The organism is Streptomyces sp. MMG1121 (genome assembly GCF_001280015.1).
Classification (GTDB): Bacteria; Actinomycetota; Actinomycetes; order Streptomycetales; family Streptomycetaceae; genus Streptomyces.
This window is the reverse complement of the sequence record NZ_LGDV01000199.1, coordinates 1-114,400: the sequence shown is the minus strand read 5'-3', so window position 1 is coordinate 114,400 and position 114,400 is coordinate 1. Positions and strand designations below refer to the sequence as shown.

92 protein-coding genes, 1 tRNA gene and 7 pseudogenes (1 of these 100 cut by a window edge) are annotated in these 114,400 nt (G+C 71.8%); 55 read left to right on the top strand and 45 right to left on the bottom strand.

Going from position 1 to position 114,400, the window contains the following annotated elements; all coding sequences use genetic code 11:
* On the bottom strand, positions 1-208 hold the 5' portion of the coding sequence (locus ADK64_RS24630; protein ID WP_053662014.1) for an NUDIX domain-containing protein. The gene continues 287 nt to the left of window position 1, outside the view; 208 of the gene's 495 nt are visible here — the first part of the coding sequence; the start codon lies at positions 206-208; its stop codon lies beyond the left edge, outside the window.
* A gap of 28 nt (positions 209-236) precedes the next feature.
* The gene (locus tag ADK64_RS24625) at positions 237-1,328 is read right to left on the bottom strand and encodes an ADP-ribosylglycohydrolase family protein (protein WP_053662013.1); all 1,092 of its coding nucleotides are present in this window, start codon (positions 1,326-1,328) and stop codon (positions 237-239) included.
* 165 nt (positions 1,329-1,493) lie between these two features.
* Between ADK64_RS24625 and ADK64_RS24620 the strand changes: the two genes are divergently transcribed.
* On the top strand, positions 1,494-2,630 hold the full coding sequence (locus ADK64_RS24620) for a glycerate kinase (protein ID WP_053662012.1): 1,137 nt from the start codon (positions 1,494-1,496) through the stop codon (positions 2,628-2,630).
* A 202-nt stretch (positions 2,631-2,832) separates the two neighbouring features.
* Here ADK64_RS24620 and pssA read toward each other — a convergent pair whose 3' ends face one another.
* The 9 genes from pssA to ADK64_RS24575 all read right to left on the bottom strand — a co-directional run bounded on the left by pssA (position 2,833) and on the right by ADK64_RS24575 (position 13,798).
* Positions 2,833-3,651: a CDP-diacylglycerol--serine O-phosphatidyltransferase gene (pssA, locus tag ADK64_RS24615; RefSeq protein WP_053662011.1), complete on the bottom strand. Its 819-nt coding sequence runs from the start codon at positions 3,649-3,651 to the stop codon at positions 2,833-2,835.
* Between the two features lie 22 nt (positions 3,652-3,673).
* Positions 3,674-4,330, bottom strand: coding sequence for a phosphatidylserine decarboxylase (locus ADK64_RS24610; RefSeq protein WP_053662010.1), 657 nt, complete (start codon positions 4,328-4,330; stop codon positions 3,674-3,676).
* A 170-nt stretch (positions 4,331-4,500) separates the two neighbouring features.
* Positions 4,501-5,706 carry an acyl-CoA dehydrogenase family protein gene (locus tag ADK64_RS24605; RefSeq protein ID WP_053662009.1) on the bottom strand — a complete coding sequence of 402 codons (1,206 nt, stop codon included), beginning with the start codon at positions 5,704-5,706 and terminating at the stop codon, positions 4,501-4,503.
* Entirely contained in the window at positions 5,706-6,218 is a 513-nt protein-coding gene (locus tag ADK64_RS24600) for a MaoC family dehydratase (RefSeq protein ID WP_053662008.1), read from the bottom strand. Before ADK64_RS24600 ends, ADK64_RS24605 begins: the two co-directional genes overlap by 1 nt.
* Before the next feature lie 5 nt (positions 6,219-6,223).
* Positions 6,224-7,189: an HpcH/HpaI aldolase/citrate lyase family protein gene (locus ADK64_RS24595; RefSeq protein WP_053662007.1), complete on the bottom strand. Its 966-nt coding sequence runs from the start codon at positions 7,187-7,189 to the stop codon at positions 6,224-6,226.
* Positions 7,186-9,213 (bottom strand): protein meaA, encoded by a 2,028-nt coding sequence (locus ADK64_RS24590; protein WP_053662006.1) that lies wholly within the window; start codon positions 9,211-9,213, stop codon positions 7,186-7,188. The genes ADK64_RS24595 and ADK64_RS24590 overlap by 4 nt, the downstream gene beginning before the upstream one ends.
* A 9-nt stretch (positions 9,214-9,222) precedes the next feature.
* Positions 9,223-10,560 carry a crotonyl-CoA carboxylase/reductase gene (gene ccrA / locus ADK64_RS24585; RefSeq protein WP_199829702.1) on the bottom strand — a complete coding sequence of 446 codons (1,338 nt, stop codon included), beginning with the start codon at positions 10,558-10,560 and terminating at the stop codon, positions 9,223-9,225.
* 441 nt (positions 10,561-11,001) lie between these two features.
* Entirely contained in the window at positions 11,002-11,823 is an 822-nt protein-coding gene (locus ADK64_RS24580; protein WP_199829700.1) for a TetR family transcriptional regulator, read from the bottom strand.
* 160 nt (positions 11,824-11,983) lie between these two features.
* On the bottom strand, positions 11,984-13,798 hold the full coding sequence (locus tag ADK64_RS24575; protein ID WP_053662003.1) for a 3-hydroxyacyl-CoA dehydrogenase family protein: 1,815 nt from the start codon (positions 13,796-13,798) through the stop codon (positions 11,984-11,986).
* A 388-nt stretch (positions 13,799-14,186) separates the two neighbouring features.
* Here ADK64_RS24575 and ADK64_RS24570 point away from each other — a divergent pair, with 388 nt between their 5' ends.
* A complete protein-coding gene (locus ADK64_RS24570; protein WP_053662002.1) occupies positions 14,187-14,771 on the top strand; it encodes an adenylosuccinate lyase in 585 nt (194 codons plus the stop codon).
* Positions 14,772-14,792: 21 nt separating this feature from the next.
* Here the strand turns inward: ADK64_RS24570 and ADK64_RS24565 are convergent, their stop codons facing one another.
* The 3 genes from ADK64_RS24565 to ADK64_RS24555 all read right to left on the bottom strand — a co-directional run bounded on the left by ADK64_RS24565 (position 14,793) and on the right by ADK64_RS24555 (position 18,001).
* Complete coding sequence (locus ADK64_RS24565) at positions 14,793-15,191, bottom strand: RidA family protein (RefSeq protein ID WP_053662001.1); 399 nt, start codon at positions 15,189-15,191, stop codon at positions 14,793-14,795.
* A gap of 56 nt (positions 15,192-15,247) precedes the next feature.
* Positions 15,248-16,810 carry an alpha/beta hydrolase gene (locus ADK64_RS24560; protein ID WP_053662000.1) on the bottom strand — a complete coding sequence of 521 codons (1,563 nt, stop codon included), beginning with the start codon at positions 16,808-16,810 and terminating at the stop codon, positions 15,248-15,250.
* 150 nt (positions 16,811-16,960) lie between these two features.
* Positions 16,961-18,001 (bottom strand): Rv2578c family radical SAM protein, encoded by a 1,041-nt coding sequence (locus tag ADK64_RS24555; protein WP_053661999.1) that lies wholly within the window; start codon positions 17,999-18,001, stop codon positions 16,961-16,963.
* A gap of 135 nt (positions 18,002-18,136) precedes the next feature.
* Between ADK64_RS24555 and ADK64_RS24550 the strand changes: the two genes are divergently transcribed.
* The 10 genes and pseudogenes from ADK64_RS24550 (at position 18,137) to ADK64_RS24505 (ending at position 32,488) form a co-directional block, all read left to right on the top strand.
* Positions 18,137-18,580, top strand: a complete 444-nt coding sequence (locus ADK64_RS24550; protein WP_053661998.1) for an SRPBCC family protein — start codon at positions 18,137-18,139, stop codon at positions 18,578-18,580.
* 151 nt (positions 18,581-18,731) lie between these two features.
* A complete protein-coding gene (locus tag ADK64_RS24545; protein ID WP_053661997.1) occupies positions 18,732-21,137 on the top strand; it encodes an MFS transporter in 2,406 nt (801 codons plus the stop codon).
* 165 nt (positions 21,138-21,302) lie between these two features.
* A complete protein-coding gene (locus ADK64_RS24540; protein WP_053661996.1) occupies positions 21,303-23,768 on the top strand; it encodes a SpoIIE family protein phosphatase in 2,466 nt (821 codons plus the stop codon).
* A gap of 141 nt (positions 23,769-23,909) precedes the next feature.
* Entirely contained in the window at positions 23,910-24,629 is a 720-nt protein-coding gene (locus tag ADK64_RS24535; RefSeq protein WP_053661995.1) for a class I SAM-dependent methyltransferase, read from the top strand.
* Positions 24,630-24,761: 132 nt separating this feature from the next.
* A complete protein-coding gene (locus tag ADK64_RS24530) occupies positions 24,762-25,595 on the top strand; it encodes a M55 family metallopeptidase (protein ID WP_053661994.1) in 834 nt (277 codons plus the stop codon).
* Positions 25,588-26,904, top strand: coding sequence for a M20/M25/M40 family metallo-hydrolase (locus ADK64_RS24525; RefSeq protein ID WP_053661993.1), 1,317 nt, complete (start codon positions 25,588-25,590; stop codon positions 26,902-26,904). Before ADK64_RS24530 ends, ADK64_RS24525 begins: the two co-directional genes overlap by 8 nt.
* Positions 26,905-26,921: 17 nt before the next feature.
* Positions 26,922-28,874, top strand: a complete 1,953-nt coding sequence (locus tag ADK64_RS24520) for a prolyl oligopeptidase family serine peptidase (protein ID WP_053661992.1) — start codon at positions 26,922-26,924, stop codon at positions 28,872-28,874.
* Positions 28,871-29,794 carry a S66 peptidase family protein gene (locus ADK64_RS24515; protein ID WP_053661991.1) on the top strand — a complete coding sequence of 308 codons (924 nt, stop codon included), beginning with the start codon at positions 28,871-28,873 and terminating at the stop codon, positions 29,792-29,794. Before ADK64_RS24520 ends, ADK64_RS24515 begins: the two co-directional genes overlap by 4 nt.
* 95 nt (positions 29,795-29,889) lie before the next feature.
* Positions 29,890-30,441 (top strand): GNAT family N-acetyltransferase, encoded by a 552-nt coding sequence (locus tag ADK64_RS24510; protein ID WP_053661990.1) that lies wholly within the window; start codon positions 29,890-29,892, stop codon positions 30,439-30,441.
* A gap of 86 nt (positions 30,442-30,527) precedes the next feature.
* A pseudogene (locus ADK64_RS24505) lies at positions 30,528-32,488 on the top strand (DUF5107 domain-containing protein).
* A 10-nt stretch (positions 32,489-32,498) separates the two neighbouring features.
* On the opposite strand, the gene ADK64_RS24500 reads toward ADK64_RS24505, so the two are convergent.
* Positions 32,499-32,846 (bottom strand): VOC family protein, encoded by a 348-nt coding sequence (locus ADK64_RS24500; RefSeq protein ID WP_053661989.1) that lies wholly within the window; start codon positions 32,844-32,846, stop codon positions 32,499-32,501.
* Between the two features lie 174 nt (positions 32,847-33,020).
* Between ADK64_RS24500 and ADK64_RS24495 the strand changes: the two genes are divergently transcribed.
* Both ADK64_RS24495 and ADK64_RS24490 read left to right on the top strand, forming a co-directional pair.
* Positions 33,021-34,868, top strand: a complete 1,848-nt coding sequence (locus ADK64_RS24495) for a transketolase (protein ID WP_053661988.1) — start codon at positions 33,021-33,023, stop codon at positions 34,866-34,868.
* Between the two features lie 109 nt (positions 34,869-34,977).
* Positions 34,978-35,667: a GvpL/GvpF family gas vesicle protein gene (locus tag ADK64_RS24490; protein WP_053661987.1), complete on the top strand. Its 690-nt coding sequence runs from the start codon at positions 34,978-34,980 to the stop codon at positions 35,665-35,667.
* Positions 35,668-35,712: 45 nt separating this feature from the next.
* Here the strand turns inward: ADK64_RS24490 and ADK64_RS24485 are convergent, their stop codons facing one another.
* Positions 35,713-36,534: a class I SAM-dependent methyltransferase gene (locus ADK64_RS24485; RefSeq protein ID WP_053661986.1), complete on the bottom strand. Its 822-nt coding sequence runs from the start codon at positions 36,532-36,534 to the stop codon at positions 35,713-35,715.
* 181 nt (positions 36,535-36,715) lie between these two features.
* On the opposite strand from ADK64_RS24485, the gene ADK64_RS24480 reads away from it, so the two are divergent.
* The 6 genes from ADK64_RS24480 to ADK64_RS24455 all read left to right on the top strand — a co-directional run bounded on the left by ADK64_RS24480 (position 36,716) and on the right by ADK64_RS24455 (position 43,337).
* Positions 36,716-37,372: a histidine phosphatase family protein gene (locus ADK64_RS24480; protein WP_053661985.1), complete on the top strand. Its 657-nt coding sequence runs from the start codon at positions 36,716-36,718 to the stop codon at positions 37,370-37,372.
* 355 nt (positions 37,373-37,727) lie between these two features.
* Entirely contained in the window at positions 37,728-39,347 is a 1,620-nt protein-coding gene (locus ADK64_RS24475) for an ABC-F family ATP-binding cassette domain-containing protein (protein WP_053661984.1), read from the top strand.
* A gap of 154 nt (positions 39,348-39,501) precedes the next feature.
* Positions 39,502-39,759: a DUF6158 family protein gene (locus ADK64_RS24470; RefSeq protein WP_053661983.1), complete on the top strand. Its 258-nt coding sequence runs from the start codon at positions 39,502-39,504 to the stop codon at positions 39,757-39,759.
* 306 nt (positions 39,760-40,065) lie between these two features.
* Positions 40,066-40,794, top strand: a complete 729-nt coding sequence (locus tag ADK64_RS24465; protein ID WP_053661982.1) for a hypothetical protein — start codon at positions 40,066-40,068, stop codon at positions 40,792-40,794.
* A gap of 138 nt (positions 40,795-40,932) precedes the next feature.
* Positions 40,933-42,189, top strand: coding sequence for an aminotransferase class I/II-fold pyridoxal phosphate-dependent enzyme (locus tag ADK64_RS24460; RefSeq protein WP_053661981.1), 1,257 nt, complete (start codon positions 40,933-40,935; stop codon positions 42,187-42,189).
* Positions 42,186-43,337 carry an MBL fold metallo-hydrolase gene (locus ADK64_RS24455; RefSeq protein WP_234384689.1) on the top strand — a complete coding sequence of 384 codons (1,152 nt, stop codon included), beginning with the start codon at positions 42,186-42,188 and terminating at the stop codon, positions 43,335-43,337. The genes ADK64_RS24460 and ADK64_RS24455 overlap by 4 nt, the downstream gene beginning before the upstream one ends.
* Here the strand turns inward: ADK64_RS24455 and ADK64_RS24450 are convergent.
* Positions 43,300-43,932, bottom strand: a complete 633-nt coding sequence (locus ADK64_RS24450) for a VTT domain-containing protein (protein WP_234384688.1) — start codon at positions 43,930-43,932, stop codon at positions 43,300-43,302. The two genes, ADK64_RS24455 and ADK64_RS24450, sit on opposite strands and share 38 nt — an antisense overlap.
* Positions 43,929-44,702 carry an MBL fold metallo-hydrolase gene (locus ADK64_RS24445; RefSeq protein WP_053662032.1) on the bottom strand — a complete coding sequence of 258 codons (774 nt, stop codon included), beginning with the start codon at positions 44,700-44,702 and terminating at the stop codon, positions 43,929-43,931. Before ADK64_RS24445 ends, ADK64_RS24450 begins: the two co-directional genes overlap by 4 nt.
* 84 nt (positions 44,703-44,786) lie before the next feature.
* Between ADK64_RS24445 and ADK64_RS24440 the strand changes: the two genes are divergently transcribed.
* The 4 genes and pseudogenes from ADK64_RS24440 (at position 44,787) to dnaK (ending at position 50,104) form a co-directional block, all read left to right on the top strand.
* Positions 44,787-45,218 carry a hypothetical protein gene (locus tag ADK64_RS24440; protein ID WP_053661980.1) on the top strand — a complete coding sequence of 144 codons (432 nt, stop codon included), beginning with the start codon at positions 44,787-44,789 and terminating at the stop codon, positions 45,216-45,218.
* Between the two features lie 247 nt (positions 45,219-45,465).
* On the top strand, positions 45,466-47,535 hold the full coding sequence (locus ADK64_RS24435) for an alkaline phosphatase family protein (protein ID WP_234384693.1): 2,070 nt from the start codon (positions 45,466-45,468) through the stop codon (positions 47,533-47,535).
* A gap of 130 nt (positions 47,536-47,665) precedes the next feature.
* On the top strand, positions 47,666-48,091 hold the full coding sequence (locus tag ADK64_RS24430) for an OsmC family protein (protein ID WP_053661978.1): 426 nt from the start codon (positions 47,666-47,668) through the stop codon (positions 48,089-48,091).
* 145 nt (positions 48,092-48,236) lie between these two features.
* Positions 48,237-50,104: pseudogene (gene dnaK, locus ADK64_RS24425) on the top strand (molecular chaperone DnaK).
* On the opposite strand, the gene narI reads toward dnaK, so the two are convergent.
* The 6 genes and pseudogenes from narI to ADK64_RS24405 all read right to left on the bottom strand — a co-directional run bounded on the left by narI (position 50,101) and on the right by ADK64_RS24405 (position 54,231).
* Entirely contained in the window at positions 50,101-50,805 is a 705-nt protein-coding gene (narI, locus tag ADK64_RS24420) for a respiratory nitrate reductase subunit gamma (protein WP_053662031.1), read from the bottom strand. The pseudogene dnaK and the gene narI overlap by 4 nt on opposite strands.
* Positions 50,751-50,969: pseudogene (narY, locus tag ADK64_RS47500) on the bottom strand (nitrate reductase subunit beta); the annotation flags it as partial. The pseudogene narY and the gene narI, both read right to left, overlap by 55 nt.
* Entirely contained in the window at positions 50,969-51,136 is a 168-nt protein-coding gene (locus tag ADK64_RS46085) for a hypothetical protein (RefSeq protein ID WP_159046323.1), read from the bottom strand. The gene ADK64_RS46085 and the pseudogene narY, both read right to left, overlap by 1 nt.
* A 41-nt stretch (positions 51,137-51,177) precedes the next feature.
* Positions 51,178-52,295 (bottom strand): annotated as a pseudogene (locus ADK64_RS24415) (molybdopterin-dependent oxidoreductase); the annotation flags it as partial.
* 120 nt (positions 52,296-52,415) lie between these two features.
* The gene (locus tag ADK64_RS24410; protein WP_053661977.1) at positions 52,416-53,279 is read right to left on the bottom strand and encodes a helix-turn-helix domain-containing protein; all 864 of its coding nucleotides are present in this window, start codon (positions 53,277-53,279) and stop codon (positions 52,416-52,418) included.
* A 118-nt stretch (positions 53,280-53,397) separates the two neighbouring features.
* The gene (locus ADK64_RS24405) at positions 53,398-54,231 is read right to left on the bottom strand and encodes a helix-turn-helix domain-containing protein (protein ID WP_053661976.1); all 834 of its coding nucleotides are present in this window, start codon (positions 54,229-54,231) and stop codon (positions 53,398-53,400) included.
* Here ADK64_RS24405 and ADK64_RS49085 point away from each other — a divergent pair.
* From ADK64_RS49085 to ADK64_RS24375, 6 genes and pseudogenes are all read left to right on the top strand, one after another.
* A pseudogene (locus tag ADK64_RS49085) lies at positions 54,224-54,568 on the top strand (ADP-ribosylglycohydrolase family protein); the annotation flags it as partial. The gene ADK64_RS24405 and the pseudogene ADK64_RS49085 overlap by 8 nt on opposite strands.
* Before the next feature lie 432 nt (positions 54,569-55,000).
* Positions 55,001-55,699 (top strand): annotated as a pseudogene (locus tag ADK64_RS49080) (ADP-ribosylglycohydrolase family protein); the annotation flags it as partial.
* 57 nt (positions 55,700-55,756) lie between these two features.
* A complete protein-coding gene (locus tag ADK64_RS24390) occupies positions 55,757-56,062 on the top strand; it encodes a 4a-hydroxytetrahydrobiopterin dehydratase (RefSeq protein WP_053661975.1) in 306 nt (101 codons plus the stop codon).
* A 5-nt stretch (positions 56,063-56,067) separates the two neighbouring features.
* Positions 56,068-56,907, top strand: a complete 840-nt coding sequence (locus ADK64_RS24385) for a class I SAM-dependent methyltransferase (protein ID WP_078992810.1) — start codon at positions 56,068-56,070, stop codon at positions 56,905-56,907.
* A 328-nt stretch (positions 56,908-57,235) separates the two neighbouring features.
* Positions 57,236-58,711 carry a cellulase family glycosylhydrolase gene (locus ADK64_RS24380; protein ID WP_078992809.1) on the top strand — a complete coding sequence of 492 codons (1,476 nt, stop codon included), beginning with the start codon at positions 57,236-57,238 and terminating at the stop codon, positions 58,709-58,711.
* Between the two features lie 29 nt (positions 58,712-58,740).
* Positions 58,741-60,465 (top strand): glycoside hydrolase family 6 protein, encoded by a 1,725-nt coding sequence (locus ADK64_RS24375; protein ID WP_053661973.1) that lies wholly within the window; start codon positions 58,741-58,743, stop codon positions 60,463-60,465.
* Positions 60,466-60,499: 34 nt separating this feature from the next.
* On the opposite strand, the gene ADK64_RS24370 is transcribed toward ADK64_RS24375, so the two are convergent.
* On the bottom strand, positions 60,500-61,264 hold the full coding sequence (locus ADK64_RS24370; RefSeq protein ID WP_053661972.1) for a phytanoyl-CoA dioxygenase family protein: 765 nt from the start codon (positions 61,262-61,264) through the stop codon (positions 60,500-60,502).
* Positions 61,265-61,390: 126 nt separating this feature from the next.
* On the opposite strand from ADK64_RS24370, the gene ADK64_RS24365 reads away from it, so the two are divergent.
* A complete protein-coding gene (locus ADK64_RS24365) occupies positions 61,391-62,320 on the top strand; it encodes a class I SAM-dependent methyltransferase (RefSeq protein WP_053661971.1) in 930 nt (309 codons plus the stop codon).
* 95 nt (positions 62,321-62,415) lie between these two features.
* Positions 62,416-63,117: an SDR family oxidoreductase gene (locus ADK64_RS24360; protein WP_053661970.1), complete on the top strand. Its 702-nt coding sequence runs from the start codon at positions 62,416-62,418 to the stop codon at positions 63,115-63,117.
* 13 nt (positions 63,118-63,130) lie between these two features.
* Here the strand turns inward: ADK64_RS24360 and ADK64_RS24355 are convergent, their stop codons facing one another.
* Positions 63,131-63,838, bottom strand: coding sequence for a glycoside hydrolase family 75 protein (locus ADK64_RS24355; protein WP_053661969.1), 708 nt, complete (start codon positions 63,836-63,838; stop codon positions 63,131-63,133).
* Between the two features lie 215 nt (positions 63,839-64,053).
* On the opposite strand from ADK64_RS24355, the gene ADK64_RS24350 reads away from it, so the two are divergent.
* Positions 64,054-64,668 carry a hypothetical protein gene (locus tag ADK64_RS24350; protein WP_234384686.1) on the top strand — a complete coding sequence of 205 codons (615 nt, stop codon included), beginning with the start codon at positions 64,054-64,056 and terminating at the stop codon, positions 64,666-64,668.
* Positions 64,669-64,752: 84 nt separating this feature from the next.
* Here ADK64_RS24350 and ADK64_RS24345 read toward each other — a convergent pair whose 3' ends face one another.
* A complete protein-coding gene (locus tag ADK64_RS24345) occupies positions 64,753-65,589 on the bottom strand; it encodes an aldo/keto reductase (protein WP_053661968.1) in 837 nt (278 codons plus the stop codon).
* A gap of 317 nt (positions 65,590-65,906) precedes the next feature.
* Between ADK64_RS24345 and pqqA the strand changes: the two genes are divergently transcribed.
* The 9 genes from pqqA to ADK64_RS24305 are packed head-to-tail and all read left to right on the top strand — an operon-like array spanning position 65,907 to position 77,809.
* Positions 65,907-66,074 (top strand): pyrroloquinoline quinone precursor peptide PqqA, encoded by a 168-nt coding sequence (gene pqqA / locus ADK64_RS45190; RefSeq protein ID WP_107093066.1) that lies wholly within the window; start codon positions 65,907-65,909, stop codon positions 66,072-66,074.
* The gene (gene pqqC, locus ADK64_RS24340; protein WP_053661967.1) at positions 66,071-66,796 is read left to right on the top strand and encodes a pyrroloquinoline-quinone synthase PqqC; all 726 of its coding nucleotides are present in this window, start codon (positions 66,071-66,073) and stop codon (positions 66,794-66,796) included. The genes pqqA and pqqC overlap by 4 nt, the downstream gene beginning before the upstream one ends.
* Complete coding sequence (gene pqqD, locus ADK64_RS24335) at positions 66,793-67,122, top strand: pyrroloquinoline quinone biosynthesis peptide chaperone PqqD (RefSeq protein ID WP_078992807.1); 330 nt, start codon at positions 66,793-66,795, stop codon at positions 67,120-67,122. The genes pqqC and pqqD overlap by 4 nt, the downstream gene beginning before the upstream one ends.
* Positions 67,119-68,204: a pyrroloquinoline quinone biosynthesis protein PqqE gene (pqqE, locus tag ADK64_RS24330; RefSeq protein ID WP_053661966.1), complete on the top strand. Its 1,086-nt coding sequence runs from the start codon at positions 67,119-67,121 to the stop codon at positions 68,202-68,204. Before pqqD ends, pqqE begins: the two co-directional genes overlap by 4 nt.
* On the top strand, positions 68,201-69,400 hold the full coding sequence (locus ADK64_RS24325; RefSeq protein ID WP_053661965.1) for a glycoside hydrolase family 88/105 protein: 1,200 nt from the start codon (positions 68,201-68,203) through the stop codon (positions 69,398-69,400). The genes pqqE and ADK64_RS24325 overlap by 4 nt, the downstream gene beginning before the upstream one ends.
* Positions 69,397-70,254 (top strand): heparin lyase I family protein, encoded by an 858-nt coding sequence (locus ADK64_RS24320; RefSeq protein WP_053661964.1) that lies wholly within the window; start codon positions 69,397-69,399, stop codon positions 70,252-70,254. Before ADK64_RS24325 ends, ADK64_RS24320 begins: the two co-directional genes overlap by 4 nt.
* Before the next feature lie 12 nt (positions 70,255-70,266).
* Positions 70,267-73,515: a glycosyl hydrolase family 28 protein gene (locus ADK64_RS43335; RefSeq protein ID WP_234384685.1), complete on the top strand. Its 3,249-nt coding sequence runs from the start codon at positions 70,267-70,269 to the stop codon at positions 73,513-73,515.
* Positions 73,512-75,761, top strand: coding sequence for an alpha-galactosidase (locus ADK64_RS24310; protein ID WP_053661963.1), 2,250 nt, complete (start codon positions 73,512-73,514; stop codon positions 75,759-75,761). Before ADK64_RS43335 ends, ADK64_RS24310 begins: the two co-directional genes overlap by 4 nt.
* A 14-nt stretch (positions 75,762-75,775) precedes the next feature.
* The gene (locus ADK64_RS24305; RefSeq protein ID WP_053661962.1) at positions 75,776-77,809 is read left to right on the top strand and encodes a PQQ-dependent sugar dehydrogenase; all 2,034 of its coding nucleotides are present in this window, start codon (positions 75,776-75,778) and stop codon (positions 77,807-77,809) included.
* A 29-nt stretch (positions 77,810-77,838) separates the two neighbouring features.
* On the opposite strand, the gene ADK64_RS24300 is transcribed toward ADK64_RS24305, so the two are convergent.
* Both ADK64_RS24300 and ADK64_RS24295 read right to left on the bottom strand, forming a co-directional pair.
* On the bottom strand, positions 77,839-79,665 hold the full coding sequence (locus ADK64_RS24300; protein ID WP_053661961.1) for an AMP-dependent synthetase/ligase: 1,827 nt from the start codon (positions 79,663-79,665) through the stop codon (positions 77,839-77,841).
* 353 nt (positions 79,666-80,018) lie between these two features.
* Positions 80,019-81,506 carry an MFS transporter gene (locus ADK64_RS24295; protein WP_053661960.1) on the bottom strand — a complete coding sequence of 496 codons (1,488 nt, stop codon included), beginning with the start codon at positions 81,504-81,506 and terminating at the stop codon, positions 80,019-80,021.
* Between the two features lie 125 nt (positions 81,507-81,631).
* Between ADK64_RS24295 and ADK64_RS24290 the strand changes: the two genes are divergently transcribed.
* Positions 81,632-82,606 (top strand): Lrp/AsnC family transcriptional regulator, encoded by a 975-nt coding sequence (locus ADK64_RS24290; RefSeq protein ID WP_078992812.1) that lies wholly within the window; start codon positions 81,632-81,634, stop codon positions 82,604-82,606.
* Positions 82,607-82,611: 5 nt separating this feature from the next.
* Here the strand turns inward: ADK64_RS24290 and ADK64_RS24285 are convergent, their stop codons facing one another.
* A complete protein-coding gene (locus ADK64_RS24285; protein WP_053661958.1) occupies positions 82,612-83,481 on the bottom strand; it encodes a LysR substrate-binding domain-containing protein in 870 nt (289 codons plus the stop codon).
* Positions 83,482-83,713: 232 nt separating this feature from the next.
* Between ADK64_RS24285 and ADK64_RS24280 the strand changes: the two genes are divergently transcribed.
* Positions 83,714-84,730 (top strand): bile acid:sodium symporter family protein, encoded by a 1,017-nt coding sequence (locus ADK64_RS24280; protein WP_420713026.1) that lies wholly within the window; start codon positions 83,714-83,716, stop codon positions 84,728-84,730.
* Here the strand turns inward: ADK64_RS24280 and ADK64_RS24275 are convergent.
* Together ADK64_RS24275 and ADK64_RS24270 are read right to left on the bottom strand one after the other, a co-directional pair.
* The gene (locus tag ADK64_RS24275; RefSeq protein WP_053661957.1) at positions 84,680-86,557 is read right to left on the bottom strand and encodes a sialidase family protein; all 1,878 of its coding nucleotides are present in this window, start codon (positions 86,555-86,557) and stop codon (positions 84,680-84,682) included. The genes ADK64_RS24280 and ADK64_RS24275 overlap by 51 nt on opposite strands.
* A gap of 123 nt (positions 86,558-86,680) precedes the next feature.
* Complete coding sequence (locus tag ADK64_RS24270; RefSeq protein WP_053661956.1) at positions 86,681-87,598, bottom strand: quinone oxidoreductase family protein; 918 nt, start codon at positions 87,596-87,598, stop codon at positions 86,681-86,683.
* A gap of 125 nt (positions 87,599-87,723) precedes the next feature.
* Here ADK64_RS24270 and ADK64_RS24265 point away from each other — a divergent pair, with 125 nt between their 5' ends.
* A complete protein-coding gene (locus ADK64_RS24265) occupies positions 87,724-88,161 on the top strand; it encodes a MarR family winged helix-turn-helix transcriptional regulator (RefSeq protein WP_053661955.1) in 438 nt (145 codons plus the stop codon).
* A gap of 19 nt (positions 88,162-88,180) precedes the next feature.
* Positions 88,181-88,708 (top strand): isochorismatase family protein, encoded by a 528-nt coding sequence (locus ADK64_RS24260; protein ID WP_053661954.1) that lies wholly within the window; start codon positions 88,181-88,183, stop codon positions 88,706-88,708.
* A 4-nt stretch (positions 88,709-88,712) separates the two neighbouring features.
* On the opposite strand, the gene ADK64_RS24255 is transcribed toward ADK64_RS24260, so the two are convergent.
* Entirely contained in the window at positions 88,713-89,432 is a 720-nt protein-coding gene (locus tag ADK64_RS24255; RefSeq protein WP_053661953.1) for an SDR family oxidoreductase, read from the bottom strand.
* Positions 89,433-89,559: 127 nt separating this feature from the next.
* On the opposite strand from ADK64_RS24255, the gene ADK64_RS24250 reads away from it, so the two are divergent.
* Positions 89,560-90,408: a LysR family transcriptional regulator gene (locus tag ADK64_RS24250; RefSeq protein WP_053661952.1), complete on the top strand. Its 849-nt coding sequence runs from the start codon at positions 89,560-89,562 to the stop codon at positions 90,406-90,408.
* A gap of 195 nt (positions 90,409-90,603) precedes the next feature.
* Here the strand turns inward: ADK64_RS24250 and fdhD are convergent, their stop codons facing one another.
* From fdhD to ADK64_RS24225, 5 genes are read right to left on the bottom strand one after another with little or no spacing between them, the layout of a single operon-like run.
* A complete protein-coding gene (fdhD, locus tag ADK64_RS24245) occupies positions 90,604-91,452 on the bottom strand; it encodes a formate dehydrogenase accessory sulfurtransferase FdhD (protein WP_053661951.1) in 849 nt (282 codons plus the stop codon).
* Between the two features lie 7 nt (positions 91,453-91,459).
* On the bottom strand, positions 91,460-92,320 hold the full coding sequence (locus ADK64_RS24240; RefSeq protein WP_053661950.1) for a 2Fe-2S iron-sulfur cluster-binding protein: 861 nt from the start codon (positions 92,318-92,320) through the stop codon (positions 91,460-91,462).
* Positions 92,317-94,140 (bottom strand): NADH-ubiquinone oxidoreductase-F iron-sulfur binding region domain-containing protein, encoded by a 1,824-nt coding sequence (locus tag ADK64_RS24235; RefSeq protein WP_053661949.1) that lies wholly within the window; start codon positions 94,138-94,140, stop codon positions 92,317-92,319. Before ADK64_RS24235 ends, ADK64_RS24240 begins: the two co-directional genes overlap by 4 nt.
* A gap of 4 nt (positions 94,141-94,144) precedes the next feature.
* On the bottom strand, positions 94,145-96,064 hold the full coding sequence (locus ADK64_RS24230; protein WP_053661948.1) for a molybdopterin oxidoreductase family protein: 1,920 nt from the start codon (positions 96,062-96,064) through the stop codon (positions 94,145-94,147).
* Positions 96,061-97,032: a 2-dehydropantoate 2-reductase gene (locus ADK64_RS24225; RefSeq protein WP_053661947.1), complete on the bottom strand. Its 972-nt coding sequence runs from the start codon at positions 97,030-97,032 to the stop codon at positions 96,061-96,063. The genes ADK64_RS24230 and ADK64_RS24225 overlap by 4 nt, the downstream gene beginning before the upstream one ends.
* A 227-nt stretch (positions 97,033-97,259) precedes the next feature.
* Between ADK64_RS24225 and ADK64_RS24220 the strand changes: the two genes are divergently transcribed.
* From ADK64_RS24220 to ADK64_RS24210, 4 genes are all read left to right on the top strand, one after another.
* Positions 97,260-98,588: an OFA family MFS transporter gene (locus tag ADK64_RS24220; RefSeq protein WP_053661946.1), complete on the top strand. Its 1,329-nt coding sequence runs from the start codon at positions 97,260-97,262 to the stop codon at positions 98,586-98,588.
* Positions 98,563-98,694, top strand: a complete 132-nt coding sequence (locus ADK64_RS48465; protein WP_267888562.1) for an MFS transporter small subunit — start codon at positions 98,563-98,565, stop codon at positions 98,692-98,694. Before ADK64_RS24220 ends, ADK64_RS48465 begins: the two co-directional genes overlap by 26 nt.
* 135 nt (positions 98,695-98,829) lie before the next feature.
* Positions 98,830-99,777, top strand: coding sequence for a beta-ketoacyl-ACP synthase III (locus tag ADK64_RS24215; RefSeq protein ID WP_053661945.1), 948 nt, complete (start codon positions 98,830-98,832; stop codon positions 99,775-99,777).
* A 121-nt stretch (positions 99,778-99,898) separates the two neighbouring features.
* Entirely contained in the window at positions 99,899-100,576 is a 678-nt protein-coding gene (locus ADK64_RS24210) for a GntR family transcriptional regulator (protein WP_053661944.1), read from the top strand.
* Here the strand turns inward: ADK64_RS24210 and ADK64_RS24205 are convergent, their stop codons facing one another.
* From ADK64_RS24205 to ADK64_RS24180, 6 genes are all read right to left on the bottom strand, one after another.
* Entirely contained in the window at positions 100,577-101,758 is a 1,182-nt protein-coding gene (locus ADK64_RS24205; RefSeq protein WP_053661943.1) for a low temperature requirement protein A, read from the bottom strand.
* A gap of 63 nt (positions 101,759-101,821) precedes the next feature.
* Positions 101,822-103,234: an OFA family MFS transporter gene (locus ADK64_RS24200; protein WP_078992805.1), complete on the bottom strand. Its 1,413-nt coding sequence runs from the start codon at positions 103,232-103,234 to the stop codon at positions 101,822-101,824.
* A 1-nt stretch (position 103,235) separates the two neighbouring features.
* Complete coding sequence (locus ADK64_RS24195; protein WP_053661942.1) at positions 103,236-104,597, bottom strand: MFS transporter; 1,362 nt, start codon at positions 104,595-104,597, stop codon at positions 103,236-103,238.
* Positions 104,598-104,720: 123 nt separating this feature from the next.
* Positions 104,721-106,865, bottom strand: a complete 2,145-nt coding sequence (locus ADK64_RS24190; protein ID WP_053662026.1) for an acetate--CoA ligase family protein — start codon at positions 106,863-106,865, stop codon at positions 104,721-104,723.
* Between the two features lie 4 nt (positions 106,866-106,869).
* A complete protein-coding gene (gene frc, locus ADK64_RS24185; RefSeq protein WP_053661941.1) occupies positions 106,870-108,099 on the bottom strand; it encodes a formyl-CoA transferase in 1,230 nt (409 codons plus the stop codon).
* 12 nt (positions 108,100-108,111) lie between these two features.
* Positions 108,112-109,794: a thiamine pyrophosphate-binding protein gene (locus tag ADK64_RS24180; protein ID WP_053661940.1), complete on the bottom strand. Its 1,683-nt coding sequence runs from the start codon at positions 109,792-109,794 to the stop codon at positions 108,112-108,114.
* 280 nt (positions 109,795-110,074) lie between these two features.
* Here ADK64_RS24180 and sucC point away from each other — a divergent pair, with 280 nt between their 5' ends.
* The 4 genes from sucC to ADK64_RS24160 all read left to right on the top strand — a co-directional run bounded on the left by sucC (position 110,075) and on the right by ADK64_RS24160 (position 114,223).
* The gene (gene sucC, locus ADK64_RS24175) at positions 110,075-111,205 is read left to right on the top strand and encodes an ADP-forming succinate--CoA ligase subunit beta (protein WP_053661939.1); all 1,131 of its coding nucleotides are present in this window, start codon (positions 110,075-110,077) and stop codon (positions 111,203-111,205) included.
* Between the two features lie 11 nt (positions 111,206-111,216).
* Positions 111,217-112,098, top strand: coding sequence for a succinate--CoA ligase subunit alpha (gene sucD / locus ADK64_RS24170; protein ID WP_053661938.1), 882 nt, complete (start codon positions 111,217-111,219; stop codon positions 112,096-112,098).
* A 272-nt stretch (positions 112,099-112,370) separates the two neighbouring features.
* Positions 112,371-113,963: an aldehyde dehydrogenase family protein gene (locus tag ADK64_RS24165; protein WP_053661937.1), complete on the top strand. Its 1,593-nt coding sequence runs from the start codon at positions 112,371-112,373 to the stop codon at positions 113,961-113,963.
* A gap of 175 nt (positions 113,964-114,138) precedes the next feature.
* Positions 114,139-114,223 (top strand) — tRNA-Leu (locus tag ADK64_RS24160).
* Here ADK64_RS24160 and ADK64_RS47490 read toward each other — a convergent pair.
* A pseudogene (locus ADK64_RS47490) lies at positions 114,188-114,400 on the bottom strand (recombinase family protein); the annotation flags it as partial. The gene ADK64_RS24160 and the pseudogene ADK64_RS47490 sit on opposite strands and share 36 nt — an antisense overlap.

Here is a 114,400-nt window from a genome sequence, read left to right as displayed (position 1 = left end):
TCTCCTCCAGCGTCTCCCGGCGTGCGCCCTCGCGCGGGCTCTCCCCGTCGTCGGACTCGATGGTTCCGCCCGGAAGCGCCCAGCCCTCGCGGTAGTTGGGCTCGACGAGCAGCACCCGCCCCCCGGCGTCCCGGAAGAGCGCGGCGGCACCGGCGAGGACGCGGGGCAGGCTCGCGATGTACGCGGCGAAGTCAGGAGTCGTGGTCATTGAGGAAGGGTAACCACCCGCCGTACCGCTACGGCCCTGCCGCCGCCAGGCGCAGGGTGCGTTGTGCCAGCGCACTGATCCGTACGCCGTCGAAGCCGGACACCGCACTCCGCACGGTGTCCTGGAGCGGCTCCGTCCACTGGACGGGGACGGCGGCCGCACCGGTGCGGACCCCGGCCACCGAGCCGGCGGTCGCCCCGTTGGAGTCGGTGTCCAGGCCGCCGCGCACGGTCAGGGTGATGGTCCGGGTGAAGTCGTCGTCGCCGTACAGCAGCCCGGCGGTGAGCACGGCGGCGTTCGGCACGGTGTGGATCCAGCCGAGCCCGGCGGTCTCCTCGGAGACCGTGGCCAGCGTTCCGGCCCAGGACAGCCCGGACTCGTGCAGGGCCGCGACCCGCCGTACGGTGCGGGCGAGCCGGCTGCCCGCGGGGATCACGCCGAGCCCGCTGTCCAGCGCGTCCCGCACGGTCGGCGCGGTGAACGCCGCCGCGATCAGCGCCGCCGCGAACATCGCGCCGTACACACCGTTGCCGGTGTGCGACAGCACCGCGTCCCGGCGGGCCAGACCGGCGGCGCGGACCGGGTCGCCGGGGCAGGTCCACCCGTGGATGTCGGCACGGATCAACGCCCCGATCCACTCCTGGTAGGGGTTGTGGTGCGTCGCCGTCAGCGGCGGTCCGAGCCCGTCGACGAGATTGCGGTACGCCGCCCGTTCCGCGGTGAAGGTCTGCAGGTAGGGCAGCCTGAGCAGCCACAGGTCGCCGACCTGCTCGGTGCTGAAGCCGAAGCCGTGGGTCTCCAGCAGGTCCAGGCCGAGGATCGCGTAGTCCACGTCGTCGTCCCGGCAGCTGCCGTGGATCCGGCCGCGCACGCAACTGCGCCACTCCGGGCGCAGCACCGCGCGGTCGGCCGGGTCGGCGGGCTCGGGCAGATAGCCGGTGAGCGGCAGCGCCCCGGCCCTGCGCAGATAGCGGTCGATACGGTCGCGGGTCCACACCTCGCCCTGTTCGACCGGCTTGCCGAGCATGTTGCCCGCGATCCGGCCGAGCCAGCCGCCGTGGATCCGGTCGGCGAGGTCCGGCCGGGTGAGCGGGGCGGCCGTGGTGGGCTGCGTGGTCATGGCTGGGGTGTACCCGTTTTCCCCAGGGGGCTCCCAGCGGCTTCCCAGCCTTCGGTCGGGGCATGACGGCGGGGGCCTGCTGAGGTTATGGTCGCAGCGGCGCGACTGGCCCTGACGTGCGCGGGGCCCGGAGAGCAAGGGGAAAGCAAGGTGGCGGACGCTGCAGTGGACGAGACCCGTCGGGTGCTCATCGCCGCGGACAAGTTCAAGGGCTCGCTGACGGCCGTGCAGGTCGCCGAGCGGGTGACGGCTGGCCTGCGCCGGGTCGTGCCGGACCTCCGGGTCGAGGCGCTGCCCGTGGCCGACGGTGGCGACGGGACCGTGGACGCGGCGGTCGCGGCCGGTTTCGAGCGGCGCGAGGTGCGGGTCGCCGGGCCGCTGGGCCAGGAGGTGACGGCCGCGTACGCGCTGCGCGGTGCGACCGCGGTCGTGGAGATGGCGGAGGCCAGCGGTCTGCAACGCCTGCCGGCCGGTGTCTTCGCGCCGCTCACGGCCTCGACGTACGGCTCCGGAGAGCTGCTGCGGGCCGCGCTGGACGCGGGCGCGCGGACGATCGTGTTCGGGGTCGGCGGCAGCGCCACCACGGACGGCGGCGCCGGGATGCTGGCGGCGCTGGGCGCCCGGTTCCTGGACGCGGACGGCGAGCCGGTGCCGCCCGGGGGCGGCGGGCTCGCGGATCTGGTGCGGGCGGACCTGTCCGGTCTGGACCCGCGGCTGTCCTCGGTGGAGCTGGTGCTGGCGAGCGACGTCGACAACCCGCTGACCGGGCCGAAGGGCGCGCCGGCGGTGTACGGCCCGCAGAAGGGCGCCTCGCCGGACGACGTGGCGACCCTGGACGCGGCGCTGGCGCACTTCGCGAAGGTGCTGGAGACGGCCGTGGGGCCGCGGGCCGCCGAGTACGCGGCGGCGCCGGGCGCGGGTGCGGCGGGTGGCATCGGCTACGGCGCCCTGCTGCTGGGCGCCCGCTTCCGCCCGGGCATCGAGGTGATGCTGGACGTCCTCGGCTTCGCGCCCGCGCTGGAGCGGGCCGCTCTGGTGATCACCGGCGAGGGGTCGCTGGACAAGCAGACGCTGCACGGGAAGGCGCCGGCGGGGGTCGCGGCGGCATCGCGTGCCGCGGGCAAGGCGGTGGTGGCGGTCTGCGGGCGGCTGGCTCTGCCGGAGGAGGCGCTGCGGCGGGCCGGCATCGAGCGGGCCTACCCCCTCACGTCGGTCGAGCCGGACGTCGCCAAGTGCATCGCGGACGCCGGCCCGATCCTGGAACGCGTCGCGGCCCGCATCGCCGAGGACTACATGTCCTGAGCCCTCCGGGGCCTCCGCCCCAGACCCCCGGCCCATGCCCGCCTGCCACCGGGAAGGGCGCCCACCCGACGACTGCCAACGGGGAGGGCGCCCACCCGACCGACACGGCACCCTCTCAGCCGGCCGAGGCGGGTGAGAGGGCAGAAAACCAAGACGAAGGGCCCCGAACCCAACCCGGGTCCGGGGCCCTTCGCGGCAAGGTCTACGGCAACTGCGCGGCCCGCGCCTCACGCCGGTTGCCGCGGAAGTTGTTCACCCGCCGAGCCGTCGCGAACAGCGGAATCACGGCGCCCATGACCAGCTGCAGCGCACAGCCCGTCTGGAGCAGCAGCTGACCGCTGGGCGCGTCGAACGCCCAGGCCGCCAGCAGGCCCATGGACAGGACGATCCAGGAGAGCATCGCGCCGGCGAGGCGGCCCCGCGGCTTGGGGTACTCCACACGGCTCACCATCAGCCACGCGGTGCCCAGGATCGCCAGCAAGGTCGCCACGAAGGGCAGCTCCAGCAGCACGATCGAGACGACCGTCAGCGCGCCGAACGGCGAGGGCATGCCCTGGAACATGCCGTCCTTCATCGTCACGCAACTGAACCGGGCCAGCCGCAGGACCACGGCCAGCAGCACCACGATCGCCCCGAGCGCCGCCATTCTCTGGTGCGCGTCGTCGGCGACCATGCCGTAGACGAGAACGAAGTACGCGGGCGCGAGCCCGAAGCTGATCAGGTCGGACAGGTTGTCCAGCTCCGCGCCCATGGGGGACGAGCGCAGCTTGCGGGCCACCAGTCCGTCGAACAGGTCGAAGACGGCCGCGCAGAGCATCAGGATGACCGCCGTGGCCGCGCTGTGGCGGGCCATGCCGGATTCCTGGCTGCCGGTGAGGTGCGGGATCAGGATGCCGGTGGTGGTGAAGTACACCGCCATGAAGCCGCACGTGGCGTTGCCGAGCGTGAGGGTGTCCGCTATCGACAGGCGCAGAGAGAGGGGCATCTCCTCTTCTTCGTCCACCTCGTCCGCCTCGGGCACCCAGCCCGCCTGGGTCTCCGGATCAATCACGGTCAATGCGAGTCACCCCAGCCACGGTCTTCTGTCCGACCTCGACCGCGACCTCCACGCCTTCGGGCAGGTAGAGGTCGACACGCGAGCCGAAGCGGATCAGACCGATTCGGTCGCCCTGCTCGACCTTCGTACCCTCAGGGACGTAGGGCACGATGCGGCGGGCCACCGCGCCGGCGATCTGGATCATCTCGATGTCGCCGAGTTCGGTGTCGAAATGCCAGACTACGCGCTCGTTGTTCTCGCTCTCCTTGTTGAAAGCCGGAACAAAGCCGCCGGGGATGTGCTCGACCGACGTCACCGTGCCCGCCAGGGGCGCGCGGTTGACGTGGACGTTGAGCGGGCTCATGAAGATCGCGACGCGGGTACGTCCGTCCTTCCACGGCATGATGCTCTGCACCACGCCGTCGGCCGGCGAGATGACCCGGCCCGCGGCGATCTCGCGCTCGGGGTCGCGGAAGAACCACAGCATGCCCGCCGCGAGCGCGGTGGCGGGCACGGCGACGGCCTTGGCGGCGCCCGAGCGGCGGGCGCGGGCCAGGCTGAGGGCTGCGGTGGCGACGGTCGGGAGGAGCCACGGCGATGCTCCGCGCGCGAGGCGTACGCCGGCCAGGCTGTCTCGATGTGCAGAGGTTTGGCTGTGGGGCATGGATGACCTTCGTAGCGGATGATGCCGCGCTGTAACGGGGGACGGCGGCTTTCCCGGGATCGTACCGGTCGCGGGCCACAACTGGGCAAGCCAAGAAGCTGAGTCGGCGGCCGAAGACCGTCTACAGGGTGTGATCTTCTTCTCGAAGAAAACACCCCGTACCCGGACATTCAGCCCTGGAATCGATACTCTTCGAGCAGCCTGCGCCCGATGATCATTTTCTGGATCTCGGCGGTACCTTCACCGATGAGGAGCATCGGGGCCTCACGGTAGAGGCGCTCGATCTCGTACTCCTTGGAGAAGCCGTAGCCGCCGTGGATCCGGAAGGCATCCTCCACGACCTCCTTGCAGTACTCGGAGGCGAGGTACTTCGCCATCCCCGCTTCCAGGTCGTTTCGCTCCCCGGAGTCCTTTTTGCGTGCCGCGTTGACCATCATTGCATGGGCGGCCTCGACCTTGGTGGCCATTTCGGCCAGTTTGAACTGGATCGCCTGGTGCTGGGCGATCGGCTTGCCGAAGGTGTGTCGCTGCTGGGCGTAACCGACCCCCAGCTCGAAGGCACGCTGGGCGACGCCGCAGCCACGGGCCGCCACATTGACCCGGCCGACCTCGACGCCGTCCATCATCTGGTAAAAACCGCGTCCGGTGACGCCGCCGAGCACCCGGTCGGCCGGGAGTCGCAGGCCGTCCATGATCAGCTCGGTCGTGTCGACGCCCTTGTAGCCCATCTTCTCGATCTTGCCGGGGATCGTGAGGCCGGGGCGGACCTCGCCGAAGCCGGGCTCCTTCTCGATCAGGAAGGTCGTCATCGACTTGTGCGGGGCCGTGCCTTCGGGGTGGCCTTCGTCACTCCGGACGAGAACGGCCACGAGCGACGACGTACCGCCGTTGGTCAGCCACATCTTCTGGCCGTTCAGGACGTACTCGTCGCCGTCCCTGACCGCCTTCGACGTGATCGCCGACACGTCGGAGCCCAGGCCCGGCTCCGACATCGAGAAGGCGCCGCGGATGTCGCCGGCGGCCATACGGGGCAGGAAGTGGTCCTTCTGCTCCTGCGTGCCGTGCTGCTTGAGCATGTACGCGACGATGAAGTGGGTGTTGATGATGCCGGACACCGACATCCAGCCGCGGGCGATCTCCTCCACGCACAGCGCGTAGGTGAGCAGCGACTCGCCCAGGCCCCCGTACTCCTCGGGGATCATCAGGCCGAACAGGCCGAGTTCCTTCAGGCCGTCGACGATCTGCTGCGGGTACTCGTCGCGGTGCTCCAGCTCGGTCGCGACCGGAATGATCTCCTTGTCGACAAAGTCCCGGACGGTGGAGAGGATCTCCTGCTGGACGTCGGTCAGACCGGCGGTCTGGGCGAGGCGCGCCATTACTTCTCCTGCTGCTTCAGCTCGGGGCGGCCGGGCTGCTCGCCGCCGCGCTCCTTGATGTACGTCTCGGTGGGCACCATGACCTTGCGGCGGAAGACGCACACGAGGGTGCCGTCCTGCTTGTAGCCCTTGGTCTCGACGTGGACGATGCCGCGGTCGTTCTTCGACTTCGACGGCCACTTGTCGAGCACGGTCGTCTCGCCGTAGACCGTGTCGCCGTGGAAGGTCGGCGCCACGTGCCTGAGCGACTCGATCTCCAGGTTGGCGATCGCCTTGCCGGAGACGTCCGGCACGGACATGCCGAGCAGCAGCGAGTAGATGTAGTTCCCGACCACCACGTTCTTGCCGAAGTCCGTCGTCTTCTCGGCGTAGTTGGTGTCCATGTGGAGCGGGTGGTGGTTCATGGTGAGGAGACAGAACAGGTGGTCGTCGTACTCCGTGACCGTCTTGCCCGGCCAGTGCTTGTACACCGCGCCGACCTCGAACTCCTCGTAGGTGCGTCCGAACTGCATCGCGCTCAGGCCTCCGGGATCTCGAACTTGCTCGTGCGCTGCATGCCCGCGGCCCGGCCCTTGCCGGAGACGACCAGGGCCATCTTGCGGCTGGCCTCGTCGATCATCTCGTCGCCGAGCATCGCGGAGCCCTTCTTGCCGCCCGCCTCGGACGTGTAGTAGTCGTACGCGTCCAGGATCAGCTCGGCGTGGTCGTAGTCCTCCTGGGAGGGCGAGAAGATCTCGTTCGACGCCTCGACCTGGCCCGGGTGCAGTACCCACTTGCCGTCGAAGCCGAGCGCGGCGGCGCGCTGGGCGACCTCGCGGTAGCCGTCGATGTTGCGGATCTGGAGGTAGGGGCCGTCGATCGCCTGGAGGTTGTTGGCGCGGGCCGCCATCAGGATCTTCATCAGGATGTAGTGGTAGGCGTCCGCCGGGTAGCCGGGCGGCTGCTCGCCCACGACCAGCGACTTCATGTTGATGGACGCCATGAAGTCGGCCGGGCCGAAGATGATCGTCTCGACGCGCTGGGAGGCCGTCGCGATCTCGTTGACGTTGTTGAGGCCCTGCGCGTTCTCGATCTGCGCCTCGATGCCGATCTTGCCGACCTCGAAGCCCATCGTCTTCTCGATCTGGGTCAGCAGCAGGTCCAGGGCCACGATCTGCTCAGCCGTCTGCACCTTCGGCAGCATGATGCAGTCGAGGTTCTGGCCGGCGCCCTCGACGACCGTGACGACATCGCGGTACGTCCACTCGGTCGTCCAGTCGTTGACGCGCACGACACGCGTCTTGCCCGTCCAGTCGCCCTCGTTGAGGAACTTGACGATGGTGTGCCGCGCCTCGGGCTTGGCGAGCGGCGCGCACGCGTCCTCCAGGTCCAGGAAGACCTGGTCGGCGGGGAGGCCCTGCGCCTTCTCCAGGAAGCGGGGGTTCGAGCCCGGTACGGCCAGGCAGGAGCGCCGCGGGCGAAGGCGGTTGACAGGGGTGGTCATGCGGGGACCTCCAGGGGGTCGAGCTTGTTCGCTTTCCGGATCTCGTCGACGATGCGGCCGATGATCCCGGTGATGTCGAAGTCCTTCGGGGTGAAGACGGCGGCTACTCCGGCGGCCCTGAGCTGCTCGGCATCACCATTCGGGATGATGCCACCGGCGATCACCGGTATGTCTGTGGCACCGGCCACACGCAGCCGCTGAAGCACGTCCGGCACCAGCTGGGCGTGTGAGCCGGACAGGATCGACAGGCCCACGGCGTGTACGTCCTCGTCCAGGGCCGCGTCCACGATCTGCTCGGGCGTCAGGCGGATGCCCTGGTAGACCACCTCGAAGCCGGCGTCACGGGCGCGTACGGCGATCTGCTCGGCGCCGTTGGAGTGCCCGTCCAGGCCCGGCTTGCCGACCAGGAAGCGCAGCTTGCCGACGCCGAGGTCGCGGGCGGTGGCATCGACCTTGGCGCGGACGTCGGCGAGCGCCGAGCCGGCCTCGACGGGAACCGCGACGGGGGCGGAGGAGACCCCGGTGGGCGCCCGGTACTCACCGAACACCTCGCGCAGGGCGCCCGCCCACTCGCCGGTCGTGACCCCGGCGCGGGCGCACTCCAGCGTGGCCTGCATGAGGTTGTCCGTGCCCTTGGCGGCCTCCTTCAGCCGCTCCAGCGCCTTGCAGGGGCGCGGGTGGTTGAACGGCGGCTGGTAGCGGGTGTCGCGCCAGTTCCCGAGCGAGGCGATGACGCGGGCCTCGACCGCCGGGTCGACGGTCTGGATCGCTTGGTCGAGATCGGCGGTCAGCGGGTTCGGCTCGGTCGTCTCGAAGATGTTGACGCCGATGATCTTCTCCTGGCCGGACTCGATCCGCGCCCGCCGCTCGGCGTGCGAGGAGACCAGCTGCGCCTTGAGATAGCCGGACTCGACGGCGGCCATCGCGCCGCCCATCTCCTGGATCCGGTCCATCTCCGCGAGGGACTCCTCGACGAGCGCGGTCACCTTCGCCTCGATGACGTGCGAGCCCGCGAAGATGTCGTCGTACTCCAGCAGATCGCTCTCGTGCGCGAGGACCTGCTGGATGCGCAGGCTCCACTGCTGGTCCCAGGGCCGGGGCAGACCGAGGGCCTCGTTCCAGGCCGGGAGCTGCACGGCACGCGCGCGTGCGTCCTTCGACAGCGTCACGGCCAGCATCTCCAGCACGATCCGCTGGACGTTGTTCTCCGGCTGCGCTTCGGTCAGGCCGAGGGAGTTGACCTGGACGCCGTAGCGGAAGCGGCGCTGCTTGGGGTCCTCGATGCCGTAGCGCTCACGCGTGACCTTGTCCCAGATGCGGCCGAACGCCCGCATCTTGCACATCTCCTCGACGAAGCGGACGCCCGCGTTCACGAAGAAGGAGATACGGGCGACCACGTCGCCCATGCGCTCCTCGGACACCTGGCCGGAGTCGCGCACGGCGTCGAGGACGGCGATCGCGGTGGACATCGCGTACGCGATCTCCTGCACCGGTGTGGCCCCGGCCTCCTGCAGGTGGTAGCTGCAGATGTTGATCGGGTTCCACTTCGGGATGTGGGAGACCGTGTACGCGATCATGTCCGTCGTCAGGCGGAGCGACGGTCCCGGCGGGAACACATGGGTGCCCCGGGACAGGTACTCCTTGACGATGTCGTTCTGGGTCGTGCCCTGGAGCCGGGTGATGTCCGCGCCCTGCTCCTCGGCGACGACCTGATAGAGCGCCAGCAGCCACATGGCGGTGGCGTTGATCGTCATCGAGGTGTTCATCTGTTCCAGGGGGATGTCCTGGAACAGCCGGCGCATGTCACCGAGGTGCGAGACGGGCACGCCGACCCGGCCGACCTCGCCGCGGGCGAGGATGTGGTCGGGGTCGTAGCCGGTCTGCGTCGGCAGGTCGAACGCCACCGACAGGCCGGTCTGGCCCTTGGCGAGGTTGCGCCGGTACAGCTCGTTGGACGCCTCGGCGGTGGAGTGACCGGCGTACGTGCGCATGAGCCACGGCCGGTCCTTCTGACGCTCTGTCATCTATGGCTCTCAGACGTTGCGGAAGCGGTTGATGGCGTCGATGTGCGTGGCGCGCATCTCCTCGTCGCGCACACCGAGGCCCTCCTCGGGCGCGAGGCACAGCACGCCGACCTTGCCCTGGTGCAGGTTGCGGTGGACGTCGTAGGCCGCCTGGCCGGTCTCTTCCAGGGAGTAGGTCTTCGACAGGGTCGGGTGGATCTTGCCCTTGGCGATGAGGCGGTTGGCCTCCCACGCCTCGCGGTAGTTGGCGAAGTGCGAGCCGATGATCCGCTTCAGCGACATCCACAGGTAGCGGTTGTCGTACTCGTGCATGTAGCCCGAGGTCGAGGCGCAGGTGGTGATGGTGCCGCCCTTGCGGGTGACGAACACGGAGGCGCCGAAGGTCTCGCGGCCGGGGTGCTCGAAGACGATGTCGATGTCCTCGCCGCCGGTGAGCTCGCGGATGCGCTTGCCGAAGCGCTTCCACTCCTTCGGGTCCTGGGTCTGCTCGTCCTTCCAGAACTTGTAGCCCTCGGCGTTGCGGTCGATGATCGCCTCGGCGCCCATGGAACGGCAGATGTCCGCCTTCTGGTCGCTGGAGACGACGCAGATCGGGTTGGCGCCGCCGGCGAGCGCGAACTGCGTGGCGTACGAGCCGAGTCCGCCGCTCGCGCCCCAGATCAGGACGTTGTCGCCCTGCTTCATCTGGGCGCCGTTGCGGGAGACCAGCTGGCGGTAGGCCGTGGAGTTGACCAGGCCCGGGGCCGCGGCCTCCTCCCAGCTGAGGTGGGCCGGCTTCGGCATCAGCTGGTTGGACTTGACGAGCGCGACCTCGGCGAGACCGCCGAAGTTGGTCTCGAAGCCCCAGATGCGCTGCTCGGGGTCGAGCATCGTGTCGTTGTGCCCGTCGGAGGACTCCAGCTCGACGGACAGGCAGTGGGCGACGACCTCGTCGCCGGGCTTCCAGGCGTTGACGCCCGGACCGGTGCGCAGGACGACGCCCGCGAGGTCGGAGCCGATGATGTGGTACGGCAGATCGTGACGCTTCGTCAGCTCGCTGACCTTGCCGTAGCGCTCCAGGAACCCGAACGTGGACAGCGGCTCGAAGATCGAGGTCCACACCGAGTTGTAGTTGACCGAGGAGGCCATGACGGCCACCAGGGCCTCACCCGGGCCGAGTTCGGGCACGGGCACCTCGTCGAGGTGGATCGACTTGCGCGGGTCCTTGTCGCGGGTCTCGAGGCCCGCGAACATCTCCGTCTCGTCCTTGTGCACGGTGATCGCGCGGTACGACTCGGGGAGTGGCAGAGCGGCGAAGTCGGCGGACGTGGCGTCCTTCGACTGGATCGCGTCCAGGATGTCCTTCACGGTCACGGTGTTGCCTCCGGCGGTGAGCGCCCCTGAGGGAGGGGGTGCTGAGGGTTCGTCGGTGCTGCGATGAGTGCTGCTGAGGGTTTTGGGATGTGCCGTCGGTTCGGCTCGGTGGTGCTTCGGCAGCGCTTTGTGGCGCGGGAGGTTGCCTGTGACGCAGGCGTCCGGGCGCGCAGGCCAATCGGCTTGCGGGGACAGCCGACGAGCGAATGGTCTCTGCTCGCCGGCCGCCCGGACACCTTCAACGTATGACACCGCGTGTCAGGCGGCAAGGCACTGAGTGCCAGAAGTTGGGCTCAGGTGAAATCTTTACGTAACAAATGAGCGATGATCGATCGAACGGCGTCTGAAATCCGCTGGAAAACGGGCCCTGACATGCCAAAACGGCCACCCCGAAGGGTGGCCGTCATCACAGCCGGGAAAGGCTGGGGGCGGTGCTCAGCGCTCCTTGAGCGCCTCTTCGATGGTCCGCATGACCTCGTCCAGCGGGGCGTCGGTGCGGGCGACCGTGACGAGTACCTCACCGTGCGCGGAGACCGTCGCCGGGACGGTGCCGGCGGCCGTGCGGGGTGCCGGACCGCGTCCGGCCCCGATCCCGGTGCCGAACGTCTTCCGTACGATCGCGAAGGCGTGGTCGAGCTGTGCCTCGACGTCCCCCTGGCCGCCCGCCCGCAGCCAGCGGCGCAGGACGTGGTTGTGCGCGGTGACGACGGCGGAGGCGGCCACCTCGGCCAGCAGCGGGTCGTCGTTGGCGTCGTCGGCGTGCGCGTGCTCGTCGAAGTGGCCGAGCAGATAGCGGGTGAACAGGCGCTCGTAGCGGGCCACGGAGGCGATCTCGGCCTCGCGCAGGGTGGGCACCTCGCGGGTGAGCTTGTAGCGGGCGACCGAGATCTCCGGCCGGGCCGCGTACATCTTCATGACTTCCTTGATGCCGCGGCACACGGTGTCGAGCGGGTGCTCGTGCGCGGGGGCCGCGTTGAGGACCGCCTCGGCACGCACCAGCGTGTCGTCGTGGTCCGGGAAGATCGCCTCTTCCTTGGAGCGGAAGTGGCGGAAGAAGGTGCGACGGGCGACCCCGGCGGCTGCCGCGATCTCGTCGACGGTGGTCGCCTCGTACCCCTTGGTCGAGAACAGCTCCATGGCTGCGGCCGCCAGTTCCCGGCGCATCTTGAGCCGCTGGGCGGCGGCGCGACTGCCTGCGGCACTTTCCGGCGCGTCGGGCGTAGCTGGTGTACGTGAGGACTTGGCGGGCTGGGACATGACCCGAACGTACTGCATGTGCGCAGCTCGGTGCGCAGGTGTGGGGGTTTCCCCGCCCGGGACGGGCGGGGGACCGCCTGCCCGGGCGGGGAGGGGATGCGCAGCGGGATCGAGCAGTCCGCCCCAGTCCGCGTCCGCGTGGGACCAGTCGCCGACGCCGTCAGCGGCGGGCATACTCGCGGAAGCCGCGGCCGGTCTTGCGGCCGAGGCAGCCCGCCGCCACCAGGTGTTCCAGCAGCGGGGCCGGAGCCAGGCCCGGGTCGCGGAACTCGCGGTGCAGAACCTTCTCGATGGCCAGCGAGACGTCCAGGCCGACCACGTCCAGCAGCTCGAAGGGGCCCATCGGGTAGCCGCCGCCGAGCCTCATCGCCGCGTCGATGTCGTCCAGGGACGCATAGTGCTCCTCGACCATCTTGATGGCGTTGTTCAGGTACGGGAACAGCAGCGCGTTCACGATGAAGCCGGCCCGGTCGCCGCAGTCCACCGGGTGCTTCCTGATCCTCGTGCAGACCTCGCGGACGGTCGCGTGGACGTCGTCGGCCGTCAGCACGGTCCGCACGACCTCGACCAGCTTCATCGCAGGCGCCGGGTTGAAGAAGTGCATGCCGATGACGTCCTGCGGGCGCGAGGTGGCGCGGGCGCAGGCGACGACGGGCAGCGAGGAGGTGGTGGTGGCGAGGACCGCGCCGGGCTTGCAGACCTTGTCGAGCGTCTGGAACAGCTGCCGCTTGACCTCCAGGTCCTCGGCGATCGCCTCGACGGCCAGGTCGACGTCGGCGAACGCGTCGTAGGAGCCGGCCGGGGAGATCCGGTCCAGGACCTCGGCGGCGGCCTCGGCGGTCATGCGGCCCTTGTCGACGGAGCGGGCCAGGGACTTGCCGATCCGGGCCTTGGCGGCCTGCGCCTTCTCCTCGCTGCGGGCGGCCAGGACGACCGCGTAGCCCGCCTTGGCGAACACCTCGGCGATGCCGGAGGCCATGGTGCCGGAGCCGGCGACCCCGACCGAGCGGACCTCGCGCCCCGCGCCGCGGGCACCGTCCGGCGCCGGGGTCAGCGCGTCCGGCACGACCGCCGCGCTGCCCGGCGCCTCGTAGGTGTAGAAGCCGCGCCCGGACTTGCGGCCGGTCAGGCCCGCCTCGCTGAGCTGCTTCAGGATCGGCGCGGGGGCGTGCAGCCGGTCGCGGGACTCGGCGTACATGGCCTCCAGGACCGTACGCGCGGTGTCGACGCCGATCAGGTCCAACAGCGCCAGCGGGCCCATCGGCAGGCCGCAGCCGAGCCGCATCGCCGCGTCGATGTCCTCGCGGGAGGCGTACCGGGCCTCGTACATCGCGGCGGCCTGGTTGAGGTAGCCGAAGAGCAGGCCGTCCGCGACGAAGCCGGGGCGGTCGCCGACCGCGACCGGCTCCTTGCCCAGTTCGAGGGCGAGGTCGGTGACCGCGGCGACGGCCCCCGGCGCCGTCAGCACCGAGGAGACGACCTCGACCAGCCGCATCGCGGGCGCCGGGTTGAAGAAGTGCAGTCCGAGCACCCGCTCGGGGCGCGCCGAGTCGGCGGCGAGCCGGGTCACGGACAGGGCGTTGGTGCCGGTGGCGAGGATCGTCTGCGGGCGGACGATCCCGTCCAGCTCGTGGAAGATCCGGTGCTTGATCTCGTACGACTCCGGGGCCACCTCGATGACGAGGTCGGCGTCGGCCGCCGCCGCGAGGTCGGTGCCGGTGCGCACCCGGGCGAGGGCGTCGGCGCGCTCCTGCTCCGTGAGCCGGCCGCGCTCGACCGCGCGGGCGGTGGAGGCTTCCAGAGCCGTGACGCACTGGGCGGCCTGGGCCTCGCTGACGTCGATGCCGATCACCTCGCGGCCGGCCTTCACGAGGACCTCGGTGATGCCGGTGCCCATGGTGCCGAGGCCGACGACGGCGATCGTCTTCAGCGGGGACGGCGAGGTGCCGGACTGGGGGGACAGGGGAGTGGCCATCGCGGGACTCCAGGAATGAGGGTGACGACGAGGAGCGCGCCGGGTGCGCCGACGGGCGCACCGCGGTGCGAGAAGGAGTGCGGGTGTTGCCGGGCTGCGAGCGCACACGCCCGGTGCTGCCGGTGCCACGGGCGTGCACACGCCCGCGCTGTGGCAGGAATTCCGACCGGCCCTGTCCCGGAGCCGGGTCGTACTGCGGTACGAGACGTACCGAACCGACTGATGCTCGCGACGGCCGCGTCACCAAACCGTCGCCAGCAAGAGATGCGAGTGGGTAACTCGCTCGTCTGAGCTTAACCGGCGAGTAACGAGCGCGCCAGAGGTGCGCTCGAATCCGACTTTGTGATGTAGCTCCCCCTGGCCTCGCCACCCGCCTACGCTGGACTTCGTGGACGAAGAGTTGCGATCGCTCACGGAGCGCTTACGGCAGGAGTCGCACGGCTCGGCGGCGTTCGACCGATTGCTGGCGACCGAGGACCACGACGAACTCGCGGAGGTGCTGACCGCGCCCGGACAACCGCTGTGGGCCAGGGAACTGGCCGCCTTCCGCCTGGGACGCGCGGGCGACCGGCGCGCCTTCGAGTCCCTGGTGCTGCTCCTGAACCACCGCGACCCCCCGCGCTGCGCCTCCGCCGCGCACGCTTTGTCCCGGCTCGGTGACCCCCGTACGGCCCGGGCGGCCGCCGCCCTCGCCACCAACGAACTGCGCGTCGCCTACGCCCTGCACCCCGTCCGCCTGCTGGCCGACCTGCGCGCCCCCGAGTCCGTGCCCGCGCTCATCACCACGCTGGAGCGCCGGCTGCGCCCGCGCGACCCCTACCGCAAGGTCGCCCTCGCCTGTGTGGAGGGCCTCGGCGCCCTCGGGGACCCGCGCGCCCGCCGCGTGCTGAACGAGGCCCTGGCCCACCCGGCCCTGGCGCAGGCGGCCGTACGCGCCCTGGCGCGCATCCCCCAGCAGAGGAAGGCGAAATGACACGGCGTCAGTGCGCGCCGCTCACCCGTCCACCACCGCGAGCGCCTCGATCTCCATCAGGAACTCCGGTGCCACCAGCCCGGCGACCCGCACCGCGGAGGACGCCGGCAGCCGGTCCTCGGGTATGTGGGCGGCGCGGGCCGCGCGGATCGCCGGCAGATGGGCCGTGTCCGTCACGAAGTACGTCAGCTTGACGACGTGTTCGAAGCCGGCGCCGGCGGCGGCCAGACAGCGCCTCAGATTCTCGAACACCTGGCGGGCCTGGGCCGCGGGGTCGTCCGCACCGACCAGCTTGCCGTCCTCGTCGAGAGGCAGCTGGCCGGAGACGGCGACGAGGCGGCCGGTGGCCGTGACCACATGGCTGTACTGGGCTGCGGGCGCGACGCCGTCGGGCGCGGGAATCCGGGTCGGTGCACTCATGCCTCCATGGTGGACCAGCCCACTGACAACGCCCCCGACGGGCCGGCGCGCCCCCCTTACCGGCGGAAGCCGAGCAGCTTGTGCAGGGTCGAGCCGGGCGAGGACGGTGACGCCGCCTTCGCCGTCAGCGGCTTCGGGTCGGGGGACTTCGCGCAGACCGCGTCGGCCACGCCCGTGCCGCGCGGCACCCGGCCGTCCGTCAGATAGGCGCTCAGATACCGGTCCAGGCAGGCGTTGCCGCTCAGCGAGATCCCGTGATTGCCGCCGCCCTGCTCGACCACCAGGCTGGAGCGGGCGAGCAGCCGGTGGACCGTGGCACCGCCGGGGTAGGGAGTGGCCGCGTCGGCGGTCGCCTGGAAGAGCAGCGCGGGCGGCAGCTTGGCGTTGGCGACGTCCACCGGCCTGCGCTGCGCGCCCGGCCAGAAGGCGCACGGTGCGTTGTACCAGGCGTTGTTCCAGGCGAAGAACGGTGCCTTGCCGTACACCTCCCAGGTCTCTGTGTGCCACTGGTTCCAGGAACCGGGCCAGGCGGTGTCCCGGCACTGTACCGCCGTGTAGACGCTGTATCCGTTGTCTCCCGCGTGGTCCACGGCGCCGAAGTTCTCGTACGTCTCCACCAGCGGATCGGCGTTCTTGTCGCGCACGTACGCCGCGAACGCCTCGGCGAGGTAGGGCCAGTAGCCGTTGTAGTAGCCGCCGGGGACGAACGTGTCCTCCAGCTCGGAGGCGCCCACGGTGCCGCCGGCCGGCTTCTTCGCCAGGGCCGCCCGCATCGCGTACCACTCGGCCTCGACCTTGGCGGGGTCCTTGCCGAGGTGGTACGTGGAGTCGTACCGGGCGATCCAGGCCATCAGGGCGCGGTGGCGGTCGTTGAAGGCGTAGTCCTGGCCGAGGTTGTCCGAGTACCAGATGCCGACCGGGTCCACGATCGAGTCCAGCACCAGGCGGCGGACCCGCTGGGGGTACAGCTTGGCGTAGACCGCGCCGAGGTAGGTGCCGTAGGAGTAGCCGAAGTAGTTGAGACCGGGGGCGCCGAGGGCCGCGCGGATGCTGTCCATGTCGCGTACGGCGTTGACGGTGTCGATGTACGGCAGCACGTCGGCGTACTTGCGGGCGCAGTCGACGGCGAAGGACTTCGCGCGCGTGAGGTTCGCCTGCTCCAGTGCGGCCGTCGTGGGCACGGTGTCCGGGCGCACCGCCTTGAAGTGGCCGGGCGCGCAGTCCAGGGCCGGGCTGGACCTGCCGACCCCGCGCGGGTCGAAGCCGATGACGTCGTACTGGGCGGCGACGCTCCTCGGCAGCGCGGAGGAGACGAATCCGGCGAGCGTCAGACCGCTGCCGCCGGGGCCGCCGGGGTTGACCAGCAGCGGGCCCTGGAAGGTCTTGGCGGTGTGCTCGACGCGCGACAGGGCGAGGGTGATCTGGCGGCCCGTCGGGCGCGCGTGGTCCAGCGGCACCTTCAGGGACGCGCACTGGAGCGTCGGGTAGTCGCCCGTACCGCACGCCGTCCAGGCGAGCCGGGCGGCGGAGGCGGCCGGGGCCCCCTGCGCGGGCAGGGCGGTGATCGAGCCCGCCACCACGGTGGCGGCAGCGCACAGCACGGCTGCGCGTTTCCTCATGGGTTCTCCCGGGACGCAGGGGTCGGTGGACCGCGAGGATCACGGCCCTCGCCGCATCGTCCCGGGGCCGGGGCTCCGCCGAACCCGTAGCGGCCGTACTTGACCCGATTGAGCCGCGCGATGCCCTCGAACGTCCTCACCCGCACGCGTTCACATGAGGGTCAGCTGGGTCGGCTCGGCGACGCTCTCCGGCTCGGCCGGCGCCGCGGGGCGGATCCGGCGGGCCGTCCCCGCGCGTGTGGGACCGATGCCGTACTCCCGTGCCAGCTCGTGCACCTGACGGGTGATCCGGCGCTGGTACCACGTCGGCGCGTAGGCGCCCGCCGCGTACAGTCGCTCGTAGCGCCGCACAAGGTGCGGATGGTGCCGGGCGAGCCAGGTCATGAACCACTCCCGCGCGCCCGGGCGCAGATGCAGCGTCAGCGGGGTCACCGAGGTGGCGCCGGCTTGCGCGATCGCCCGTACCGTGTCGCGCAGTTGGTCCGGGTGGTCGCTCAGGAACGGGATCACCGGGGCCATCAGCACCCCGCAGCCGATGCCGTGCTCGCCGAGGCTGCGGACGACCTCCAGCCGGCGCTCGGGCGCGGGCGTGCCCGGCTCCACCGTGCGCCACAGCTCGGCGTCGAGGAAGCCGACGGAGACCGAGATGCCCACGTCCGTCACCTCGGCGGCCCGGACCAGCAGGTCCAGGTCCCGCAGGACGAGCGTGCCCTTGGTGAGGATCGAGAACGGGTTCGCGTGCTCGGTGAGGGCGGAGATGATGCCCGGCATCAGGCGATAGCGGCCCTCGGCGCGCTGGTAGCAGTCGACGTTGGTGCCCATCGCCACGTGATCGCCCTGCCAGCGGCGGGAGGCGAGCTGGCGGCGCAGCACCTCGGGCGCGTTCACCTTGACCACGATCTGCGTGTCGAAGCCGGTGCCGGTGTCGAGGTCCAGATAGCCGTGCGTCTTTCTGGCGAAGCAGTACACGCACGCGTGCGTGCAGCCCCGGTACGGGTTGACCGTCCACTCGAACGGCATGCGCGAGGCGCCCGGCACCCGGTTCAGCACCGAGCGCGCCCGGACCTCGTGAAAGGTGATCCCGCGGAACTCGGGCGTGTCGAACGTGCGGGTCGTCACCGAGTCCGCGCCGAACAGGGCCGGCTCGGCCCGGCCGTGTTCGCTGTCCTCCGTGAGGTTCTCCCAGCGCATGACGCCTCCTCGGTAGCACTGCCCCACAGAATAGAACATCTGTTCCCATGATCGTGCGGACCCCGATTTGGGGGCCCGGGCGCCGGGGTGGTTGGCTTGGGCCCACCCCGAGAAACCAGGTCCTGGAGGAACGCAATGGCGCAGGTCGAGGCCACTACGGAGCGGGTCGTCGCGGCGGACGCGGAGAAGGTGTTCGACGCCCTCGCCGACTACCGCGGCACCCGGCAGAAGCTGCTGCCCGAGCACTTCAGCGAGTACGAGGTCCGTGAGGGCGGCGACGGGGAGGGCACCCTCGTGCACTGGAAGCTCCAGGCCACCAGCAAGCGGGTGCGCGACTGCCTCCTGGAGGTCAGCGAGCCCACCGACGGCGAGCTGGTCGAGAAGGACCGCAACTCCTCCATGGTCACCACCTGGCGCGTCACCCCTGCGGGCGAGGGCAAGGCCCGGGTCGTCGTCACCACCACCTGGCAGGGTGCCGGCGGCATCGGCGGCTTCTTCGAGAAGACCTTCGCCCCCAAGGGGCTCGGCCGGATCTACGACGCCCTGCTCGCCAAGCTCGCCACCGAGGTCGAGAAGTAGGCCCAAGGCCCAGCCGGTGAAGGGGTGTTGGCCCCTTCACCGGTTCGAGTGGATCTCCCCCTCGCCCGGAACGATGCCGTAACTCACCGCAGTTGTTCACAGTTGACGCCTTACGCGGGACATGTGACAGATGTGACGAGGGGAGCGGTACGTGGTCGGGACGACCCTGGTGGAGCACGAGCCGGTCGTGGCACCGGAGGCGGCTGAGGCGACCGCGGTCGCACCACCGCCGCCCGGACCGGCCGCCGGACTCGGTGCGCGCCGCGTGCGACTGGTGTTCTTCGGGCTGATGCTCGCCCTGCTCCTCGCGGCGCTCGACCAGATGATCGTCGCGACCGCGCTGCCGAAGATCGTCGGCGAGCTGCACGGTCTGGACCGGATGAGCTGGGCGATCACCGCCTATCTGCTCACCTCCACCGTCGGCCTGCCGCTGTACGGCAAGCTCGGCGACCTCGTCGGCCGCAAAGGCGTCTTCCAGTTCGCCATCGCCGTCTTCGTCCTCGGCTCCGCGCTGGCCGGCCGGGCCCAGTCCATGGACCAGCTGATCGCCTTCCGCGCGGTCCAGGGCGTCGGCGCGGGCGGGCTCATGATCGGCGTGCAGGCGATCATCGCCGACATCGTGCCGCCCCGCGAACGCGGCCGCTACATGGGCCTGATCGGCGCCTCCTTCGGCCTCGCCTCCGTCGCGGGCCCGCTGCTGGGCGGCTACTTCACCGACCACCTCTCCTGGCGCTGGTGCTTCTACGTCAACGTCCCCTTCGGTCTGGTCACCCTCGCCGTCGTCACCGTGGTCCTGAAACTCCCCAAACCCGCGACCCGCGGCCGACTCGACGTCCTCGGCGCACTGCTGCTCGCCGCCGCGTCCACCTGCCTGGTCCTGCTGACCAGTTGGGGCGGCACCGAGTACGCCTGGGGCTCGCGGCAGATCGTCGGCCTCGGCGCCGGCGCGCTCGCCGCCACCGTCCTCTTCCTCGTCGCCGAGCGCTTCGCCGCCGAACCCCTCATCCCGCTACGGCTGTTCTGCGACTGCGTCTTCAACGTCAGCGGTCTGGTGGGCCTGGTGATCGGAGTCGCCCTGTTCGGCGCCGCCAGCTATCTGCCGACCTTCCTGCAGATGGTCGACGGGGCCAGCGCCACCGGGTCCGGCCTGCTGATGCTGCCCATGATGGCCGGGATCGTCGGCGCCTCGATCATCGGCGGCCAGCTCATCAGCCGCACCGGCCGGTACAAGGTCTTCCCCGTGCTCGGCGGCGCCCTCTCCGCCCTCGGCATGTGGCTGCTGTCCCGCCTGGAAGTCGACACACCCCGGCTGCAGTACAGCGTCTGGATGGCCGTCCTCGGCGCCGGCATCGGCCTGGTGATGCCCGTCCTCGTCCTCGCCGTGCAGAACTCCGTGCGGCCCGCCGACCTCGGCACCGCCACCAGCGCCAACAACTACTTCCGGCAGATCGGCGGCAGCGTCGGCGCCGCGATCTTCGGCACCCTCTTCGCGAACCGGCTCACCGACGCCCTGCGCAGGGAACTGCCGCCGCGCTCCGGTGTCCGGCTGCCCGACCCCGAGTCCATCACCCCGCAGCTCGTCCGCGCGCTGCCCCCGGCCCTGCGCGACGCCTACATCCGCGCCTACGCCGACGCGATGCCCCGGATCTTCCTCTACCTCGTCCCGGTACTCGTCGCCGGCCTGCTCATCGCGTTCTTCCTCAAGGAGAAACCCCTGGTGTCCCACCCCGCCGCCGAAACCGAGCCCGAGCACGAGACCGTGAACGCCCCGATCCCCCAAGCCCGTTCGCCCCACGCCGCCGGCATCCCCGTCTGCGGCACGGTGCAGCACCCCGACGGCACCGTCGTGCCCCTCGCGGCCCTCACCCTCATCGACGTCGCCGGACAGCAGATCGGCCGGGGCGCGAGCGGCGAGGACGGGCGGTACGCGCTGAGCACGCCCGGCGCCGGGTCGTACGTGCTGATCGCCGCCGCGGGCGGCCACCAGCCGCAGGCCGTCTCCGTCACCGTCGGCGAACGGCCCGTCGAACTCGACGTCGTCCTCGGCGGCGCCGGACGCCTCGCCGGCAGCGTCCTCACCGCCGACGGCACCCCCGTCCGGGACGCCACCGTCACCCTCACCAACGTGCACGGCGAGGTCGTCGCCGCCACCCGCAGCGGCCGCGAGGGCGGCTATGTCATCACCGAACTCGTCGCCGGCGAGTACACCCTCGCCGCCAGCGCCCCCGCCTTCCGGCCGGCCGCGCTCCCGGTCAGCGTGCAGGCCTCAAGAGAGACCCGGCAGGACGTCGAGCTCGCGGGCGGCGCCGTGCTGCGGGGCACCGTCCGGGCGAGCGGCGGACGGCCCGTGGAGGACGCGCGCGTCACGCTCCTCGACGCCGCCGGCAACGTGGTCGACACCCTCACCACGGGAGCGGACGGAACGTTCCGGTTCGTCGACCTCGCCTCCGGCGAGTACACCGTCATCGCCGCCGGCTACCCGCCGGTCGCCACCGTGCTCCAGGTCGCGGGCGGCGGCCGGACCGAACGCGACCTGCAACTGGGCCACGAGGACTGAGAGGACCGGCCGGGGGGGCGCCCGCGGGGCGCTGAGCTGCGCGCCCGCGCGATGAGGTGAAACCAATTCCAGGATTGCCACACATCGCGACCGGCCGCCGCCGTACGGTAGTGGCAGGCTTCACAGATCGTTTGCGAACAGCCGTGGGGAGAAAGGGCCGGGGCCATGGAATTCGGCGACGACCGTGGCGGCGCGCGGGACACACCTCCCGGCCACGGCGCAGGTGACGCCGTCGCGGGCCGCATTCCGCTGGCCGTGGTCGTCGTCGACCGCGCCGGCCTCGTGTCCCACTGGAGCAGCGGTGCGCGGCGCCTGTTCGGCGTCGGACGCGAGGACGCCGTAGGGCGGCCCGCGGCCGATCTGCTGCCGGTCTCCGGCGCTCTCCCCGAGGACCCGCACGGCGGGGCGGTGGCGGACACCTCCACCGAGTACGACGGGCTCGGCCCCGACCTGGAGGCCTCCCTCGACGGGCACACCGCCTACGCCACGGCCGGCCGCGCCCGCCTCGCTCCGCACGAACGGCCTTCCGACACCGAGCGGCTCGACGTGCTGTGGTGGGCCTACCCGCTGGTCGGCCCCGGCCCGTCCCGGCTGCTCGTGCTCGCCGCCGACGCCACCCGGCTGCGCGACGAGCGGGGCTACGACGACGAGACCGCCGAGCGCATCTCGCCCGGCTTCGCCCGCCACACCGAACTGCCCGCCTCCGACGAGCTGGAGCGGCAGCTGCCCGAGATCCTGCCCAACATGGGCCCGGGACTCAGCTCCCGCATCGTCGCCCAGGTCCTCGAACTCGGCTATCCCGTCCTGGAGTTCAGCCAGTTCGACCGGGTGCCCGTCACCCCGTACTGGGGCGTGCCCCGCCGTCCGGGCCGTCGGCGCGCCGAGGCCGTCGTACCGCGCCAGCGGCCCGCCGCGGTCCTGGTCCCGGCCGGAGCCGAGGAGGACCTGGAGTACGCGGCCGTGCGCGAGCGGCTGGAGTTCCTCAACGAGGTCAGCTCCGGCATCGGCACCTCCCTCGACCTCGGCGAGACCATTCGCGAGGTCACCAGCGCGGCGGTGCCCCGGTTCGCGGACTTCGCCGGCACCCATCTGCGCGCCGCCGTCCTCGCCGGCGAGGGCTTCCCGGACGGTCCGCCGGACGCCAGCACCATGATGTTCCGCGTCTGGGTCGAGCACAACGACGAACCGGGCCGCTGGGACGACACCGTGCCCGTCGGCGAGGCCTTCGCCTTTCCCGAGCACACCCCCTTCTACCAGTGCATGGTCACCGGCGAACCGGTCCTCGTCCCGAGGGTCACCAAGGAGCTGAGCGAGCGGATCTCCGGCGAGTTCGAAAAGCGCGACCTGCGGCCGCTCATCGGCGGGCGCTCCCTGCTGATCGTGCCGCTCAAGGCCCGCAACGTCGTCCTCGGCTTCATGGTGCTGATGCGCCGCCCCGACCGCCCGCAGTTCGACGACATGGACCGCACCACCGGCGCCGAACTCGCCGCCCGGGCGGGCCTCGTGCTCGACAACGCCCGTATGTACACCTACCAGGAGAACGTCGCCGACACCCTCCAGGACAGCATGCTGCCGCAGGTGACCCCGCGGATGGCCGGGTGTGACGTCGCCACCCGCTACCTGCCCGGCACCCGGCTCGGCCGGATCGGCGGCGACTGGTTCGACACCATCAAACTGCCCGGCTCGCGCACCGCCCTCGTGGTCGGCGACGTCATGGGCCACGGTCTCAACTCGGCAGCGATGATGGGCCAGTTGCGCACCGCCGTACAGACCATGGCCGCGATGGAGACCCCGCCCGCACAGCTGCTGCGCAACCTGGACGACCTGGCCCGGCGGCTCGGCGACAACTACCTCGCCACCTGTCTGTACGCGGTCTACGACCCGATCCGCGGCGAGCTGCACCTGGCCAACGCCGGTCACATCCCGCCCGTCCTCGTCCGTGCCGAGGACGGCAGCAGCGAACTCCTGGAGCTGCCCACCGGCGCCCCCATAGGAGTGGGCGGTGTCCCGTTCGAGTCCACCCGGGTCAAGGTCGCGCCCGGCGACCGGCTGGTGCTGTGCACCGACGGCCTGGTCGAGGTGCGCGGCTCCGACATCGGCGAGGGCCTGGCCGCGCTCTGCGAGTCCGCCGCGCACCCCGCCGCCTCCATGGACGACGCCTGCAACACCATCATCCGCGCCCTCAACACCCGCGGCGGCCGCAAGGACGACGTCGCCCTGCTCATGGCCCGGCTCAACGGCATCCCCGACGACCATGTCGCCGAATGGCGGCTCGACCCCGAGCCCCACGAGGTCGCCCGGGCCCGCCGTCTGGTGCGCGCACAGCTCCTCGCGTGGGGCCTGCCGCAGGCCGTGGAGACCGCCGAGCTGCTGGTCAGCGAGGTCGTCACCAACGCCGTACGGCACGCCGGGAGCGAGCGCATCGGGCTGCGCGTGGTCCGCACCGACGCCCTGCTGTTCGAGATCACCGACGACGAACCCGCCCTGCCCGCGATGCTCGGCCCCGACCCGTACGACGAGTCGGGGCGCGGTCTGCGCGTGGTCAGCCGGCTCGCCCGGGAGTGGGGCGCCACGGCGAGCGGCCACCGCAAGACGGTCTGGTTCGAACAGGCGGTCACCGGAAGCCGATGAAAGGGGGGCGCGCGCTCTGTCCGTGCACGCCCCCCGGATGCCCCGGGCCCGTACATCTCGTGAAGGTGGGTGCCCACCTCTTGCCCTGCTCCCCGCCGCCGCGATATTTCGATCACGGAACCGAACCCGTGGGGAGATCGCATGAACGTCTCGGACAACTACCGCAACGCCTGGGAAAGTTACTGGAGAGAGACCTCCGACGAGGCGGGCGAGGCGATCTGGGACTCCGATCCCTCCCTCACCGCCGAACCGCACAGCGCCCTGCTGCTGCCCCACGCCGACCGCGAGCGCACCATCGTCGACCTCGGCTGCGGCAACGGCACCCAGACCCGCTACCTGGCCACCCGGTTCGCGCACGCCGTCGGCGTCGACCTCTCGCACGCCGCCGTCGAGCACGCCCGCCGCGCCACGACCGGCGACACCGTCGAGTTCCAGCAGCTCGACCTGACCGACTCGGCCGCCGTCCGCGCCCTGCACGAACGGCTCGGCGACGCGCACGTCTACATGCGGGCCGTCATCCACCAGAGCGAACCGGAGGCGCGGGCCGCGGTCGCCGCCGCCGTCGCCGAGATCATCGGCACCGAGGGGCGCGCGTTCGTCGTCGAACTCACCTCCGGCTCCCGGGACGTCCTCTCGCGGGCGGCGTCCCAGCCGGCCGGCCCCGGACCCAAGCTCCGGCGCGTCTTCCACCACGGCCTGAAGCCGGCCGACGCCGACGACGAGGAGATCCCGCGCCTGCTCGGCAAGGCCGGCCTGACGGTCCTCGCCGAGGGCGACACGGCCCTGCCGCAGACCGAGTACCTCGCCGACGGCACCCGCATCGATCTGCCGGCCCGCTGGTTCGTCCTCGCCGCGAGGTAGGCGGACGACAGGGCCCGGCGGGGTGCGCGGAACGGCCGGCACCACCGTCCCGCGCACCCCGCGCGCCCACCCGGACGGGCCGTCCGGCGCGGTCGTGGCCTGGTCGCCGGTCTGCGCGTAACGTGACACAGCATGAAGATCCTCATCAGTGCTGACATGGAGGGGGCCACCGGCGTCACATGGCCGGGCGACGTGCTGCCGGGGACACCGCAGTGGGAGCGGTGCCGGTCGATGTTCACCTCGGACGTGAACGCCGCCGCGGAGGGTTTCTTCGACGGCGGTGCCGACCAGGTGCTCGTCAACGAGGCCCACTGGTCCATGCGCAATCTGCTGCTGGAGCGGCTGGACGAGCGGGTCGAGATGCTCACCGGACGGCACAAGACGCTGTCCATGGTGGAGGGCGTGCAGCACGGCGACGTCGACGGCATCGCGTTCGTCGGCTACCACACGGGCGCCGGCATGGAGGGCGTCCTCGCCCACACCTATCTCGCCAACCAGATCACCGGGGTGTGGCTGAACGACGTCCGCGCCAGCGAGGGCCTGCTCAACGCGCATGTCGTCGCCGAGTACGGCGTGCCCGTCGTCCTGTTCACCGGTGACGACCTCGCCTGCGAGGACGCGCTCGGCTACGCGCCCGAGGCGCTGAAGGTCGCCGTCAAGGACCATGTGTCGCGGTACGCGGCGGTGTGCCGGACCCCGGCGCGCACCGCCGCCGACATCCGCGCGGCAGCCCGGGAGGCGGCCCGTCTGGCGGTCCGTCACGCACCCGTGGAGGCGGGCCCGTTCACGGTCGCGGTGGAGTTCGACGCCGAGCACCTGGCGATGGCCGCCACCGTCGTCCCCGGGGTCGCCCGCATCGGGGAGCGGAAGGTGGCGTACACCAGTGCCACCATGTACGAGGGGATCCGGACGTTCAAGGCGGTCACCACGATCGTCTCCGCCGCCGTGGAGGAGCAGTATGGCTGACCAGCAGGCCGACGAGCTGGCCCTGGCCGAGGTCGTGGAGTTCACCTCCGGTCTGATCCGCATCGACACCACCAACCGGGGCGGCGGGGACTGCCGGGAGCGGCCCGCCGCCGAGTACGCGGCCGAACGGCTGGCCGCCGCGGGCCTGGAGCCGCTGCTGCTGGAGCGCACGCCGGGCCGGACCAACGTCGTCGCCCGGATCGAGGGCACCGACCCCTCCGCCGACGCGCTGCTCGTCCACGGTCATCTCGACGTCGTACCCGCCGAGGCCGCCGACTGGAGCGTGCACCCGTTCTCCGGGGAGATCCGGGACGGGGTGGTCTGGGGGCGCGGCGCCGTCGACATGAAGAACATGGACGCGATGATCCTCGCGGTCGTCCGCTCCTGGGCCCGTCAGGGCGTACGGCCCCGCCGGGATCTCGTCGTCGCCTTCACCGCCGACGAGGAGGCGAGCGCCGAGGACGGCGCCGGGTTCCTCGCCGACCGCCACCCCGAGCTGTTCGAGGGTTGCACCGAGGGCATCAGCGAGTCCGGCGCCTTCACCTTCCACGACGGCACCGGCCGGCAGATCTACCCCGTCGCGGCGGGGGAGCGGGGCACGGGCTGGCTGAAGCTCACCGCGCGCGGCCGGGCCGGGCACGGCTCCAGGGTGAACGACGAGAACGCGGTCACCCGGCTCGCCGCCGCCGTGACCCGCATCGGCGAGCACGAGTGGCCGCTCCGGCTCACCCCGACCGTGCGGGCCGCGCTCACCGAACTCGCCGCCCTGTACGGCATCGAGCCCGACTTCACGGCCGTGGACCTGCTGCTGGACAAGCTCGGCCCGGCGGCCGCCCTGGTGGAGGCGACCGTCCGCAACAGCGCCAACCCGACCATGCTGGCGGCCGGTTACAAGGTCAACGTCATCCCCGGCGAGGCGGTCGCCCACGTCGACGGGCGCTATCTGCCCGGCGGCGAGGAGGAGTTCGCCGCCACGCTCGACGAGCTGACCGGGCCGGACGTGCACTGGGAGTTCGCGCACCGGGAAGTGGCATTGCAGGCGCCGGTGGACTCGCCGACGTTCGCGCGGATGCGGGCCGCCGTCAAGGAGTTCGCGCCGGACGGGCACGTGGTGCCGTACTGCATGTCGGGCGGCACGGACGCCAAGCAGTTCTCCCGGCTCGGTATCACCGGCTACGGGTTCGCCCCGCTGAAGCTGCCCGAGGGCCTCGACCACCAGGCGCTGTTCCACGGCGTGGACGAGCGCGTGCCGGTCGAGGCGCTGCACTTCGGCGTCCGTGTCCTCGACCGGTTCCTGCGCACGGCATAGAGAGGGGTGGGCGCACGGTGCTGACGTCGCCGTACGGAACGTGGCCGTCGCCCGTCGGTGCGGCACTGGCCGCCGCGCACGACGGACATCCGGAGTGGGTGGGCTTCGTCGGGGACGAGGTGTGGTGGACCGAGCCCCGGCCGGCCGAGGGCGGCCGCCGGGCCCTGGTGCGCCGGACCGCCGACGGTGGGGAGGAGACGGTGCTGCCCGCGCCGTGGAACGTGCGCAACCGGGTCGTCGAGTACGGCGGCCGCCCCTGGGCGGGGGCGGTGCACGGCGCCGGGCCCCTGATCGTCTTCACGCACTTCGCCGACCAGCGGCTGTACCGGTACGAGCCCGGCGGCGAGCCGCGCCCGCTGACCCCGCTCTCGCCGGTGGGCGCGGGACTGCGCTGGGCGGATCCGCACCTGGACCTCGCGCGCGGTGAAGTGTGGTGCGTGCTGGAGGAGTTCACCGGGGACGGCTCCGGCGACGTCCGGCGGGTCCTGGCCGCCGTGCCGCTGGACGGAACCGCCGCCGAGGACCGCCGCGCCGTACGCGAACTCACCGACGGCCGGCACCGGTTCGTCACCGGCCCGCGCCTCTCGCCCGACGGCCGCCGGGCCGCGTGGCTCGCCTGGGACCATCCGCGGATGCCGTGGGACGGGACGGAACTGCGCGTCGGCGAGATCGGCGCCGACGGCACGCTGCACACCGTTCACACCGTCGCCGGTGGGCCACGGGAGGCGATCGCCCAGGCCGAATGGTCCGCGGACGGCAGTCTTCTGTACACAAGCGACCGCAGCGGCTGGTGGAACCTCTACCGGGACGGCACCCCACTGTGCCCGCGCGAGGAGGAGTTCGCCGGCCCGCTGTGGCGGCCGGGCCTGCGCTGGTTCGCGCCGCTGGACACCGGGCTGATCGCGGTCGTGCACGGTCGGGGGTCGGCCGTACTCGGGATACTGGATCCGGAGTCCGGTGAGATCGTCGACGCCGCCGGACCGTGGACCGAGTTCGCCGGCACGCTCGCGGCCCACGGCGGCCGGGTGGCCGCGGTCGGGGCCGGTCCGCGCACCGCGTACGAGGTGGTCGAGCTGGACACCGTCACCGGCCGGTCCCGCGCCGTCGGCGCCCGGCACCGGGACGCCGTCGACCCCGCCTACTACCCCGAACCGCACATCCGCACCTTCACCGGCCCGGACGGCCGCGAGGTGCACGCCCACGTCCACCCGCCGCGCCACCCCGCCCGCACCGCACCGGACGGCGAGGCGCCGCCGTACGTCATCTGGGCGCACGGCGGCCCCACCAGCCGCGTGCCGCTCGTGCTGGACCTGGCGATCGCCTACTTCACCTCGCGGGGCATCGGGGTCGCCGAGGTGAACTACGGCGGCTCCACCGGGTACGGCCGCGCCTACCGCGAGCGGCTGCGCGAGCAGTGGGGCGTGGTCGACGTCGAGGACTGCGCGACCGTCGCCCGTGCCCTCGCCGAGGAGGGCAGCGCCGATCCGGCCCGGCTCGCCATCCGCGGCGGCAGCGCGGGCGGCTGGACCACCGCCGCCTCCCTGACCACCACCGACGTCTACGCCTGCGGCACCATCGTCTACCCGGTGCTCGACCTGGCCACCTGGGGTGCCGAGGAGACCCACGACTTCGAGTCGCGCTACCTGGAGTCGCTGGTCGGGCCGCTCGCCGAGGTGCCGGCCCGGTACGCCGAGCGGTCGCCGACCACCCACGCCGACCGGCTGACCGTGCCGTTCCTGCTGCTCCAGGGTCTGGACGACGTGATCTGCCCGCCCGCCCAGTGCGAACGCTTCCTCGCCCGGATCGCGGGCCGCGGCGTGCCGCACGCCTATCTGACCTTCGCGGGGGAGGGGCACGGCTTCCGGCGGGCCGAGACGATGGTGGCCGCGCTGGAGGCGGAGATGTCCCTGTACGCTCAGGTGTTCGGACTGGACGTGCCCGATCTGCCGAGACTGGAGCTGCACCCGTGAAGGAACTCGTCCGACCCGCCCGGCTGGCCCCCGGTGCCCGTGTCGCCATCGTCTCCACCAGCGGGCCGGTCCCGGAGGAGCGGATCCAGGCCGGGCTCGACGTGCTGCGCGGCTGGGACCTCGAACCGGTCGTCGCACCCCATGCCCTCGACCGGCACGGCGAGTTCGCCTACCTCGCCGGAGCGGACGCCGACCGCGCCGCCGACCTCCAGAACGCCTGGTGCGACCCCACGGTGGACGCGGTGCTGTGCGCCCGCGGCGGCTACGGCGTACAACGCATGATCGAGCTGCTGGACTGGGACGCGATGCGGGCGGCCGGTCCGAAGGTCTTCGTCGGCTTCAGCGACTGCACCGTTCTGCACGAGGCCTTCGCCACCCGCCTCGGCCTCGCCACGCTGTACGGGCCGGTGGCGGCCGGCATCGACTTCATCAAGAACGCCCGCGCCCAGGACCGGCTGCGGGCCACGCTCTTCGCCCCGGAGACCGTCCGCACCATCGCCTCCGGCGGCACGCCCCTCGTGCCCGGCCGCGCCCGCGGTGTCACCCTCGGCGGCTGTCTGGCCCTGCTCGCCACGGAACTCGGCACCCCGCACGCGCGCCCCTCGGCCGCGGGCGGGCTGCTGTGCCTGGAGGACGTGGGTGAGCGGACGTACCAGCTGGACCGCTATCTCACCCAGCTGTCGCGGGCCGGCTGGCTGGAGGGCGTGCGCGGGGTGCTGCTCGGCTCCTGGGACAGGTGCTCCGACTACGCCGAGCTACGGCCGATGTTCGCCGACCGGCTCGGCGGGCTCGGGGTGCCGGTGGTGGAGGAGTTCGGCTTCGGACACTGCTCCGGCGCGCTGACGATCCCCTTCGGTGTCGCGGCCGAACTCGACGCGGACACCGGCACGCTGACCCTGGACGAGCCGGCGCTGCGCTGACCCTCACCTGGCCCACGGACCCGCGGCGGGTGACCTGCGCTGTCACGGGTGGATTCCCCAGGACGGTGCCGGCGCGGACGTCGTAGGCTGGCCGGATGCCGCACACGACGCCCCACCACCTCGCCGAGGGCCCCCGCGTGGCCATCCGTCACTTCACCCCGGACGACGGCGCCGAGTTCACGGCCCGCACCCGGGAGAGCAAGGACCTGCACCGGCCGTGGCTGTTCCCGCCGGACAACGACGAGGCCTACGCCGCCTACGCCGGCCGGCTGATCGAGGACCCCGCCAAGGCGGGCTTCCTGGTCTGCGAGAAGGACAGTGGTGACATCGCCGGCTTCATCAACGTCAACAACATCGTCCGGGGCGGCTTCCAGTGCGGCGCCCTCGGCTACGGCGCCTTCGCCCACGCCGTCGGCCGCGGCCTGATGCGCGAGGGCCTCGGCCTGGTCATCGGGTACGCCTTCGGCCCGCTGGGCCTGCACCGGCTGGAGATCAACGTCCAGCCCGAGAACACCGCCTCCGTCGCCCTCGCCCGGGGCGCCGGGTTCCGCCTGGAGGGCTTCTCGCCCGCCATGATCTACATCGACGGGGCCTGGCGCGACCACGAACGCTGGGCGCTCACCGCCGAGATGCGCGCCACCGGCTGAACCCCGCACGGGCGGGCCCGCTTTCCGGGCCTTTGCGCAATCCTGACCGGCACCTCCCCTGGCCAGCGCACCGCGCGCCGGGTTCCATGGTGATCGTGACGAGGATCCGACGTGAGGTACTGACCCTGCCCGCCGCGCCGTTGGGCCCGGACAACCCGCTGCCCCCGCTGCGTCCGCTCGACGAGGCCCACCGCATCGACGACCGGGACCGTGACGGCCTGCCCGGGGACATGGACAGGCAGCTCGGCTACGAGCCGCTGGGCAGCCTGCTCCCGGTCCGCGTCCGCGACGGCTACGGCAGAACCCGCGAACCCCGCGCCCTCGACGCCCTGGTGATCGAGAACGACCGGCTGCGCGCCACCGTCCTGCCCGGCCTCGGCGGCCGCGTCGCCTCCCTGCTCCACCTGCCCACCGGACGCGAACTCCTCTACCGCAACCCGGTGTTCCAGCCCGCCAACTTCGCCCTCAACGGCGCCTGGTACTCCGGCGGCATCGAGTGGAACATCGGCGCCACCGGCCACACCACCCTCTCCTGCGCCCCTGTGCACGCCGCCCGCGTCCCCGCCCCCGACGGCGGTCAGATGCTGCGCCTGTGGGAGTGGGAGCGGCTGCGCGACCTGCCCTTCCAGGTCGACCTGTGGCTGCCCGACGGCTCCGACTTCCTCTACGTCGGCGTCCGCGTCCGCAACCCGCACGAACGGCCGTACCGACCTACTGGTGGTCCAACATCGCGGTGCCCGAGGAGCGCCGGGTCCTCGCCCCGGCGGACCAGGCCTGGCACTTCGGCTACGAACGCCGACTGAGCCGGGTGCCCGTCCCGTCGTACGACGGCGTCGACCGCACCTACCCCCTCAACAGCCCCTACGCGGCCGACTACTTCTACGAGGTGCCCGACGGCCGGCGCCGCTGGATCGCCGCCCTCGACAGCGACGGGCACGGGCTGGTCCAGACCTCCACCGACACCCTGCGCGGCCGCAAGCTGTTCGTGTGGGGCAGCCGGCCCGGCGGACGGCGCTGGCAGGAGTGGCTGACCGCGTCCGGCACCGGCGGCTACTGCGAGATCCAGGCCGGCCTCGCCCGCACCCAGCTGGAACACGTCCGGCTGGAGGCCGAGAGCGAGGTGTCCTGGCTGGAGGCGTACGGCCCGCTCGACGCGCCGCCCGACGGCGCGTGGGCCCAGGCCGTCCAGGGGGCCGAGGACCGGCTGGAGGCCGCCCTGCCCCGCGCCCGCGTCGAGCAGGCGTACGCGGCCTGGAAGCCGTGCGCCGACACCGAACCCGGCGAGATCCTGGCCGCCGCATCCGGCTGGGGTGCCCTCGAAGTCCTGCGCGCCGACTGGAAACTCCCCGGCACCCCGTTCCCCGAGTCCACCCTCGGCGAGGCCCAGGCACCCTGGCGGGAGCTGCTGCGCACCGGCGCGCTGCCCGAGCCGCGCCGGGTACGGCCGCCCGGCGAGACGCTCGTCGCCCCGCACTGGCGGGACATGCTGGAGACCGCGCCCGCCGGCCCGCACACCGAGTACCACCTCGGCGTCGCCCAGTGGCACGCCGGCGACCGCGCCCAGGCCGTCCGCAGCTGGGAACGCGCCCTCCAACTGTCCCCCTCCCTCTGGCCGTTGCTGCGCTGCCTGGCCGTCGCCGACCAGGAGTCAGGCCATCACGAGCGGGCCGCCGAACGATACGCCGACGCCTTCGACGACCTGTGCCGCGAGCGGCGCGACGACGGCGACGCCTGGACCGCCGCCCTGGCCGCGCTCGGCCACGAGACCCTGCGCGCACTGCTGCGCGTCCGGCGCACGGCGGACGCCCGCGCCGTCTGGGACCGGCTGCTGCCCGCCGTCCGCGAGCGCGGCCGCTTCCGGCTCCTGCTGGCCGAGCTGCTGCTCGCCGAGGGACGGCCCGACGAGGCGCGGGCCGTCCTCGGCACCGGCTTCGAGGTCGCCGACCTCCGGGAGGGCGAGGAGGCGCTCGGCCGGCTGTGGGCCCGCCTCACCGACGAGCCGCTGCCCGCCCGCCACGACTTCCGGATGCGGCCGGACCGGTCCTGAGGGAGGGGGTTCAGGCCCGCTGGTCCACGTACTCGAAGACGGTCCCGTCCGGATGCATCACCAGCAGATTGCGCCCGGCCGGCGTCCCCACCGGCCCGGCGAGGATCCGGGCGCCGAGGCCGGTCAGCACGTGGTGCGCCTCCGTGACGTCCTTCACCGCGATGGTCGCCGTCACCTTCCGCAGGATCTCCAGCTCCGCTTCCGGACCGCTCATGAGCAGAAAGGAACCGATCGCCGCGACCTCGACCCCGCCCCGCTCGAACCGCTGGGCTCTGCCGCCGGTCAGCCGCTCGTAGAACGGGATCGCGGTTTCGAGGTCGTCGACGCAGATGCGCAGCGAGGCGCCCATAATCTCCATGATTCCGAGCCTAGTTGGAGCGCCCCGCGAACCGCGCGGGCAACCCCGTCCTCCGCCCCCGGCAACGTTCCGCGATGGCGTTCGGGTGACCCGCGGAGCGTTTGCGTGCCCCGATCACGGTTACACGGAAAACCTTCCCGGAAAGCCAAGCCGCACAAGGAGCCGTGGAGACCGATGAACACCACCGAACTCACCCAACTGGCCCAGCAGTTGAGGGTGGACAGCGTCCGCGCCTCCGCCGCCGCGGGCTCCGGGCACCCCACGTCCTCGATGTCCGCAGCCGACCTGATGGCCGTGCTGCTCGCCCGCCATCTGCGCTACGACTTCGAACGCCCCGAACACCCCGCCAACGACCGCTTCGTCCTGTCCAAGGGACATGCCTCGCCCCTGCTGTACGCCGCGTACAAGGCGGCCGGCGCCATCGAGGACGGCGAGCTGCTCACCTTCCGCCGGCTCGGTAGCCGGCTGGAGGGGCATCCCACGCCCCGGCGGCTGCCCTGGGTGGAGACGGCCACCGGATCCCTGGGCCAGGGCCTGCCCGTCGGGGTCGGCATCGCCCTCGCCGGCAAGCGCCTGGAGCGCACCGGCTACCGCGTCTGGGTGCTGTGCGGCGACAGCGAGCTGGCGGAGGGCTCGGTGTGGGAGGCCGCCGAACACGCCGGGTACGAGCACTTGGACAACCTGATCACGATCGTCGACGTCAACCGGCTCGGCCAGCACGGACCCACCCGGCACGGCCACGACCTGGACGCCTACGCCCGCCGCTTCCAGGCTTTCGGCTGGCACACCGTCGAGACCGACGGCCACGACATCGACGCGATCGACCGCGCCTTCACCGAGGCGCTGTCCACCACCGGGCAGCCCGTCGCGATCCTCGCCCGCACCCTCAAGGGCAAGGGCGTGGCCGCCGTAGAGGACCGCGAGGGGATGCACGGCAAGCCGCTGCCCGAACCCGAGGCGGCCATCGCCGAACTCGGCGGACCCCGCGATCTGCACGTCCGGGTCGGCGAACCGCCGGCCGCCGCCGCGCTGCGCGACCTGACCACCGAGGCGATCCGGCTCCCGCGCTACGACAAGGGGGGAAAGGTCGCCACCCGGGACGCCTTCGGCGCGGCCCTCGCCGCGCTCGGCACCGCCCGCGGCGACGTCGTCGCCCTGGACGGCGAGGTCGGCGACTCCACCCGCACCGAGGAGTTCGCCAAGGCCCACCCCGAGCGCTTCTTCGAGTGCTACATCGCCGAGCAGCAGCTCGTCGCCGCCTGCGTCGGCATGGCGGCGCGCGGCTGGCTGCCGTACGCCTCGACGTTCGCCGCGTTCTTCAGCCGCGCCTACGACTTCGTGCGCATGGCGTCCATCAGCGGCGCCGGGATCAACCTGGTCGGCTCGCACTCCGGTGTCGCGATCGGTCAGGACGGGCCCTCCCAGATGGGCCTGGAGGACCTGGCGATGTTCCGCGCCGTGTACGGCTCGACCGTGCTGTACCCGTGCGACGCCAACCAGACGGCCCAGCTGGTCGCGGCCATGGCCGGCCTCGACGGCATCCGCTACCTGCGTACCTCGCGCGGCGCGACCCCGGTGCTCTACGGCCCCGGCGAGGACTTCCCGGTCGGCGGCAGCAAGACGCTCCGGTCGAGCGAGGAGGACCGGCTGACCGTCGTCGCGGCCGGGGTCACCGTGCCCGAGGCGCTGGCCGCGGCCGACCGGCTCGCCGAGGACGGCATCCGGGTCCGGGTGATCGACCTGTACTCCGTCAAGCCCGTCGACGCCGCGACCCTGCGCCGGGCCGCCGAGGAGACCGGCTGCCTGCTCACCGTCGAGGACCACCACCCCGAGGGCGGCCTCGGCGACGCCGTGGCGGAGGCCTTCGCCGACGGCCGGCCCGCGCCCCGGCTGGTCCGGCTCGCGGTGCGCACCATGCCCGGCTCGGCCGCCCCCGACGAGCAGCTGCACGCGGCCGGCATCGACGCCGTCGGCATCGCGGCCGCCGTCAGGCGGCTGGCGCAGGAGCCGGCCGTGCGCTGAGCGGCGCGGCGATCTGTGGCGCGGCCACGCCCGCCGGGTCAGGCTGGAGCTGAACGCGTGTGAGGAAGAAGCAGGGGACGGGTACGAGGACGCAGCGGAAGGAGGCGCCATGTCCGGACTGCGCTACGTCTACGCCGTGTGCCGGCCCTTCGGGACACCCCTGCAGGCCCAGCTCAAGGGCGTGGCGGGCGCCCCGCCGGGCCTGCTGCGCCACCAGGGGCTGATCGCGGTCGTCAGTACGGTCCCGGCGGCCGACTTCCACGAGGAGGCCCTCCAGGGCCACCTGGAGGATCCGGCCTGGGTGGCCGCCACCGCCCGCGCCCACCAGGGCGTGATCGACGCGCTGACCACCGTCACCACGCCGCTGCCGCTCCGGCTCGCGACCGTCTGCGAGGACGACAGCCTGGTGCGCACGATGCTGGAGACCCATGGAGACGTCTTCCGGCGTGCCCTGGACCGGCTGGACGGCCGGGTGGAGTGGGCCGTGAGGGTGTACACGGAGCCCGTGTCCGCTCTTCTGCCCGGATCCGTGCCCGAGCCCGCCGAGGTGTTCGCCCGCTCCCTGCACGCACGCCTCGCCGGGCGGGCGGAGGACTGCCGGCTGCGCGCGCCGCAGACGGGTGCGCCGTCCGGCCCGGCGGTGCGCAACGTGCTCGACGCGGCCTATCTGGTGCCCCGCACACTCTCCGAGGAATTCGTGGAACTGGTGGACCGTACGCGGGCCGAGGAACCGGGGGTCCGGGTGGAACTCACCGGCCCCTGGGCCGCGTACTCCTTCACGGGCGAGGAGCCGCGCTGACCTGATCCGGGCCGTCGTGAGCGGCTCCGAGGAGCGGAGTCCGGCTCAGGCCTCCTTGCGGCACAGGATCTCCCCGTGCAGGACGGCGAACCAGCCGTCCTCCTGCCGGCCCCACTCGCGCCACGCCTCGGAGACCGCCCGCAGCTGCTCCGCGGTGGCGTGACCACCCCGCGTGGCCCGGTCCGCGTAGGCGGAGGCCTGGGTGCGGTCCGCCCACAGGCCGCTCCACCAGGCCCGCTCCTCGGGCGTGGCGTACGTCCACGTGCTGGAGGTGGCGGTGCTGTCGCGCAGCCCGGCGGCCCGCGCCCACGCGGTCAGCCGGCGCCCGGCGTCGGGCTCGCCGCCGTTGGCGCGGGCCACCCGCTCGTACAGGTCCAGCCAGTCGTCCAGGCCGGGCACCGCCGGGTACCAGGCCATCGCCGCGTAGTCCGCGTCGCGTGCGGCGATGAGCCCGCCCGGTTTCGTCACGCGCCGCATCTCGCGCAGCGCCTGCACCGGGTCGCCGACGTGCTGGAGCACCTGGTGGGCGTGGACCACGCAGAAGGTGTCGTCCGGGTAGTCCAGCGCGTGGACGTCGGCGACCGCGAAGTCGACGTTGGCCAGACCGCGCGCGGTGGCGGTGGCGCGGGCCTGCTCCAGGATGCCGGGCGCGTGGTCGACGCCGGTGACGTGACCGTCGGGGACCAGTTCCGCCAGGTCCGCCGTGATGGTTCCGGGGCCGCAGCCGATGTCCAGGATCCGCATGTGCGGCTTCAGCGAACCGAGCAGATAGGCCGCGGAGTTGGCGGCGGTCCGCCAGGTGTGCGAACGCAGCACCGATTCGTGGTGCCCGTGCGTGTAGACGGCCGTCTCCTGTGCCTTCGGCATGGCGGTTCCCCTTCACCTCTGGTCCGGCGGTGGTACGCGTCACCGTACGCGCACATGTCGAATGATGAGATCGCCGTTTCACATGCTGGACTGACCGTATGCCCCGGCGGACCGGCTCTCGAACAGGTGTGGTTACCCTGCAAAGGCCCGATTTCCTGTGTGCGCAAAGGGAGAGCCCCGTATGCGTCTGCTCCTCGTCCGTCATGGTCAGACCCCCTCGAACGTGGACCGTCTGCTGGACACCGCCGTGCCCGGGCCGGGGCTCACCCCGCTCGGCGAGGCCCAGGCCGCCGCGCTGCCCGATGTCCTCGCCGGCGAGGACATCGAGGCCCTCTACGTCTCCACGCTGCTGCGCACACAGCTCACGGCGGCCCCGCTGGCCGCCGCCCGGGGCCTCGAGATGCTCGTCCGCGCCGGCATCCGCGAGGTGGCCGCCGGCGACCTGGAGATGCTGCCCGGCCACTCGGCGGCGGGCGAGCAGTACCTGCGCACCGTGTTCGCGTGGGCGGCCGGGGACACCGCGCTGCGCATCCCAGGCGGGGAGAGCGGCGAGGAGGCCCTCGCCCGGTACGACGCGGTGATCGCCGAGGCCGCGGCGAGCGGCGCCGGCACCGTCGCCATGGTCAGCCACGGCGCCGCGATCCGCGTGTGGACCGCCGCCCGCGCCGCCAACATCGACACCGCTTTCGCCGCCGCCCGCCCCCTGGACAACACCGGAGTGGTCATCCTGGAGGGCTCCCCGTCCGACGGCTGGAAGGCCGTGTCCTGGCAGGACGCCGCGCTGGAACCGGCCGGCGCCCCCGGCCCGACGGGGGAGGCGGTGGACGCGGCGGGGTGACGGGGGGAGTCGGGGGCTTGGGATGTCGGACAGGCCCGGGGTGTCGGGCAGGCCCTCGGCGCCGGGGCGGGCGCCGGGGGTGTCGGGCAGGCCCTGCGTATCGGACCCGGGCCCCGCGTGGTGTCGGAGAGGCCCCGCGGGGTCGGAGAGGCCCGGGTGCCGGACGGGCCTGGGCGCAGGACGGGCCCGGGCCCCGGACAAGTCGTCCGCTCGCGCAAGTCGTCCGCGTCGCGCAAGCCCGGGGCCGTCGGGCGAGTCCCGGTGGGCCGGACAGGGGCCGTGGGTGCCCGGTGAGTGGGCGGATCCTGGATATGCGTTTGCCCCGGGTGGACGACGACCCGCAGAATGCCTGCTCATGGGACATCTGGAAGCCGCGCACCTCGAGTACCACCTCCCCGACGGGAGAACCCTGCTCGGCGACGTGTCCTTCCGGGTCGGTGAAGGCGCCGCCGTCGCCCTGGTCGGTCCGAACGGTGCCGGCAAGACGACCCTGCTGCGTCTGATCTCCGGTGAGCTGAAGCCGCACGGCGGCACCGTCACCGTCACCGGCGGCCTCGGCGTGATGCGCCAGTTCGTGGGCTCCGTACGGGACGAGACGACCGTACGGGACCTGCTCGTGTCCGTCGCCCCACCCCGCATCCGGGAGGCCGCGAAGGCGGTGGACAAGGCCGAGCACGCCATCATGACCGTCGACGACGAGGCCGCCCAGCTGGCCTATGCCCAGGCCCTCTCCGACTGGGCGGAGGTGCGCGGCTACGAGGCCGAGACCCTGTGGGACGTGTGCACCACCGCCGCCCTCGGCATGCCCTACGAGCGCGCCCAGTGGCGGCAGGTGCGCACCCTCTCCGGCGGCGAGCAGAAACGCCTCGTCCTGGAGGCGCTCCTGCGCGGCACCGACGAGGTGCTGCTGCTCGACGAGCCGGACAACTACCTCGACGTGCCCGGCAAACGCTGGCTCGAGGAGCAGCTGAACCAGACCCGCAAGACGGTTCTCTTCGTCTCGCACGACCGTGAACTCCTCGCCCGCTCCGCCGAAAAGATCGTCTCCGTGGAGCCAGGCCCGGCCGGTGCCGACGCCTGGGTGCACGGCGGCGGCTTCGCCACCTACCACGAGGCCCGCCGTGAACGCTTCGCCCGCTTCGAGGAGTTGCGCCGCCGCTGGGACGAGAAGCACGCCCAGCTGAAGAAGCTGGTCCTGAGTCTCCGCCAGGCCGCCTCCGTCAGCCACGAGCTGGCCTCCCGGTACGCGGCCGCACAGACCAGGCTGCGCAAGTTCGAGGAGGCCGGACCGCCGCCGGAGCCGCCCCGCGAGCAGGACATCACCATGCGCCTCAAGGGCGGCCGTACCGGCGTAAGGGCCGTCACCTGCAAGGGACTTGAGCTGACCGGCCTGATGCGCCCCTTCGACCTGGAGGTCTTCTACGGCGAACGGGTCGCCGTCCTCGGCTCCAACGGCTCCGGCAAGTCCCACTTCCTCCGGCTCCTCGCCGGCGAGGACGTGGCGCACACGGGGGAGTGGAAGCTCGGCGCGCGGGTCGTACCCGGACACTTCGCGCAGACCCACGCCCACCCCGAACTCCAGGGCCGCACCCTCCTCGACATCCTGTGGAAGGAACACTCCCAGGACCGGGGAGCCGCCATGTCCCGGCTGCGCCGCTACGAGCTGACCCAGCAGGCCGAGCAGTCCTTCGACCGGCTCTCCGGCGGACAGCAGGCCCGCTTCCAGATCCTGCTGCTGGAGCTCGCGGGCGCCACCGCGCTACTGCTGGACGAGCCCACCGACAACCTCGACCTGGAGTCCGCCGAGGCCCTCCAGGAGGGCATGGAGGCCTTCGACGGCACGGTCCTCGCGGTCACCCACGACCGCTGGTTCGCCCGCTCCTTCGACCGCTACCTGGTCTTCGGCACCGACGGCCGCGTCCGCGAGACCCAGGAACCGGTCTGGGACGAACGCCGGGTGGAACGGGCCCGCTGACGGCCCCGGTCCCGCCCGTTCCGGGGGCCGCCGGGCCTTCGGAGGCCCGGTGCCCCGGATCTTCGTATGGTGGAGGCAGGAATGCCAGCTCCATGGATTCCTCCCGGAACGCGCTCGAGGCCGGGACCACGGACACGACGAGCGGGGCACCACCATGACCGGAGTCGACCCCAGCCGACTGGACGACCAGCAGCTCATGAAGGAGCTGGAGACGATCCACCGCACGCGTCACGACACGCTCCTGTACGGCTCGAACGACGCGCTGCGGGCCCACAACGAGCGCATGGCGCAGCTGGAGGGCGAGTACCTGCGCCGCAACCCGCGCCGTCTGGTGAGCGCGGGCCGCACCCGCGAGGGCGCCCGTGAGCGCGGCTGCGGCGAGGCGACGGCTCCGGGCACGTCCGGCACCTGACCGCCACCCCGGGCGTGTACACGCAAGGGCCGGCCCGCACGGGCCGGCCCTCCTCGGCTTGCCCCGGCACCGGCGGACGGCCGGGCCGGGCGTCGTCCCGGCCGCCGCGGGCCGCCGTCACCCGCCTGGCGGTGCGTGTCCCGCGAATGGGGTCCGGCCGCGCGCGGCACGGCGCGGCACGGGCTGAGATGGCAGCGAGGGCACAGCCCGTGCCCCGGCCCGGTGCCCGGTACCCGTGGCGCCGCCCGGCAGGGCCGCCGTGTCGCGGCCCGGCCGATCCGCCGTAGCCCGTCGAGGAGCCGCCTCATGCGCCGCACCCTCCGTGCCCTGTCCGTCGCCTTCGCCGCCGGTGCCGCGCTGGTCCTGGCCGGCCCCGCCACCTCCGCGGCCCCCGCCACCGGCCCCGCGAACTGCGAGACCGTCGCCGGAGCCGTGCCGGGCGCCGTCCCAGGCCCGGTACAGCTGCCCCCGGACGGCAAACCCTGCCGCGACATCGGCGGCAGCAGCGGGGACAGCGGCGGCACCCGGTGCCGAACGGGGGAGGAGTCCTGCCGGGACAGCACGGGCTGCCGCGGCGGCGGGTCCTGCTCCGGTGTCGACGGCGACCACAGTGCCCTCAGCGACGGCCGCACCGGCCTGAGCGGTCAGGGTGACCACAGTGGCCACAGCGACGGCCGCACCGGCCAGAGTGGCCACAGCGACGGCCACACCGGCCAGAGTGGCCGCAGCAACGACCACAGCGACCACAGCGGCCGCGGTGATCAGGGCGACCACGGAGACCACGACGACCACTCCTGCACCGAGTCCCGCGACCCCCAGCACGACGGCCAGTCCCACGACGGCCAGTCCCACGGCAGCCAGTCCCACGACGGCGACGACTGCTCCCCGGCCACCGTGCAGCACGGTGTCGAGGCCGGTCAGGGCGGCAGCCTCACCGACTCGGTCCCGGCCCTCGCCGCCGGCGGCGTCCTCATCGCCACCGCCTGCGCCGGAGCCGGCTACCGGCTCCACGGCCACCGGCGTACCGGTGTGTGAACGGGACAACGCCCGGACCACCCATAGCGGGCCGCCCGGCGGGTACACCACTGCGAGGGCACCGGCACCCCACATCGCACCTCACGGCACACCACACAGCAGCCCACGACGACCCACCAGGACTGCGCGGAGGCGGACATGCGGCGCACGGACCACGAGGGCCACGGCCCCGTCCGTTACGGCCCGCCGCTCCCCGGCGACGGCCTGCCCGTCCTCCCCGAACTCACCGCCGTGCTCGCCGCCGCCGCGCGCCGCACCGACGCCCAGCCCGTCGGCGGCGCCCCCGCCCTGCTCGAAGCGGCCTGCGGCTACTGGACCCGGCGCGGCCTGCCCACCGTCCCCGACCAGGTCGTCGCCGGCCCCGGTGCCCCCGCCCTGCTCCTCGCCCTCACCGCCGCGCTCGCCGGGGACGGCGCCGACGTCCTCGTACCCCGGCCCTGCGCCGCCTGGTGGGCGCCGTACGCCCGGATCCTCGGCCGGCCCGTCTTCCACGTGCCCACCTCCGCCGAGGGCGGCGGCGTCCCCGACCCCTACGCGCTGCTGGAGACCGTCCGCCGGGTCCGCGCCGAGGGCGGCGACCCACGGCTGCTCGTGCTCTCCGTCGCCGACGACCCCACCGCCACCGTCGCCGCGCCGGAACTGCTGCTCGAGACCGTCGAGGCCGCCACGGCCGAGGGCCTGCACCTGGTCAGCGACGAGACCTGGCGCGACACCCTGCACCACCCGCACGACACCGTCCTGCTCAGCCCCGCCGAGATGCGGCCCGACCGGGTCACCGTCGTCACCGACCTCGCCGGATCCCTGCTGCCCCCCGGCTGGCCCGCCGCCGTCGCCCGCCTCCCGGCGACCGAGCCCGGAGCGCACCTCCACGCGCGCGTGCTCGACATCCTCACCGCACTCGGCGCCCGCGTCGCCGCCCCCGTCGCCGCCGCGGCCGGCTACGCCCTCGACGAACCCCCGCCCGTCACCGAGCGCCGCGAGGCCACCGTACGGCTGCACGCGCGCGTGGCCGCTGCCGCGCACGCCGCGGTCGTCGCCGCCGGTGCCCTCGTCCGCCCCCCGCAGGCCGGCCGCCATCTGTACGCCGACCTCGGCCCGCTGCGCGAATCCCTCGCCGCTCAAGGAGTCGGAGACGCGCAGGAGTTGGAGGATCTCCTCACCGCCCGGCTCGGCATGCCCGCGCCCGGCGGCCACCGCTTCGGCGACGACCTCGGCGCCCTGCGCGTACGGATCGCCACGGGCCCCCTGCTGGGCGGCACCGACGAGGAGCGCGCGGAATGTCTCATGTCACCCGTGCCGTTGGAACTGCCACACGTGCAACGTGCGTTGATCTCCTTGACGTCGGTCCTCGACGATCTCCGCGACGAAGCTCAGCGATGGGAGCCTCCTCGATGACGCAGCAGACGCATGAGCCCGCATCGCCCACGACGACCCTCGCACCCACCACGCCCTTCCCGCCGCTCGCCGAACCCCGCCCCCTGGGCGAACACCGGGTGTGGCCAAGGACGTTCCACGACCGGCTCACCGCGCCCCTGCCCGGCCTGAGGGCGATCGCCCGCTTCGCCCGCGAAGGCGCCGTACGGCCCGGCCCCGAGAGCCTCGCCGACATCCCCCGGCTCCCCGTCGAATCCGCGCCGCTGCCACGCGTCGACTCCCGCACCCTCGCCGTCACCTGGGCCGGGCACGCCAGTTGGATCGTGCGGACCGGCGGTCTGACCGTCCTCACCGACCCCGTCTGGTCCCGTCGCATCATCGGCACCCCCGCCCGCATCACCCCCGTCGGCGTTCCCTGGGAGAGCCTGCCGCGGATCGACGCCGTCGTCATCAGCCACAACCACTACGACCACCTCGACGCCCCCACCCTGCGCCGACTCCCGCGCGCCACACCGGTGTTCGTCCCCGCCGGGCTCGGCCGCTGGTTCCGGCGTCGCCGCTTCACCCACGTCACCGAGCTGGACTGGTGGGAGGGCGCCGAACTGGCCGGTGTCCGCTTCGACTTCGTCCCCGCCCACCACTGGTCCAAGCGCACCCTCACCGACACCTGCCACAGTCTCTGGGGCGGCTGGATCCTCACCCACCGGGACGCCGGGCGCGTCTACTTCGCCGGCGACACCGGCTACGGCCACTGGTTCTCCCGCATCGGCCGCCGCTACCCCGGCATCGACCTGGCCCTCATGCCCATCGGCGCCTACGACCCCCGCTGGTGGCTCAGCGACGTCCACTGCGACCCCGAGGAAGCCGTCCGGGCCACCCTCGACCTGGGCGCCCGCCGTATGGCCCCCATGCACTGGGGCACCTTCATCCTCTCGGCGGAGCCGGTCCTGGAACCCCTCACCAGGGTCCGTGCGGCCTGGGAGAAGGCGGGGCTGGACCGGAAGGACCTGTGGGATCTACCGGTCGGCGGATCAAAGGTGTCCGAGTGGAGCGCCCCGGCCGGGACGCGGGAAACGGCGCGAGCAACCACGACGAACCGGCACCCCGAAGACCACCGCACCCCGACCCGTGCTACCGAACCCGCCGCACCAAACCCGGCATCGCGCTGATCAGCACGGTCAGCACCACCGCCACCACGACCCCCTCCCACGGCTCGTCGAACAGCGATCCCCCCACGATCCCGATCACCTGATACGTCGCCGCCCACGCCAGACACGCCGCCACATTCCCCCGGCTGAACCGCCGCACCGGCCAGTCGGCCATCAGGCACGCCAGCATCACCGGAATACGACCGGCAGGCACCAGCCGCGACAGCACCAGCACGGCGACGCCATGTTCGGCCAGCCCTTCCCGCGCCCGCGCGGCCCGCTCCTCCGGCGCCCGCGACCGTATCGCCTCCAGCCACCGCGACCCGTTCCGCGACCGCATCCCGCGCCGCCCCAGCCAGTACAGCGCCCCGTCCCCCAGGAACGCCGCCAGCGACGCCGTCACGAACACCAGCGCCAGCGAGAACGGCGCCGTCTGATGGAACGCCACCACCGCCGCCGAACTCACCAGCGCCCCCGTCGGCACCACCGGAACCAGTGCCCCGATCAACACCAGCAGGAACAACGACGGCAGACCGAGCGCCTGTTGCGTCGACTCCGGCGGCACCGCCGACGTCGACGCGGCGGCCAGCACCGCGACGGAAACCGGCCGGATCACCGTGCGACCTCCAGCCGCACACTCTCCCCGTGCCCCAGCTTGTGCACCGCCACCTGCGGCGCGACCACGGCCGCCAGACGCACGAACTCGTCCCCCGGCGCGTGGAACTCGTGCGGCCGCACCGCGTCCATCCCGATCGGCCAGTACGTCCCGTAGTGCACCGGCACCGCCACCCGCGGCGCCAGCCGGGCCACCGCCCGCGCCGCGCGCTCCGCGTCCAGATGCTCCTCGCCCAGGAACGGCCCCCAGCCGCCCACCGGCAGCAGCGCCACATCGACCGGCCCGACCCGCCGCGCCATCGAGTCGAACAGCCCGGTGTCCCCGGCGAAGTAGGTCCGCGCCTCGCCCTCCACCACGAAGCCCAGCGCGGGCGAACGGTGCGGACCCACCGGCAGCCGCCGCCCGTCGTGCAGCGCGGGCACCACCCGGACCAGCAGCTCACCGATCCGCACCTCGTCCCCGGGCACCACCTCGGTCACCCGTACCTGCCGCAGCCGGCGCAGGGCCGGCACCGCCCGTGGTGCGCCCCGGGGCACGAGCAGGCGCGTCCCCGGGGCGAGAGAGGCCAGCGAGGGCACGTGCAGATGGTCGGCGTGCAGATGGGAGACGAGCGCCACGTCCGCGTGCCGGGCCTCGGGCGGCGGCACCGCTCCCCGGCGTCGCCGCAGATGCGCCAGCCGGTGTGCGAACAGGGGATCGGTGAGCACCCGTATGTTCGCGTCCCGGATCGTGCAGGTGGCGTGACCCCACCAGGTGATCTCCACCGGCACCCTCTTCGCCTCCTTCACGCGACTCCCCGAAGCCTACGGGCAGGAGTAGGGTCGGCGGCGAAACCGGGAGGTGAGGGGGACCCCATGGGACAACCGCAGGCCGCCTCCGACGCGACCGTGCCCGTGCGGGTCACGGCCATCGCGAGCCTGACGCCGCTGGAGGAACTGGAAGCCGACCCCTTCCTCGTCGACTCCCGCAGCCAGCACGCCATGTGCGCCCGCTGGGCCGCCGAACACGGATACGTCGTCGCCCGGGAACTCCTCGTCGGCGGACTCCGCTTCGACCACTGCGCCCTGTGGGACGGGGTCCGTCCCGGCGTCGACGTGTTCGTCGCCCCCAGCCTGCGGGTCCTCAGACGGGCCCTGTCCTCCGTCGAGGCCTTCACCGCCGAATGCGCCCGGCGCGGTGTCCGCGTGGAGACGGTCGGCCGCGCCGAGCCGGCCTACGACGCCCAGATGAAGGCCCGCGTACACCGCCGCCTGTCCATGCCGACCGCCGGTTACGACGGCCGCTGAGCCTCTCCGGGCCGTCTCCGTCGCTCCGGTGACCCGTCGGCGCACCGGGCCCGGTATGACAGGGTGGAGCTCCGGCCTGCGCGGCCGGCGCAAGCAGGACGGGGTCCTCCTGCCCGTGTCCGGGCGGTGGCGCGGGACCAGGACGTGAGGTGTACAGGGCGTGCGAGAGGTACGAGGCGTGCCATGGCGGCGGGTCGCCAGTCAGATCGGACGGAGCGTCACCGTATGGGCGGCGTCCACCGCGACCATGCTGGTCCTCGCCGCCCTGCTGCCCGACTTCCAGCTGCAGTCCGCCGACGGTGACAGCGCCACCCGGATCGCCGTCACCGCCGCGTGCGGCGCCGGTGCCTTCGGTGTCCTGTCGGCGGTGGTCTGGCCGCTCCTGGTCCGGGCCCTGCTCCTCGTACCCGCCCTCGTCCTCGGTCTGCTGGTCTTCTTCCTCAACGGCTCGCTGTTGCTGCTCGCCCTGCGCATCAACCCCTCCGGCCGGGGCGCCGCCGCTCCGGAGACCGCCGTCATCGTGGCCGCCGTGATGTCCGCCGTCGCCTCGGCCACCGGCGCCGCCCTCGCCGTACGCGACGACGAGACCTACCGCCGCCGCCTGCACCGCCTCGCCACCCGCCGGCGCAGATCCGACCCGCCCTGCCCCACCACTCCCGGCCTGGTCTTCGTCCAGCTCGACGGCGTCGGCCACGACGTCCTCACGGCCGCGGTCCGCAGGGGCCTGATGCCGACGGTGGCCCGGTGGCTGGCGTCCGGCGACGGCATGCCCTCGACGGACGACGTGCGGACGGCGGCCGACGATATGGCGGTCGACGATATGACGGCCGACGGGACGCAGCCGACCCACCGTCTCACCCCCTGGCGCACCGACTGGTCCAGCCAGACCGGCGCCAGCCAGCTCGGCATCCTCCACGGCAGCACCTTCGACGTGCCGGCGTTCCGCTGGTACGAGAAGGACCGCGGGGAGGTGATGGTCAGCAACCGGCCGACGAGCGCCGCCGAACTGCAGCGCCGCGCCATACTGCACACGGGCGACGGTGGACTGCTCACCGTCGACGGCGCCAGCCGCGGCAACCTCTTCAGCGGCGGCGCCGGTGAACAGGCGCTCGTGCTGTCCATAGCCGCCCGCCGCCGAAGCCCGGAGAACCGTTCCCGCGCCGGGTACTTCGCCTACTTCTCCGACCCGGCCAACGCCGTGCGCACCGCCCTGTCCTTCGTCGCCGAAGTGGCCCGCGAGATCGGCCAGTCCACCCGCGCCCGGCTGCGCCGACAACGGCCACGTGTCGGTCGCGGCGGCCTCTACCCCCTCGTGCGGGCCTTCGCCACCGTCGTCGAACGGGACGTCGTCGTCGCCGCGGTGCTGGGCGACATGCTCGCCGGCCGGACCGCCGTCTACGCCGACCTGGTCGCCTACGACGAGGTCGCGCACCACTCCGGGCCGCACAGCCGGGACGCCGAGAAGGTGCTGCAACGCCTCGACCGGGCGCTCGCCCTGCTGCAGCGCGTCGCCGAACACGCCCCCCGCCCCTACCGCATCGTCGTCCTGTCCGACCACGGCCAGAGTCCCGGCGAGACCTTCCACGCCCGCTACGGCCTGACCCTCGGCGACCTCGTCCGGGCCGGCTGCGGGCTGCCCGTCCCGCGCCGGGCCGGGAGTACCCACAGCGGCGCCGAGGCCCGCGCCGCCGTCCGTGCCGCGCTGCGCCGGCCCGTGGAGGAGAAGGGCGGGCAGCATCGGCCGGCCCCCGGTTCCGAGCCGATCGTGCTCGCCTCCGGCAACCTCGGCCTGGTGTCCTTCCCGGACGTCCACCACCGCATGACCAAGGAGGAGATCGACGCCCGCCACCCCGCCCTGCTCACCACCCTCGCCAACCACCCCGGCATCGGCTTCCTGCTGGTGCGCAGCGAGGAGCACGACGGTGTGGTGCTGGGCGCGCACGGTGCCGAGATCCCGCTGGCCCGGCTCGACGACGTGTCCGGGCCGCTGGCGCGCTTCGGGCCCGGTGCCGCCGACGCCGTCCGCCGGACCCACTCCTTCCCGCACACCGCCGACATCATGGTGAACTCCGCCCACGACCCCGCCGACGGCGAGGTCCTCGCCTTCGAGGAGCAGATCGGCTCCCATGGCGGCCTCGGCGGCGCCCAGTCCCGTCCGTTCCTGCTCTCCCCGCTGGATCTGTCCGCACCGGCCGGGGACCGGGAGGAGCTGGCCGGCGCCGAGCACGTGCACCGCGTCCTACGCCGCTGGCTGCGCGAACTTAACGGCCCCGAGGTTCCGCTGACCGACGCCGCCGAGGAGGAGCGGGCGGCCTGAACGGCTCCCACGCCGTCACCCGCCGTTCACCGTGCGTGGGGCGGTCTTCGGTGTACGGCGGGCCCGGATGTGATCGGATAGGGACACGGAAACCCGGAGACGGGACCGACCACCCGCGAAAGGAACCACCGTGGCCACCACGCGCACCGCGCACACCGTCTGGGAAGGCGAGCTGCTCACGGGCAGCGGCACCGTCACCTTCGACTCCTCCGGCATCGGCTCGCAGGCGGTGTCGTGGCCGTCGCGCGCCGAGCAGGCGAACGGCAAGACCAGCCCCGAGGAGCTGATCGCCGCCGCCCACTCCAGCTGCTTCTCCATGGCCCTCTCGCACGGCCTGACCGGCGCCGGCACCCCGCCCACCCGCTTGGAGACCAAGGCCGACGTGACCTTCCAGCCGGGCACTGGCATCACCGGAATCCACCTCTGGGTGCGGGGCGAGGTCCCCGGCCTGGACGAGGAGGGTTTCGCCTCGGCCGCCGAGGACGCCAAGAAGAACTGCCCGGTCAGCCAGGCCCTGGCCGGTACGACGATCACGCTCTCGGCCGAGCTGGCCTGACGCCCGTACGTCCCGGATGCCGCGTCCCGCCCAGGGGCGCGGCATCGCCGTTCCCGGGCACCCGCGTATCCCCGGCATTGACACGCGCGTACGCGCGTTTTCTGCTGATAGTGCCGAAGGACGCCCTGGCGGAAGGGGACGGATCATGGCACGTGCGGTCGGGATCGATCTAGGGACGACGAACTCGGTGGTGGCCCTCCTGGAGGGCGGCGAGCCCACCGTCGTCACCAACGCGGAGGGCGCGCGGACCACGCCGTCGGTGGTGGCGTTCGCGAAGAACGGGGAGGTGCTGGTCGGCGAGGTCGCCAAACGGCAGGCCGTGACGAACGTGGAGCGCACCGCCCGCTCGGTGAAACGGCACATGGGCGACGCCGGCTGGCGCTTCCCGGACAGCGGTACGGTCGACGGCTCGCGGCTGCGTGCGCAGGAGCTGTCGGCGCGGGTGCTGCAGAAGCTGAAGCGGGACGCGGAGGCCTACCTCGGCGAGGACGTCTCGGACGCGGTGATCACCGTGCCCGCGTACTTCGACGACGCCCAGCGGCAGGCCACCAAGGAGGCCGGCGAGATCGCCGGCCTGAAGGTGCTCAGGATCATCAACGAGCCGACCGCGGCCGCCCTCGCCTACGGCCTGGACCGGGGCGAGGAGCAGACGGTCCTGGTCTTCGACCTCGGCGGCGGCACCTTCGACGTGTCCCTGCTGGAGATCGGCGACGGCGTCATCGAGGTGAAGGCCACCAACGGCGACACGCAGCTGGGCGGCGACGACTGGGACCAGCGGGTCGTCGACCATCTGGTGAAGCGGTTCAAGGGGAACAACGGCATCGACCTGGGCGCTGACAAGATGGCCGTGCAGCGGCTGCGGGAGGCCGCCGAGAAGGCCAAGATCGAACTGTCGTCGTCCTCGGAGACGACCATCAACCTGCCCTACATCACCGCCTCGGCGGCGGGCCCGCTGCACCTGGAGGAGAAGGTGACGCGGGCCCAGTTCCAGGAGCTGACCGCCGACCTGCTCGACCGCTGCAAGCAGCCCTTCCACCAGGCCGTGCGGGACGCCGGGATCCAGCTGTCCGCGATCGACCACGTCATCCTCGTCGGCGGCTCCACCCGGATGCCGGCCGTCACCGACCTGGTGCGCGAACTCACCGGCAAGGACCCGCACAAGGGCGTCAACCCCGACGAGGTGGTCGCCGTCGGCGCCGCTCTGCAGGCGGGCGTCCTGCGCGCAAGGACGTCCTGCTCCTCGACGTCACCCCGCTGTCCCTCGGCATCGAGACCAAGGGCGGCATCATGACCAAGCTGATCGAGCGCAACACCACGATCCCCACCCGGCGTTCGGAGATCTTCACCACCGCCACCGACAACCAGCCCTCGGTCGGCATCCAGGTCTACCAGGGCGAACGCGAGATCGCCGCCTACAACAAGAAGCTCGGCGTCTTCGACCTCACCGGACTGCCGCCCGCCCCGCGCGGCGTCCCGCAGATCGAGGTGGCCTTCGACATCGACGCCAACGGCATCATGCACGTCTCCGCGAAGGACCTCGCGACGGGCCGCGAGCAGAAGATGACCGTCACCGGCGGCTCGGCCCTGCCCAAGGACGACATCGACCGGATGATGCGGGAGGCCGAGCAGTACGCCGAGGAGGACCGGGAACGCCGCGAGGCCGCCGAGACCCGCAACCAGGCCGAACAACTCGTCTACCAGACCGAGAAGTTCGTCCGTGACAACCACGACCGCGTCCCCGCCGACACCCGCGACGAGGTCGGGGCGGCCGTCGCGGAGCTGAAGGCCCTGCTGGAGCGGAACGCCGACACCACCGCCCTGCGCACCGGGGTGGAGAAGCTCGCCACGGTCAGCCAGCGGATGGGACAGGCGATGTACGCGGCCGCCTCCACCGGTGGCCAGAGCGACCCGCAGGACAGCACTCCGCAGGCGGAGGCGGACGCCGACGCGGACGACGTGGTGGACGCGGAGATCGTGGACGAGGACCGGGACACCAAGGGGGGCGCGGCCTAACCCCCGAGCCGCTCCCAGCCCCGCCGCTCGGGGCGCGGACCCAGCTGCCGCGGATCCCGGGTGCGGTACACGACGTACGGCCGGAACAGATACCGCACCGGCGCGCTGAACATGTGCACCAGGCGGCTGTACGGCACGAACGCGATCAGCACCATGCCGATGACCGCGTGCACCTGGAACAGCACCGGCACGCCCTCAATCAGACGCGTCTTCGGCTGGAGCGTGAACAGCGAGCGGGCCCACGGGGCGATCGTCTCGCGGTAGTCGTAGCCGTTGCCGGAGGCGTGCGACAGCTTGGCGGTCATGCCCAGCACGGTCGCCCCGACCAGCAGCACGTACATCGCCTTGTCGTTGCCGGTCGTCGCCCGGAAGACCGGGGCGCGGGTGCGGCGCCGGTAGACGAGCAGTACGATGCCGGCGACCGTCAGCACCCCGGCCGCCGTCCCCCCGTACAGCGAGAACAGGTGGTACGTGTGCTCGCTCACGCCGAGGGACTCCGTCCAGGACGTCGGCACGAACAGGCCGATGACATGTCCGGCGAGCACGAACAGGATGCCGTGGTGGAACACCGGCGAGGCGATGTTCAGCAGCCGTGACTCGTACACCTGCGAGGACCGAGTGGTCCAGCCGTACTTGTCGTAGCGGTAGCGCCAGCCGAGGTCACCTCCCAGCCCCCGCGCCAGGTCTCCTGGTCCTCCCAGCGGCGCGGATAGCCCTGCCCCGGGCGGGTCTCGACGTTGTTGAACCAGACGTACTCCATGCCGCGCCGGTTGGTCCATGCCTGCTTGCAGGTCACCGAACAGGTATGGCATCCGATGCACTTGTCGAGGTTCATGACCATCGCGATCTGGGCCATGGGACGCATCAGTACTCGACCTCCTGGCTGCGGCGCCGGATCACGGTCACCTCGTCGCGCTGGTTGCCCGTCGGGCCCAGGTAGTTGAACGCCCAGGACAACTGGGCGTAACCGCCGATCAGATGGGACGGCTTGAGCAGCAGCCGGGTGAGCGTGTTGTGGATGCCGCCGCGCATGCCCGTGGTCTCCGTCTTGGGCACGTTGACCGTGCGCTCCTGCGCCCGATGTCGGCGGCGCGCAGGAACTTCGCCGGCACATACGCGCCGTCCCGCTCGGTGAGCGTGACCAGGAACGGCAGGTCGGTGAACTTGCGCACATAGTCCGCGAAGAACGGTGTCTCCCGGTCGACGAAGAACTCCTTGAGGATCACATGCCCCATGGCCATCGCGAGCGCGCCGTCCGTGCCGGGGTGCGGGTGCAGCCACTCGTCGGCGAACTTGGTGTTGTCCGCGTAGTCCGGCGACACCACCACGACCTTCTGCCCGCGATAGCGGGCCTCCGTCATCCAGTGGGCGTCCGGGGTGCGGGTCACGGGGACGTTGGAGCCCCACATCATCAGATACGCGGCGTCCCACCAGTCGCCCGACTCCGGCACGTCGGTCTGGTCGCCGAACACCTGCGGGGAGGCCACCGGAAGGTCGGCGTACCAGTCGTAGAACGACAGCATCGGCGCGCCGATCAGCGAGTGGTAGCGGGCACCGGCCGCGTGCGACACCATCGACATCGCCGGGATCGGTGAGAACCCGGCGATGCGGTCCGGGCCGTAGGTCTTGATGGTGTGCACCTGCGCGGCGGCGACGATCTCCACCGCCTCGCCCCAACTCGCCCGCATCAGACGCCCTTGCCGCGGGTCCGCTGGTAACGGTGCCGCCGCTCGGGGTCGTTCTGGAGGTCCGCCCAGGCCAGCACCGGATCCTTCAGCCGCTCCCGGGCCTCGCGGTACATCTCCAGCAGCACGCCCCGGATGTACGGGTAGCGCACCCGGGTGGGGGAGTAGGTGTACCAGGAGAACGCGGCGCCGCGAGGGCAGCCGCGCGGCTCGTACTCGGGCCGGTCCGGGCCCACCGACGGATAGTCCGTCTCCTGCGTCTCCCAGGTGATGATGCCGTCCTTGACGTACACCTTCCACCGGCACGAACCAGTGCAGTTCACCCCGTGGGTGGAGTGCACGACCTTGTCGTGGCTCCACCGGTCCCGGTAGAAAGCGTCCGCCTCCCGCCCGCCGGTCAGCGCGATGCTGTGCAGATCGGGCGCGAGCGTGCCGGGCCGGAAGAACCGCCCCGCGGCGAGCAGGGCCGCACCGGGCTCCTTGGGCGGTGTCTGCGAGTCGGTCACGTGCGCTCCCTCGGCTCACCCCGTCACTGCGAACCTAGGGGCGGGGGCCGGAGCGCACCTCCGCACAGACCCGTACGGGTCACAGCCGCCTCCCCCGCAGGGGCGGGTCCGCGCGGGGTGTCACAGGGACGCGCGGAACTCCCTGAGCAGGGTCCGCGTGCGCTGGACCGACGCGGCCCGCGCCGTCATGTGGTCCAGCACCTCCAGATGCGCGGCGACCTCCCGCCGCGAGTCCAGATACAGGGCGCCGGTCAGATACTCGGTGAACACCATGTCCGGCAGCTCCGGCTCGGCGAACCGGAACAGCGTGAACGGCGCGTACGTCCCCGGATGCGGGCCCGCCGCGAACTCGGCGATCTGGAGCGTGACCTTGTCCCGCTCGGCGTACTCCAGCAGCCGGTCCAACTGGTCGCGCATCACCTGGGCGCGCATGCTCACCGGGCGCCGCAGCACCGTCTCGTCCATGATCACCCACAGGTGGGGCGGGTCGTCCCGGTCCAGCAGTCGCTGCCGCTCCAGACGCAGCGACACATGCCGCTCGACCGACTGCGGCGAGGTCTGCCCGATCGTGCCCGCCTCCATCACCGCGCGCGCGTACTCCTCGGTCTGCAGCAGACCGGGGACGAAGTGCGGCTCGTAGGAGCGGATGATCCGGGCGGCGCCCTCCAGGCTGACGTACAGGCTGAACCAGTCCGGCAGCACGTCGTGGAACCGCTGCCACCAGCCCGGCTGGTTGGCCTCCTCGGCCAGCCGCACGAACGCGGCCGCCTCCTCCTCGGGCACCCCGTAGGTGTCCAGCAGCACCTGCACGTACGGGATCTTCAGCGCGACCTCGGCCATCTCCATCCGCCGTACGGTCGCCGACGCGACCCTCAGGACCCGGGCGGCCTCGTCCCGGCTGAGGCCCGACGCCTCGCGCAGCTCCTGCAACCGCTTGCCGAGCACCACCTGGCCGACGGTGGGCGCAGCCCGCCGCTCACTCACGCCACGCCTCCCCTACGCGCCTAAGTACCCGGGCAGTCTGCCATGTGATCGCCTCTCGCACACCGGTCCGAGGGTATCTCGATGGCCGAAAAGCGGCGGGAAGGCGGCGGGAAGGCGCTCAACCAGCGAGCGTGTGCAGGTATTTGGCGGTCGCCGGGTCCGCCGGCAGGAACGTCTCGATGGCGAGTTCGGCGACCGTGACGTCCATCGGGGTGTTGAACGTGGAGATCGACGACACGAACGACAGGATCCGGCCGTCGTGCTCGATGCGCATCGGCAGTGCGAAGTACGCGACGGGCTCGGCCGGTTCGTCGTCCGGCGCGTCCTCGGGCACCGGGTAGGCCGCCACCTCCTCGTACAGGGCGCGCAGCTGGTCCGAGCGCTCCAGGGCGATCTGCCGCCTCATCTGGTCCAGCAGGTGCCCGCGCCACTCGCGCAGATTGCGGATGCGCGGCGCCAGCCCCTGCGGGTGCAGGGTCAGCCGCATCGCGTTCGGCGCCGGGGCCAGCAGCCTCTCCGGCACGCCGTCCAGCAGCATCGCGATGCCCCGGTTCGCGGCGACGACCGTGTACCCGGCGTCGACCACCAGCGCCGGGTAGGGCTCGTAGCCCTGGATGAGGCGCTCCATGCCGTCGCGCAGCGCGTCCAGCGCCGGGTCGTCCAGCGGGGTCTCCGGATAGTGCGGGGCGTAACCGGCCGCCAGCAGAAGGGAGTTGCGCTCGCGCACCGGCACGTCCAGATGCTCGGCGAGCCGCAGCACCATCTCCTCGCTCGGCCGGGACCGGCCGGTCTCGATGAAGCTGATGTGCCGGGCGGAGGAGTCGGCACGCAGCGCCAGCTCCAGCTGGGAGATCCGGCGCCGCTCCCGCCAGGCGCGCAGCAGCGGGCCGACGCCCTTGTCGGCGGCGGAGGCGGTGGCGGACGCGGCGGGACCGGAAGCGACAATGGCCATACGTCCGACCGTAGTCGAGGAGTTGCGCATGAACGAGCCGTGGCAGCAGCCGTGGCGGACGCCGTCCCTCCAGACGGCGGCCGTGTACCGGGCCAGGGTCCGCGGATGTCTCCTCGGCGGCGCGCTCGGTGACGCCCTCGGCTACCCCGTGGAGTTCGCCTCCCTGGACCGCATCCGCGTCTCCCACGGCCCACGCGGCGTCACGGGCCTGCTGCCCGGCGCCTCCGGTGCGGTAGGCCTGATCAGCGACGACACCCAGATGACCCTGTTCACCGCCGAGGCCCTGATCCAGGCGCACGCCCGGCAGCGCGAGAAGGGCACCGCCGGCGCCTGGCCCCTGCTGCTGCGCCAGGCGTACGAACGCTGGCTGGAAACCCAGTCCCAGCCGGCGCCCGGGCCTGATCAGCCGGCGTCGGTGCAGCCGGGGAGTCCGGCGGGGGGCCGGTCCACGCAGCCGGGGGGTCCGGCCCGGGACTTGGTGACGCAGCCGGGGGGTCCGGTCGGGGACTTGGTGACGCGTCCCGGAGGTCCGGCCGCCGGCTTCGTCTCGCGGTCGGGGGCCTCGGCCGCACGCCTGGTCCCGCAGCCGGGGGCGCAGCTCGGCGACCCCGGCGCGCAGCCCGGCCTGCCGACCGTCGGCCCGGCCTCGCAGCCCGGCCTGCCGACCGTCGGCCCGGCCTCGCAGCCCGGCCTGCCGACCGTCGGCCCGGCCTCGCAGCCCGGCCTGCCGGCCGTCGGCCCGGTCCCGCGGCCCGGCACAGCCGCCCGCGGTCTCGTCACCGAGGCCTGGCTGTACGCCCGCCGAGCCCCCGGCAACGCCTGTCTCTCCGGTGTCGCCCAGAGGTACGCGCCCGACCCCGCACTTCCGCTCGACGGCACCCCGGGCGAGGTCAACCCCGACTCCAAGGGCTGCGGCACGGTCATGCGCTCGGCCCCCTTCGGCCTGGTGGGTCCCGCCGACGCCGCCTTCGACATGGCGGCGCGCGGCGCCCAGATCACCCACGGTCACCCCACCGGCTACTACGCGGCGGGCGCGCTCGCGGCGATCGTGGCGCACCTGGTCGCCGGGGACTCCCTGGAGGGCGCGGTGCTGCGCACACTGCGGCTGCTGGAGCGGTACCGCGGCCACACGGAGACCACGGCCGCCCTGCGCGAGGCCCTGGACCTCGCCGCCGACGGGGCACCGACGGCCGAGAAGGTCGAGTCCCTCGGCGCGGGCTGGGTCGCCGAGCAGGCCCTCGCCATCGGCGTCTACTGCGCGCTCGCCGAGCCCCGCCCCGAGCTGGCCCTGCTGCTGGCCGTCAACCACTCGGGCGACAGCGACTCCACCGGCTCGATCTGCGGCAACCTGCTCGGCACGTGGTACGGCGACACCGGCCTGCCGCACGACTGGGTGGCCCGGGTGGAGGGCCGGGACCGGATCGCCGCGCTCGCCGACGACCTCGCTGCGGAGTACGCACGCGGCTGACGTGGCAGGCTGAACCCGTAGCCCGTCCGTCCCGCCGCCTCGAAGGGAGCCCCGGCCATGGCCGTAGAACCACTGTCGCAGAAGGAGATCGAGGACCGGCTGGCGGAACTGCCCGGCTGGTCGGTGGACGGCGACAGCCTCACCCGCCTCTACCGGCTCGACTCGCACCTCGCGGCGGCGGCGCTCGTGATGCACATCGCCGTCGTCCAGGACGAGCTGGACCACCACTCCGACCTCACCCTCGGCTATCACACCGTCGCCCTCAGCGTGAACACACACAGCGCGGGCGGCGTCGTCACCGCGAGGGATTTCGCGCTCGCTCGCAGGGTGGAGGACATCGCCCCAGGTCACGGCGCACACTGAGGGGCATGCTCGACTACGACAAGGAAGCCGACGCCTACGACGCGTCCCGGGGCGGCGAGGCCCGCGCCGGGGCCGCCGCCCGAGCGGTGCTCGACCTGATCCCCGAGGGGCCGGGCCGGCTCCTCGACGTGGCCTGCGGCACCGGCATCGTCACCCGTCGGCTGGCGGCCGACCGCCCCGCGCTGCGGGTGACCGGCGCCGACCTCACCCCCGCCATGGTCAGCTGGGCGGGGGCCCGGCTGCCGGGCGCGGTCGTCCGGGCGGACAGCCGCCGCCTGCCCTTTCCCGCCGGCACCTTCCACGCGGTCACCAGCATCTGGCTGCTGCACCTGCTGGAGGACCCCGAGGACGTCCACGCCATCGTCGCCGAGTGTGCCCGTGTGCTGCGGCCCGGCGGGGTCTACGTCACCACCGTCGACAAGGCCGACGCGCACGACGTCGGCAGCGACATCGACGCCGTCCTCGCCTCCCGCCCGCGCCGCCCCGCCCCGGACGCCGCCGCCTCCGTCACCGCGCACGCCGGCCGGCACGGGCTCCGGCCGGCCGGCGACACCGCGTTCCGTGGCGTCGGTCAGGGCCGCAGCCCGCGTGCCACCATCGCCGACCTGCGCCGCGGCTGGTTCACCATGCTGCCGCCGGGCGAGGCCCGCACCGAGGAGTTCGCCACGCGCCTGGCCGGCCTCCCGGGCCAGGACCACCCCCGCCCGGACCCGGTGTTCGCGCTGCGCGCCTACCAAAAGCCCGCTGGCGCGCAGGAGTTCGTCTGGGACCGCGACAACTTCCGTGCGGACGGCGACGACTGGGAGGTGACCCCGTCCGTCCTCCCCGGGAGGCGCGCCACGTGACAGCCGCCCCGCACCCGCGCCCGCACGCGACCCCGCACCCGAGCTTCTTCCTCGGGGACGGCATGGCCACGGCATCCAGGCCGACGGTGTGGGCGGCTCGGGAGAAGTCAAGGCTTGAACCAGTGGGAGCGCTCCCATAGTGGAGACGACCCTGTGAGCGGTCAAGGTGTTTGAAGAGTCGAAAAGATTCGACCGCAGCGGTTGAGAAGACGTCAGCAACTCCCCTGGGCAATATGCCCACTTGGCGCTACGTTCCTTCGCACCAGTGGGAGCGGTTCCAATCAGTCGACGCGTCTGTCACGGCGCGCCAAACTGCAAGGAGTCGCTCATGCGACACCCCCCGCGTTCAGTACTTTTAGCCGCCGCCGGTGCGGTCGCGCTCGTCGGGAGCGCGCTCGTCCCGGTGGTGCAGGCCCAGGGGGCCACGCCCGCGTGCACGGTGGAGTACTCGGTCACCGATCAGTGGGCGGGCGGCTTCCAGGGGTCGGTGAAAATCACCAACAACCAGTCAGCACTGAGCAGTTGGCTGCTCACATTCGACCTCGCCGACGGCCAGAAGATCACCCAGGGCTGGAACGCCAAGTGGTCCCAGTCCGGCACCGGCGTGATCGCGGCGAACGAGAGCTACAACGGCTCCCTCGGCACCGGCGCCAGCGTCAGTGCCGGCTTCCTCGCCAACTGGTCGGTGAGCAACACCACGCCGAACACGTTCAAGCTCAACGGCACCTCCTGCAACGTCGATTCCGATCCCCCGACGTCACCGCCGCCGACGGATCCGGCCACGCCCGGCACCGCACCCGCCCTCCATGTCTCCGGCACCGACCTCGTGGACGCCGTCGGCGCGACCCACCGGCTGCTCGGTGTCAACCGCTCCGGCGGCGAGTTCATGTGTGTGCAGGGCTACGGCATCTGGGACGGCCCGGTGGACGACGCGGCGATCAAGGCGATCGCCGACTGGAAGGCCAACGCGGTCCGTATCCCGCTCAACGAGGAGTGCTGGCTGGGTCTTTCCGACATCAAGCCCGAGTACGGCGGTGCCAACTACATCAACGCCGTCAAGGACCTGGTGGCCCGTGTCGAGGCGCACGGCATGACCCCGATCCTCGATCTGCACTGGTCCTACGGCCAGTACACCGGCAACTCGGCCGGCTGCTCCGACGTCCACGCCACCTGCCAGAAACCCATGCCCGACGCGCAGTACGGCCCCTCGTTCTGGGCGTCCGTGGCGAGCACCTTCAAGGACGACCCGGCACCGGTGTTCGACCTGTTCAACGAGCCCTACCCGGACCGGGCGACCTCCGACGTCACGGCCGCCTGGAGGTGCTGGCGGGACGGCGGGACCTGCCCAGGGATCCCGTACGAGGTCGCCGGTATGCAGGATCTCGTGGACAGCATCCGGAACGCCGGGTCCGAGAACGTCATCATGGCCGGAGGGCTGGCGTATGCGAACGACCTCAGCCAGTGGACCGCCTACAGACCACAGGATCCCGTCGGCAACCTCACCGCCGCCTACCACGGCTACAACTTCAACACGTGCTCGTCCGAGAGCTGCTGGAACTCCACGCTCGCCCCGGTCGCGGCCCAAGTGCCGCTGATCGCCGGGGAGATCGGCGAGAACACCTGCTCGCACGGCTTCATCGACCAGGCCGTGAAGTGGTTCGACGACCGGAACCTGTCCTACCTCGGCTGGACCTGGAACACCTGGGACTGTTCCTCGGGGCCGTCCCTGATCTCCGCCTACGACGGCACACCCACCGCGTACGGCATCGGGCTGCGCGACCATCTGCGCGCCCTGAACCCGTGACTCCCTATTCGGGGAAGAAACCCGCACTCATGAGTCGTACCAGAACACCGCTGCTCGCCGCCCTGGCGCTGGTCGCCGGGGCGTCCGGGACGGCGCTCAGCACCGGTCCGGCCTCGGCCGCCGCCGACGCCGTCCCCTGTACCGTCGACTACGCGGTGCAGAACCAGTGGGACACCGGCTTCACCGCCGCCGTCACCGTCACCAACAACGCGGCCGCAAAGTCGAGTTGGTCGGTGAAGTGGTCGTACGCCGGCAACCAGAAGGTCACCAGCGGCTGGAACGCGCAGATCGGCCAGAGCGGCAGCGACGTCACCGCCGCCAACGAGGGCTACAACGGCACCCTGGCGACCGGCTCCTCGGTCGGCTTCGGTTTCAACGGCACCTACAGCGGCACCAACGCGCTGCCCACCACGTTCACCCTCGACGGTGTCACCTGCAACGTCGACGACGGCACCGGCGGGGGAGGCGGCTCGGGCGGCGGTACCGGCGGGGGCACCTCCGGGCGCGTCGACAACCCCTACGCCGGCGCCAAGGTGTACGTGAACCCCGAGTGGTCGGCCAAGGCCGCCGCCGAGCCGGGCGGTACCCGGGTCTCCAACGAGCCGACCGGCGTCTGGCTCGACCGCATCGCCGCGATCAACGGCGTGAGCGGTGGCATGGGCCTGCGTGACCACCTGGACGCGGCCCTCGCCCAGCAGGGCAGCGATCAGGAGGTCGTCCAACTCGTCGTCTACGACCTGCCGGGACGTGACTGCGCGGCTCTCGCCTCGAACGGCGAACTCGGCCCGACCGAGATCGACAGGTACGAGTCGCAGTTCATCGACCCGATCGCGGCCATCCTGTCCGACCCCAAGTACGCCTCCCTCAGGATCGTCACCACGATCGAGATCGACTCGCTGCCGAACCTCGTCACCAACACCGGCAGCCGCGCCACCGCCACGCCCCAGTGCGACACCATGCTCGCCAACGGGAACTACGTGAAGGGCGTCGGCTACGCCCTCGCCAAGCTCGGCGCCATCCCGAACGTCTACAACTACCTCGACGCCGGCCACCACGGCTGGCTCGGCTGGGACGACAACTTCGCCGCCGCCGCGAATGTGTTCAAGCAGGCGGCCACCAGCTCGGGCGCGACGGTCGGCGACGTCCAGGGCTTCATCACCAACACCGCGAACTACAGCGCCCTGAAGGAGGACAACTTCACGATCGACGACAGCGTCAACGGCACCTCGGTCCGCCAGTCGAAGTGGGTGGACTGGAACCGCTACGCCGACGAGCTGTCCTTCGCCCAGGCCTTCCGCACCGAGCTGGTGTCGGTCGGCTTCGACTCGGACATCGGCATGCTGATCGACACCTCCCGCAACGGCTGGGGCGGCACCGCCCGTCCGGCCGGTCCGGGCCCGAAGACCAGCGTCGACGCCTATGTCGACGGTGGCCGCTACGACCGCCGTATCCACGTCGGCAACTGGTGCAACCAGTCCGGCGCCGGCCTCGGTGAACGCCCGCAGGCCGGCCCGGCGGCCGGGATCGACGCCTATGTGTGGATGAAGCCGCCGGGGGAGTCCGACGGCTCCAGCACCGCCATCGCCAACGACGAGGGCAAGGGCTTCGACCGGATGTGCGACCCGACGTACACGGGCAACGCCCGCAACGGCAACAACATGTCGGGCGCCCTGCTGGACGCCCCGCTCTCCGGGCACTGGTTCTCCGCCCAGTTCCAGCAGCTGATGCAGAACGCCTACCCGCCGCTGCCGTAGCACCGGCGCGGTGACCGTCCGCCGGGGCCCGCCGCTAGCGGCCCAGGCCCCGGCGGATCGCGCGCTCGACCGGCGAGTACGCCCCATCCGCCCGATCCAGTTCGTACGGCACCGCCGGGTACAGCGGTGGCTGCGCCATGAAGCGGGGCCGGGTGCCGTGGTGCGGCTGGGCCGCGTGGACCAGGAACGGATGGCACAGGTAGACGTCACCGGGCCGGCCGGTGGCGTAAGCGAGCGGGCGGTGGGCCGTGGCCTCCTCCAGGGCCGGCGCGATCTCCAGCCCCGACACACCCTCCTCACCGTACGGCTCCAGCAGCGGCGGCACGTCCAGATGCGAGCCGACGCGGATTCGGGTGGGGGCGTCGGCCTGCGTCACCTCGCTGAACAGGAAGAGCATCAGCAGGGCGCGGTCCCGTGAGCGCAGATTGGTGAAGTACCAGGTCTCACCCTCGGGGAGATAACTGCCCTCGATGTGCCAACCCGCGTCGTCCGGCTCCACGGGGTGCGGGAAGCGCAACGGCAAGGTCCCCAGCGAATAGCGCGGCGCCCACCGGCCCTCGCCCGCCAGCAGATCGAACGCCTCGTGCAGGACGGCCGCGTTGGCCGCGGCGGCGAACGGCCCCTGCGCCATGTCGCCGAGCCGTACCACTGGCTCCTTCCAGGTGCTCGGGTCCCCGGGGTCGTACCCCGTCTCCCGCCACAGCAGCCGGGTGCAGTCCTCGGCGACGCGGGGCGGGACCGCGCCCTCGATCTTCACGAAGCCGTCGGCGAGGAAGCGTTCCACCTGTATATCGTCCACACGGCCCCATGGTGCTGCCGATACCGCTGCCGCGCACCCGGTTTTTTTGCGACACCGGCAACAGGACTGGCCTGGTCGGGGAGTGCCGCCGCACGCTGGCGGCATCCGAACGAGAGGCTGACCACCATGGCACACGCGGACCACGACCAGCACGGGCGGCACGGCGATGACGCGCCCCACGCGCACACGGGCCACGCGGGGCACTCCCACGACGGCGCCGTCGACTGGGCCGCGATGGTGGCGCTGCTGGAGGCGGAGGCCGAGCTGAACAGTCCGGCGTATGCGCGCGCCCTCGCCTGGCTGGCCGAGGACGTGACCGAGCCCGGTCTGATCGTGGACGCGGGCAGCGGGCCCGGTGTGATCGCCTGCCTGTTCGCAGAGACGTTCCCCGGCGCCCGGGTGGTCGCCGCGGACGGCTCCGCCCCGCTGCTGGAGCACGCCCGTGCCCGGGCCGCCCGCCAGGGCGTCGCGGACCGCTTCGACACCATCGTCGGTGAACTCCCCTACTCTCTCAAGGAGTTGGAGTACCCGGCGGACCTGCTGTGGGCCAGCCGCAGCCTGCACCACCTCGGCGACCAGAGGGCCGGGCTTGCCGCGTTCGGCGCCCGGCTCGCCCCCGGCGGCACCCTGGCCGTCCTGGAGGGCGGCCTGCGGCCCCGCTATCTGCCCCGCGACATCGGCTTCGGCCGCCCCGGACTGCAGGCCCGCCTCGACGCCGTCCAGGAGGACCGCTTCGCCCGGATGCGCGCGGAGCTGCCCGGCGCGGCCGCCGTGACCGAGGACTGGCCGGCCCTGCTGGGCGCCGCGGGCCTGAAGCACACCGGAACCCGCAGCTTCCTGCTCGACGTGCCCGCCCCCCTGCCGGAGCGGGCGCGCGCCTTCGTCGTCTCCGCGCTGACCCGTACCCGCGAGGTCTTTGCCGAGGACCTGGACGCCGAGGACCGCGCCACCTTCGACCGGCTCCTCGACCCCACCGATCCCGGCAGTGTCCACCTCCGTCCCGACGTGTTCGCTCTGGCGGCCCACACGGTGCACCGGGCGGTGCGGCCGGCGTAACGGTGCGGCCGGTACAGGGGAGGGGCCGGGCGGTTGACTTCGAGTGCGCTCCACGTGATGAACTCCCCCGCGTCACCGACACACAGGGGGATCCCGTGAACGACTCTCCGGTCGCACTCATCACCGGCGGCGCCACCGGCATCGGCGCCGCCGTCGCCAGGCAGCTGCTGGCCGCCGGACACCGCGTCACCGTCACCGGCCGTACCGAGTCCCGGCTGCGGGACTTCGCCGACGGGCTCGGCCGGCCCGAGGAACTGCTGACGGTCGCCGGCGACGCGTCGACGTTCGACGACATGCAGAACGCCGTCGACCGTACGCTCAAGGTGTACGGCCGACTGGACACCGTCGTCGCCAACGCCGGCTTCGCCACCCACGACTCCGTCGCAGACGGCGACCCGGCGGGCTGGACCGAGATGGTCCTCACCAACGTCCTCGGCCCGGCCCTGCTCATCCGCGCCTCCGTCGAGGCCCTGAAGGAGACCCGCGGCCGGATCGTCCTCGTCGGCAGCGTCGCCGGTTTCGTGAACACCCCGGGCAATCTCTACGGCGCCACCAAATGGGCTGTCACCGGGCTCGCCGAGAACACCCGGCGCCAGGTCACGGAGTTCGGGATCGGAGTGACGCTGGTCGCCCCCGGCCGGGTGGAGACCCCCTTCTGGGACGGCCTCGGCAGCCTGCCCCCGGGGCACCTGCTGACCGCCGACCAGATCGCCGACTCGGTTCTCTGGGCGATCCGGCAACCGGCCGGGGTCGACGTCAACACCGTGGTCGTACGACCGCTGGGGCAGCCCAACTGACCTACCGAACAGCTCAGTTATTGGCCAGGAACTGCTGGGCCAGCTGGTCCCCGAGCGAGACCGCGGCGCTGTGGCTCTCGATGGGGGAGACCTTGGAGTTCTTGAACAGGATGTAGGTCACGCCGGAGTCGGCTCCGCCGGTCTTCGGGTCGGGATCGATGCCGAGAGCCTTGGCGGTGGCGTACGACGCCTCGCCGATGATCTTCGTGGGGCCGGTGTCACCGACGACGGCGTACTCCACCTTGTTGTTGTAGATCACGGCGACCACACCGCCGCCCTTGATGCCGGCGCTCGAGTAGTTCCAGATGCTGCTGGAGCTGGGCACCACGACGTACGGCAGCGACTCCGCCTTCAGCGGCTTGCCGTCGGACTGGTGGAAGGCGGTGTCGTCCTGGTACCAGGGGTCGCGGTTCTTGTTGCAGTTGGTGGTGGTCTGGCCGTCGCAGTCGATGTCCATGTCGGCCTTCCAGAACACCGCGCCGTTCTTGCCGCACACGGGGATCGTGGCCGACGTCTCGTCGTCGGTCTTGTACTTGCCGTTGGAGATCTGCGAGCAGGACTTCACCTTGGCCAGTAGGTCGGCCGCGCTGACCGAGCCCTCCTGGGCGGACGTCGGGGCGGACCTCGCCGAGGGGGCGGAGGACGCGTGCGCGGGGAGCACTCCGGCGGCGAGCAGGGCGGCCCCGGAGGCCGCGGCGAGGGTCAGCGTTCGAATGCGCACTGTGGGGGAACCCTTCTGTTAGGAAAGTTTCCTTACTGGGTGTCGTACACCGTGGACCCGTGTGCATGTCCCCGTCAAGCCTCCGGTTGCGAACCGCCGAATCCCGTGCGTATTGCGGTGATTTGTATGCACGGCAAGACTGGAGAGACCGTTTTCTCCGGATATGTCTGGCGCCGTCGGCCCCGGCACGGTCACGGCTCCGGGAGGTGACACGCATGTTGTTCGTCCGCACGGTGTACGCGACCGGCGATCCGGCGCAACTGGGTACGGCCATCCGGTCCCTGAACACGCAGGGGCACGACCTGCTGGAGGAGCGGCCCGGCTTCCGGGGTGCCGGTGTCTTCGTCGACCGCGGCCTCGGCACGCTGCTCTCGATCAGCTGGTGGGAGTCCGCGCAGGCGCGCGACCACAGCGACGAGGTGATGCGGGAGCGGCGCCCGGCGCTGCTGCATCCGTTCGCCGGGACCCTGGCCGTGGAGAACTACGAAGCCACGGTGTTCCCCGTCGGGCACCGGCCCCTCACCGGCGGCGGGATGCGCCTGACCCGGCTGGAGTTCGCGCCCGCGGACGCGGACCTGGCCTCCGACACCTTCCACGCGGGCGTGCTGCCCCGGCTCGAGGTCCTGCCCGGATTCGCCGGAGCGGCCCTGTTCCTGGACCGCGGGCGCGGCCGCGGCATGGCCGGCGTGCTCTTCACGGACCGTGCCGCGCTCGACGCGTCCCGGGCGGGCCAGGCGGTCGTCCGGCGCGAGGGCGCGGCCAAGGCGCACGTCGCGGTCGTGGCCCTGGAGGAGTTCGAGATCGTGCACGCGGACGTGCGGGCCGACTGAGCCGCGCACGCACGGCCCCGCCGGTCGGGCGGGGCCGGACGGCCGTGCTGGTGCGGAGGGCGTCGGCCCTGGTCGCGCCGGGTGTCAGCCCACGTCGAAGGTGGCCGGGTCGGGACCCAGGCGCCGGTCCTCGTTGAGCGCGCTGATCGCCGCGAGGTCCTCGTCGTCCAGGCTGAAGTCGAAGATCTCGATGTTCTCCTGGATCCGGGACGGCGTCACGGACTTCGGGATCACGACGTTGCCCAGCTGGACGTGCCAGCGCAGCACGACCTGGGCCGGCGTACGGCCGTGCTTCTGCGCGATCGCGACGATCGCCGGCACCTCCAGCAGGCCCTTGCCCTGGCCGAGCGGGGACCAGGCCTCGGTCGCGATGCCCTGCTCCGCGTGGAGCTCACGGGAGGCACGCTGCTGCAGATGCGGGTGCAGCTCGATCTGGTTGACCGCCGGGACGACGGAGGTCTCGGCGATGAGCCGCTCGAGGTGTTCGGGGAGGAAGTTGGACACGCCGATGGCACGCACCCGCTTGTCGGCGTACAGCTTCTCGAACGCCCGGTAGGTGTCGAGGTACCTGTCGCGGGACGGGAGCGGCCAGTGGATCAGGTACAGGTCGACGTAGTCGAGACCCAGCTTCTCCAACGACGCGTCGAACGCGCGGAGCGTGGCGTCGTACCCCTGGTCGCCGTTCCAGAGCTTGGTGGTGACGAAGACGTCCTCGCGGGGCAGGCCGGAGGCGGCGACGGCCTTGCCGGTGCCCTCTTCGTTGCCGTAGATCGCGGCGGTGTCGATGCTGCGGTACCCGGCCTCGAGTGCCGTGGCGACGGCCCGCTCGGCCTCGTCGTCCGGCACCTGCCAGACGCCGTAGCCCAGCTGGGGCATCTCGATGCCGTTGTTGAGGATGATCGGGGGGACCTTGCTGCTCACGAGCCTCTTGATCCTTCGGTTGTCGAACAGGTCGTACTCCTATCGTCAACGATCACGGGCCGCGTCGCATTCCTGACCGCGGAATCCGCGTCAACTGACCGGTGAGTCAGTTCCCGGGGAGGAGATTGGCCGGAAACGCATCCGACGTTTTCGGTCCGGACCATTGACCGCGGCGCGTCGTCCCGTAACTCTGTATCGCGCCACCGGACGAGTCGATGAACCCGGTGCATACATGTGAACCGGCCCTGACCATGGCCGCTGTTTCCCCTTGGCTCCCTTCTGAGATCCCCCACCCTCAGGAAAGTGAGTACGCACACATGAACGAGACCCCTTCCCTGTCCGCCTGGATGGACCACTTCGCCTCGAAGACATCGGATGAAAAGGTCTGGCGAAGCCCTGGTTACCACGTTGTGGAGACCGCACTGGAGGTGACCGCCTACGCGCTCGCCGACCGCCGCCCGCCCACAGAGCCCCCGGCCGCATGACCGCGGCACCCCCACTTCTCGACGGCCGCGCCGCCTGGCCGGCCGCCGAGTTCACCGAGCGGCTGCGCGCGGTCACCGCGACGCGCTACCACGACCGCCACCCCTTCAACCAGCGGATGCACCGCGGCGAGCTGACCCCCGGCGAACTGCGCCGCTGGATCGCCGCACGCTTCCACTACCAGCGGCACATCCCCGTCAAGGACGCGCTGATCCTCGCCGGACTGGAGCGGCCCGAGGAGCGTCGCGCCTGGCTGCGCCGCATCCACGACCAGGACGGCACCGACGCCGACTCCGCGGAGGGCGGCGGCATCGAGCGCTGGCTGCGGCTCGGGGAGGCGGCCGGGCTGGACCGGGAGGAGCTGTGGGACGCCTCCCGGGTGCCGCCCGGGGTGCGGTTCGCGGTGGACGCGTACGTCACCTTCTGCCGGCGGCGTCCGGTTCTGGACGCCGTCGCGGCCTCCCTGACCGAGCTGTCCGCCCCGGACCTGATGCGCACCCGCATCGCCGCCTTCGAACGCCACTACCCGTGGATCGATCCGGCGGGCCTCGCCTACTTCCACGGCCGCGTCACCCAGGGCGCCCGCGACGCCGAACAGGCCCTCGCCCTGGTCCTGGCCCGCGCCCGCACCCCGGAGGATCAGCAACGGGCCGTGGCCGCACTGCAGTTCAAGTGCGAGGTGCTGTGGGCGCTGCTGGACGCGGTGGACCGGAGCGATCCATGAACGGGCCGCCGTCGTCGTCGAAGTCGAAGCAACACCGCCTGAACGAATGGCCGTTGCTCCCGTCACCCGCCGCCCCCTGGCGGCCCGCCCTCGCCCGGGGCGTGGTGCTGCGGCGCGACCGGGTCCGGGGCGCCGATCTGCTGCTTCTGCCGGAGCGGGTGGTGGTGCTCGACGGCGGTGCGGGTGAGGTGCTGCGGCTGTGCGACGGCGTCCGCGACGTGGACGCCGTCGTCGCCGAGCTGGCGGTACGCCATCCTGCCGCACCCGTTGCCGCCGAAGTCCCCGTGTTCCTCGACCGGTTGCGGAAGGAGGGCTGGCTGAGATGACCCCCGCGCCCCCCTGGGCCCTGCTCGCCGAACTCACCCACGCCTGCCCGCTGCGCTGCGGCTACTGCTCCAACCCCGTCGAACTGATCGGCAGATCAAGCGAGTTGAGTACAAGGCAATGGTCGGAGGTCTTCCGTCAGGCGGGCGCCCTCGGTGTCGTCCACACCCATCTGTCCGGAGGCGAACCGCTGCTGCGGCGCGATCTGCCGGACCTGGTGGCCGCTGCCGACGGCGCGGGCCTGTACACCCAGCTCGTCACCAGCGGGGTGGGGCTCGGTCAGCGGCGGCTGGCCGCCCTGGCCGGGGCCGGGCTGCGCAGTGTGCAGCTGTCGGTGCAGCACGCGGACCCCGTGGCCGCCGAACTCATCGCGGGCGCACGGTCGTTCGCGGCGAAGGGGCGCGCCGCCCGGCTGGTGCGCGCGGCGGGCCTGCCCCTGGGCCTCAACGCCGTCCTGCACCGCGGCAATCTGGACGCCCTCGACGGCCTGATCCGGCTCGCGCTCGACTGGGGCGCGGAGCGGATCGAGCTGGCGAACACCCAGTACCACGGCTGGGCCGCCCGCAACCGCGCCGCTCTGCTGCCCACGTCCGCCCAGGTCGAACACGCCCGCGCCCGGGTGGCCCACTGGCGTGAACGGCTCGGCGACGCACTGGAGTTGGTGTGGGTCGCCCCCGATCTCCTGGACGCCATCGCGAAACCCTGCATGGGCGGCTGGGGCGCCGTCTCGCTGACCGTCACCCCCGACGGCACGGTGCTGCCCTGTCCGGCCGCCGGCACCCTGCCCGGACTGGACCTGCCGAACGTGAAGGACCGCGAACTGGCCTGGATCTGGCGGGAGTCCGAGGCCTTCAACGCCTACCGGGGCGAGGCGTGGATGCCCGATCCGTGCCGTTCCTGCGCCCTGCGCACGGCCGATCACGGCGGTTGCCGGTGCCAGGCGTACGCCCTGACCGGCGACGCCGCCCGCACCGACCCGGCCTGCCGGCACGCCCCGGACCACCACCTCGTCCACGCGCTGACACACGACGCCACGCCCGCCCCGCACCGGCCCGCTTACGCCTACCGAGAAGGAGGACCATGAGACGCCGACACCTGCGGGCGGCCCTGACGGCCGCCACGCTCGCCACCGCCACGCTGGTGGCGCTGCCCGCCGCCGTACCCCCGGCGACCGCCGCCCCGGGCGGCCGCGCCGTTCGCCCCGCCGCCACCCGCGACTGGTCCAGCGCCGTCGTCGACTCCACCATGGCGCGCTACACCCCGACCACCATCGGCGGCTGGTCGTACCCGGTGGGTCTGTACCTGTACGGCCAGTACCTCGTCTACCGGCGCACCCACGACCCCCGTCTGCTGTCGTACATCAAGTCCTACGTCGACCGGTTCGTGAGCAGCGACGGCAGTATCGACCAGTCCTTCAACAGCCTGGACAGCATGCAGGCGGGCCGGCTGCTGGTGATCCTGCACCACGAGACCGGCCAGGACCGCTACCGCAGGGCCGCGCAGAAGATCCGCGACCGGCTCAGCAGCTATCCGCGCACCTCCGACGGAGGGTTCTGGCACGCCGACACCAGCAGCCGCGCCCACCAACTGTGGGCGGACGGCACCTACATGGTGAACCCCTTCCTCGTCGAGTACGGCGAGGAGTTCCACGACAGCGCGTACACGAACGAGGAGGCCGCCCGGCAGCTGTATGTCTACGGCCATCACCTCCAGGTGGCAGACGGTCTGCTCCGGCACGCCTACGACGAGTCGAAGTCGGCGAGCTGGGCCGATCCGGCCACCGGGCTCGCCCCCGAGCACTGGTGCCGGGCGGTCGGCTGGTACGCCATGGCCCTGACCGACGTCCTGGACGCGATCCCCGCGAACCAGTCGCAGCGGCCCCGACTGCTGCTCATCTTCCGGACGTTGGCCGCGGCCCTGGAGAAGTACCAGGACCCGGCGTCCGGGCGCTGGTTCCAGGTCATCGACAAGGGCGGCCGGACGGACAACTGGACCGAGACGTCCTGCTCCAGCATGTTCGCCTACGCCCTCGACCGCGGTGCGCAGAAGGGCTACCTGGACCCGCACTTCAAGGCGGTGGCCCGGCGCGGCTACCAGGGTGTGCTGGCGCGGCTGTCGGTCGGCACGGACGGCCGTACCGACCTCGCGGACATCTCCGTCGGCACCAACGTCGGCGACTACGCGTACTACATCGCCCGTACCCGGGCCACCAACGACTTCCATGGGCTCGGGGCCTTCCTGGTCATGAACGAGCAACTGCGAGGTGATCTAGTGTCATGAGCACGTCCAGAAGAGCTGTGCTGGGTGCCGCGCTCGGCGGTGCCGTGGCAGCCACGACCGGCCTGCCGGCCTCCGCATCCCCCACGCTCGGCCTCGCTCGCGCGGGCGGTACCCCCAACGCCGCCTCCTGGAAGCTGAAGTGGTCGCCGTCGGCGCGCACCGACGGGCTCGGCGCCTTCGAGACCGTCGAGGACGACCGCGCGCACTCCCACCCGGCCGGCCACCCGCACATCTTCGCCACCGGCGACGACTGGCGCTTCACCATGCACACCGTCGACCGGGACACCTCCACCGACCGCCAGCGCCAGGAGGTCACCGGCCTGCGCACCGGCGCCGACAGCTATCTGAAGTGGACCGAGGGCCAGACCTGGCGGATCACGTACTCGATGTACATCCCGAGCACCCTCAAGGCCACGACCACCTTCACCCACATCATGCAGATGAAGCAGCCCGGCAACGGCACCTCGCCGATCGTCGTGCAGTCACTGCGCAGGGATGGGGGCACCTCCCGCGCGAGCGAAGCCGGGCGTGGGGGAGGCAGGCAGACCATCGAACTCCGGCTCGCCACCGACGACATCCTCGTCGGCCGTACCGACCTCGACCCGCTGCACGACAAGTGGACGGACGTCGACTTCCAGATCAAGGTCGGCAACGGCTCGGCCGGATCCGTCCGCTGGATCCTCAAGAGCGGCTCCGCGACGGTCATCGACACGTCCAGGACCGGGGTCGACACCTTCCTCGCCGACCGGGTGCGCCCGAAGTGGGGCATATACCGCTCCCTCGGCGACACCTCCGGGTCCCTTGAGGACACCTACCTGCTGCTCACCGACCTCCGTGGCTACCAACTCGCCTAGAGGAGCCGTCCCGTGAAACCCCACCTCGCCGGCCCGAGACGGGCGGCGGCGATCGTCCTGTGCGCCCTCGCCGTCGTCCTCGGACTCGCCCACCCCGCCGCCCTCGCGGCCCAGCCCCCCGCCGCGCCGCATGCCGCCGTGTACGACGTACGCGACTACGGCGCCAAGGGCGACGGCTCCGCCGACGACACCCCCGCCATCGACAAGGCCATCACGGCGGCCAATGCCGCCGGCGGCGGTACCGTCCGCTTCCCGGCCGGCACCTACGAGTCCAAGAACACCATCCACATGAAGAGTCACGTGACGCTCCAGGTCGACAAGGGCGCCACGATCCAGGGCTCCTCCGCGAACACCTACGACCCGCCCGAGTCCAACCCGAACGACAAGTACCAGGACTACGGACACAGCCACTTCCACAACGCGATGATCTACGGGGACAAGCTGACCGACATCGGCTTCACCGGCGACGGGGTCATCGACGGCGCGGGCAACCTGATCACCGGCAACCCCAAGTCCGGTCAGGCCGACAAGATCCTCTCGCTGACCCGCTGCGACGGACTGCGCCTCGGCGACGGCCTCACCCTGCGCCGTGGCGGCCACTTCGCCGCCCTGATCAACGGCTGCACGAACGTGGTCTCCGACCATCTGACCATCGACACCGCGAGTGACCGCGATGGCTGGAACGTCATCTCCACCACCAACGCCACGATCACCAACGCGCACATCTCCGCCAACGACGACGCCCTGGTCTTCAAGAGCGACTACGCCCTCGGCGCCAAGCTGCCGAGCGGCCATGTGCGGGTGAGCGATTCGGTGCTGTCGGCGCGCTGCTGCAACGCCCTGATGTTCGGCTCGGAGACCTGCGGCGACTTCTCGGACTACCAGTTCGAGAAGATCCGCATCGAGGGCGCCGACAAGTCCGGGCTCGGCATGGTCTCCATGGACGGCGCGAAGATCTCCGACGTCCACTACCGCGACATCACGATGACCGGCGTGCACTCGCCGATCATGGAGAAGATCGGCACGCGCAGACGATGCGGGAACGGTCCGGGTGTCGGATCGATCAGCGATGTCACGTACGACAACATCACGGCGACCGGCAACAGCCCCTCGTTCAGCCCGACCCTGTGGGGCGAGAACGGTCACCGGATCAGCGGGATCACCTTCACGCACGTCAACATCACGGTCCCGGGCGGCAACGGCACCATGTCCACCGGTGTGCCGAGCAACGACCCGAAGGACTACAACCCGAAGAGCATCGGGACCCGGCCCGCGTACGGCTGGTATCTGCACGATGTCGACGGCGTACAGTTCACCGACAGCGGTGTGCGGTACGCCGCCGACGACGGCCGCCCCGCCGTCATCGCCAACGCGGCGAGCGATGTCCGGCTGACCCGGTTCACCGCGCAGCAGGGCACCAGGTCACCACACGACGTGGGCTTCCAGAACGTCACGGGCTACTGCCTGGCCGACAGCCACAGCACCACCGGCGCCGCGCTGCGGGTGTCGGGGAGCGGATCGAGCGAGAACTGCACGACGCCGGCCCGTCCGCTGGACCTGGACAACCCCCGCCAGGCCTTCCTGCGCGCCTCCGTCGGCGGTCTCTTCCTGCACTGGGGGCTGCGCACCGCCCCCGCGCACACCAGTTGCGCCGCCTGGGAGAAGGACGTCACGGACGGCGGCTGGACGCCGGACTACTGGGTGAACGAGGCCCGGAAACTGCACACGCAGTACATCGTGCTGGCGACCTTCCACAGCCGGCTCGGCTACGCCCGCCCCTGGCCGTCGAAGATCCCCGGCTCCTGCTCCACCAAGCGGGACTTCCTCGGCGAGCTGATCAAGGCCGCCAAGGCCAAGGGCATGAAGGTCATCCTCTACATGACCGACGACCCGCAGTGGCACGACGAGGGCGGCCACGAATGGCTCGACTCGGCCGCCTACTCCGCCTACATGGGCAAGAACGTCGACCTGACCACCCGCGACGGCTTCGGGCAGTTCTCGTACGACAACTTCTTCGAGGTCATGGACCGCTACCCGGACCTCGGCGGCTTCTGGATCGACAACGACAACGCGTACTGGGAGAGCCACAACCTCTATGCGCAGATCTACCAGAAGCGACCCAACTACACGCTCAGCAACAACAACGAGGACACGCCGATCATGGACATGATCAGCAATGAGCAGAAGACGGGCATGACGCCGGCGTACGACTACCCGCAGGCCGTCTACACCGCCCAGCCCCGCCTCACCGAGGCCGACTTCAAACTGCCCTCGACCGGCGCCTGGTGGTACGACGGGTCCGACCCCACGGTCGACCGCTCGCTCACCCTCGGCCGGCTCGTCACCAACGCGGGCTCCTCGGTCAAGGCCCTGATGGCCGAGACCGCCCAGGTCAACGGCAAGTTCCCGGCGAACCAAGCCGCCTTCAACAACTTCGCCGACTCCTATCTCGACCCGATCTGGGAGTCCCTGCACGGCACCGAGGGCGGCGGCTACATGTACGGCGGCCTCGCACCCGGCTTCTGGAACGACGGCGCCCACGGCGTCACCACCATCGCCAAGGACGACCCGAACCGGCAGTACATCCACGTCCTCACCCCACCGAGCACCTCCACCCTGCGGCTGCGTGACAACGGCTACCGCATCGCCTCGGTCACCGACCTGCGTACCGGCAAGGCCGTTTCCTGGTCGCAGTCCGGTGGTGTGCTCACCCTCAGCGGCCTCGGTGGCTGGGATCCGTACGACACGGTCTTCAAGGTGATCACCGCGGGGCGCCAGGGCATCGCGACCGGCGTCACGGTGAGCGCGGGCGCCTCCGCGAGCGGCCACCCCGCATCAGCCGCCGGCGACGGCGACTACCTCACCTACTGGGACAACGACAAGACGTTGCCCGTCACCCTCACCTTCGACCTCGGCTCGGCCAAGAAGGTCCGCTACCTCGGGCTCAACCAGCGCGAGGACTCCGTCGCCTACGCCCGCTCCGCCACCGAGCAGTCCGCGCGGATCAAGGCGTACAAGGTGTTCCTCAGCAGCGACGGAACCCACTGGGGCAGCGCCGTCAAGAGCGGTCAACTCCCCAGCGCCCGCGGTGTGCAGAGCGTCGGCCTGACCGGCGCCACCGCCCGCTACGTCCGACTGGAGGTCGACTCCACCTGGGCCGCCGCCACCGACACCACCCGCTACCAGCGGCTGCGGATCGACGAGGCCTGGATCGGCACCGCCTACGCCACACCCGCCGTGAAGGAGGGACACCGTCCATGAACCGGCTCCGCACCCTCACGGCGGCAGCGGCCGGCCTGCTCGTCGCCGCCGCCGTACCCCTCATGGGCACCGCGCACCCCGCGGCCGCCTCCGACAACGGCCAGTCGGCCCGGCCCGCCATGGGCTGGAGCAGCTGGAGCTTCGTACGCCGGCAGCCCACCGAGGCCACCATCAAGGCCCAGGCCGACGCCCTGGTCTCGTCCGGTCTGGCCCGGCACGGCTTCGTCCAGGTCAACCTCGACGACTTCTGGCAGAAGTGCGACGGCAACGGCTTCGTGGTCGACGGCCACGGCCGCTGGAGCGCCGACCCCGCCAAGTTCCCGGACGGCATCAAGTCCCTTGCGGACTACGTCCACGCCAAGGGCCTGAAGTTCGGCTTCTACGTCACCCCCGGCATCGCGAAGAACGCCGTCCTGGAGAACACCCCGGTCGAGGGCACGTCGTATCACGCGAAGGACATCGCGGACACCTCGAAGACGGAGAAGAACTACAACTGCAAGAACATGTACGCCCTCGACTACGCCAAGCCCGGCGCCCAGGAGTTCGTGAACTCCTGGGCCCGCCAGTTCGCCTCGTGGGGGGTCGACTACCTGAAGATCGACGGCGTGGGAAGCCAGGACGTCGCCGACGTCCAGGCCTGGGACGAGGCCCTGCGCGCCACCGGCCGGCCGATCACCTTCGCCCTGTCCAACAACCTGCCGATCGACCACGCCACCACCTGGCGCACGCTCGCCAACAGCTGGCGCACCCAGGGCGACGTCGAGTGCTACTGCGGCCCGGGCCCAGACGGCAGCGGCTATCTGCTCACCGACTGGTCCCATGTCACCAAACGCTTCGACTCGGCGGCCTCCTGGCAGCCGTACGCCGGTCCCGGCGGCTGGAACGACCTCGACTCCCTGGAGATCGGCAACGGCGACCGGGCCGGGCTCAGCTCCGACCAGCGCCGCTCGCAGTTCACGCTGTGGTCGATGGCGGCAGCACCGCTGCTCCTCGGCACCGACCTCACCCACCTCGACCCGGTCGACAAGGCGATGCTCACCAACGACCGGCTGATCGGCGTCGACCAGGACGGCGTCGCGGCGAAGCGGGTGGTGAACAGCGGCGCCCAGCAGGTCTGGAGCAAACGCGAGAGCGACGGCGCCTATGTGGTGGCCCTGTTCAACACCGGGACCTCCGGCTCCGCCGCGGTCGGCGTGAACTGGTCCCAGATCGGCTTCACCGGCTCCGGCGACGTCACCGACCTGTGGTCCGGCGCCCACAAGGGCACGGTCGCCGGCTCCTACAGCGCCACCCTGCGCCCGGGGGAGACCCGCCTCATCCGGGTGAAGCCGGCCGGCGCCGCGAGGCCGGCGGCGGCTTCGCCGGGCTTCGCCGTCGCCCCCTACGAGTACCTGGGCTGGGGCAACCCGCAGGACCCCACCTCGGTGATGTCGGCGACCGGCGTCAAGTGGTTCACCCTCGCCTTCGTCCTGTCCGACGGCGGCTGCACCCCCAAGTGGGACGGCTCGCGCCCGCTGACCGGCGGAGACGACCAGGCGAAGATCAACGCGATCCGGGCGGCCGGCGGTGACGTGGTGGTCTCCGTCGGCGGCTGGAGCGGCGCCAAGCTCGGCGAGAAGTGCGCCGACGCCTCCGCACTCGCGGGGGCGTACCAAAAGGTCATCAACGCCTACAGGCTGAAGGCCCTCGACATCGACATCGAGAACACCGAGTGGTCCAGCGCCACCGTCCGGCAACGCGTCGTCGACGCGCTGAAGACGGTCAAGGCGAACAACCCCGGCCTGAAGACCGTCATCACCTTCGGCACGACCACCGGCGGCCCCGACGCGACCGGCGTCGACATGATCAAGCGCGCCGCCGCGTCCGGTCTGCAGAACGACGTCTGGTGCGTCATGCCGTTCGACTTCGGCGGCGGCACCACGAACATGGGCACCCTCACCACCCGGGCGATGGAGGGCCTCAAGGCCCGGGTCAAGTCGGCCTACGGCTACAGCGACGCCACCGCCTACGCCCACATCGGGCTGTCGTCCATGAACGGCAGGACCGACGACTCCGGCGAGCGGGTCCGCGTCGCCGACTTCGCGACCATGCTCGGCTACGCCCAGCAGCACCACATCGGCCGCCTCACCTACTGGGCCGTCAACCGCGACCGGGCCTGCGGCTCCGGCACCGACGGCGACTCCTGCAGCGGTGTGTCGCAGCAGGCGTACGACTACCTCAAGGTCTTCGCCCGGTACACGGGCTGAGGGGAACAACAGCCATGAACATCAGGAGAGTTCTGCCCTACGGCCTGGCCGCGGTGCTCGCACTGCCGCTGGCCGCACTGAACCAGGGCACCGCCCTCGCGGCCGGCGACTACCAGGCCGAGGACGCCCTGATCTCCCAGGGCACCGTCGCCACCAACCACACCGGCTACACCGGAACCGGTTTCGTCGACTACACCAACGTCAAGGGCTCCTATGTGGAGTTCACGGTCTCCGCGGCCGCCGCGGGCCCGGCGTCGGTCATCCTGCGGTACGCCAACGGCACCTCCGTCGACCGGCCGATGGACCTCTCCGTCGACGGCACCGTCGTGGCGCCCGCGGTCTCCTTCCCGGCCACCGCCGACTGGAACACCTGGGCGACCAAGGCCGTCAGCGTCACGCTGGCGGCGGGCACGCACAAGATCCGGGCGACTGCGACCACGGCCGACGGCGGGCCCAACCTGGACCGCGTGAGCCTCGCCGCCGCGACCGACACCCAGGCTCCCAGCCGCCCCGGGCAACCCTCCTGCTCGGACATCGGGGAGGACCGGCTGACCCTGTCCTGGGGTGCGTCGACGGACGACACGGGGGTCGCGGCGTACGACCTGTACGAGCACGGCAACAAGATCGGCGAGGCACCGGGCGACACCACCACCCGGACGCTGACCGGGCTCACCCCGAACACCACCTACGACCTCACGGTCATCGGCCGTGACGCGGCGGGCAACACCTCGCCCGCCAGCCCGGTCGTCGACTGCACGACCAAGCCCAGCTCCGACACCACACCGCCGACCGCGCCCGGTACCTTGCGCACGGCCGCCGTCACGTCCAACACCGTCGATCTCAGCTGGGGGGCCTCGACCGACGACCGTGCGGTCACCGCCTACGACATACGCAGCGGCAGCACCGTCTACAAGACCGTCACCAGCGGCACGTCCACCACGCTCACCGGGCTCGCCTGCAACAGCCCGTACAGCCTGAACGTCGTCGCCCGCGACGCCGCCGGCAATGTCTCGCCACCGGGCAACACGGTCGCCTTCACCACCAAGGCCTGCGCCGCGGACGACGGCGGAGTCCCCTCCTCCATCGCGACGCTCTCCACCGGCTGGACCATCCCCTGGGGCACCTACTGGATGCCCGACGGCCAGAGCGCCCTGGTCACCGAGCGGGACGGCTTCCGGGTGTGGAAGCTGACCAAGAGCGGGACGAAGACGCAGGTGGGTACGGTCCCCAACGCCGTCACCACCAATGGCGAGGGCGGTCTGCTCGGCGTCGCGGTCGACCCGAAGTGGGAGACGAACCACTACGTCTACTTCATGCACACCGCCGTCGAGGGCAACCGGGTCGTGCGCATGACCTACGACGGCACCAAGCTGGGCGACTACAAGGTGCTGCTCCAGGGCATCAAGAAGAACCGCTACCACAACGGCGGCCGCCTCCTGTTCGGCCCCGACGGCTATCTCTACGTCTCCACCGGAGAGGCCCAGACGCCCGATCTCGCGCAGGACAAGAACTCCCTGAACGGCAAGGTCCTGCGCATGACCACCGACGGCAAGCCGGCCCCCGGCAACCCGTTCGGCAACTACGTCTACTCCCTGGGCCACCGCAATCCGCAGGGCCTCGCCTTCGACCGCAACGGGCGGCTGTGGGAGGCCGAGTTCGGCAACAGCTCCAAGGACGAACTCAACCTCATCAAGCCCGGTGCCAACTACGGCTGGCCGACCTGCGAGGGCACCTGCAGCGTCGCCGGCATGACCAACCCCAAGGCCACCTGGAACGTGAACGAGGCCTCGCCGAGCGGCATCGCGATCGTCCGCAACGTCGTCTACATGGCCTCCCTGCGCGGCGAACGCCTGTGGCGCATCCCCATCAACGGCGACACCGAGAACGTCGGCACGCCGACCGCGTACTACGTCGGCTCCTACGGCCGGCTGCGCACGGTCACCAAGGTGCCGGGCGCCGACGAGCTGTGGCTGTCCACCACCAACTGCGACAACAACGGAGGTGCCGCGGACGGATCCGACAAGATCTTCCGCGTGACGGTCAAGTGACACGGAAGGGGTGATCAGGTGACGAGGTGTCAGGTCTGGTAGAGGGCCTCCACCTCGTTGCCGTACGCCTTCTCGATCGCTTTCCGCTTCAGCTTCAGCGACGGTGTGAGCAGGCCGTGTTCCTCGGTGAACGGCTGCGCCAGTATGCGGAAGGTCCGGATCGACTCGGCCTGCGAGACGAGCGTGTTGGCGGCGACCACCGCCCGCCGCACCTCCGTCTCCAGGTCGGCGTCGCGCACCAGCTGGGCCGGGGTCATCCGTGGTTTGCCGCGCATCTGCAGCCAGTGCTCGACGGCCTCCTGGTCGAGGGTGACCAGGGCGGCGATGTAGGGCCGGTCGTTGCCGACGACGATGCACTGGTTGACCAGCGGATGCTCACGGACCCGCTCCTCCAGCACCCCGGGGGAGACGCTCTTGCCGCCGGAGGTCACCAGGATCTCCTTCTTGCGGCCGGTGATGGTCAGATAGCCGTCCTCGTCCAGCGTGCCGAGGTCGCCGGTGGCGAGCCAGCCGTCGTGCAGGGTCTCGTCGGTGGCCTTGGGGTTGTTGAGGTAGCCCTGGAAGACGTTGCCGCCGCGCAGCCAGATCTCCCCGTCGTCCGCGATGTGCACGGTCACCCCGGGGATGGCCTGGCCGACCGTGCCGTAGCGGGTGCGCTCCGGCGGGTTGGCGGTGGCCGCGGCCGTCGACTCGGTCAGGCCGTAGCCCTCGTAGATCTGCACACCCGCGCCCGCGAAGAACAGCCCCAGCCGGCGGTCCATCCCCGAACCGCCGGACATCGCGTTCCGGATCCGCCCGCCCATCGCGGCGCGGACCTTGGCGTAGACGACCTTGTCGAAGAACTGGTGCTGCATGCGCAGCCCCGCCGACGGGCCGGGTCCGGTGCCCCATGCCTTCGCCTCGACGGCCTCCGCGTACTTCACCGCGACGTCCACCGCCTTCTCGAACGGCCCGGATCTGCCGTCCTTCTCCGCCTTGCGGCGGGCGGCGTTGAACACCTTCTCGAAGATGTACGGCACCGCCAGGATGAACGTCGGCCGGAACGCGGCCAGATCGGGCAGCAGGGCGGCGGCGTGCAGCTGCGGCTGGTGCCCGAAACGCACCCGGCCGCGGATCGCGGCGACCTCCACCATCCGCCCGAAGACATGCGCGAGCGGCAGGAACAGCAGCGTGGACGCCTCGTCGTCCTTCTTGGTGTGGAACACCGGCTGCCACCGCTGGATCATCGTGTCCGCCTCGTACATGAAGTTCCCGTGCGAGATGACACAGCCCTTGGGGCGGCCGGTGGTGCCCGAGGTGTAGATGATCGTGGCGACCGAGTCCGGCGTGACGGCCTGCCGGTGCCGGTGCGCCATCTCGTCGTCCAGATGCGCGCCGGCGTCGTACAGCTCCCGTACGCAGCCCGAGTCCAGCTGCCACAGCTGGCGCAGCTGTGGGAGGCGGTCGATGACGGTGGCGATGGTCATCGCGTGGTCCTCGTGCTCCACGATCGCCGCGGACACCTCGGCGTCGTAGAGCATCCAGAAGCACTGTTCGGCCGAGGAGGTGGGGTAGACGGGCACTACCTGGGCGCCGATGGTCCACAGCGCGAAGTCGAACAGGGTCCACTCGTAGCGGGTACGGGACATGATCGCGACGCGGTCGCCGAAGCGGATGCCGCGCGCGAGCAGGCCCTTGGCGAGGGCCAGGACCTCGTCGCGGAACTCGGCGGCGGTCACGTCCCGCCACTGCCCGGCGGCGTCCTTACGGCCGAGGGCGATATGCGTGGGGTCCGTCCGGGCATGCTCGAAGACCATGTCGGCCAGGCCGCCCACCGGCGGCGCCGACGCCAACGGCGGGTTGGTGAACTCGCGCAAAACCTCGCTCCCCGATCCTCGCTGCATCCTCGCTGCTTGGTCACGCCCGTGATGCTCGGCACAGCGCGGTGAAAGCTACCCCACGGCGTCACCGGGCGGGAGGGGGTGGTTAACCGCGCATACCTCACGTTTCCCCTGGGAGGTGCCCGGAAAATGCCCGCACATGGGGAAGGGCCGGACACAATACTTACGGGTCGGTAAGTTTCGGTACCGTAATCTCCACCGAATCTGTACGGGCCGATTACGGCCTACGGCGCCCCTCGGGACGGTCGGCGCACGAGCGCGCGCAGGGGCGAGGGCGGCCCCGGGAGTCATCATGCTCCCCGAGCCGCCCCCGCCGCCGTACGCCCTCGTCAGTGGTGCACCGCCACCGGCTTGTCCTGCACCGTGCCCGACTCGGGACGCGCCGTGGGCCGCCCCGCCCGTACGAGCAGCAGGACCAGGGCGGCCGCGACCATTCCCGCCAGCCCCGCGACCACCAGCGCGCCGTTCAGGCCCGAGGCGAACGCGGTGCGCAGCGTGTGCTCCGGGACGTGTCCGCGCAGCGCCCCGGCTCCGCCGCCGGCCAGCGCGTGGGCCGCGCCGCTCGGCAGCGTGCCGGTCATCCGTGAGGTGAGGACGGTGCCGAAGACGGCCACGCCGAGCGCGTACCCGAGCTGGCGGACCGTGTTCACCGCGCCGCCCGCCATCCCCGCCCGCTCCTGCGGCACCGCCGCCAGCGCCGCCCCGGCCACGGTCGGTGCGACGAACCCGGTGCCGACGCCGACCAGCACGAACCCCGGCACCAGCGCCGTCCAGTCCGAACCGGCGTCCAGCACCGCCTGGCACAGGGTGCCCGAGGCGATGAGCAGCAGCCCGCCGCCGACCGTCAGCCAGGCCGGCGCCCCGTGCAGCAGCCGCCCCACCAGCACCGCGACCAGCATCGACGCCACCGTCATCGGCAGCAGCGTCAGTCCGCCGCGCACCGGCGAAAGGCCCAGCAGGCTCTGCATCCAGATCGACAGATAGGCCATCCCGGCGAACGCCACCCCGTTGAACGTGAACCCGCCCAGCATCACGCCGACGAACGCCGGCCGGCGCAGCAGCGACAGGTCCAGCAACGGATGCGCCACCCGCCGTTCCACCAGCACGAACACCACCAGCGCCAGCGCGGCCGAGGCGAACGCCGTCAGCGTCGCGGCCGACGTCCAGCCGTCCTCGCCGGCGCGCACCACGGCGTACGTCGCACCGCCCGCGAACAGCGCGAAGGCAGCCGTACCCGCCCAGTCGACGCTCATCCCGCGCGGACCGCGGGACTCCGGGACGGCACGGAGCGTCAGCCACACCGCGACCACGCTCACCGGCAGGTTCACGAAGAAGATCCACCGCCAGCCCGGTCCCTCGGTGATCAGCCCGCCCAGCACCGGCCCGACCGCCGCGGCCCCGCCGCTGACCGCGCCCCACACCCCGAGTGCCGCCGAGCGCTGCCGCCCCCGGTAGACGGAGCCCAGCAAAGGCAGCGTCGTCGCGAACATCGCCGCGCCCCCGATGCCCTGCAGTGCCCGCGCCGCCACCAGCGTGTCCGGCCCCGACGCGAGCCCGCACAGCAGACTCGCCACCGCGAACAGCACCACGCCCGTCACATGCACCCGGCGCCGCCCCAGGATGTCGGCGGCGGCCCCCGCTCCCAGCAGCAGCGCGGCCAGCGCGAGCGCGTATCCGTCGACCACCCACTGCAGATCACCCAGCGACGCGTGCAGCGATCCGGCCATGTCCGGCAGCGCCACCACCACGATCGTCACGTCCAGCAGCAGCATGAACGTGCCCAGGCACACGGCCGTGAGCGTCCCCCAGCTCCGCATGTCGAGTCCTCCCAAAATCCCTGCACCAGTCGGCTTATCGCTCCGTACGATGACCGTGACAGGGCTGATCGGACCGCTCAGCACCCCACGCCTGACGGAATCCGATGGAGGACCTGGTGCCGGAGATGGAATCCGACGTCATCGACGCACTGGACCTGCGCCTGCTGTCGGCGCTGGAGGTGGACGGCCGGGCCTCCTTCAGCCGGATCGGCGCGGTGCTCGGCGTCTCCGACCAGACCGTCGCCCGCCGCTACCGCAGGCTCGCCGCGACCGGCGGCGTACGGGTCCTCGCCGTACGGGACGCCTACGTACTGGGCCAGGACCAGTGGATGCTGCGCGTCCGCTGCGCCCCCGACAGCGCCCTGGCGCTCGGCGAGGCCCTGGCCAAACGCCCCGACACCTCCTGGATCGGCCTCGCCTCGGGCGGCACCGAGGTGATGTGCCTGACCCGGCCGCGCCGCCCGGGCGACCACGACGATCTGCTGCTGGGCAAACTGCCGCGCACCCCGAGCGTGGTCGAGATCCGCGCCCACCAGCTGCTGCACCGTTTCTACGGCGGCGTCGACGGCTGGATCCGCAAGTTCGGCGCGCTCACCGACGACGAGATCGCGGCGCTGCGCCCGGGCCTGCCCGCCCCGCAGCCCGGCCGGACCCGCCTCGAAGCCGACGACGAGCCGCTGCTGGCCGCCCTGGAACGCGACGGCCGCGCCACCTACCCCGAACTCCAGCGCGCCACCGGCCGCTCAGAGTCCTCCGTCAAACGCCGGCTGGCGGCGCTGCTGGCCTCCGGCGCGATCTACCTCGACGTCGAGTACCGGCCGGAGATCTTCGGCTGTCCCGTCGCCGCCGTCCTGTGGATCACCGCGGCCCCGGCCGCCCTGTCCGCAGTCGGCCGGGCCCTGGCCGCCCACGGACCGATCGCCCACGTCTCGGCGACAGCGGGCCCCTCCAACCTCGTCGCCACCGCCCTCACTCGCAGCACGGCCGACCTGTACGCCTATCTCAGCGGCCCCCTCGGCCACCTGGAGGGCGTCCAGCACGTGGAAACGACACCGTTCCTGCGCAGGGTCAAGGACTTGACGTATCCGGTGTCTCGCTGAGCGCGTCAGCCCACGCGCCGTCGTAGCCGTTCGCCGCCCGCCAGGATCGCCGCCGCCAGTGCGTTCGCGGCCTCCTCCGCCGCTCCGTGGCGGCGGCCGTGGACGAGGACGAAGTCGATTTTGCCCAGGTCGGGCAGGCCGGAGCGGTCCGGGAGGCGGGTGAGGCCGGGCGGGATGAGGTGTCGCGAGTGGGCCATCACGCCGAGCCCGGCGCGGGCGGCCGCGATGAGGCCGTTGAGGCTGCCGCTGGTGCACGCGATCCGCCACGGCCGGCCGTCCTTCTCCAGCACCTCCAGCGCACGGGCACGGGTGATGCCGGGCGGGGGATACACGATCAGCGGGACGGGCCGGTCGGCGTCCAGGCGCAGCCGGTCGGCGCCGATCCACACCAGGTCGTCGCGCCAGACCAGCTCGCCCCGGGGGTCCTCGGGGCGGCGCTTGGCGAGCACGAGGTCCAGCTTTCCGGCGGCCAACTGCTCGTGCAGGGTGCCGGACAGCTCCACGGTCAGTTCGAGGTCGACTTCGGGGTGGTCGTGGCGGAAGCTCTCCAGGATCTCCGGGAGCCGGGTGAGGACGAAGTCCTCCGACGCGCCGAACCGCAGCCGCCCGCGTACCCGGGTGCCGGTGAAGAACGCGGTCGCCTGCTCGTGCACCTGAAGGATCCGCCGGGCGAAACCGAGCATGGCCTCGCCGTCCTCGGTCAGCTCCACCGAGTGGGTGTCCCGGGTGAACAGCTGCCGCCCGGTCGTGTCCTCGAGCCGGCGTACATGCTGGCTGACCGTGGACTGGCGCAGCCCGAGCCGGCGCGCGGCCTGCGTGAAGCTCAGCGTCTGGGCCACGGCGAGGAAGGTGCGCAGATGCGTCGGGTCGTACACGGGACCAGCCTAGCCCGCTATCGCGATACATGATGACAGTCAGAGTGGTGTACGGGATTCCCGATCAGCGTGGCACAGGGGACGATGGAGGGGGCTCCTGCGAGCCCGAGAGCAACCTGAAAGCAACAAGACATTCAGCGACTACCACCGACCAAGAAGCGACAGCCACAGCCCCCTACCGACCACACACAGCAATCGGAGCACCGTGACACGCCTGCGCTGGCCGAGTTGGATGCCGATCGACCCGTACATCGTCCTGCTGCTCGGGACCGTGGGCCTGGCCGCGCTCCTGCCGGCCCGGGGAACCGCCGCCGACGTGGCCTCGGGAGCGTCGACGGCCGCGATCGCCTTTCTCTTCTTCCTCTACGGCGCCCGCCTCTCCACCCGGGAGGCGCTGGACGGGCTGCGCCACTGGCGGCTCCATGTCACCGTGCTGGTCTGCACGTTCGTGCTCTTCCCGGTGTTCGGGCTGGCCGCCCGGGCCCTGGTGCCGACGCTGCTGACCCAGCCGCTCTACCAGGGCCTGCTGTTCCTGACGCTGGTGCCGTCCACGATCCAGTCGTCCATCGCGTTCACCTCGATCGCCCGTGGCAACGTGCCCGCGGCGATCTGCGCGGGCTCCTTCTCCTCCCTGGCCGGCATACTGATCACCCCGCTGCTGGCGGCGGCGCTGCTCGGCAACAGCGGCGGCGGGTTCTCCACCGACTCGCTGGTGAAGATCGTGCTCCAGCTGCTGGTGCCGTTCCTCGCCGGGCAACTGCTGCGCCGCTGGGTCGGGGGCTTCCTCACCCGGCACAAGAAGATCCTCGGCCTGGTCGACCGCGGCTCCATCCTGCTGGTCGTCTACACCGCCTTCAGCGAGGGCATGACCCAGGGCATCTGGCACCAGGTCAGCGTCGCGCGGCTCGGCGGCCTGCTCGCCGTCGAGGCCGTCCTGCTGGCCCTGATGCTGCTGCTGAGCTGGTACGGAGGCAAGGCACTCGGCTTCGGCCGGGCGGACCGGATCGCCATCCAGTTCGCCGGGTCGAAGAAGTCCCTCGCCTCCGGACTGCCCATGGCCGGTGTCCTGTTCGGCGCCCACGCCTCCCTCGCCGTGCTGCCGCTGATGCTCTTCCACCAGATGCAGCTGATGGTGTGCGCGGTCATCGCCAAGCGCCGCGCCCGTGATCCGGAGGAGGCCCTGGACGCTCCCGGGACGTCAGCGGCTCACGTGGTCCAGGGGCAGCCACAGCACCGTGTCCTTCGCTGACCGCAGCGCCTTCGGGTCCGACAGTTCCCGGTCGGTGAGCGCCCGGTCCCACACGTGCACCTCGTCGATGGCGCCGGTGAAGAAGGCCCGGCTGTCCATACGCTGACCGATGTGCACGCCGAAGGGGGAGTTGCGGCTGACCGAACCCGGTATGTCGGCCACGGACGACCTCGTACCGTCGACCGACAGCATCAGCTGTCCTCCGCCCCGCCGGAGGACGATGTGGTGCCACTGGCCGTCGTTGTACGCGGTAGTCGTGCGAACGTATGCGGTCTGCGGCGCCGCCGCGCCGTCCCGCACGGTGATCAGGCCCTGGATCCGGTTGTTCGCCGGTTCCCCGCGCAGCCACACCTGCGGCTGCGTGGTGCCGATCCCGCCCATCCACAGCAGCGGCTGCTCACCGGTGGCGGCCGAGTACCGGAACCACAGGGACGCCGTGAAGTCCTTCGTGCCCAGCGGCAGCCGGCTGCTGTACGGCAGGCGTACGGCGTCGTCGACGCCGTCGAACTCCAGCGCACCGCCGGACACCCCGTCCGTCTGCCGCGCGCCGCCGAGCACCGCGGCCGGGCGGGCGTGCGGGGCGAGGTCGGCGGTGACCGGGTCGGGGCCACGGCGCGGGGCGAGCCAGTCCTCGGTGAAGCGGGCGAAGCGGATCTCGTCGCGCGCGTCCACCGCCCCGCCCTCGTAGATCAGGCCCACCGTGTCCCCGGCGACGCGCACCAGGTCGGAGTAGCCGGACCAGTCCGTGGTGACGACCGTGCCGCGGTCCACGCTGTCCCAGGTGCGGCCGCCGTCGTAGGAGGAGCGGATCATCATCGTGCGGCGCCGGTCGGGGTCGGCGGGGCAGGCGAGCAGCAGCCGGTCGCCGAGCCGCAGCAGCGAACCCTGCACCATCGGGGCGTACAGATCCGGCAGATCGCGGAAGGGCGCGGTGAAGCTGGAGCCGCCGTCGCGGCTGACGGCCTGGGTGCGGTGGCCGAGGTCGGTGCCGTCCTGCTCCCGCCCGCTGACCAGGATCGAGCCGTCGGCACGTTCGGCCAGGGTGAGTTCGGACGGCTTCTGCCGGAACGTGCCGTCCTCGGCGATGGGCCAGGTGTCCTGGGCGCCGATCCGCCAGTGGCCGCCGTGGTCGTCGCTGACGATCAGCGCCGCGTGGTTGGCGGTGATCCGGGTGCCGTCCCAGCTCTCGGCGTTGACCCCGAAGACCAGCCGCCCCGCGTACCGGCCGTGGGTGAGCTGGATGCCGTGCACCGGTCCGGTCGCATACCAGGAGTTCCAGGCGGAGGGCAGGATCTCCGGGCTCAGATCGCGCGGCGCGGACCAGGTCACACCGTTGTCGTCGCTGTACTGCAGATGCGGGGTGCGGTCGCAGGGCACCGAGCAACTGGCGCTGTCCGTACGCCCCGTGTTGTACGTCTCCGCGAGCCAGACCCGGCCGGTGTCACGGTCCACGATCGGCGCCGGGTTGCCGTGGGTGTCGCCGCCGCCCTCGTTGACCACCTGGAGCGGGCCCCAGGTGCGGCCGCCGTCGGTGGAGCGCTTGAGCACGATGTCGATGTCGGTGGCGTCCCCGCAGTTGAGGACGCGGCCCTCGGCGAACGCCAGCAGCGTGCCGTCGGCCGCCTTGACGATCGTCGGTATCCGGAAACAGGCGAAGCCGGGATCCTGGGACGCCTTGAACAGGACTTGCTGATCGAACACGGCTGCCTTTGCCGGGGTCTGGGCATGTGCGGGGTGGGGTGAGACGAGCGGCGCCACGAGCAGGGCCGCTGTCGTGCATACGAGGGCGAGTACGGATCTGAGACGGGCGCGAAGACCTGACGGCATGGTGCGACCTGCCCTTCGTCGGCCGGACATCTGGACATGTGGACATCCCATGTCCAACGTGCGCCCCACCGACGGTAGTTGTGGCCCCGGCGCCCCACAAGAAGCGTGCAGTACAAGCGTCCGCTAAAGGCGCAGGACCACCTTGCCGAGGTTGGCCCGCGTCTCGATCGCCTCGTGCGCCTTCGCCACGTCCTCCAGCGCGAACTCGGCGTGCACGGCGGGCTTCAGGGCGCCCTCGGCGAACAGCCGCCACAGCTCCTCGCGCCACTGCTCGTACAGATCGGGACGGCCGCGCGCGATCAGGGCCATCTGGAAGCCGATCACCGACTTGGCGCCCACCAGCAGGTCGTAGGCCTGTATCGTGCCGCCGCCCGAGCTGTAGGCGACCAGCCGGCCGTGCGGGGCGAGGGCGGCGAGGGCGGGGCTGAGCAGGCTGCCGCCGACCGCGTCCAGTACGCAGTCGAACGGCTCCCCCCAGGTGTCGTCGGCGTACTGGATGCAGTCGTCCGCGCCCAGCGAGCGGACGAAGTCCGCCTTCGCCGGGCCGGACACCGCCCCCACCACCCGGGCCGCGCCCCGGGTCCGCGCCAGTTGCACGGCGAGATGCCCGATGCCGCTCGCCGCCGCCGTGACGAGGACCGCCTCGCCCGGGGCGGGCCGCGCCGCCTCCAGTGCTCCGTACGCCACCAGGCCGCTGCGCACCAGCGCGATCGCGTCCACGGCGGAGGCGTCGTCGGGGACGGGGGAGGCCATGGCCTCGTGCAGCAGGGCGAAGTCGGCGTACCCGTGGCCGAAGCACATTCCGGTCACCCGGTCGCCCGGCCGGAAGCGGGTCGCGCCCTCGCCGGTCGCCACCACCTCGCCGGCGACCTCGCCGCCCAGTGCGATCGGCTCGGCGGCCTCGGTGACCTTGCGGACCACGGGCAGGGTGACGCCGACCGCCTGGCAGCGCACCAGCAGTTCCCCGGGGCCGGGCTCGGGGACGGGGGCCTCCTCCAGGAACAGCGGGCCGCCGGTGGATTCATAACGGACGCGACGCATCAGCACCTCCAGGGCCGGGCGGACCCGGCACAGCGATCGTTGGGAACACCCATGAAGTCGTTGGGAGTCCCAACGGTAGCGTGGATTCATTGGAAGGTCCAATGGTTCTCGGATAAGCTGCGGACATGACCGAAGCACCCCTGCCCGCGATCCGTTCCCTGCCCAGCTGGCTCCTCGGTCGCGCCGCCGCCCGGGGCCGTGCACTGGTCGTCGACGCCCTCGCGGCCGAGGACATGAAGATGTGGCACCACGTGGTCCTCTCCGCCGTCCGTGACCTCGCCCCGGTGGCCCAGGCCGACCTGGGCCGCAGCGTCGGCCTCGACCCCAAGGACCTGGTCGGCGTCCTCAACGACCTGCAGTCCGCCGGGCACGTCGTCCGCGTCCCCGACCTCCGGGACCGGCGCAAGAACGCCGTGTCCCTCACCGACGAGGGCGCCCGCCTCCTCGTGCGCTGCGAGAAGGCGGCCCGCGCGGCGAACGACGACCTGCTCGCCCCGCTGTCGGCCACCGAACGCGATCAGTTCATGGGCCTGTTGATCCGGATTTCCGGCACGGACGGCTGACGGCGGCTAACGTTCCGTCATGACCGCAGCTCCCGTCCTCGATCCGCAGCGTACGGCCCTGATCCTCATCGACCTGATGGACCGCATCGTCGCGCTGCCCCTGGAACCCCGCAAAGGCACCGAAGTGCTCGCCGCCGCCGAGGAGTTGGCGTACACCTTCCGCGCCGCCCGAGCGCCCGTCGTGCTCGTCCGGGTCGAACGCCCGAGGGTCGCCGAACAGCCGCCCGGCAGCGCCCTGGTGGCCGGCCTCGGCCGCGAGGGCGACCTGGAGATCGTCAAACGGACCCTCGGCGCCTTCCAGGGCACCGGCCTGCACGAGCGGCTGCGCGAACGCGGCGTCACCACGCTGGTGTTCGGCGGCGTCGCCACCAACCTCGGCGTCGAGTCCACCGCCCGCGCCGCCGCCGACCTCGGCTACGACCTCGTCTTCGTGGCCGACGCCATGGCCGCGTTCACCGCCGCCGAACACGAGGCGTCCGTCCGGCTCGACTTCCCCCGCCTCGGCACGGTCGTGACCGTGGCCGACGTACGCCTCGGCGGCGCCTGACCGTTCAGACCAGCGTGCCACCGCCGTCCACGACCACCACCGAACCGGTGCTGTAGCCCCCACGCAGCAGATACAGGTACGCCTCCGCCGCATCCGCCGGCTCGCCGACCCGCCCCACCGGCAGTGACTCGGCGGACGACCGGAACAGCCCCTCCCGGTCCGCCTCCGGCACATCCCGCCACAGCTCGGTGCGCACGAGCCCCGGCGAGACCGCGTTGACCCGTACCGGCGCCAGCTCCACGGCCAGCGCCCGGGTCAGTGACTCCATCGCCCCGCACAGCGCGGACGCGGCGCTCGAACCGGGCAGCGGCCGGCGCCCCGCCGTCCCCGTGGTCAGCACCACCGAACCGCCCGGGCGGATCGAGGCCACGGCGTACTTCACCGCCGCGTACGCCCCCCACAGCCGCGTGTCCAGGAACCGCCGGGCCCGCGCGAGGCTCGTCCCGGCCACGCTCTCCAGCAGCAGCGACTCACCCGCCGTGTACACCAGGTGGTCGAACGCGCCGATCCGCTCGAAGAAGTCGCGCACCGCGTCCTCGTCCGTCGCGTCCAGCACCTGCCCCTCGGTGCCCCGGGGCAGCCGTTTCAGTGCCGCGTCCACACGCTCCTGCCGGCGCGAGGCGACCAGTACCTCGGCGCCCTCCCGCGCCGCGCCCTCGGCCACCGCGAGCCCGATGCCCGAGGTGCCCCCGATGACGACGACACGCTGTCCCCGCAGATTCATGGCACATCCCTTTCCGTACCGGTGTTCCGTCTCGTTCGGACGGTTACAGCCTGCGGTCGTACCAGGGTCCGCGTCCAAGACCTCTTTCGGCGATGGCGATACCCTGAAGGCATCGAAAGGGGCAGCCATGGACCTGGATCTGCGCAAGGTCCGCTACTTCGTGGCGGTCGCCGAACTGCTCCACTTCGGCCGCGCCGCCGAGCGTCTGCACATCACCCAGCCGGTCCTCAGCCGTCAGGTCCGCGCCCTGGAGAAGGACTTGGGTGCCGACCTGTTCGTACGCGGCGCCCACGGCGTGACGTTGACCGACGCTGGAACCCAACTCCTCGACGAAGCGCGGCAGTTGCTCACGGCGGCCGACGGCACCCGGCGTCGCGTGCAACGCGCCGCAGGCGGGCGCCGGCGGCTGCTCGTCGGCTTCCGCGCCGGCGTCGTCGTCACCCCCGCCCTGCGGGCCTTCGCGGCGGCGTACCCGGACGTGGAGCGCACCGCTCGCCGCATCGAGTGGGACGACCAGGAACGGCTGGTCCTCGACGGCACCATCGACGTCGCCTTCGTACGACGCCCGGTGCGGGAGGACGGACTGCAGTTGCGGCCCCTGTACAGCGAGACCCGGGTGGCCATGCTCCCCGGCGATCACCGGCTCGCCGGGAAACAGGAGCTGTCCCTCGCCGACCTCGACGGCGAGCGGTGGCTGAGGTACGCCGACCCCCGGCCGGGCGAACTGCCGATCCGCACCATCGAGGAGAAGTTCGAGTGCGTGGCGGCGGGCACCGGCATCACACTCGTGCCGCGCTCCGTCGCCGAGCAGTACTCCCGCCCGGACATCGGCTACGTCCCGGTCACCGACGCCGAACCCGACCAGGTACTGCTGGCCTGGGCGGCCGGCCGGGCCTCAGCCCTGATCACGGCCTTCGCCGAGGCAGCGGCGGCGGTGACGTGCGCGGGGGCGGACGGGGTGACGGGAGGCGGCTGAGGCGGCTGAGGCGGCTGAGGCGTGCCGCCGGTGACGGGGGCACCCGGCGGTGGCCGAGGGGCGCCCGGCGGTGGCCGAGGGCCGCGTGGCGGGTGGCCGAGGGGGGCGATGCCGAGGGGTTGAGGCGGGGCCCCGTGGCGCAGGGGGCGCTCCCCGCCGGGCGGGGCCCCGCCGCCGTGTCGCGGGGAATCGGCCTCAGCCCCGGGCGGCCGCCTCTCGCAGGGCGACGCGGTCCTCGCCCGCGTACACGTTCATCGAGCTGCCCCGCAGGAAACCCACCAGGGTCAGCCCCGTCTCGGCGGCCAGGTCCACCGCGAGCGACGAGGGCGCCGACACCGCCGCCAGCACCGGGATGGCCGCCATCACCGCCTTCTGCGCCAGCTCGAACGAGGCCCGGCCGGAGACCAGCAGAATCGTCCGGGACAGCGGCAGATCGCCGTTCTGGAGCGCCCGCCCGACCAGTTTGTCCACCGCGTTGTGCCGGCCCACGTCCTCCCGTATGTCCAGCAGCTCGCCGTCCTCGGTGAACAGGGCCGCCGCGTGCAGACCCCCGGTCCGGTCGAACACCCGCTGGGCCGCCCGCAGCCGGTCGGGGAGGCACGCCAGCAGCTCGGGGGTGACCCGGACCGGGGGAGTGTCGGCGATCGGGAAGCGCGCGGTCGTACGCACGGCGTCCAGGCTGGCCTTGCCGCACAGGCCGCACGAGGAGGACGTGTAGACGTTCCGCTCCAGGGTGAAGTCCGGGAGGCTGACGCCGGGCGCGGTCTTCACGTCGACCACGTTGTAGGTGTTCGAGCCGTCTGCGGTGGCCCCCGCGCAGTAGACGATGTTCCGCAGATCGTGCGCGGTGGCCAGTACGCCCTCGCTCACCAGGAAACCGGCCGCCAGCGCGAAGTCGTCGCCCGGGGTGCGCATGGTGATCGCGAGGGGTTTTCCGTTGAGCCGGATCTCCAGAGGTTCCTCGGCGACGAGCGTGTCCGGTCGGGTGGAGACCGCCCCGTCCCGGATGCGAAGCACCTTGCGTCGTTCCGTGACTCGTCCCATGTCCTGATCAGCCCCGGTTCTGTACGTGCTGGTAGCCGAAACGGCCCTTGATGCAGAGATTGCCGTGGGTCACCGGGTTGTCGTGCGGAGAGGTGACCTTCACGATCTCATTGTCCTGCACATGGAGCGTGAGGGTGCAGCCCACTCCGCAGTACGCGCACACCGTGGCCGTCTCCGTCTGCCGCGACTCGTCCCACGTGCCGGCCGCCCGCATGTCGAACTCGGTGCGCGGCGACAGCGCCCCGGTCGGGCACACCTCGACGCAGTTCCCGCAGTACACGCAGGCCGAATCGGTCAGCGGGGCGTCGTGCTCCACGGCGATCCGCGCGTCGAAACCCCGCCCGGCCACCGAGATCGCGAAGGAGTTCTGCCACTGGTCGCCGCAGGCGTCGACGCACTTGTAGCACAGGATGCACTTGTCGTAGTCGCGTACGTACAGGTCGTTGTCGACCTTCGGTTCCTCGTTCAGCCGGGCCGCGTCGGGGCCGAAACGGTCCGGCTTCGCGCCGTACTCCTTGATCCACTCGGCGGCCCGCGGGGTGGTCGACAGGTCGACCGAGGAGGCGAGCAGCTCCAGGACGATCCTGCGGCTGTGCCGGGCCCGTTCGCTGTCCGTGCGCACCTCCATCCCGGGCTCGGCCTCGCGGGAGCAGGCCGGCACCAGCGTCCGCGACCCCGTCACGTCCACCACGCACAGCCGGCAGGCGTTCTTCGGCCGCAGCGTGTCGCCCTCGCACAGGGTGGGGATGTCCTTGCCCGCGGCCCGGCAGGCGTCCAGCACGGTGGAGCCCTCCGGCACCCGGACCGGTGCGCCGTCGATCGTGAACTCCAGCAGCCGGCGGGGGATCCCGAGCGGTGTGACGGTCATGCGTACGCCCCCAGACGGTCGATGGCGGATTCCACGGCGTTCCACGCGGTCTGCCCCAGACCGCAGATCGAGGCGTCCCGCATCGCCCGGCCGATCTCCCGCAGCAGCGCGATGTCGTCGGCGGCCGCGGCTCCGGTGCGCTCGGCGATCCGGCGCAGCGCCTCCTCCTGGCGGACGGTGCCGACCCGGCACGGCACGCACTGCCCGCAGGACTCCTCCCGGAAGAACTCGGCGATGCGCAGCAGCAGCCGGGGCAGCGGCACGGTGGCGTCGAACGCCATGACCACACCGGAGCCGAGTGTCGTGCCGGCTTCCCTGGTGCCCTCGAAGGTCAGCGGGATGTCCAGCTCGTCGGGTCGCACGAATCCGCCGGCCGCGCCGCCGAGCAGTACCGCCCGCAGCCCGTCCCGCGCTCCGGCCAGGCTCAGCAGTTCGCCGAGCGTCGCCCCGAACGGCAGCTCGTACACGCCCGGGCGGGCCACGCTGCCCGAGACGCAGAACAGCTTCGGCCCGGTGGAGCGCTCCGTGCCGATCGCCGCGTACGCCGGGGCGCCCCGCGTCAGGATCGGCAACACGTTGACCAGCGTCTCCACGTTGTTCTCGACCGTGGGCCTGCCAAACAGCCCCTTCTCCACCGGGAACGGCGGCTTGGTGCGCGGCTCGCCCCGGTACCCCTCGATCGAGTTGAACAGGGCGGTCTCCTCACCGCAGATGTACGCTCCCGCGCCCCGCCGGATCTCGATGTCGAAGGCGTAGCCCTGACCGAGGACGTCGTCCCCGAGGAAGCCACGCGCGCGTGCCTGCGCGATCGCATGCTCCAGGCGGCGCAGGGCGCGCGGGTACTCGCCGCGCAGATACAGGTAGCCCTGGTGGGCGCCGGTGGCGTACGCCGCGATGGTCATCGCCTCGACCAGCGCGTACGGGTCGCCCTCCATGAGCACGCGGTCCTTGAAGGTGCCCGGCTCGGATTCGTCGGCGTTGCAGACGAGATAGTGCGGGTGGTCGGGCTGGGACGCCGTGGCCTGCCACTTGCGACCCGTGGGGAAGGCGGCTCCGCCGCGCCCCACCAGACCCGAGTCGGTCACCTCGCGGATCACCCCGGCGGGCCCCAGCTCGAAGGCCCGGCGCAGTGCCGTGTATCCGCCGTGTGCCCGGTAGTCGTCCAGTGAGGCCGCATCGACCACGCCGACGCGGCCCAGCAGCATCAGTGTCGCGTCCCCCGCCTGCGGCACCGCCGCCACGGCCGGGGGTTCCTCGTCCGCCGCGTCCGGTGCGCTCGCCGTGCGCACGGCCGAGTCCACGGACGCGGGCGCCGCCACGGCCGTGCGCACCTGCTCGCCCGCCCGGATCGCGAGCGCGGCCGGGGCCCGTTCGCACAGGCCCAGACAGGGGCTGCGTTCGACGCTCACCCCGCTGTCCGGGCCCAGCCGCGCCGTGGCCCCGGCGCACAGCGCGTCCGCGCCGGCCGCCGCACAGGCCAGGTCGGTGCACACGTGCAGGACCGTCGCGGGGCGCGGGCGGAGCGAGAACATGGCGTAGAAGGTCGCCACGCCGTACGCCTCGGCCGGCGGCACGGTCAGCCTGCGGCACAGATAGCCGAGGCCGCCCTCACTGATCCAGCCGACACGGTCGCTCAGGGCGTGCAGCCCCGGCAGCAGCAGATCGCGCCGGTCGCGGGCCGCCCGGCCGCCGCGCGCCCACCTCAGGTCGGCATCCGTGCGGTCGGCGCCCTCCCAGGAGGACTCCGGCGGTCCCAACAGGGCTTCCACGGCCGCCCGTTCCTCGTCCGTCGGCTTGCTGTCGCCGAAGCGCAGATCCATGCCCTCACCTCACATGCGTCGTGGCCGGGAGCCTGTCGATGCGGATCGCCGACGCCTTGAACTCCGCCGTCCCCGCGATCGGGCAATTGGCCTCGATCGTCAGCTGGTTGGTGTCGACCTCGTCGGGAAAGTGCATGGTCATGAAGGCCAGGCCAGGCCGGAGCGCGGTGTCGATCCACACCGGCGCCAGCACCGATCCGCGCCGCGAGGACACCCGGACCTCCTCGCCGGCCACGACCCCGTACCGTTCGGCGTCCTCCGGGCACAGCTCGACGTACTCGCCGCGGCGCAGCGGCGAGGCGAAACCGCCGCTCTGCACACCGGTGTTGTACGAGTCCAGGCGCCGCCCGGTGGTGAGCCGGATCGGGTACGTCTCGTCGGTCAGGTCCACCGGCGGATCGTGCGGCACCAGCCCGAACGGCGCCGGCGTCCCCCGCCGACCGGGATCGGTCTCCCACAACCTGCGGTGCAGATAGGTCGGTTCGAGCCGCTGGGTGCTCGGGCAGGGCCACTGGATGCCCCGGTGCTCCTCCAGCCGCTCGTACGTCATCCCGTAGTGGTCCGGGGAGACCGACCGCAGCTCGTTCCAGACGGTCTCGGCGTCGGCGTACTTCCAGTCGTGGCCGAGGCGGGCCGCCAGCTCGCAGATGATGTCGATGTCCTCGCGGGCCTCACCGGGCGGGGTCACGGCCCGCCGCACCCGCTGCACCCGCCGCTCGCTGTTGGTGGTCGTCCCCTCCGTCTCCGCCCATCCGGCGCTGGCCGGCAGCACGACGTCCGCCAACTCGGCCGTCCTGGTGAGGAAGATGTCCTGTACGACGAGGAAGTCCAGCGCCTTGAGGCGCCGTACGGCCTGCTCGCCGTCGGCCTCCGACTGGGCCGGGTTCTCGCCGATGCAGTACACGGCCCGCAGCGAGCCCTCCTCCAACGCCTCGAACATCTCCGTCAGGGTCAGCCCGTAGTGCGGCTGGATGACGGTGTCCCACGCCGACTCGAACTTCAGCCGCACATCCGCGTCGAGGATGTCCTGGAAGCCGGGCAGCCGGTTCGGGATCGCGCCCATGTCGCCTCCGCCCTGCACGTTGTTCTGCCCGCGCAGTGGCTGGAGCCCGGAGCCGTAGCGGCCCACGTGGCCGGTGAGCAGGGACAGGTTGATCAGCGCGCGGACGTTGTCGGTGCCGTTGTGGTGCTCGGTGATGCCGAGCGTCCAGCACAGCTGCGCGCGCTCGGCGCGGGCGTAGGCATGCGCCAACTCCCGGATCGCTCGGGCCGGTACGCCGGTCACCTTCTCGGCGAGCGTCAGCGTCCAGGGCTCGACCAGCTCGCGGTACTCCTCGAATCCGGTGGTCGCCCGCTCGACGAACGCCTCGTTGACCAGGCCGGTCCGGATGATCTCGCGGCCGATCGCGTGCGCCATCGGGATGTCGGTGCCGACGTTCAGCCCGAGCCAGCCCTCCGCCCACTGGGCGGTGGACGTGCGGCGCGGATCGACCGCGTACATCCGGGCGCCGTTCCTGATCCCTTTCAGTACGTGCTGGAAGAAGATCGGATGCGCGAACCGGGCGTTGGAGCCCCACATCACGATCACGTCGGTGTGCTCGATCTCCTCGTACGACGAGGTGCCGCCGCCGGAGCCGAACGCGGCCGACAGACCCGCGACGCTCGGGGCGTGACAGGTCCGGTTGCAGGAGTCGACGTTGTTGGTGCCCATCACGACCCGGGCGAACTTCTGGGCCACGTAGTTCGTCTCGTTGGTGGCGCGGGCGCAGGAGAACATGCCGAACGCGTCCCGGTGGCGGGCGAGCCCCCGGGCCGCCCGGTCCAGCGCCTCCTGCCAGCTCGCCGGCCGCAGCGGCTCGTCGCGGCAGTCGCGCACCAGCGGGTGGGTGAGCCGGCTGTAGGTCTTCGGCTGCCGTGTCCTCATGCGGCGCTCCTCAGGGCGAGCAGGTCCGATATCGCGTGCACGGTGCGCAGCGTGGGCACCTGCACGCCGGTGATCTCCGCGAGCTCGACGACGGCCGCGAGCAGCACGTCCAGCTCCAGCGGCTTGCCGCGCTCCAGGTCCTGGAGGGTGGAGGTGCGGTGGTCGCCGACGCGCTCCGCGCCCGCGAGCCTGCGCTCGACGGAGACGCCCACGGTGCAGCCGAGGGCCTCGGCGACGGAGAGGGTCTCGCGCATCATCGTCTCGATGACCAGGCGGGTGCCGCCGTGCAGGCACATCTGCCGCATGGTGGCGCGGGCCAGGGCGCTGATCGGGTTGAAGGAGATGTTCCCGAGCAGCTTCACCCAGATGTCGCCGCGCAGGTCCTCCTCCACCGGGCACTTCAGACCGCCGGTCCGCATCGCCTCGCCGAAGTCCAGGCAGCGCGTCGACAGGCTCCGGTCGGGTTCGCCGATGGAGAACCGGGTGCCCTCCAAGTGCCTTACCACACCGGGGGATTGGAGCTCGGTCGCGGCGTAGACGACGCAGCCGACGGCCCGTTCGGGGGCGAGGACCGCGCTGACGGTGCCGTCCGGATCCACGCTCTGCAGCCGGCGGCCGTCGTAGGGTCCGCCGTGCCGGTGGAAGTACCACCAGGGGATGCCGTTCTGTGCGGCCACCACGGCGGTGCGCTCGTGCAGCAGCGGCGCGATCAGCGGCCCGCACGCCGCGTACGCGTTGGCCTTCAGGCCGAGGAAGACGTAGTCCACCGGGCCGACGTCGGCCGGGTCGTCGGTGGCCCGGGGGTGCGCGGTGAAGTCGCCGCGCGGGCTGAGCACCCGTACTCCGTGCTGCCTCATGGCCGCGAGATGCGGTCCACGGGCGATGAGGTGCACGTCGGCGCCGGCGCGATGGAGCGCGGCACCGGCGTAGGCGCCGATGGCTCCGGCGCCGAGAACTGCGACTTTCACGGAAGCACTCCGTTCGGTTTGAGGGATACCGCGGAGGTGGGGGAGGAGGGTCCGGAATCCGAGAGGCCGACGGCTGAATCCTGTCGACGAAATATTGTCTACAGTATGGAGTGGGTCGCGGCAAGGGTTCGCGCGGCGACCGTTGACCGCATTCCGCATACCGTTCATCACATACGGTCGACGAGGCCGCTTCCCAACTCCCGCGCCCCGCCGTACGGTCCGGCGCCATGAGCAGCCCCCCTGTCGCACCCCCGGGCTGGAGCCGCTGGCTCGTCCCGCCCGCCGCCCTCTCCGTCCACCTGTCCATCGGTCAGGCCTACGCCTGGAGCGTGTTCAAGCCACCGCTCGAATCGGCACTCCACCTCGACGGCACCCGGAGCGCGCTGCCCTTCCAGCTGGCGATCGTGATGCTCGGGCTGTCGGCCGCGTTCGGCGGCACGCTCGTCGAGCGCAAGGGACCGCGCTGGGCGATGACCGTGGCCCTCGTCTGCTTCTCCTCCGGCTTCCTGATCTCGGCACTCGGCGCCGAGACGAAGCAGTACTGGCTGATCGTCCTCGGCTACGGCTTCGTCGGCGGGATCGGCCTGGGCATCGGCTACATCTCACCCGTGTCCACCCTGATCAAGTGGTTCCCCGACCGGCCCGGCATGGCCACCGGCATCGCCATCATGGGCTTCGGCGGCGGCGCGCTGATCGCCTCGCCCTGGTCGGCCCAGATGCTCGACTCCTTCGGCACCGGCCACTCCGGTATCGCGCTCGCGTTCCTCGTGCACGGACTGTCGTACGCCGTGTTCATGACGCTCGGCGTACTGCTCGTGCGCGTGCCGCGCGCCGGGGCACCCACCGCGACGCCCGCCGTCGCGGTCGGCGGTGCGCAGGTCTCCGCGCGCAGCGCCGTGCGCACCCCGCAGTTCTGGTGCCTGTGGGTGGTCCTGTGCATGAACGTGACCGCCGGCATCGGCATCCTGGAGAAGGCCGCGCCGATGATCACGGACTTCTTCGCGGACAGCTCCACCCCGGTGTCGGCCTCGGCGGCCGCCGGCTTCGTCGCGCTGCTGTCGGCCGCCAACATGGCCGGCCGGATCGGCTGGTCCTCCGCCTCCGACCTCGTCGGACGCAAGAACATCTACCGTGTCTACCTCGGCGTCGGCGCCGTGATGTACCTCCTGATCGCACTGTTCGGGGACGCGTCGAAACCGCTGTTCGTGCTGTGCGCGCTGGTGATCCTCTCCTTCTACGGCGGCGGCTTCGCGACGATCCCGGCCTATCTGAAGGACCTCTTCGGCACCTACCAGGTCGGCGCCATCCACGGCCGGCTGCTCACCGCCTGGTCCACGGCAGGCGTGCTCGGGCCGCTGATCGTCAACTGGATCGCCGACCGGCAGAAGAGCGCCGGGAAGCACGGCCCGGCGCTGTACGGGCTGTCGTTCGGCATCATGATCGGCCTGCTCGTCGTCGGCTTCGCCGCCAACGAACTCGTCCGTCCCGTCCACACCCGCCACCACATCCCCGCCCAGAGGGAGGCCGCAGATGCCCAGCGACAGCAGCCCGCCTAGCCCCCGCCGGGGACTGATCGCCCTCGCCTGGCTGTGGGTGGGCGCGCCCCTCGCCTACGGGGTGTACGAACTGGTGCAGAAGGCGACACAGCTGTTCACCGGGTGAGGACCCGGGCGTCGGAGGGTCGCAGGGAAGCCGACAACCCCGGCGCCCGATTCCTGTGGCTTCACCTGCCGCCGTACCCGCGAGTCACTGTTCACACTGGTGGATCCCGCTACCTACGGCACGAGGGGACCCCCCATGCACGGCTCGCGCATTGCCGCCATCGGTCACTACCAGCCCGCCAGAGTGCTCACCAACGACGATCTGGCGGGCATGGTCGACACGAGCGACGAGTGGATCCGCAGCCGGGTCGGCATCCGCACCCGGCACATCGCCGGGCCCGACGAGCCGGTCGACGAGCTGGCCGCACACGCCGCCGCCAAGGCCCTCGCCGCCGCCGGGCTGGCCCCCGCCGACATCGACCTGGTCCTCGTGGCCACCTCCACGGCGATCGACCGCTCCCCGAACACCGCCGCCAGGGTCGCGGCACGGCTCGGCATCCCGCAGCCGGCCGCGATGGACGTGAACGTGGTGTGCGCCGGGTTCACCCACGCCCTGGCCACCGCGGACCACACCGTGCGCGCCGGAGCGGCCACCCGGGCGCTGGTCATCGGCGCCGAGAAGATGTCCGACGTCACCGACTGGACCGACCGCAGCACCTGCGTCCTCGTCGGCGACGGGGCCGGAGCCGTCGTCGTGGAGGCGTGCGGCGCGGGGGAGGAGCCCGGGATCGGGCCGGTGCTGTGGGGGTCGGTGCCGCAGATGGGGCACGCGGTGCGGATCGAGGGCACGCCGCCGAGGTTCGCGCAGGAGGGGCAGAGCGTCTACCGCTGGGCCACCACCCAGCTGCCGGCCATCGCCCGCCAGGCCTGCGAGAAGGCCGGGGTGGCCCCCGAGGACCTGGCAGGCGTCGTCCTGCACCAGGCCAACCTGCGCATCATCGAGCCCCTCGCCGCGAGGCTCGGCGCCGTCAACGCCGTGGTGGCCCGCGATGTCACCGAGTCCGGTAACACCTCGGCGGCCAGCATTCCGCTCGCCTTCTCCAAGCTCCTGGAGCAGGGGGCGCTGCGCGGCGGCGATCCGGTGCTGCTGTTCGGCTTCGGCGGCAATCTGTCGTACGCCGGGCAGGTCGTGCGCTGCCCCTGAACCGACCGGCGAACCAGGTGCAACAGGCCTGGATTTTGTGCACCGTAGACTGTAGACAAAAGACAATCGATACTGAGCGTCCAGCGTTCACGCGCCAGGCCTGCCCAGGAGGGGGACCGTGATGTTGCCTACCGGACTGCCGCAGGGGGCCGTGCCCAGGCTGGAACGGCCCGGCCCGCTGCGCGAGCGCGTCTACGAGGCCCTGCTGGAGCTGATCACCACCCGCGCGCTGCAACCCGGCCAGCACCTGGTGGAGAGCGAGCTGGCCGGGCACCTCGGTGTCTCACGGCAGCCGGTGCGCGAGGCGTTGCAGCGGCTCAACACCGAGGGCTGGGTCGATCTGCGGCCCGCGCAGGGCGCGTTCGTGCACGAGCCGACCGAGCAGGAGGCCGATCAGCTGCTCACGGTCCGCACTCTCCTGGAGGCCGAGGCGGCCCGGCTGGCCGCGATCCAGGCCGGCTCCCCGGGCGTCGGCGCGCTGGAGGAACTGTGCGCCGAGGGCGAGAAAGCCGTCGCCGCCGACGACGTGGACCGTGCCGTCGCCCTCAACGCGGCCTTCCACGCCAAGGTCATGGAACTGGCGGGCAACGCGGTCCTCGCCGAACTCGCCGCCCAGGTGGACCGTCGGGTCCGGTGGTACTACACCCCCGTGGCCCGGCAGCGGGGGCGCCAGTCGTGGATCGAACACCGCGAACTGATCACCGCGATCGCCGACCGTGACGAGGAGCGGGCCGCCTCCCTGATGCGCCGCCACACCGAGCACACCCGCCGCTCCTACCACGAGCGCAACCAGACCTGATCACACCGGTTCCGCCGCCGGCCGGCCCGCCTCGCAGGCGCGGGCCTCCACCGCCAGCATTCCCACCAACAGGGCCACCAGCAGCAGGAGTTCGCCGTAGACCGGCATACGGACGCCGGCCGCTGCGGTGGCCAGGGCGAGCGGAGCGGTGGCCGCGCGGTGGCGGACCGGCCGCAGTGCGAGGACCGCCCGGAAGGCCGCGTCGCCCGCCAGGAACAGCGCGACCCCGCCCGAGAGCGCCAACGCGGGTCCCCAGTGGGGGTGTTGGTCCAGCCGGCCGAGGGTCGTCTTGACGCCCGCGGACAGAAAGGCGATGCCCAGCAGCATCGGCAGGAAGGCGTAGTAGTAGGCGTTCATCGCCAGCCGCCAGCGTGCCGCCGGTGGCGTCGCCCGGAACACGGCCTCCGCGGCCTCCTCGTCCCGCACGAAGTACGTCCACCACAGCGCGACCGACAGGGCCAGCGCCAGGAACGCGCCGGCGAACAGGCCCGGGGTGAGCGGCAGATCGCCGATGCCGACCCCGATGGAGATCACGGACTCGCCGAAGGCGATGATCAGCAGCAGCCCGTGCCGCTCCACGAAGTGCGCCGGGTCCAAGGCGCCGAGCCTTGCCCGCACCAGCACCGCGCTGCGTCCGCCCTTGCGCCCCGGCCCGCGTTCGGCCACGAGCGGCGTCACGAACTGCAGGGCGATCGCGAGCACCCACAGCCCGTCGGCCGCGAGCCCGTCGACGAGACCGGCGCCGGTCACGGACAGGGCGGCGAGAGCGTTGGTGACGCCGTACCAGATCGAGTCCCAGCCGTGGCTGCGGGTGTACAAGGCGGTGTGCACGACGACCACGAGCAGGAAACCGATGCCGAAGACCACGCCGGTGTCCTCGAACACCCGGGGGATCGCCAGCGCGCACACCAGGAACGCGCCCATGCCGCACATCAGCAGCAACCGCCTGGAGGGGCGGTCGGGCGGAACCTGGTTGGTGAGGTAGGCGTAGGCGCCGTACATCCAGAACAGCACGACGAGGACCAGTGCCACCCGGCCGGCCGTGGCGAACGACAGATCGTGCGTGAGTAGCACGGTCAGCTGGGTGAGCGTGAAGACGAAGACCAGGTCGAAGAAGAGTTCCAGGGTGGTGACCCGGCGCCCGGTCTCCTCGGCCGCCGTGGCCGACGGCATGGTGTGCATGCGGTGTTCCCCCTCCGGTGATCGGTGTGCAGATCGTAGAGGGGGAGCCACCACGGGCTGTGCTCAGGACGCGGGCCGTGCCTCCGGGGCCGTGACGGCCGCCGTCCCGTCGTCCCGGCCGGGCTGGCGCAGCAGCAGCGCGATCGCCGCCGCCACCATCGAGACGCCGCCGGCCAGCGCGTAGGCGCCGTTGTAGCCCCAGGCGTCGACCACCATGGAGCCGAGGCCGCCGCCGAACAGGCCGCTGACCAGCTTGCCGCTGTACACCAGGCCGTAGTTGCTGGCGTTGTAGTTCTCGCCGAAGTAGTCCGGGGTCAGGGCGGCGAACATCGGGTAGAAGGCGCCGCCGCCGAAGCCGGAGAGGAAGGCGAAGAACAGGAACAGCCACTCGTTCCTGATGTCACCGGCCCAGATGACGCCGAACTGGGCGAGCCCCAGGACCACGATGACGAACACGAGTGTCACCTTGCGGCCCCACAGGTCGGACAGCCAGCCGACCACCCCGCGGCCGACGCCGTTGATGACGGCCATGACACCCATCGAGGAGGCCGCGACCAGCGGGCCGAATCCGACGTCCTTGGCGAAGTCGACCTGGAAGGAGATCCCGAAGATCGACACGCCCGCGGTCATGACGACCAGGATCCACATCAGCGGGAGCATGCCGGTCCTGACCGCCTCCTTCGGGGTGAACTGCCGTACCGCGGGCGGGTTCTTGGCCAGGCTCGTGGCGCTCTTGCTGTTCCCGGCGAACGTCAGCGGGTCGACGTCGGCCGGCCACCAGTTCTTCGGCGGGTCCTTGAAGAACCACGCGCACACGGCGACCGCGATCAGCACATAGACGCCGATCAGGTCGATCACCTCGTTGTAGTTGCCGGTGTCGAAGGCGTAGTTGAAGATGAAGATGAACGGCAGCGAGCCGTAGGCGAAGCCGCCGTTGACGAACCCGGTCTTCGCGCCGCGCCGTTCCGGGAACCACTTGCCGACCATGTTGATGCAGGTGGCGTAGATCAGCCCGGAGCCGACACCGCCCACCACGCCGAAACCGAGTATGGCCAGCCAGACGTTGTGGAAGTGCGACAGGGCCAGGAAGCCGAGCAGGCACATACCGGCGCCGATGTAGGACGCGCGGCGGGCGGTGAGCAGGCCCTGCTCGCGCAGCCAGCCGGCCGGGAAGGCGATGCCCGCCTGGAAGAACACCCAGACGCTGAGGATCCAGAAGGTGTTGCTCTGCGTCCAGCCGTGCGCGGCGGACAGCGTGTCCTCCGCGGAGCCGTAGGCGTACTCCGAGACGCTGATGGCCATCATCGCGACCCACGGCAGGTACACCATGAGCTTGCGGGAGTGGCCGAGTATGTCCCGGTCCGTCTCCCCGACGCGGTAGACCCGCCCCCGGGAGTCGGTGACTTCACGGTACGAACGGTTCGCCGCGCCGGGATCGGCCGGCGTGTTCCTTGTTGCCATCGGATCAGCCGTCATGTCAGGCCATCTCCTCGCCGAGGGGGTGGGGATTGGGGACGATGCGCCGGGCACTGAGCCGACCCGGCGCCTTGAGGAAGAGCGCCGCCACGGCGCAGGCGAGCCCGGTGCAGCCCGCCAGGAGGAACGCGGTGTGCGCAACCCGGGCGGCGTGCTCCGCGGCCGTCGTACCGCAGCCGACGGCGACCGGCAGCAGCCAGGCGGTGGCGAGCAGCCCGTGGATGCTCGCGCTGTGGTTCTCGCCGAAGTGGTCCGCGGCCAGCGCGGTGACCAGCGCCAGGACCGCGGCGCCGGCGGCCGCCGTGACCGCGGCGGAGCACAGCAGCAGGCCGGCGGCGCCGGTGCGGCCCGCGAGCAGCGACCCGAACTGCGCGACGCCCAGCAGCAGACAGGCCGCGATCAGGGCGCTACGCCGCCCGGCACGGTCCGACAGCGTGCCGGCCACGGCCGCCGCGGCACCGCCCGCCACGGTCACGGACCGCACCGCGGCCGCGGACAGCCCGAGTTGCCGGCCGTACGACGTCTGCATGCACAGGCCGAGCACGGTGACGCCCGCCGCGCCCAGCAGACAGAGCGCGGTCAGCCACAACACCGGTGTGCGGGCCGCCTGTCGCGGGGTGTGGTGGCGTACGGCCGGCGGGTTCGTCCGCCGGGCGCGCCGGACGGCGGGATCCGCCGGCACGGACAGCGGGTCGGGGCCGGGCGGCCACCAGTTCCGCGGCGGGTCACGGAAGAGCCGTCCGGCCGCCGTGACCACCAGGCAGGCCCCGGCCCCCGCGGCCGCGAGCAGGGTCCGCGGCGCGGCCCCCGCCACGGCCGGAAACAGAAACGGCAGGGCCCCGACGGCGAGCCCGCTCGCCACGAAACCCGTGACGGCGCCCCGGCGTTCGGGCCACCACTTGCCCGGCAACGTCAGACAGGTCGTGTGCACCAGACCCGCACCGGCGCCGGCGAGCACCCCGAACCCGAGCCGGGCGGCGGTCAGACCCGGTGCCGCGGCGAGCGCGAGGTACCCGGACAAGGTGGCGAGCGCTCCGCTCGTCATGGCCGCGCGGGCGGAGAGCCGGCCGCTCTCCCGCAGCCGCCCGGCCGGGAAGGCGACGGCGGCCTGGGACAACGCCCACAGGCCCGCCGGCCAGAGGTCCCCGCCCCACCCGTGGGCGGCACGGAGACCGCCGCGCGCCGCGAGCAACGCGTACGCGGCACAACTGATGCCCGTCATGCCCGCCCAGGGCAGGACGACCATCCAGATCCGGCCACGGCCCAGCAGATCGACGGCACTCTCGCCGACCCGGTAGACGCGGCCCCTGCGGTCCCTCACCTCCCTGCACAGCGAGAAGGCGGGGGGATCGGTGGTGTGCATCTCGCGGTTCCACCCTTTGCGTCGAAAGTTCTGGCCAGCGCCCCCTGTCCAATGCCTTTCGTGCGCTCACGGGTCCCGGGTCCGGCCGACGCGCACCGCCGGCCGGACCCCGCGTCCCTCACCTCATGACCCGCCCCCCAGCAGTCCCGCCGCCCGTGCCCACCGGTACTTCGCACCCAGCACGGCCACCGGCCTCTCGGTCGTGTACGGGTACGCCACGACCCCCCGCTCGAACAGGTACTGGCAGGCCTCCTCGACCTCGACATCGCCCGCGAGGGACGCCACGACCGGCTTCTCGATCCCGCGCTCGCGGAACTCGGCGACCACGCGCGCGGTCAGCTCGGCGAACACCATCGGCGGGGTGACGATCGTGTGCCAGTAGCCGAGGACGAGCGCGTGGATCCGCGGATCCTGAAGACCCAGCCGGATCGTCGCCTCGTACGTCGACGGCGGCTCGCCCCCGGTGATGTCCACCGGGTTGCCGGCGGCGCCGAATGGCGGGATGAAGCGGCGGAACGCCTGGTCCAGGTCGGGCGGGATCTCCATCAGGGACAGCCCGTTGTCCGTCACCGCGTCCGACAGCAGCACCCCGCTGCCGCCCGCCCCGGTGATGATCACCACGTTGTCGCCCTTCGGGGCGGGCAGGACGGGCAGGGCGCGGGCGTACTCCAGCATGTCGTTCAGGCCCGGTGCTCGGATGACACCCGCCTGCTTCAGGATGTCGTCGTAGACCGCGTCGTCGCCCGCGAGCGCCCCGGTGTGCGAGCCGGCCGCCTTCGCGCCCGCCGCCGTACGGCCCGCCTTCAGCACCACCACCGGCTTCTTCGGGACGGTCGCGCGGGCCGCCTCGACGAACGCCCGGCCGTCCTTGAGGTCTTCGAGGTGCATGGCGATGCACTTGGTGTGCGGGTCCTCACCGAACCAGGTCAGCAGGTCGTCCTCGTCCAGGTCCGACTTGTTGCCGAGGCCCACGATCGCCGACACACCCGTCTTCGTGGTGCGGGCGAAGCCGAGGATGGCCATGCCGATCCCGCCGGACTGCGAGGTCAGCGCCACACCGCCCTTGACGTCGTACGGCGTGCAGAACGTGGCGCACAGGTCCTGCCAGGTGGAGTAGTAGCCGTAGATGTTCGGACCGAGCAGCCGCACCCCGTGCCGCTGCGCGATCTCGACGATCTCCTCCTGGAGTTCGTGCTCGCCGGTCTCGGCGAAGCCGGAGGGGATGAGGACGGCGTTGGGGATGCGCTTGCGTCCCACCTCCTCCAGGGCCGCGGCCACGAACTTGGCGGGAATGGCGAACACGGCCACATCCACCTCACCGGGAACGTCCGTGACACTCTTGTACGCCTTGCGGCCCAGAATGTCATCGGCCTTGGGGTTCACCGGATGGATCTCCCCGGAGAAGCCGCCGTCGACGAGATTGCGCATCACCGAATTGCCGATCTTGCCCGGCTCGTTGGAGGCGCCGATGACGGCGACGGAGGCCGGCTGCATCAGACGGCGCATCGTCGACAGGATTTCGTCGCGTGCATACCGTCGACGAGATACGGGCTGCTTGTCGGCGAGGATCACCCGGATGTCGGCGGCGACCGCGCCGTCCGGTGTCGCGATCACCGGGTTGAGGTCCACCTCGGCGATCTCCGGGAAGTCCGCGACCAGTTGGGACACCCGCCGGATCTGCTCGGCGACGGCCCACCGGTCGACTCCGGCCTGGCCGCGCACCCCGCGCAGGACCTCCGCCGACCGGACGGAGTCCAGCATCGACAGCGCCTCGTCGGCGTCCACCGGAGCCAGCCGGAAGGTCACGTCCTTCAGCACCTCGACCAGCACCCCGCCGAGCCCGAAAGCCACCACCTTGCCGAACGTCGGATCGGTGACCGCGCCGACGATCACCTCCTGCCCCCGGGGCAGCAGCTCCTGCACCTGGACGCCCTCGATGCGGGCGCCGGCGTCGTAGGCGCGGGCGTTCTCGATGATCCGGTGGAAGGCCGCGCGTACGTCCGCCGCGCCCGCCACGCCGACGACGACCCCGCCGGCGTCGGTCTTGTGCAGGATGTCCGGCGAGACGATCTTCATGACCACCGGCCCCCCGAAACGCGCCGCCGCGGCCACCGCCTCGTCCACGTCCGTCGCCAGGTCCTCGCCCGGTACGGCGATCCCGTACGCGTCGGCGATCACCTTGCCCTCGGGCGCGGTCAGTGCGGTACGGTCCGCGGCGCGCACCGCGTCGAGAAGCGCGCGTACCCGCAGCTCCCGGTCCTCGGCCATCACGTCAGATCACTCCGTTCGACTTCAGCAGGCGCAACTCCTCGTCGCCGAGGCCCAGTTCGCCGACGTAGACCTCGGCGTTGTGCTCGCCCAGCAGCGGTGAACTCGTCACCTCGACGGGGGAGTCGGAGAGCTTGAGCGGGCTGCCGACGGTGACGAACTCGCCGCGCTCGGGGTGCGGGACGGTGACGACCATCTCGTTGGCGACCAGCGAGGCGTCCTCGATGATCTCCTTGGTCGACAGGATCGGCCCGCACGGGATGTTGTGGGCGTTGAGCCGCTCCAGCACCTCCCACTTGGGCAGCGTCGAGGACCACTCCTCGATCAGCTGGAACATCTTGGTGAGCTGGGGCAGCCGCGCCTCCGGGGTCGCCCACTCGGGGTCGTCCGCGAGCTCGGGCCGGCCGATCAGCTCGGTGATCGGCCGCCAGCCGACGGGCTGGACGATGACGTACACGTAGTCGTTCGGGCCGCCCGGCGCGCACTTGACCGCCCAGCCGGGCTGGCCGCCGCCGGAGGCGTTGCCGGAGCGGGGCACCTCGTCCCCGAAGTCCTCGTTGGGATATTCGGCCAGCGGCCCGTGCACCAGGCGCTGCTGGTCGCGCAGTTTGACCCGGCACAGATTGAGCACGGCGTGCTGCATGGCGACGTTGACCCGCTGGCCGCGTCCGGTGCGCTCGCGCTGCAAGAGTGCGGCCAGTATCCCGGCCACCGTGTGCACTCCGGTGCCCGAGTCACCGATCTGCGCCCCCGTCGCCAGCGGCGGACCGTCCTCGAACCCGGTGGTCGCCATCGACCCGCCCATGGCCTGTGCGACGACCTCGTACGCCTTGAAGCCGGTGTACGGGCCCTCCCCGAAGCCCTTGATGGACGCGTACACGATCCGGGGGTTGATCTCCTGGATGCGATCCCAGGTGAACCCCATGCGGTCGACCGCACCGGGCCCGAAGTTCTCGACCATCACGTCCGAGCGCCGGATCAGCTCGGTGAGGATCTCCTTGCCGCGCTCGGTCTTGGTGTTGAGGGTGATGCTCCGCTTGTTGCAGTTGAGCATCGTGAAGTAGAGGGAGTCGACGTCCGGGAGGTCGCGCAACTGCTTGCGCGTGATGTCACCGGACGGCGCCTCCAGCTTGATGACGTCCGCGCCGAGCCAGGCGAGCAGCTGGGTGGCGGACGGACCGGACTGGACGTGCGTCATGTCGAGGACGCGGACGCCTTCGAGAGCCTTGGTCATGGCAAGGACACCTCACTTGTACATCGTCTGGTTCATGGTTCCGGGGGCGTACGCGTCCGGGTCGACCCAGACGTTGATCAGCGACGGCTTGCCCGACTCGCGGGCCCGGCGCAGCGCTGGGCCGATGTCGGCGGGGTCGCGCACCTCCTCGCCGTAACCGCCGAGCATCTGGGCGAACTTGTCGTAGTGGACGTCGCCGAGGGTGTTGCCGACCCGCTCGCGCTCCAGGCCGTACTTGGCGGCCTGGCCGTAACGGATCTGGTTCATCGAGGAGTTGTTGCCGACGATGCCGACGAACGGCAGGTCGTAGCGGACCAGGGTCTCGAAGTCCCAGCCGGTCAGGGAGAAGGCACCGTCGCCGAAGAGGGCGACGACCTCCTTGTCCGGGCGTGCCTGCTTGGCCGCGAGCACGAACGGGATTCCGACGCCGAGGGTGCCCAGCGGGCCCGGGTCCATCCAGTGGCCGGGGGACTTGGGCTGGACGACCTGGCCGGAGAAGGTGACGATGTCGCCGCCGTCGCCGATGTAGATCGAGTCCTCGGTGAGGAAGTCGTTGATCTCGCTGACCAGGCGGTACGGATGGATGGGGGAGGCGTCCGACCTCAGGCTGGGCAACCGCTTCTCGATCGCGGTCTGCTCGGCGGCGCGCAGCTCGTCCAGCCACTCCTTGCGCTTGGACGCACCACCGTTGACACGGCCCGAAGCGGCCTCCGTGACGGACTTCAGCACCAGGGAGGCGTCGCCGACGATGCCGAGGTCGATGTCGCGGTTCTTGCCGACGGTCCGGTAGTCCAGGTCGATCTGGACGACCGTCGCGTCGGGGGACAGACGTGTGCCGTAGCCCATGCGGAAGTCGAAGGGGGTGCCGACGATCACGATGACGTCGGCGTGGGAGAAGGCGTAGCGCCGCGAGAGCTGGAAGTGGTGCGGGTCGCCTGGCGGGAGCGTGCCACGGCCGGCGCCGTTCATGTACGCGGGGATGTTGAGGGTGCGCACCAGCTCGGTCGCCGCCTCGGTGCCCCGGGTCGTCCACACCTGACTGCCCAGCAGGACGGCCGGCTTCTCGGCGTGGACCAGCAGGTCGGTGAGCCTCTCGACCGCCTCGGGGTCACCGGCCGAGCGCGTGGAGGCACGGTAGGAACCCGACTTCGGGACCCGCGCCCTGTCCGCCGGCACCTTCGCGTCCAGGACGTCGCGGGGGATCTCCAGGAAGGAGGGGCCGGGTGCACCGTGATAGCACTCGCGAAACGCCATGGACACCATGTCCGCCGCCCGCGCCGTGTCCGGCACGGTCGCCGCGAACTTGGTGATCGGCGTCATCATGTCGACGTGCGGCAGGTCCTGCAAGGACCCCATCTTGTGCTGGGTGAGCGCGCCCTGACCACCGATCAGCAGCATCGGGGACTCTGCGCGGAAGGCGTTGGCGACTCCGGTGACGGCGTCGGTCGTTCCGGGTCCGGCGGTGACCACCGCGCAGCCCGGCCTGCCGGTGATCCGGGCATAGCCGTCGGCGGCGTGCGCGGCGACCTGCTCGTGGCGTACGTCGACTACTTCTATGCCCTCGTCGACGCAACCGTCGTAGATGTCGATGATGTGGCCGCCGCACAGCGTGTAGATGCGGTCGACCCCCTCGGCCTTCAGTGCCTTGGCAACGAGATGACCACCGGAGATCACGTCCTGGGTGTCGTCGGGCATGGCGAAGTCCTGTCCCTTTCGTAGGGGGTTGGGCGGCTCGCGGTGTCCTGTATGCGCACTACGGCACGGTGTATGCGGTAGATTGCATACAGTCGACGAATACTGTATGAAGCTTGTTATCCCCCATCCCGGTGGGTGGTGTCCAGGGGGCAGACGCACTTTTCAGTCATCGGAGTCCGCCACCTTCGCGCCAGCGGAGCCGCCCCCCAGCCCTTCACTTCACACGGACAAGGCCGCAGCCGACGCGGGCTCGCGACGGCCGCGCGGACAGGAGCCGCACATGGACCTGTACGAACACCAGGCACGGCAGCTCTTCGCGGAACACGGCATCCCGGTACCGCGGGCGGAGGTCACCGACTCGCCCAAGGAGGCCCGCGAGATCGCCCGCCGACTCGGCGGCCGGGCCGTGGTCAAGGCGCAGGTGAAGACCGGCGGCCGCGGCAAGGCCGGCGGGGTCAGACTCGCCGCCGACCCCGCCGCCGCCGAAGCGACGGCCCGCCAGATCCTCGGCATGGACATCAAGGGCCACACGGTCAACACGGTCATGCTGGCCCAACCGGTCGACACGGCCGAGGAGTTCTACGTCTCCTACGTCCTCGACCGCGCCGTCGGTGGTTTCCTCGCCATCGCCTCCGCACAGGGCGGCACGGAGATCGAGCAGGTCGCCGCGAGCCGGCCCGAGGCCGTGGCCCGCATCCCCGTCGACCGGGCCGAGGGCGTCACCTCCGCCGTCGCGGCCAGGATCGCGCACACCGCCGGGCTGCCCCCGCAGACCGCCGACGTCCTGGTGCGGCTGTGGCAGGTGCTGGTTCGCGAGGACGCCCTGCTCGTCGAGGTCAACCCCCTGGTGCGGACCGCCCAGGGACACGTCCTCGCCCTCGACGGCAAGGTCACACTGGACGACAACGCCCGCTTCCGGCAGACCCGTTGGGGTGCGCAGGCCGAGGCGCACCCCGATCCGCTGGAGGCGATGGCCGCCGACCGCGAACTCAACTACGTCAGGCTCGACGGCGAGGTCGGCATCATCGGCAACGGCGCGGGCCTGGTCATGTCGACCCTCGACGTGGTCGCCGGCTGCGGCGCCCGCCCCGCCAACTTCCTCGACATCGGCGGCGGCGCGTCGGCCCGGATCATGGCCGACGGGCTGGAGGTGATCCTCGCCGACCCGGCCGTGAAGTCCGTCTTCGTCAACGTCTTCGGCGGGATCACCGCCTGCGACACGGTCGCCGAGGGCATCGTGTCGGCGGTCGGCCGCATTCGGCTCACCAGGCCGCTCGTCGTCCGGCTCGACGGCAACAACGCCGCACGCGGCCGCGCGATCCTCGCCGAGCGCGCGCACCCGCTGGTCGAACAGGCCACCACCATGGACGACGCCGCCCGCCGCGCCGCCGAACTAGCCCACACAGCCTGAGGAGCCGATCCATGGCCATCCATCTCACCAAGGAGAGCAAGGTCCTCGTGCAGGGCATGACCGGTGCCGAGGGCATGAAGCACACCCGGCGCATGCTCGCGGCCGGCACGAACGTCGTCGGCGGGGTCAACCCGCGCAAGAGCGGCCAGTGCGTCGACTTCGACGAGCGGACGGTACCCGTCTTCGGGTCGGTCGCCGACGGTATACGGACGACCGGAGCCGACGTCACCGTCATCTTCGTGCCGCCCGCCTTCGCCAAGGACGCCGTCACCGAGGCCGCCGACGCCCGGATCCCCCTCGCCGTCGTCATCACCGAGGGCATCCCGGTCCACGACACCGTCGCCTTCACCGCGCACGCGCGACGCACCGGCACGCGGATCATCGGGCCCAACTGCCCCGGCCTCATCACCCCCGGCCAGTCCAATGCCGGCATCATCCCCGCCGACATCACCAAGCCCGGCCCCGTCGGCCTGGTCTCCAAGTCGGGCACGCTCACCTACCAACTGATGTACGAACTGCGCGACACGGGCTTCTCCACCTGCGTCGGCATCGGCGGCGACCCGGTCGTCGGCACCAGCCACATCGACTGCCTGACCGCCTTCCAGGACGACCCCGACACCGAACTCATCGTGCTCATCGGCGAGATCGGCGGCGACGCGGAGGAACGCGCCGCCGCCCGCATCCGCGACCACATCACCAAGCCCGTCGTCGCCTACGTCGCCGGGTTCACCGCCCCCGAGGGCCGCACCATGGGCCACGCGGGCGCCATCGTCTCCGGCTCCTCCGGCACCGCCCGGGCCAAACAGGAGGCCCTGGAGTCGGCCGGCGTCCGCGTCGGCCGTACGCCGACGGAAACGGCCCGCCTGGTCATGGAGACCCTCCGCAACGGCTAGCGGCCACGATGAGGCGAACCGATGCCCTGTCCCGAGCGGCCGGATCGCCTTTGCCGTGGACGGCCGATCGCCTTTGCGGTGGACGGCCGAGCCCTTGTGCCGTGGGCGGCTGGAGTTCCTGTGCCGCGGACGGCCGAGCCCTTGCGCCGTGGGCGGCTGGAGCTCCCGTGCCGTGGGCGGCTGGAGCTCCCCGCCACTCGAACCTCCCCCGCACCACCAGCAGTCACCCACCCCACCCCGCCCCGACCGTGCACCGAGAGCGGAGCTGACGTATGGCACCCACCCTCACCCCGGACCCGCACACCCCTCTGCCGGAGGCGAGTCCCCCGACCGCGACCCTGATCAAACCCGGCACGGCCTACGCCGACGCCTGGCAGCGCTGTCTCACGGCCGCGCCCGAGGCCTTCCACGACGAGCGCGTCCTCAACCTCTGGGGCGCCGCCTGGCAGACCGACGGGCGTACGCTCCCGGCGACCACCCCGGTCGACGGCACCCCGATCGCCGGCGCCCCGCGCCTGGACGGCGCCACCGCCCAGCACGCCGTACGGGCCGCCCTCGACCAGCACCGCGCCTGGCGGCACGTACCGCTGCCCGAACGGCGGGCCCGGATCGCCGCCACCCTGGACGCGCTCAGCGCCCACCGCGAGCTGCTCGCCCTGCTGCTCGTCTGGGAGATCGGCAAGCCCTGGCGGCTGGCCCTCGCCGACGTGGACCGCGCGATCGACGGTGTGCGCTGGTACGTCGACGGCATCGAGGCGATGCTCGGCGGCCGGGCCCCACTGGACGGGCCGGTCTCCAACATCGCCAGCTGGAACTACCCGATGAGCGTGCTCGTGCACGCCGTCCTCGTGCAGGCGCTGGCCGGAAACGCCGTGATCGCCAAGACCCCGACCGACGGCGGTGCGGCCTGCCTCACCCTCGCCTCGGCACTGGCTGCCCGCGAGGGAGTGCCCGTCACTCTGGTCGGCGGCAGCGGCCGTGAGCTGAACCAGGCGCTGGTGCGAGCACCGGAGATCGGCTGCGTGTCCTTCGTCGGCGGCCGCGACACCGGCGCCGCCGTCGCCACCGCCGTCGCCGACCTCGGCAAACGGCACATCCTGGAACAGGAGGGACTCAACACCTGGGGCATCTGGGACTACTCCGGCTGGGAGCGGCTCACCGCCGTGATCCCGAAGCTCTTCGACTACGGAAAACAGCGCTGCACCGCCTACCCGCGTTTCGTCGTCCAGCGCTCGCTGTTCGACGCGTTCCTGGCCGCCTATCTGCCGGCGGTCCGGGCCGTGCGCGTCGGTCACCCCCTCGCGGTGGCGGCCCCCGCCGACCCGCTCCCGGCCCTCGACTTCGGCCCCCTGATCCACGCGGCCAAGGCCAAGGAGCTGACCGACCAGGTCGCCGAGGCCGTGGACCGGGGCGCCGTACCGCTGTACCGGGGCCGGCCCGACCCGGCGCGATTCCTGCCCGGCCAGGACGCCTCCGCCTACGTCCACCCGGTGACCCTCCTCAACCCGCCCCCGTCCTCCCCGCTGCACCACGCGGAACCCTTCGGGCCGGTCGACACGATCGTCCTCGTCGACACCGAGGCCGAGTTGCTGGCCGCCATGAACGCGTCCAACGGCGCGCTGGTCGCCACCCTCGCCACGGACGACCGGGCCGTCTACGACCGGCTGGCCCCGCAGATCCGCGCCTTCAAGACCGGTCACGGGGCGCCCCGCTCCCGGGGCGACCGCGACGAGCTGTTCGGCGGCTTCGGCGCGTCCTGGCGCGGCGCCTTCGTCGGCGGCGACCTCCTGGTACGCGCCGTCACCCAGGGCCCGGCGGACGAGCGGCCGCCGGGGAACTTCCCGGAGTACCAGCTCATGCCATGACCCTCACGCCGAGTACGCGGAATCTCGCATTCTGTGTACGGCCATCACCCCGGCGGCCCGGCCGGTCCGGGCCGCCGCCCAGGGCACGGATACGCAGGTGAAACGCACTCCGAAACCTTGGTATTGTTGTCCATGTCGCCGCGGGGAACAGCCCCCGCAAGGCGGCAGACACCTAGTCCGGGTGGCGGAATGGCAGACGCGCTAGCTTGAGGTGCTAGTGCCCTTTATCGGGCGTGGGGGTTCAAGTCCCCCCTCGGACACCCTGTATGGCGATACCGAAGCGAGGGCCTCGACCTAACGGTCGCGGTCCTCGTTGCGTTGTCGTACACGATGGTGACGCCCAGGGCCTCGTAGAGGGGCTCCTTCTTGTCGGCGTCGGCGGTCTGGATGCGTTGTGCGATGACTCCGAGTCTCTCAGTGATCTCGCGGATCTGGTC

What these genes read in the sequence shown, in the direction of transcription:
- ADK64_RS24595 (WP_053662007.1), bottom strand. Translation starts at nt 7,189, where the DNA reads ATGACCACCCCTGTCAACCGCCTTCGCCCGCGGCGCTCCTGCCTGGCC.
- sucC (WP_053661939.1), top strand. Translation starts at nt 110,075, where the DNA reads ATGGACCTGTACGAACACCAGGCACGGCAGCTCTTCGCGGAACACGGC.
- ADK64_RS24460 (WP_053661981.1), top strand. Translation starts at nt 40,933, where the DNA reads ATGCGGCGCACGGACCACGAGGGCCACGGCCCCGTCCGTTACGGCCCG.
- ADK64_RS24255 (WP_053661953.1), bottom strand. Translation starts at nt 89,432, where the DNA reads ATGAATCTGCGGGGACAGCGTGTCGTCGTCATCGGGGGCACCTCGGGC.
- ADK64_RS24390 (WP_053661975.1), top strand. Translation starts at nt 55,757, where the DNA reads ATGGCCGTAGAACCACTGTCGCAGAAGGAGATCGAGGACCGGCTGGCG.
- ADK64_RS24215 (WP_053661945.1), top strand. Translation starts at nt 98,830, where the DNA reads ATGCACGGCTCGCGCATTGCCGCCATCGGTCACTACCAGCCCGCCAGA.
- ADK64_RS24380 (WP_078992809.1), top strand. Translation starts at nt 57,236, where the DNA reads ATGCGACACCCCCCGCGTTCAGTACTTTTAGCCGCCGCCGGTGCGGTC.
- ADK64_RS24610 (WP_053662010.1), bottom strand. Translation starts at nt 4,330, where the DNA reads ATGCCCCACAGCCAAACCTCTGCACATCGAGACAGCCTGGCCGGCGTA.
- ADK64_RS24560 (WP_053662000.1), bottom strand. Translation starts at nt 16,810, where the DNA reads ATGAGGAAACGCGCAGCCGTGCTGTGCGCTGCCGCCACCGTGGTGGCG.
- ADK64_RS24530 (WP_053661994.1), top strand. Translation starts at nt 24,762, where the DNA reads ATGAAGATCCTCATCAGTGCTGACATGGAGGGGGCCACCGGCGTCACA.
- ADK64_RS24310 (WP_053661963.1), top strand. Translation starts at nt 73,512, where the DNA reads ATGAACCGGCTCCGCACCCTCACGGCGGCAGCGGCCGGCCTGCTCGTC.
- ADK64_RS24320 (WP_053661964.1), top strand. Translation starts at nt 69,397, where the DNA reads ATGAGCACGTCCAGAAGAGCTGTGCTGGGTGCCGCGCTCGGCGGTGCC.
- ADK64_RS24280 (WP_420713026.1), top strand. Translation starts at nt 83,714, where the DNA reads ATGCCGATCGACCCGTACATCGTCCTGCTGCTCGGGACCGTGGGCCTG.
- ADK64_RS24200 (WP_078992805.1), bottom strand. Translation starts at nt 103,234, where the DNA reads ATGACGGCTGATCCGATGGCAACAAGGAACACGCCGGCCGATCCCGGC.
- ADK64_RS24250 (WP_053661952.1), top strand. Translation starts at nt 89,560, where the DNA reads ATGGACCTGGATCTGCGCAAGGTCCGCTACTTCGTGGCGGTCGCCGAA.
- ADK64_RS24220 (WP_053661946.1), top strand. Translation starts at nt 97,260, where the DNA reads ATGAGCAGCCCCCCTGTCGCACCCCCGGGCTGGAGCCGCTGGCTCGTC.
- ADK64_RS24270 (WP_053661956.1), bottom strand. Translation starts at nt 87,598, where the DNA reads ATGCGTCGCGTCCGTTATGAATCCACCGGCGGCCCGCTGTTCCTGGAG.
- ADK64_RS46085 (WP_159046323.1), bottom strand. Translation starts at nt 51,136, where the DNA reads ATGCGCGGCGGCATCCACAACACGCTCACCCGGCTGCTGCTCAAGCCG.
- ADK64_RS24475 (WP_053661984.1), top strand. Translation starts at nt 37,728, where the DNA reads ATGGGACATCTGGAAGCCGCGCACCTCGAGTACCACCTCCCCGACGGG.
- ADK64_RS24265 (WP_053661955.1), top strand. Translation starts at nt 87,724, where the DNA reads ATGACCGAAGCACCCCTGCCCGCGATCCGTTCCCTGCCCAGCTGGCTC.
- ADK64_RS24180 (WP_053661940.1), bottom strand. Translation starts at nt 109,794, where the DNA reads ATGCCCGACGACACCCAGGACGTGATCTCCGGTGGTCATCTCGTTGCC.
- ADK64_RS24555 (WP_053661999.1), bottom strand. Translation starts at nt 18,001, where the DNA reads ATGCGCTGGGAGAACCTCACGGAGGACAGCGAACACGGCCGGGCCGAG.
- ADK64_RS24385 (WP_078992810.1), top strand. Translation starts at nt 56,068, where the DNA reads ATGCTCGACTACGACAAGGAAGCCGACGCCTACGACGCGTCCCGGGGC.
- ADK64_RS24295 (WP_053661960.1), bottom strand. Translation starts at nt 81,506, where the DNA reads ATGCGGAGCTGGGGGACGCTCACGGCCGTGTGCCTGGGCACGTTCATG.
- ADK64_RS24575 (WP_053662003.1), bottom strand. Translation starts at nt 13,798, where the DNA reads ATGGCCACTCCCCTGTCCCCCCAGTCCGGCACCTCGCCGTCCCCGCTG.
- frc (WP_053661941.1), bottom strand. Translation starts at nt 108,099, where the DNA reads ATGACCAAGGCTCTCGAAGGCGTCCGCGTCCTCGACATGACGCACGTC.
- ADK64_RS24580 (WP_199829700.1), bottom strand. Translation starts at nt 11,823, where the DNA reads ATGTCCCAGCCCGCCAAGTCCTCACGTACACCAGCTACGCCCGACGCG.
- ADK64_RS24230 (WP_053661948.1), bottom strand. Translation starts at nt 96,064, where the DNA reads ATGAGGACACGGCAGCCGAAGACCTACAGCCGGCTCACCCACCCGCTG.
- ADK64_RS24165 (WP_053661937.1), top strand. Translation starts at nt 112,371, where the DNA reads ATGGCACCCACCCTCACCCCGGACCCGCACACCCCTCTGCCGGAGGCG.
- ADK64_RS24480 (WP_053661985.1), top strand. Translation starts at nt 36,716, where the DNA reads ATGCGTCTGCTCCTCGTCCGTCATGGTCAGACCCCCTCGAACGTGGAC.
- ADK64_RS24235 (WP_053661949.1), bottom strand. Translation starts at nt 94,140, where the DNA reads ATGGATCTGCGCTTCGGCGACAGCAAGCCGACGGACGAGGAACGGGCG.
- ADK64_RS24455 (WP_234384689.1), top strand. Translation starts at nt 42,186, where the DNA reads ATGACGCAGCAGACGCATGAGCCCGCATCGCCCACGACGACCCTCGCA.
- ADK64_RS24525 (WP_053661993.1), top strand. Translation starts at nt 25,588, where the DNA reads ATGGCTGACCAGCAGGCCGACGAGCTGGCCCTGGCCGAGGTCGTGGAG.
- pqqA (WP_107093066.1), top strand. Translation starts at nt 65,907, where the DNA reads ATGAACGAGACCCCTTCCCTGTCCGCCTGGATGGACCACTTCGCCTCG.
- ADK64_RS24240 (WP_053661950.1), bottom strand. Translation starts at nt 92,320, where the DNA reads ATGACCGTCACACCGCTCGGGATCCCCCGCCGGCTGCTGGAGTTCACG.
- ADK64_RS24205 (WP_053661943.1), bottom strand. Translation starts at nt 101,758, where the DNA reads ATGCACACCATGCCGTCGGCCACGGCGGCCGAGGAGACCGGGCGCCGG.
- ADK64_RS24365 (WP_053661971.1), top strand. Translation starts at nt 61,391, where the DNA reads ATGGCACACGCGGACCACGACCAGCACGGGCGGCACGGCGATGACGCG.
- ADK64_RS24435 (WP_234384693.1), top strand. Translation starts at nt 45,466, where the DNA reads ATGCTGGTCCTCGCCGCCCTGCTGCCCGACTTCCAGCTGCAGTCCGCC.
- ADK64_RS24590 (WP_053662006.1), bottom strand. Translation starts at nt 9,213, where the DNA reads ATGACAGAGCGTCAGAAGGACCGGCCGTGGCTCATGCGCACGTACGCC.
- pqqC (WP_053661967.1), top strand. Translation starts at nt 66,071, where the DNA reads ATGACCGCGGCACCCCCACTTCTCGACGGCCGCGCCGCCTGGCCGGCC.
- ADK64_RS24600 (WP_053662008.1), bottom strand. Translation starts at nt 6,218, where the DNA reads ATGCAGTTCGGACGCACCTACGAGGAGTTCGAGGTCGGCGCGGTGTAC.
- ADK64_RS24500 (WP_053661989.1), bottom strand. Translation starts at nt 32,846, where the DNA reads ATGGAGATTATGGGCGCCTCGCTGCGCATCTGCGTCGACGACCTCGAA.
- fdhD (WP_053661951.1), bottom strand. Translation starts at nt 91,452, where the DNA reads ATGGGACGAGTCACGGAACGACGCAAGGTGCTTCGCATCCGGGACGGG.
- ADK64_RS24405 (WP_053661976.1), bottom strand. Translation starts at nt 54,231, where the DNA reads ATGGCCATTGTCGCTTCCGGTCCCGCCGCGTCCGCCACCGCCTCCGCC.
- ADK64_RS24550 (WP_053661998.1), top strand. Translation starts at nt 18,137, where the DNA reads ATGGCGCAGGTCGAGGCCACTACGGAGCGGGTCGTCGCGGCGGACGCG.
- ADK64_RS24495 (WP_053661988.1), top strand. Translation starts at nt 33,021, where the DNA reads ATGAACACCACCGAACTCACCCAACTGGCCCAGCAGTTGAGGGTGGAC.
- sucD (WP_053661938.1), top strand. Translation starts at nt 111,217, where the DNA reads ATGGCCATCCATCTCACCAAGGAGAGCAAGGTCCTCGTGCAGGGCATG.
- ADK64_RS24290 (WP_078992812.1), top strand. Translation starts at nt 81,632, where the DNA reads ATGGAATCCGACGTCATCGACGCACTGGACCTGCGCCTGCTGTCGGCG.
- ADK64_RS24490 (WP_053661987.1), top strand. Translation starts at nt 34,978, where the DNA reads ATGTCCGGACTGCGCTACGTCTACGCCGTGTGCCGGCCCTTCGGGACA.
- ADK64_RS24625 (WP_053662013.1), bottom strand. Translation starts at nt 1,328, where the DNA reads ATGACCACGCAGCCCACCACGGCCGCCCCGCTCACCCGGCCGGACCTC.
- ADK64_RS24535 (WP_053661995.1), top strand. Translation starts at nt 23,910, where the DNA reads ATGAACGTCTCGGACAACTACCGCAACGCCTGGGAAAGTTACTGGAGA.
- ADK64_RS24275 (WP_053661957.1), bottom strand. Translation starts at nt 86,557, where the DNA reads ATGCCGTCAGGTCTTCGCGCCCGTCTCAGATCCGTACTCGCCCTCGTA.
- ADK64_RS24260 (WP_053661954.1), top strand. Translation starts at nt 88,181, where the DNA reads ATGACCGCAGCTCCCGTCCTCGATCCGCAGCGTACGGCCCTGATCCTC.
- ADK64_RS24540 (WP_053661996.1), top strand. Translation starts at nt 21,303, where the DNA reads ATGGAATTCGGCGACGACCGTGGCGGCGCGCGGGACACACCTCCCGGC.
- ADK64_RS24305 (WP_053661962.1), top strand. Translation starts at nt 75,776, where the DNA reads ATGAACATCAGGAGAGTTCTGCCCTACGGCCTGGCCGCGGTGCTCGCA.
- ADK64_RS24210 (WP_053661944.1), top strand. Translation starts at nt 99,899, where the DNA reads ATGTTGCCTACCGGACTGCCGCAGGGGGCCGTGCCCAGGCTGGAACGG.
- ADK64_RS24190 (WP_053662026.1), bottom strand. Translation starts at nt 106,865, where the DNA reads ATGGCCGAGGACCGGGAGCTGCGGGTACGCGCGCTTCTCGACGCGGTG.
- ADK64_RS24465 (WP_053661982.1), top strand. Translation starts at nt 40,066, where the DNA reads ATGCGCCGCACCCTCCGTGCCCTGTCCGTCGCCTTCGCCGCCGGTGCC.
- ADK64_RS24375 (WP_053661973.1), top strand. Translation starts at nt 58,741, where the DNA reads ATGAGTCGTACCAGAACACCGCTGCTCGCCGCCCTGGCGCTGGTCGCC.
- ADK64_RS24440 (WP_053661980.1), top strand. Translation starts at nt 44,787, where the DNA reads ATGGGACAACCGCAGGCCGCCTCCGACGCGACCGTGCCCGTGCGGGTC.
- ADK64_RS24195 (WP_053661942.1), bottom strand. Translation starts at nt 104,597, where the DNA reads ATGCACACCACCGATCCCCCCGCCTTCTCGCTGTGCAGGGAGGTGAGG.
- ADK64_RS24325 (WP_053661965.1), top strand. Translation starts at nt 68,201, where the DNA reads ATGAGACGCCGACACCTGCGGGCGGCCCTGACGGCCGCCACGCTCGCC.
- pqqD (WP_078992807.1), top strand. Translation starts at nt 66,793, where the DNA reads ATGAACGGGCCGCCGTCGTCGTCGAAGTCGAAGCAACACCGCCTGAAC.
- ADK64_RS24485 (WP_053661986.1), bottom strand. Translation starts at nt 36,534, where the DNA reads ATGCCGAAGGCACAGGAGACGGCCGTCTACACGCACGGGCACCACGAA.
- ADK64_RS24470 (WP_053661983.1), top strand. Translation starts at nt 39,502, where the DNA reads ATGACCGGAGTCGACCCCAGCCGACTGGACGACCAGCAGCTCATGAAG.
- ADK64_RS24605 (WP_053662009.1), bottom strand. Translation starts at nt 5,706, where the DNA reads ATGGCGCGCCTCGCCCAGACCGCCGGTCTGACCGACGTCCAGCAGGAG.
- ADK64_RS24565 (WP_053662001.1), bottom strand. Translation starts at nt 15,191, where the DNA reads ATGAGTGCACCGACCCGGATTCCCGCGCCCGACGGCGTCGCGCCCGCA.
- ADK64_RS48465 (WP_267888562.1), top strand. Translation starts at nt 98,563, where the DNA reads ATGCCCAGCGACAGCAGCCCGCCTAGCCCCCGCCGGGGACTGATCGCC.
- ADK64_RS24510 (WP_053661990.1), top strand. Translation starts at nt 29,890, where the DNA reads ATGCCGCACACGACGCCCCACCACCTCGCCGAGGGCCCCCGCGTGGCC.
- ADK64_RS24350 (WP_234384686.1), top strand. Translation starts at nt 64,054, where the DNA reads ATGTTGTTCGTCCGCACGGTGTACGCGACCGGCGATCCGGCGCAACTG.
- pqqE (WP_053661966.1), top strand. Translation starts at nt 67,119, where the DNA reads ATGACCCCCGCGCCCCCCTGGGCCCTGCTCGCCGAACTCACCCACGCC.